We start from the raw sequence: 109,999 nt of genomic DNA on the forward strand, positions 1-109,999 counted from the left end.
GGGCAGCACTACCGCCCTGGCTGCACTTCTACAATCACCACCGACCCCACAGCGCAACCAGCGGCAAACCCCCGATCACCCGCCTGACCAACCTCTCTGGACATCACATCTAGGCCTGACCCTCGCCCGACCACCACCCCTCGCGGACACGCTTCGCGTGGCAGCTACACCAGCCAAGTTCCCAAGACGGCGAGCGCGTAGAGCGCCGCAGCCGCCTGGACCACCCGCGTCCTGCGCCGCTCGGACCAGGTGGTGAAGCGCAGCAGCCAGGCCAGCGCCGGGAGGACGAGGATCGCGTGCATGGCCACCGCGTGCACCGGTTTCAGCCCGCCCGCCGTGGTGTATGCGAGCTGTGGATCGCCGCTGCGGGAGAGCCGGACGCCGTCGGCGATCATGAGCGCGCCGACCGCGAGCGACGCGACCAGCACGACGAGGCCGAACCGCAGGGCCAGCAGCATGCTCGGGGCGAGTCCACTCGTTGTACGCAGCGCGGCGACGGTGAACCCGCCGACGGTCAGGATGATCACCGCCCCACCGAGCGCGAGCGTCATCGAGACGACCGTGTCGAAGCCGGTCTCGAAGTTGAAGTGTGACGGCACCCCGCGCCAGACCTGCAACGTCACGAGTGCGACCTCGACGACGCTCACCGCCGTGAACGCGCCCAGCAGGAACGTGCGCGTCCGGTCGGGCAGGCGCAGGAAGGACGTCGCCCAGGCGAGCGTGGCCAGCGTGAGCCCGAAGGACAGCCCGAACGTCATGGCCTTGCGGTAGGACAGCGGTCCCTCCCACGTCGCGCCCGAGGCGAGCAGCACCCCCAGGTGGACCAGACCACTGAGCAGCAGCACGGCGGCCACCGCATACGCGGTGCGTTCGACGGGGCGGGCGCGCGCCGTGGCGAGTTCCCGTTTGACAGCTGGGATCGTCATGCCGTTGATGCTGGGCGTTTTCCGGCTCGCTGACGTCACCCTACGAACGGCTCTGCCGCGTACGTTCCCCGCCGTATTACCTTCCGGTCAGACGTGAATCATTTTCCGATAAGGCAGGTCGGCCAGGGTTTTCCCGACGGAAGGAGACCTGATGAGGTTGGTCCGAGTACTGGGAACCCTGCTGGCCGCGGTGCTGGTCGCCGCCCCGCAGGCGCACGCCGCCGACACCGGCGCGCTCAAGCTGTCGCAGGCGACGACAGTCGGTGTGCACAACACGTATGACAAGGCCGCGTACAGCTACCTCGCGCAGGGGCTCGACGCCGGCGGCTCGCTGGTCGAACTGGACGTCTGGGACAACATCCTCACCAAGACCTGGCAGGTCAGCCACTCCAACCCGCTGGGCAACGACAACAACTGCGTGCCGACGTCGAACCTGTACGGCGGCAGCCAGAACCAGTCGTTCGGCACCTGCCTCGCCGACATCCGGACCTGGCTCGCGGCGCATCCCGGGGCGGGCCCGATCATCGTCAAGGTGGAGCTGAAGCTCGGCTTCGACGACCGGGACGGCATGGGACCGGACGAGTTCGACGCCTACGTGAAGGCCAACGCGGGCAACGCCTTGTTCAAGCCGGCCGACCTCATCGGCTCGTACTCCACTTTGGACGAAGCTGCCCGGGCGAACGCGTGGCCCAGCCGCAGTGCGCTGGCCGGGAAGATGATCCTCGAGGTCATCCCCGGCACGGTCGAGCAGTCCAACCCGACGGACACGCTGCACACCGACGTCGAGTACGCCACCTACCTGAAGAACCTCAAGGCCGCGGGTAACCTCGGCAACGCGACCGCGTTCGCGAGCGTCCTCGGCGCGAAGTCCGGTGACCCGCGCACCCAGTACGCCGACACGTCGATCCGGCCGTGGTTCGTGTTCTTCGACGGGGACGCGAGCACGTACGTCGACGGCGGTATCGACACGTCGTGGTACGACACCAACCACTACTTCCTGATCATGACGGACGCGCACAACGTGTCTCCGGCGATCTCGTCCACCACACCCAGCGTGCAGGAGGCGACCGACCGCGTGACCCAGCTCGCGGCCCGGCACGCCAGCCTCGTCAGCTCCGACTGGCGGACGCTGACGAGCGTGCTGCCGATGGTGCTGCCACGCGGCTGACCCGGGCGGCCGGAGCGGTCACAGGCGGACGAGCATCTTGCCCGTGTTCGCTCCGGCCAGCATGTCCAGGAACGCCTGCGGGGCGTTGCGGATGCCCTCGACCACCGTCTCCTGGTGCTTGAGCTGCCCGCTGCGCACCAGCGGCGCGACCTCCGCGAGGAAGCGTTCACGCAGGTGGAAGTGGTCGCCGACGAGGAAACCGCGGATGGTGAGCCGTTTGCCGACGACCTTCGTCAGGTTGCGGGGTGCCGCGGGCGGCTCGGTGGCGTTGTAGGTCGAGATCATCCCGCAGACGGCGAAGCGGGCGTGGAGGTTGGCCGCCTCGATCGCGGCTTCGAGGTGGTCGCCGCCGACGTTGTCGAAGTACACGTCGATGCCGTCGGCAGCGGCCTGCGCGAGCTGCTCGGTCACGGGCGCGTTCTTGTAGTTGAACGCCACGTCGAAGCCGAGGTCCTCGCGCAGGTGGCGGACCTTGTCGTCCGAGCCGGCGCTGCCGATGACGCGGCCCGCGCCCTTGAGCTTCGCCAGCTGCCCGACGACGGAGCCGACCGCCCCGGCCGCGCCGGACACGAAGACCGTGTCGCCTTCCTTCATCTGGGCGACGTCAAGCAGTCCGGCATACGCGGTCAGGCCGGTCATGCCGAGAACCCCGAGGTACGTGCTCAGCGGTGCGGCTTCCGGATCGACCCTCGCGGCGTGCGCGGCTTCGACGACGGCGTGCGTGCGCCAGCCGAGCCCGTGCAGGACGACGTCACCGCGCGCGAATCCGTCCACTGTGGACTCCAGCACCTCGCCGACCGCGCCTCCGTGCATGACCTTGCCGACCTCGTACGGCTCGGCGTAGGACTTGGCGGCGCTCATCCGCCCGCGCATGTACGGGTCGACGCTGATCTCCAGGTTGCGGACGAGCAGCTGGCCCGGCCCGGGGCGCGGGACCTCGGTGTCGACGATGGTGAAGTTGTCCAGCGTCGGCCACCCCTCGGGGCGGGACGCCAGCCGGACCTCGGTCGCGGTGGTCGGACTGCTCACCGTGGAACTCCCTCCGTCACTGCTTCGTCGGGGCTACCCACACTCGCCCCGCCCGCACCCCGGCTGCCCCGTTCGGGGGTTCGGGCGGCTGCCCGAGGGGCAGGTCACCGGGCCGCTCCAGTTTGGAGCCGCCTTCCCGGCCAGGGCCTCGGGCGGTGGGCGGGATTCCGCCAGCCGACTGGCGGCCGCCTTCGCCGCATTGTTGCGAGCACGCCCGCCCACCAGTCACCGCATCTCGGCTATCCGGCGTCGATCACACCGCAGCCACCTCGGCCGAGCCGGCGACCCGGCCTCGGGCGGAGGCTCAGGCCAGGGCGGCGAGCTTCCCCAGCACCCCGTCGTAGATCCGCTTCAGACCTGCGGGCGCGAAGGTCTTCTCGAAGAAGCCACCGATGCCGCCCGCGCCCTGCCACGTCGTCTCGATGCGCACGACGCTGCGGCCGGCACCGGCCTCCCGCACCGTCCACGTGGTGACCATGCTGGAGTTGGCGTCCGTCTCGACGAGCTTGCCCGGCTCCGGCTCGGTCACGGTCGCCGCCACGTCACGCACCCGCTTCGACGTGGCCTGCAGCTTCCACCTCGCCTTCGTGCCCGCGCCCTGACCGCCCTCGGTGACCTCGTAGTCCCGGTACTGCTCGGTCAGGATCTGGGGCCGCGTACCGGCGTAGTCGGCGACGAGCTCACGCACCTTGTCCACCGGTGCGTCGATCGTGCGTTCCGCGGTGGCCGTGACCTGCGCCATGTTCACTCCCGAAGTCCGTCGTGGTGTTCGACCGCGACTCTAGTGATCAGGCCAGCCCCTGCTTGGCGAGCCAGTCCTTCGCCACGTCCTGCACCGTGTCCCCGTCGGCGTCGACCTGCTTGTTCAGGTCACGCAGCTCGGCCGTGGTCAGCTTCGCGCTCACCGCGTTGACCGCCGCCGCGAAGTCGGCACCCCGCTCGTCGAGCACCTTCTTGTTCACCGCGGGCACGATGTTCTCCGTCGCCACGATGCTCAGGTCGTCCTGCAGCACGGTGTACGCCGGGTCCGCGGTCGGCGGGCTCACCGAGTCGACCGGGATCACCGTGACCGCGCCGGACTTCAGCTGCTCCAGCCGGGGACCGGCCTCCTGGATGCTCTGGAACGTGACGTTCAGCTTGTACGTGTCACGGAAGCCGATGAAGCAGTTCGCCCGCGTGCCGCACTCCGGCGGGCCGCCGAGCACGACCTTGTCCAGCTTCTTCAGGTCGCTGATCTTCGTCAGCCCCTGCTGCTTGGCCAGGTCGGACTTGACGATGTAGGTGTTCTTGTTCTCGGCCGGCGCGTAGTTCAGCAGCCCGACGCCGGACGGCGCGAACAACTCGGCGAGCTTCGCGTGCTCCGAGTCGGCGTCCTTCGGGGCCTGCTCGTTGAACCCGCTGCTGATCGCGGCACCCTGGTACTCGGGGATGAACTGCAGCTCGCCCGACTTCAGCGACGGGTACACCAGCTCACGCGAGCCGATGTTGAACTTCCTGGTCACCGGGTAGCCCTTGGCCTCCAGCGCCTGCGAGTACAGCTCGGCGAGTATCTGGCTGTCGGTGAAGTTGAACGACGCCACCACGATCGGGCTTCCGCCCTTGCTCGGCGCGGCGGACTGGTCGCTGCCCCCGCCACAGGCCGCCAGCCCGAGCACGGCGGCGGCCAGCACCACCCCGGCCCGCAGACCCCTTGTCCAGCGCATCCTCTGCTCCACCCTCCGGTCGATCGGTCGGTCAAGACCCGAGCGGCGCCCACCGACAGAAACCACATGATGGGAAATCGCTCCCCTTGACCACCTATGCTCGCCGAGTGGACCGAATCGTGCTGGCCGAGTCCGACCGGCCGCTGTTCGAGTGGCGGTGGGTGGACCGCAACGCCGATGCGATCCTGCAACGCCTCGGTGAGCACTTGGCGCTGACCGCGACGGCGCTCGCGGCCGGGCTGGTCGTGTCGATCGGGCTGGCGGTGCTGTCCCTGCGCTGGCGCTGGTTCTACCCCGTTGCGCTGTCCACAGCGGGCGCGCTGTACGTCGTGCCGAGCCTGGGCGCGTTCGCGCTGCTCGTGCCGTTCTTCGGGCTGTCGTTCACGACCGCGGTGATCCCGCTGGCCACCTACACGCTGCTGATCCTGCTGCGCAACATCGTGACCGGCATCCAGCAGGTGCCCAACGACGTGCGCGAGGCGGCCGTCGGGATGGGGTACACGCGGGCGAAGCTGCTGGTCCGCGTCGAGCTGCCGCTCGCGCTGCCGGTGGTGATCGCCGGGCTGCGGGTCGCGGCGGTGACGACGATCGGGCTCGTCACGGTCACCTCGATGCTGGGCATGGGCGGGCTGGGGTTCTTCATCAGGGCGGGCATCCAGACCACGACGCCCAACCCGACGGCGATCATCGTCGGCATCGGGCTGTCGATCGTGCTGGCCGTCGTGGTCGACTTCCTGCTCTGGCTGTCCGAACGGGCGCTGGCCCCGTGGGCGCGGAAGGGGCGGGCGTGAGCATCTTCTCCGAGGCCTGGGACTGGCTGGGCCAGCCGAACCGGTGGAGCTGGACCGACCCGGCCGGTATCCCGTACCGGACGGTCGAGCACCTGAGCTTTTCGGCGCTGTCACTGGTGGTCGCGGCCGCGCTGACGGTGCCACCCGCGCTGTGGCTCGCGCACTCCCGCCGCGGCGCGTTCCTGTCGAGCACCGTGGTCAACCTGGGGCGCGCGATTCCCAGCTTCGGGTTGATCATCCTGTTCTGGTTCCTCGCCAGCCGTTGGGAGCTGAACACCGACTTCTGGCCACTGCTCGTCGCGCTCGTCGCGCTCGCGCTGCCGCCGTTGTTCACCAACACCTACGCGGGCGTCGTCTCGGTCGACGCCGACGCGGTCGACGCGGCGCGCGGCACCGGGTACACCGAGGCGCAGATCATGTTCCGGATCGAGCTGCCGCTGGCGCTGCCCGTGATCCTCGCGGGTGCGCGCGTGGCGTTCCTGCAGCTCGTCGCCACGGTGGCGATCGGCGCGATCGTGAACGACGGCGGCGGGCTCGGGCGCTACATCGTCGACGGGTTCGCCCAGGGCCGCGCGGGTTACGGCGAGATCCTCGCGGGCGGGGTCGCGGTCATCGTGCTCGCGCTCCTGTGCGAGGGCCTGTTCGCGCTGGTCATCCGCTGGGCGGTGCCCAGGGGCCTGGCGCTGCGGAACGCAAGGCAGCCACAAGTGCTGTGAGCTCCGGGCCGAGCGAACGGTCCTCGGCGACGGGCGGCACCCGTTCGGCGAGCCACTCCCGCTGAGTTGTGAGCGCGGGCGCCCCGGGTTCGCCACGCAGGACATGGGCCTGGTGCGCGGTGATCAGCTCGCAGGCGGTGATGACGAGCAGGTGCTCCAGTGCGGCGCGGAGCTGCTCCCCCGCCTGCAGGGCGAACACCTGCACGTCCTCCTGTCCCGATGACGTGTCGAGGGCCCCGATCGAGGCTGGGCCGGCGAGACGGCGCAGTGCATGCAGCTCGCCCACAGCCCGTTTGTGCAGCGGCGCCAGCCCTGCGTGCGGTCCGGGATCGGGCGTGAGCTGCGGGGGTAGTCCGCTGAAGCGCTCGTCCAGGAGGCGGTGCACGCGTTGCACGCTGATCTCGCCGACGTGCACCAGCGCGGCGGTCGCAGCGTCGATCCGCAGCCCGAGCTCGGCGGCGTGGAACCCCGTCGTCGAGACGAACTCGCCGTCGACGAAGGCCGGGGAGTCCGTCGGCGTGGCGAGGCGTCGTTCGGCGGCCGCAAGGAGTTCATCGGCGGTATGCAGGCTGTATGCAATCGCTGGCGGCCCCACCCGGACGGAGACCGGGGCCTGCACGACGTCCCGCCGGGTGCCGCCTTCCGTGAGTGTGGTGATGCGACGGAGGACGGCGGCGAGAACCGGGTCGGGCCCGGCGAGTTCCGGTCGGTAGATCCCGCGTGGTGCGCCGAGCGCGTCCACGGTGAGGGCCAGCGCCAGCGTCTGGAGTTCGAGGATCCGCTCGGCGGCGGCCGCGCGGAGGATCGCGTGCGCGGTGGCGATCGGGCTGCCCTGGATGAGGGTCGCACCTTCCTTCGGGCCCGGCCGATACGGCTCGGCGCCCCGCGCCGCGAGCGCGTCGGCGGCGGATTGCCCATCGAGCATCGTGCCGAGGCCGAGGAAGGTCTGGAACGCGTGGGACAGCGGGATGATCTCGCCCGCTGCGCCGTTGCCGGTTGCGGGGACGGCGGGCACGAACCCGTCATCGAGACGCGCGACGAGGAACCGCACGGCCTCCGCGCTCGCACCGGCCTCCGGGGCGAGCAGGTCACGCAGCCGCACGGCGAACAGCGCACGCACGTCCTCGGCGGGCAGCCAGGGCGGCCCGCCGACGGCCCGACCCACGAGCAGGCGCGCTTGGTGGGCAGCCTGTTCCTCGGCCGTGAGCCTCCGGCCGGCAAGCCTGCCCATGCCTGTATTCACACCGTATACAGGTTGTACACCGGTTGTGAGCGCGTTGAGTACAGCCTCACGCTGTATGGAGACCGTATACAGGAGGTCGTCGGTGAGCTGGACGCGCTCTCCGGCGGCGATGCGGCGGATCGCCGACGCGTCGAGGTCGGCTGGAGCGCGGACGACGACGGTCACGCGACGGGCTTGGCGAGGTCCTCGATGACTTCGGCGCCGGGCAGGGACGCGAGCAGCTCGCCCGTGACGAGGAGCTTGCCGCCGCGGATGCCGCTGCCGATGACGAGTTCCGGCGAGTCGGCGACGGCCTTGTCGATCAGGATGGGCCAGCCGGCGGGCAGCCCGACCGGGGTGATGCCGCCGTAGGCCATGTCGGTCAGCTCGACCGCCTCGTCCATCGGCGCGAAGGAGGCTTTGCGGACGTCCAGCCGACGCTTGATCACGCCGTTCACGTCGGCGCGGGTGGTGGCGAGGACGAGCGCGGCGGCGTACCGGACCTCGCCGGCGCGCTTGCCCGCGACGATCACGCAGTTCGCCGAGGCGGACATCGGTGAGGAGTACGCCTCGCAGAACGCGGCGGTGTCCGCCAGGTCCGGGTCGATCTCGACGACGCCGACGTCGTGGCCGTCCAGTGTGGCCAGCGCCTTGGCGACGGGCTCGGCGAGCAGGTCGGTGCGCTGCTCGGCCGGTTCGACGGTCAGGGTGCCCGAGATGGTCCAGTTCCTCATGGCACGAGATTAGGACGCGCCGGGGAGCGGCGGCCGGTGGCTACCAGTTCTTGCCGCCGCGCTGGACCTCGATGAGCTTGGGGCGCACGTCCACGAGGTAGACGAGGACGGCGACGATCCCGGCCAGCCAGAACAGCGTGCCCGCGCCGCCGAAGGTGAACAGCCCCATGGCGACGGTGCCCGCGCCGGTGATCGCCAGCCAGATGGGCTTGGTCTTGCGGTCGGCGGCCGTGAAGGCGTCCGCACGCTGCAGGAGCGCGTGGAAGAACGCGCCGAGGCCCGCCAGGGTCCCGGCCCAGCTGATGACCAGCATGATCCATTGCGCTATGGGCGGCACGGTTTCAGCCTACGTCCCTTCACCCCTGCCTGACGTCCCTGCTGTGACCAGAATGCCACGAACGCCCCGTTCAGCACACGGGGCGCGGTGCGGGTGGCGGCGGATGCGCCGGGGGTTCGGAGCGGTGGGTGTGGGTGGTGTTGCCGGTTGCGGACCGGTGGGTGGGACCCGGTGGGGGCTCCGGGGGGTGGGCTTCCTCGCGTCTGGGGTGGGGCGGGGTGCTGGGTTCGGGCCAGACCGCGGCTCGGTACCGGGGGCGGGGCGGGCACTTCCGGTTGCGGATCGGCGCCCGGGCTCGGTGAGTGGCTCGCAGCGGTGGGTGGAACTCCGCCGTGGCGGGACGTCGGGCGCAGTGCGGGGGTTTGCGCCAGAAACGCGGCTCGGTACCGGGGCGGGAGCGGCACTTTGGATGCCGATCGGCGCCCGCGCCCCGGTGAGTGGCTCGCAGCGGTGGGTGGAACTCCGCCGTGGCGGGACGTCGGGCGCAGTGCGGGGGTTTGCGCCAGAAACGTGACTCGGTGCCTGGGCGGGGGCAGCGCGTCGGTTGCGGAACAGCGCCCGGGCCTCGATGGGCGGCTCGCGGCGGTGGGCGGAACTCCACTGACGCGGGTGGCTGGGCGGGGGTTTGAGGCGGCTCGAGTGGAGATCTGGGTCTGGCGGCAGACGACAGGCCCCTGGCGTCCCATGCCGCGCGGGTGGTGGTAGCGGGGTCGGCGACGGAGGGGCAAGCGGTCATCGCCATCGCGGCATCGGCGGAAATGCCAGGCGCCCTCCGGAGATTCAGGCCTGTACGCGAACGCGCGGCGCGCCGTCCACTGGGGACAGACGCGCCGCGCGGTTCGGGGTCACTTGTCGGCGGAGCCGCTCGCGGGCTTCTTCGTCGTCGCGGTGGTGCGGCGGGTCGTGGTGCCCGTCGACTTGCGGGCCGGCGTGGTCTTCGCCGCCGGCTTGGGCGCCACGGTCTCCTCGGCGTCCTCGATCTTCGACGCGACCTCGGAGCTCTCCACGGCGACCTTGGCGCCACCCTGACGGGTCTTCTTCGCCGCCAAGCCCAGCACCTCCTCGACCTTCTCGCGGGCCTCGGTGCTGACGCCCTCGACCTGGTCCAGCACGGCCTTCACGCGCGGCTCGGCCAGGAACTTGTCCCACGCCTGCTCGCCCGTCTCGGCCAGCTTGTTGTACAGCCGCAGCGCGGCCTCGGTGTAGTCGTCGACCAGCTTGCGCAGCTCGGCCGGGTCCAGCTTCTCGCGCAGCGTGGTCACCTCGGAGGGCAGCTCCTCCAGGTTCTTGCGCGCGACCTCGCCGCTCTCCGTGACGCGCTCCTTGGCCTTGCCGACGGCCTCGGCGACCGCCTGGCCCGCCAGGTTGCCCGCGCCCAGCGCGGCCAGCAGCGGCGTGCGGAGCTGCTCCACGGCAGTGTTCACGACCTTGCGCACGTCATCGGTCCGGGTGCTCGCCATGATGCTCACTCTCCTTGGTGGGATCGTCCGGCGTGTGGTTGTTCTCGCGGCGGAAGGACTCGTACACGTCGAGCAGGACCTGCTTCTGCCGCTCGGTGAGCGCGGCGTCGGCGCGGATCGCGTCCGGCACCGGGCCCCCGGTCGGCAGATCGAGGATGCCCGCCTGCACGTACAGCGCCTCCGCCGAGATCCGCAGCCCCTTCGCGATCTGCTGCAGGATCTCCGCGCTCGGCTTGCGGACCCCCCGCTCGATCTGGCTCAGGTACGGGTTCGACACCCCGGCGAGCTTCGACAGCTGCCGCAAAGAGATCTTCGCGTTGTTGCGTTGCTGCCGGATGTACTCACCGATGTCGGAAGCGATGTGGCCAACCTTCTCCATCGGCCCCGCCTGCGAGCCTTCGAGGTCTCCCTCGTCTGCCATTCGGCTCATCTCCTCGCGACACCTCCCACGGTACGCCCCACTGCTAGCTCTTGCAAGCACCCTGCTTGCAACCATCGGGCGAGACTCGGGTCACGATCCGAACTGTAAGCGCACGACACAGCTGTCGATCACGACCGTGGCGCGGATGATGACGGGTCGGCGCGAAGGAAGCGAGGACGCGAAATCCCCAGTCCCTGCAGCGCCCGGAGGAGCCGGAGGATCAGCGTTTGATCGGCCACCCCAAGGGTCGCACCAAGGGCTATGCGCGCCCTGGCCCTGGTCTTCCTCGGCACCGATCCCCAATAGCGACGAGGAGCTAAGCAACACCCACAGACACTGACCGAGATCGCAAACCAAAGCGCGCGACACGGGACGTCCTAGGGCTTCGCAAGCAACTGTTGAACGAATTGCAGCATGTGCTGCCGTGGGCGTTCACCGCTAGCAGACAGTTTAGAACAAACACAGGCCGACCGCTCAACCTGACATCAGAGTCCGCGTTCGCCGATCTGCTCGAGGACACGTACCGCCTCAGCAATACCATCTTCTTCCGCGATGAGCTTCTGCAAGGTTGCAGATCGGTCTGCATAAGAATTTCGATCAAGGACTTCTGATATCGCTTTCGACAGTCTGTCGACGCTCATCTTGGACTGCAACACCGGGGGCGTCGACACTCCGATTTCATACATCCTTTCGGCCGTGTGCCTGTGGACGAAGACGAACGGGCAGACCACCTGGGGGCGACCGGCTTCGAGCGCGAGTGAGGCGGTACCCATCCCGCCATGGTGCACGACAGCACTAACCCTGGGAAAAAGCCACTTGAACGGCACTTGTTCAACATAATAGATGGAAGGGTCTTTCTCCTCAGGAAAAGCGATACCACTCCCACCACGGGCCACCACGGCGCGTACACCCAACCTCTTCACCGCGTCAACGATGATCCGTGCGGTCTTGCTCGGATCTGACCCCACAATACTGCCGAACCAGATGTAAATTGGCGCTGGGTCATGGTCGAGGAACTCGACAAGCCGCTGCGGGGGATCCCAGTTTTCCGGCGGCGATGCGGACCAGAACCCCGTGTTGTGCACCCAACTCGGGTAGTCGAGGTTCGGCGGAAGCACGTGTCGACTGACCGGCTGCAGTATGCTGGTCGCACGCCCATCAGCCTGGCGCAAGGGATTGTTGTAGTGCGGTCGCCAGCTTAACCCCAGCTTCTTCTGCCGCCACTTCCTCGTACTGCCGACAAAGATCTCCCGCAGGAACGTTGACCACGGATAGGTTGCGCGATTGAGGCGCCGAGGTACTCGAACAGGGAAACCAGCATTGGGAAAACTTGAGGTGGGCGCCCAAAAGGGCCCCAGGCATACCGCAATAGAAGGGACGCCCAGTCTTTCTGCTATCTGCTGCCCTTGTTGAATCGGAGAGTGGAGAACCACATCCGCTCCATCATCCGACGCTGCCAAGTAGTCATCCAGAACCGAGGTTATCAGGTTTCTGTAGAATCCTCTGAACTCAAGCGCAAACCGCGGATTCCAAAGAGCATGATAATTTGTGTCGTACGCTCGGCGGAAGACGTCCGAGGTCACCCAGCCAGTCGATATCCCTTGGAGCGGAAAATGCTCCGCACCAGTAGAGGTAACCGTCTTCTCCAGCTCCGCAGAGCACGCCAGTCGGACTTCGTGACCGGCACCCACCAGACCTCTGGCCAACGCGACGAACGGTTCCACATCTCCTCGCGTACCGTGGGCGAGAAGCAAAGCCTTCATAAAAAATCCTCTTTCCGGAGTGCTCTTGCCATATTGCGGGAGACGTGACTACAACCAGAATCAGGGTAATAGTCCAATATAGAACCGAAAATGAGGCGTTTTCTACCTGGTTGATTCCGAGGAATACCGCTCGAACCAGCTCAGCGTGTGGTGCACGGCTTCCGGCACTGTGGCGTGGGTGGTGTCGAAGAGGGCGACGGCGGGTTCGAGGTCCGCGGCGTGCTTGCGGAGCCAGTCGTTGAACTCGAGGGTTTCGGCGATGCGGGCCTCGTCCCACTCGCGCCACGCGGGGCGCGACCGCAGGCGGCTTGCAAGCACCTCCGGGTCGGCGACGAGCGCGAGGTAGTGGATCTCCGAGAACAGCGCGCGCTCGGGCAGCGGCTCGAACTCGGGTGGCACGACAGTCCCGCACAGCACGACCGGGCGGCCGTTCTGGCCGATCATCGCGGCCATGCGCAACCAGGTCGCGCGGAACGCCGGGTGGCCGTCGACGTCGTCACGCAGGCCGGCTGTCCACAGCACGTCCTGTTCCAGCACGACGGCCCGGCCGCCAAGCCGCTCGGCGAGCGCCGGGCCGACCGTCGACTTGCCCGCCCCGCTGGGCCCGGTCAGCGCGAACAGCGGGAGGCGCCGGAACGGCCAGCGGTGACCGCACCGGTCGCACACCCGCGTCGATCCCTCGACCACCGGAACGTCTGCCCGGTCACCGCACTCGGGGCAGATGCGCGGATCGAGCACCTAGTCGAACAGGTTCTCGAGGAAGCTGCGCCTGCGATGCCCGCCGTACGGCCGCGGGGAGTCCCCGTACCCGCCCCGGTAGGGCCGGGGCGAATCCCCGTACCCGCCGCGGTACGGCCGCGGGGAATCCCCATATCCCCCGCGATACGGCCGGGGCGAGTCACCGTGGCCGCGGTGCACATCAGGGCGGTACGGCGGCGGAGCGCCGTAGTAAGCGCTTTCCGCACCGGCGATCTGCTCCAGCTCACCCCGGTCGAGGAAGATCCCCCGGCAGCCTTCGCACTGCTCGATGTGCACACCGTTCTTCTCGACGGTCCGCATCACGTTCTGGCATTTCGGACAAATCACACCCCCAGACTACGCATCACTCCATCCGCAGCGCCTCCAGCTTCGTGACCGAGCGCAGCCCCGGCACCGCCGCCGCCGACACCAGGAGGACGAGGACCAGCGCCGCGGAGGCCATCACCATGATGAAAGTCCAGTCGAGCAGCATCGCGGCTCCCGGCGTCATGATCCGCAGCAGCATCGCCGCCACCCCGATCCCCGCCCCGATCGCCACGAGAACGCCGAACACCACGGGGAGCGCGTTCTGCCACAGCAGTGAGCGGCTGAGCACTCCCCGCGGCACGCCCGCCGCTGTCATCGCCGCGAAGGGCCGGCGCCGCTCACTGATCTGCCCGATGACCAGCACGAGCATGCTGATCCCCGCCAGGAGCATGGTCAGCACCGCGCCCGCGTACAGCAGCGCCCGCGTCGCGTTGAGCATGGCCATGTCCCCGTTCTCGCTCACCGGAGCGGACACCGATGCCCGCCACTGCAGCGGGCTGACCGCCGAGCGCACGCGATCGAGTGCGTCCGGCACCGCGGGGTCGAGCAACGCCTTGATATCCCCGTAGTCGGGCCGGAGCGCGCCCGCGGCGGTGGGGGTGAGGAGGAGCTCCGCACCCTCACGCGAGCGCTGCGCTGCCCGCTCGAGGTCCGCCGGGACCGTGAACGTCTGCCCGCTCCTGGAGCCCAGCACCATGCCCGGATCCAGGTCTTCCGTGGTGAACGCGGCTCCCTCCGTGCAGCCGGACACGAAGAAATGGTGCTCCAGCAGGCGACAGGGGGCGACGACCGTCTCCACGTACTCGCCATGGGGCCCTCGCAGGGTGAGCCACCGCTCGGGCTCAGCCCAGCGCACCCCGGGGACGCCGGTCAGCAGCGCGGTGACCTGGGGTTCGACCTCGGCCTGCAGCCCGGTTTCGATCGAGACGTTCGCCAGGTCGGCGCCGTAGTAGCTGGTGCGATCGGCGTTCGCGTTGGCCTCGACCGACCAGAGCAGCGTCTGCAACGCCACGACCGCGGCCAGCACCACGACGACGCCGGCGACCACCCTGGTGGGAGTTCCGCTGTCCACCTGGAGCCGGCGCACCGCGAGCTGCCAGGCGGGGAAGCCGCCACGCAGCCGGTTCACCACGCGCTCGGTGAGCCACGGCAGCAACGTCGGCACGCCGACCAGCAGCAGCGATCCGCCCAGCAGCACGTAGGGCAACATGTCCCCAGCCGACTGGTCGCCCGGTATGGCCTTGTCCGCGAAGAGCAGGGCGACCCCGGCCACGACGAGCACCAGCCGCCACCACAGGCGCCGCCGCAACGGCTTGCCCCGCCGGAACACGGCCAGCGGCTCGACGATCAGGCTGCGGAGCCCGAGCCACGCGGAGCACACGCTGATCAACGGGATGATCGCGAAGACCAGTACGACGAGCGGCCAGTCCGGCACGAAGTCGGCCGGGTACACGGTCACGCCCGCCAGGTCCAGCCCCGCCGCGAAGGGCCGGACCACGAGGTACAGCAGCAGCCCGAGCAGCGCACCGGTGCCCGCTCCGACGAGCGACTCGGCCGCGGCGATCCGCCGGACCTGCGCGGCCCCGGCCCCCGCGAGCCGCAGGGCGGACAACCTGCGTTCGCGCTCGGGCCCGGCGATCCGGCTCGAACTCGCGACGAACACCAGCATCGGCACGAGCAGCACGAGGACACCGATCATGCCCAGGATCAGCAACTGCGGCGGCAGCGAGTCCGCGTTCGGGGGCTGGCCGAACGCGTACACCGTGTCGACGTATTCGGACTGCCGGAGCCCGCTGCCACCGGCGTACGCGATCAGCTCGTTCGGCCCCGCGAGGCCGCTGGGCTCGATGGTCCCCACGACCTGCTGGGAGAACAAGCCACGCACCCGCGGGTCTTCCCGCATCTTCTCGGCGAGCGCCGGGGACACGACGATCTGCCCCGGCGCCGGGATGGACCGCAGCCCCGGTGGCACTGGCGCGTTCGGGCCCGCGGGTTCCAGGTAGTACACCGGGAGGTCCCAGGCGGGGTGGTGCTCCAGGAGGTACACCGGCGTGCCCTGGCCCGCGGTGGTGTCCGGTGCCCTGGCGGCCACGCGGTCGGTCCGGTCACGCAAGGCGGACGCGCTGGTGACGACCAGCAGCAGGATCGCGGTGGCCAGGCCGATGCCGATCGTGGTCAGCACCAGCCGGAGCAGGGAGGCCTTCAGGGTCCGGCCGCCCCCGACGGCCAGCCGGACCCCGATGGCCAGGTCCTGCAGGCGGTGCGCGCCGCGGCTCATGCGGCCACCACCGGTTCCCGTGTCCTGCCGTCGCGCACGACCACTTCCCGGTCCGAATACGCCGCGACGCGGGCTTCGTGCGTGACCAGGACGACGGCGGCGTCGCTCTCCTTCGCGGCCCCGACGAGGAGCTGCATGATGCGCTCGCCGTTGAGCGAGTCGAGCGCGCCGGTGGGTTCGTCGGCGAAGATCACCTTCGGCCGGGTGACCAGCGCGCGGGCGATCGCGACCCGTTGCCCCTGGCCGCCGGACACCTCGCCGGGGCGTTTCGGCGCGAGCTCGGCGACGTCGACCCGCGCCATGACCTCGCGGGCCGTGGCCTCCGCCTGACGGCGGCGCAGGCCCGCGAGGCGCAGCGGGAGTGCGACGTTCTCCAGGCAGCTGAGCTCGGGCACGAGCTGGCCGAACTGGAACACGAAGCCGAACTCGTCCCGGCGCAGGGCGGTGCGCTCGGAATCGGACAGCTCGGCGATGTCCCGCCCCTGGTAACGCACCTGCCCCTCGTCGGGGCGCACGATGCCGGCGAGGCAGTGCAGGAGCGTGGACTTGCCGGAGCCCGACGGGCCCATGACCGCCACCACTTCCCCCGCGTCGATGGCGAAGCTCGCGCTGACGAGGGCCTCCGTGGGGCCGAAGGACTTGCGCAGCGCCGAGGCTGTGAGCAGGGCTGTCACCGGCGCACCTCTTCCGCCAGCTCGTTCAGCCGGGCGGCGGTCAGTTCCAGCCACCGCAGATCGGCCTCGAGGTGGAACAGGGCGTGGTCGCAGATCAGGGCGTCCGCGAGGTCACCCTTCGTCTTGCGGGTGGTCAGCTCACGCATCGTGTTCAGGTGTGCGGCCCGCTGCGCATCGAGCACCTCGTCGGCGCTGCGACCGGACAACAGCGCCAGCACGACCTTCGTGTACAGCGTGTTCTGCAGGTACAGCTCGGGTTTCTCGGGTGTGGTGAGCCACTTCTCGACGTCGGTGACCCCGGCGTCGGTGATCGCGTAGCTCTTGCGCTCCGGGCCGGAGCCCGCCTCCACCCCGGACTCGGTCACCAGGCCGTTGCGCAGCAGGCGCGCGAGCGTGGCGTACACCTGCCCGTAGTGCAGCGGGCGCTCCAGCCCGAAGCGTTCGTCATAGGCACGTTTGAGCTCGTACCCGTGCCGTGGCCCGCTTTCCAGCAGGCCGAGGAGTGTGTGTCCGATCGACATGCCACCGGACTATACACGCGGTGTATAGCATCCGTCTATACACCCAGTGCATAGCTACTGAGCTGCGACGAGGCAGAAGGGGTGCCCCACCGGGTCGGCGAAGACGTGGAAGCCCTCATGGCTGTCGTCGAGCAGTTTCGCGCCCAGCCGGAGCGCCCGCTCCTGCCCGGCGGCGAGGTCCGTGACGTCGAGGTCCAGGTGGAGCTGCTGGGGGACGTCCTGCCCCGGCCACTCCGGCGGCCGGTAGTCCTCGACCCGCTGGAACGCCAGCGTGACGCCGCCGGGACCGGACAGCTCGACCCAGTGCCCATCCTCCGCGGCGTCCAGGTCCGACCATTCGAGCAGCGCGCCGTAGAACTCCGCGAGCTCACGGGGATCCGGGCAGTCCAGTGCGACGAGACCGAAAGTGGGTACAGCACCCATGCGCTTCTCCTTCCGAGGGTAACCAGTGACCCGAGTATGGGGGTTATGCCGGAAAGGTCGCAACCGGTAATCCGCTTACACTGGTTACGTGATCGCCTCCGATGACGCCTCCCTGGTCGTCGACTTCCTCAACACGGTCGACATCGAGCGAGGGCTCGACGCGCTGGCGGACGCGGCGAAATGGCGGCAGTGGACTGAAGAGCGCGGCCTGGGCGCCGATCCCCTGCCGTTCGCGCGGGAAGTCCGCGAATCCCTCCGGGCAGCGGTCGGCGATCCGCATGCCGAGCCGGCCCGGCTCACCGTCCCGTTGGCGGTCGAGCTGACGACAGGACGGCCCGCGCTGGCGGCCACGAACGCCGTCGCCGCGGTTCTCGCGGCCGCCGTCCGGCTCACTGTCCGAGACGACTGGGAACGGGTGAAGATCTGCCTGGCCGACGACTGCCGCTGGGCCTTCTTCGACCAGTCGCGCAACCGGTCGCGGACGTGGTGCTCGATGCGCGTCTGCGGGAACCGGGAGAAGGCCAGGGCGTGGCGCGAACGCCGGAGCCCCTCGAACGAGTTACCCACAGATCAACCTGTGGATAACTCCGGATCTGTGGACAACTAGGCATCGCCGCAGGTCACCGCTATCGAGCACATTCACCCGAGCGGCGCAGCGGTCTTCCCCTGTGGATCGCTCCTTCACTCTGCTAGCGTGAAACGGCCATTTCATTCAGGGAAAACGGTGGTGACCCCTTGGCCGGACCGTCCGCCTGCGAAGTCGTTCTCGAGGCCGCTCCCGTTTCGTCGGCGGTGGCGGAACTCGGGGAATCCCCGCTCTGGATCGAGGGAGCCGGGCTGTGCTGGCTCGACGTCCCCGGACAGCGGCTCCACTCGCTGGACCTCCACGGGCGGCACCACGAGGTGGCGCTGTCCGCGCGGACCACAGCCGTCGAACTCGGCCCCGGCAGCGACCTGCTCGCCGTGACCACGACCGGCTTCGGCCGCCTCGACCCGCGCTCGGGCCAGGTCGAGCAGCTCACGGAGGTCGTCAGCCCGCCCGTCTCGATGAACGACGGCGGCATCGATGCGCGGGGCCGCGCCTGGGCGGGGTCCGCCGTGCGCGACGGCAGCCGCCGCGGGGCGCTGTACCGGCTGGACGGCGAGGTCAGCACCCACCTGGAGAACCTGTCCATGTCCAACGGGCTCGACTGGTCCCCGGCGGGCGACGAGCTCTACCACGTGGACAGCACGGCGGGCACCGTCACTGCCTGGGAATTCAGGCTCGACGCGGGCGAGCTGGGCGCGTCCCGGCTCGTGCGCCGGATCCCGCCGGAGACCGGGCTCCCGGACGGGCTCACCGTGGACGAGAACGGCGACATCTGGCTCGCCGTCTGGGGTGCCGGCCAGGTGTGGCGGCTGGACCCGGTCACCGGCGAGACCACCGCCGTCGTGCAGGTGCCCGCGTCGTGCCCGACGAGTTGCGCGTTCGGCGGCCGCGATCTGTCGACGCTCTGCGTCACGACGGCGAACCGGGGGGACACCGCCGGCGGCGGGCTCCTGTACGCCGTTGACCTTCCCGTCCGAGGTCTGCTCCCCCACCGTTTCTCCGGAGGTTTCCCATGCGTGTAGCACTGGTGACGGGCGGTTCCCGCGGTATAGGCGCCGCCTGTGCGCGGCGGCTGGCCAGGGACGGCATGGCGGTCGCGATCAACAGCTACCCCGACGGCGAACTGCTGGCGCAGGCCAAGGAGGTCGCCGAGGAGATCCGCGACAACGGCGGTGACGCGGCGGTTTTCGCGGCCGACGTGACGGACGCGGAGGCCGTTGACGAGATGTTCACCGACTGCGAGCAGCAGCTGGGACCGGTCGGCGCGCTCGTGCTCAACGCGGCCGCGACGGGACGGCTGCCGTGGGACGAGATCACCGAGGACGCGTGGGACAAGGTGTCGTCGGTGAACCTGAAAGGCGCGTTCCTGTGCTGCCGCCGGGCTTTCGGCGAAGGCCGAGGGCACGACGGCGGCTCGATCGTCACCGTCAGCAGCGTGCAGGCGAAGGTCGGCGCGCCGCAGTCACTGCACTACACGACCACGAAGGCGGGCTTGCTCGGGTTCACCCGGTCACTCGCGCGTGAACTCGGCTCCCGCGGCATCCGGGTCAACTCCGTCATGCCGGGCGCGATCCAGACCGAGGAGGAGCTGCAGGCCTTCCCGGACCAGGACCAGGTACGGGAACGCGTGCTGGCCAAGCAGATCCTGCAACGCCGGGGGCTCGCCGAGGACGTCGCCGGTGCGGTGAGCTTCCTGATGAGCCCGGACAGCGGGTTCATGACCGGGCAGACGCTGTGCGTGGACGGCGGCTGGGTGCTGCTCTAAAAGCGGCCTAGAACACCGCCTCCGCGATGCTGTAGATCAGCAGTCCGGCGAGGGCGCCGACCACCGTGCCGTTGATGCGGATGAACTGCAGGTCCCGGCCGACCTGGAGTTCGATCTTCCGCGAGGTCTCCTCCGCGTCCCAGCGTTCGACGGTGTCCGTGATGATCGTGGTGATCTCGCGTGAGTAGTGGGTGACCACGTAGGCCGCCGCGCCCTCCAGCCAGCCGTCCACTTTGGACCGGAGCCCGTCGTCCGTGCACAGGCGGTCGCCGAGTGACGCCAGACCGTCGCGGACGCGGCGGCGCAGCTCGCTCGACGGGTCCTCCGCCGCGCTGAGCAGCATGCCCTTCGCCGTCGTCCACGCCGAACCGATCAGCTTCTGCACGTCGGGGTGGTCGAGCAGCTGCTGCTTGACCTGCTCCGCCCGCGCCATCGTGTCCGGGTCCCGCTGCAGGTCCTGCGCGAACTCCCCCAGGAACTTGTCCAGCGCCAGCCGCATCGGGTGGTTCACGTCCGTCTTCACCGCCCACGCGAACGACAGCACCTCGCCGTACACCTTGTCCGCGAGCATCGAGTCCACGAACTTCGGCGACCAGCTCGGCGCGCGGTCGGACACCACGCGCAGCACCGTGTTGTGGTTGTCGCGCACCCACTCGTAGGCGCGGTCGCACACCAGGTCCACCAGCTTGTAGTGCGCCCCGTCGGCGAAGACCTGTTCGAGCAGCTTGCCCAGCGGCGGCCCCCACGGCCGCTCCACGACGCGCCGCACGACGGCCTGTTCCAGCACCGCCTGCACGTCCTCGTCCCGCAGCACCGTCACCGCGCCACGCACCACCGTCGCCAGCTCCGACGTCACGCGCTCGGCGTTCTCGCGCTGCGCCACCCACTCGCCCAGCCGCCGCGCGATGTCCGCGCGGCGCAGCTTGTCGCGCACCACCTGCTCGGACAGGAAGTTCGTGCCCACGAAGTCGCCGAGGCTCGAGCCCAGCTGGTCCTTCTTGCTGGGGATGATCGCCGTGTGCGGGATCGGCAGCCGCAGCGGCCTGCGGAACAACGCGGTGACCGCGAACCAGTCCGCCAGCGCACCCACCATGCCGGCCTCGGCCGCGGCCCGCACGTAACCGACCCAGCCGGACCAGCCCGCCGCCTGCGCCCAGCTGGTGAGCGCGAACACGAGCGTCGCGCCGAGCAGGAACGCCAGCGCGACGAGTTTCATCTTGCGCAGGCCGCGCCGTTTGGCCTCCTCACCGGCGAGGCCACCGGGCGGATCGGCGAGGGTCGTTTGCTCCACACCCCCATTGTCCGTGAGGATCGGAAATTATGCGCGTACCAGCTCTCGTCCCCCGCCTGCGGCCGTTCACGTCGACGATCTTCGCCGAGATGACCGCGCTCGCGGTCCGCACCGGCGCGATCAACCTCGGCCAGGGGTTCCCCGACACCGACGGCCCCGTCGGCATGCTCGACGCGGCGAAGAACGCCTTGTACGGCGGGGCGAACCAGTACCCGCCCGGCCCCGGCAGGCCCGAACTGCGCGCCGCGATCGCCCGCCACCGCGAGCGGTACGGGCTGAGCTACGACCCGGACACCGAGATCCTCGTCACGGCAGGCGCCACCGAGGCCATCACGGCCGCCGTGCTCGCGCTGACCGAGCCGGGCGACGAGGTGCTCGTGATCGAGCCCTACTACGACTCCTACCCGGCGGCGATCGCGATGGCGGGTGCGACGCGCAAGGTCGTGCCGCTCGCCGAGGGCGAGGACGGCCGGTTCGTGCTCGACGTGCAGGCGCTGCGGGCCGCCGTCACGCCCGCGACGCGCGCGATCCTGGTCAACTCGCCGCACAACCCGACCGGCACCGTGTTCAGCGAGGCCGAGCTGTCCGCGATCGCCGACCTGTGCGTGAAGAACGACCTCGTCGCGATCACCGACGAGGTCTACGAACACCTCGTCTTCGACGGCGCGGAACACCGCCCGCTGGCGGCCTTCCCCGGCATGCGGGAGCGGACCGTGTCGATCTCCAGCGCGGGCAAGACGTTCAACTGCACCGGCTGGAAGATCGGCTGGGTCTGCGCGGCGCCCGAGCTGGTGGGCGCGGTCAAGGCGGCCAAGCAGTTCATCACGTTCGTCTCCGGCGGGCCGCTGCAGCCCGCCGTCGCACACGCACTGGACCACGAACTGGACTGGGTCGACGCGCTGCGGAAGTCGCTGGAGGCCAAGCGGGACCGGCTGTCGGCGGGACTGGCGGAGGCCGGTTTCGCGGTGCGCCCGAGCTTCGGCACGTACTTCGTCTGCGCCGACGTGCGGCCGCTGGGCTTCACCGACGCCGCCGAACTGGCGTGGCAGCTGCCGGAGCGGATCGGCGTCGCGGCGGTGCCCGTCAGCGTCTTCACCGACCACCCCGAGCAGTGGAAGCACTTGCTGCGCTTCGCGTTCTGCAAGCGGGACGAGGTGCTCGACGAGGGCATCAAGAGGCTGCACGAACTGCGGTAAGCGGTTTCAGGGCCGCGTGTACCCCTGCGCTTCGAGCAGTCGGCGCAGCCGGTCGAGCGCGCGGCGGCGCAGGGGACCAACGCTGCCCGGCCGGATGCCGAGTTTGCCTGCTATCTCGGCGTACGTCGGCGGGCAGGGCGAGGCGAGCAGGTGGACGAGTTCGCGGTGCGGCCACGGCAGCCGCTCGACCGCGAGCCACAGCGCCCGATCCCGTTCCGCGGCGAGGAAAACGACCTCGGGCGAGGGCGCGCGGCCGGGCGGTTCCGGCAGCGGGCACGGGGATTCGCGGCGACGGGCCGCCAGCGCGCGCACGGCGTCGCGGCGTGCCGTCGTGCTCAGCCAGGACGGCAGCCGGGCCGGGTCGCGCAGACCGGGGCAGCGGACCAGCTCCAGCCAGGTGTTCTGGCAGACGTCGGCGGTGTCGGGATCGTCGAGGCCGACCGTGCGCGCGACGCGCAGCACCGGCGGCGACAGGTCCCGGACGAGCAGGCGCCACGCCGTCTCGTCGCCTCCGGCGGCGGCCGTCAGCCACGGTCCGAAATCAGGTTGGCCCATCCGTGCACCCCTCGTCTTCCCGATCGGCCACTGCACGCAGTTGCGACGCGACGGAGTGCGAGATGGCTCCTGAAACCGCAGGTCAGCACCCAGACGAGTCATCGGACGGGGAGAACGTGCAGGTTCCGACCGGCAAGATGCGATACCCAGCGTGATCGGAATCTGGTTGAATGCACGCAAGCCGGTAGCTCTTTTCGGCCGTCTGGGGTGGATCGAACGCTTTAGAGGTGAAACACTCGCCAGCGGTGCTAGAAATGTGCCGGTTCCACATGGCGGATGACCAGGTCGAACGCAGACCGACAAGATCGAATCGCCCGATTGGGCGGCGGCCCGGATGGTGGTGATGGCGGTGAGTGACGTGAAGCGCACGTCCCGCGCCGTCCCGCTGTGGGCCAGGGTGCTGGTGGCCGCGGGGCTCGCCGCGGCGGGCTGGCTCCTCGCCGGGCTGCTGGGCGGGCCCGCCGCCTCCGCCGACGAGCTGCCGCAGGGTGGCGAGCCCGGCACGAGCGAGCACGCGCAGCAGCGCGGGCTGCTCGGCGGGTTGCTGGGCGGCACGCTCGACACGTTGACGAACACGGTCGAACAGGTCACGAGCACCCTGCAGACCACGGTCACGGCGGTCACGCAGACCGTCGGCGGACTCACCACCGCGGTGACCGAGACGACGAACGCGGTGGTCCAGCCCGTCACCGAAACGCTGCGGGCCCCGGTGACGACCACGCCGAAACACCAGGACACCCAGAACACCCGCGAGACCGGCGAGAGCGCCGTCCAGACGCGGATCGAGCGGGAGCCGGAGCCCGTGCGGGCCGAGGCGCCCGCTCCCGAACGCACGGTGTCGGCGCCGGCCACGCCTGCCGTCGCGTCCGCGCCGGAAGAGCACCAGGTCCGGCACCGCGAACACCCGGTCGCCCCCGCGCCCGGGCCCCGCACCGAGCAGGCCCCCGTGGCTGACCACACCGTGCACGCGGACCGGGACGTGCCCGCGCCCGTGCCGAGCGGCCCCGCGGGTCAGGTCTGCGGTGTCGCGCCCGCCCACGACGGCGGCAGCGGCTCCAAGCACCCGCTCGCGATCCTGGGCACCGGGGTCGTGACTCCCGAGCCCTCCCCCGCGGGCATCGCGCCCCGGCCCACCTCCACCGGTGGCAGCCGCGACGCGGCACTGCCGACGACCTCCCCCGACTGACCCCACGCCCGGTTCCGCAGGCGACCCGCGTCCAAACCAAGATCAACTTCGCGGGTCCTTACCGACCGAGGGGCTTTTCCATGCACTTCACCAGGCTTCCCGAGCGGCCGACCGCGCCCGGCCGCTGCGGGCTCCGGTCCCGCCGCCACGCTGCCCCGGTGGCGGCGGGACCAACACCAGGCACGCCCCGGACCTCCCTGCTCAACGCGCCGAGCAGGGGCAACGGCCCGGTGCGCGCCTAGCCGCACCACCGCCGGCACGTCGAGGGGCTGTGCCGGCCCAGTGCGGCGCAACGACAGCCGGTGCGCCGGAGGACGGCTTCCATCCCTGGAGAAGCCACTCCGGTGCACCGGCTGTTGTCATGTCACGGGGCGTGCGCTGCCGCGGACCGCGGCGGCCGCGAGGCTGATGCGACGCACCGCCTCGTCGAGGACCTCCGGGGGTTGCGAGAACGGCAGCCGGAGCCGGCGTTCGAGACCGCCGTGCGCGGCGAAGCGCGAGCCCGGCGCCAGCTGCACGCCGTGGCTCGCCGCGGCGACCGCCAGTCCGGTGCTCATCGGCGCGGGCAGCTTGCACCACAACCAGAACCCGCCACCCGGCAGCCGGAACGTCCACTCAGGACAGTGCGTGCGCACGGCCTGCGCGAGCGCGTCCCGTTGGCGGCGGACGTCTTCCCTGCGGCGCCGCAACGGTTCCGGGTCCGCGAGGAGTTCGGCGAGCACGAGCTGCTCGAACACGGGCGACCCGAGATCCAGCCCGAACCGCGACGACGACAGCCGGCTCAGCACCTCCTCCGACGCCCGGATCCAGCCGAGGCGCAACCCGCCCCAGTGCGATTTCGACGCGCTGCCAACGAGAATCGACCACTCTCCGGCGTCGAACGGCTTCGGTGCGGGTTCGTCGCCGAAGTCCAGTTCCACGAGCGTCTCGTCGATGACGACAGGGGTGCGTGCCTTGGTGAGCAGCGCCGCGAGCCGTTCGCGCCCCTCGTCGTCCATGAGCAGCCCGGTCGGGTTGTGGAAGTCGACGATGAGGTACGCCAGCCGGGGCGCGGCCTGGCGCAGCGCCGCCTCGATGCCCGCGAAGTCCCAGCCCTCGGCGTCGAGTGCGACGGGCACCGGCAACGCGTGCGCACCGCGGATCGCCTCCAGCGCGTTGGGGTACGTCGGCTGGTCGACGAGCACGCGGTCACCCGGGTTCGCCAGCATCCGCACGGTGAGACCGAACGCGTGGTGCGCCCCGTTGGTGATCATGATCTGCGCGGGGCTCGTCGGCAGGCCGCGCTCGGTGTAGCGCTGGGCGATTCGCTCCCGGAGCACGAGCAGCCCGCGCTCGCCGTAACCGGTGTGCCCGAGCTGTTCGACGAGCGCGCCACGGGCCGCGTCGACCGCCCGCGTGATGCCGGGCACCGCGGGCGGGGCGGCGCACACCAGGTCGATGTCCTCGCCGTCACGCGGGAAGAACGTCTCCTGCCCGCGGCTCGTGCCGGGCGGGGTGATCCACGAGCCCGCGCCGCGACGGCTCGCGACCAGGCCGCTCTCACGCAGCCGGTCGAGCGCGGCGCCGATCAGCGTCCGGCTCACGCCCAGCGCCTGCGCGAGCTCCCGTTCCGCGGGCAGCTGCGTGCCCACCGGGAGGTGCCCGTCGAGTACCTGCAGTTCAACAGCGGCCGCGAGGGCCGCGGCCCCCTGCCGCGAGCCCTGCCGCCAGGAGCCCAGCAAGGTGGCCAATCGAGGCGCGGAAATCCGGCCGTAGGTGTTCACCAGACCAATACTTCCACATTGGCTCTGGAACGAAAGACCAATCACGGGTCAGGATCGCGGTGTGGCTTCATTGGAACTCAGTCCGGTCCGCCTGACCGTCAGCCCCCTCCGCCGCTTCCCGCAGCTGGTGGGCGGCCTCGTGCTCTACGGCGCGAGCATGGCGATGATGACCAGGGCGGGCCTCGGCCTCGACCCGTGGGACGTGCTGCACGACGGGCTCACGCGCATCACCGGGCTGACCTTCGGCACGGTCGTCGCGATCGCGTCGGTCGCCGTACTCCTGCTGTGGCTCCCGCTGCGGCAGCGGCCCGGCATCGGCACCGTGCTCAACGTCGTGGTGATCTCGGTGACGGTCGACCTGGTGCGGGCCGTGCTGCCGCCGCAGCACGCGCTGGGCTGGCAGATCCCGCTGCTGGTCGGCGGCATCGTGCTCAACGGGCTGGCCACCGCCGCCTACGTGGGCACGCGCCTCGGACCCGGCCCGCGGGACGGCCTCATGACGGGGCTGTCCACGCGGACCGGGTTGTCGGTGCGGGTGGCGCGCACGGCGATCGAGGTCGCCGTGCTCGTGACGGGCTGGCTGCTCGGCGGCAGCGTCGGTGTCGGCACCGTGCTGTACGCCGTCGCGATCGGCCCGCTCACGCAGGCGTTCCTCCCGCTCGTGGCCTGGCGCTACCGGGAAAGCAGGAACTGATCCGGCCGCAGCGCCCGCGAAACGATCCGCGTGTCACCGAGCCAGCCGTAGAAGCCCTGCCCGTACTGCCCGCCGCCCTGCGTGCCGCCGAGCGCGAACGGCTTGCCCACGGTGCTGATGCCCCGCGAGTCCAGCGACGGGTTGCGCGCGATCTTCGAGCCGTCCACGTAGACCGTCGTGTGGTGCCCGTCGTTGACGATGGCGACGTGCGTCCACCGGCCGGTCGGCAGCGCGTGGCTCCAGGCCGTCGGGTCGTCGTTCTGGTTGACCGGGTACACGACGAACTGCAGGAAACGCTCGCTGGTGACGTTGAGGCTGCAGGGCGCGTCGTCCGGCGAGTAACCGCCGTTCTTGCCCGCGTCCCCGGCCCGGCCCTCCCAGCTGAGGATGCCCATCCACGCGTGGTCGCCGACGAACGGTTCCGGCAGCTTGAGGAACGTCTCGATGGTGTAGCCCTGCTCGAACTTCATCGTGTTCAGCTGCGCCGAAGGACCGGTGTGCAGCACCGCGCCGCGGTTCTTCGCGCCGTCGAAGCGGATGCTGCCGTGCGCGGGCTGCGCCTCGTGGTACTCGGCGGAGTACTTGAGCACGTCGTCGCCGCTCGACCCGATGCGCTGGATCGTGAGGTCGTTGCCCCGGCCGCTGAGGTCGCGGGCACCGGTGACCGGCGTGCCGTCCCGCCCCTCGAACCGCCAGTAGGCGACGGTGCCCGGCACCAGCGCCGCCCGTGCGGGCAACGCGGGCAGCGGCTTGCCGGGGAAGCGCTCGTCGAAGTCGATCTCGACGGTGAACCGGTCCACGTCACCGCTCAGCTCGGCGGTCTCGGCCTCCAAAGTGGACGGATCGCGCTTGGCAAGCAGCCACGGGGAGAACGTCTCGACGTCGATGGCGTTCCGTGCCAGGTCGAAGGTGTAGTACCGGATCATGCCGGCGCCGCCGTAGTAGCGGTCCTGGTAGTTGGTGATGTGCGAGAAGACCGGGTTGCCCGCGTCGTTCGTCAGCGTCGTGCGGCCCGCGGGCCAGTAGTGGCCGTTGAGCGTGAGGAAGATCTGGTCGTAGCGCCGGACCAGGCCGTCCCACATGTGCTTCCCGTTGTCGGACAAGGAAGCCCCGCCCGTGCCGTCCGGCTCGACGAAGTCGTGGGTGGTGAGGATCGTCGGCACGCCCGGGTTGCGGTCGAGCACCTGCCGCGCCCACGCCAGCCCCTTGTCGGAGGTGCGCCAGTCGAGCGCGAGCAGCAGCCAGGTCCGGTCGGCAGCCTGGAAGGTGTAGTAGGTGTTGTACCCGTCCGGCGACGCGCCGCGGAAGGTCTGCGAGCGGACGAACCGGCGCGGGCCGAACGTGCGGAGGAACGGCGTGTCCCCGCGCTGGTCGTCACCCGAGACGTCGTGGTTCCCGCCGAGCACGCTCCACGGGAGTTTCCCGTCGACCGTGGCGAACACGCGGTCCGCGAGCGCCATCTCGGCTTCGGTGCCGTGTTCGGTCACGTCGCCGAGGTGCGCCATGAAGACGATGTTGTCCTCCTGGCGCTGCCGGAGGAGGTAGCGCAGGCTTTCCCGCACCGGCTCCTGGTCCGTGCCGCCCTCGTCGAAGAGGTACTGCGTGTCGGGCATGACGGCGAGCGTGAACCGCCGGCCGCCGGCGTTGCGCCCCTGCGTCGCCCCCGCGCTCGGAGCGCCGGTGACGAGGGAGCCCGCCGCGACCGCGACGGGGGCGGCGAGGGTCGCCTGCAACAGCCGACGACGGCCGAGACCACCAGATCTGGGTGCCTGATCCATGGGGGAGTTCCTCCTGAGTCCGGAAAATCGGGCTCAGTCTGGTGATCTTGGTTGGCGCACCGGGAAAGCACAGCGGAACATTCAGGAAAGCGCTTGTCGCAACCTGGGTGCGTCGACGTCGAACCGCGCGAGCACGTCGGCGGCGGGCCCGCGCTGCACCGCGAGTGCGAGCAGGATGTGTTCACTGCCAAGGGTTTTCCCGCCCATCCTGACGACCTCCTTGAGGCACAGCTCGAGGGTCTTCTTCGATTCCCCCGCGAAGGGGATATGCTTGCCCTTCCGGCTTTTCCCGTTGCCCGAAAGGGCGGCGGGGCCGTGTGCCTGTTCGATGCGCTCGACGATCCGGTCGACGTCGATGCCGAACTCGCCGAGCGCCTCGACGTCCGCCTCGCTGATGCCACCGCGCCGCCGGACGCGCCCCGCCTCCGCGGCGACGTCGTCGACGGACACGCCGAGCCGCGTCAGCAACCGAGTCCCGGCGTTCTCGGGGGTGCGGAGCATCGCGGTCAGCAGGTGCAGCGGGGTGATCTCCGCGGCGCCCGTCTCCTGGGCTTCGCGCTGCGCCTCGACGACGACCTCCCGCGCGTCGCGGGTGAACCTCTCGAACATCAGTTGCCTCCGTGCTTCTTGTGGACGGCCTGCCGGCTCACGCCCAGTTCGTGTGCGATCTCCTGCCAGGACCAGCCCTGTGTGCGGGCGCTGCGCACCTGCACCGCTTCGAGCTGCTCCAGCAGCCGGCGCAGTGCGGCGACGGCCCGCAGCCCCACGCGGGGGTCGCGGTCCCCGGCCCTGGCGGCCAGTTCGGTTGCTTCCGTCATGCTGTCAACCTACGTTGACACCACGCCTCTGTCAACCTGAGTTGACATGCGTAGGGTGGACAGACGTGCCGGGGATCAAGGTCGCCGAACAGGCGGGGGTGGGTCTCGACGGCAGGCCACGCCCCACCGAGGACCACGTCGTGGTGCTGGACCACGCGGTCGTCCTGCTCGACGGCGCCACCTCCCCCAGCCCCGACCTCCCTCCTGGTGGCTGGTACGCGGGGCTGCTCGCCGGAGAACTGGCCCGCCTGCTGCGTGAACGCCCCGCGGACGACCTGCGCCTCCTGCTCTCCGACGCCATCGCGGCCGTGGCCGGGACGCACCGGCTGCTGCCCGGCTCCTCCCCGTCGAGCACCGTGGCGATGCTGCGCTGGGACGACGAACGCGTGGACGGCCTCGTCCTCGCCGACAGCCCGATCGTGGCCTTCACGCCGGACGCGGGCCGGCTCGCCGACGACCGGCTCGCATTGCTCCGCGCCGCCGGACGGCTCGGCACCGCCGCCGAGGTCCGCGCCCTCCGCAACCGGCCCGAGGGGTTCTGGGTCGCCGAGGCGGATCCGGCCGCGGCCACGCACGCGCTGTGCCGGAGCTGGCCGCGGGAAGCGCTGCGAGCCGTGCTGCTCGCGTCGGACGGCGTGTCCGTCGGCGTCGACGACTACCGCCTGTTCGACTGGCCCGAAGCCCTGCGCCTGGCCCGGCAGCGCGGGCCGCAAGCCGTGCTCGACGCCGTGCGCGAAGCCGAAACCGGCGATCCCGCCGGTGAACGCTGGCCACGCGCGAAGCGGCACGACGACCAGGCGCTCGTCCTCGTCGACTTCGCCGGTCGAGACGAATAAGCCCTCCCGCGTATCTGGCCGCCCGCGACCCGCCTCTGCCTGAGTACGGCCGCCGGGAGACGGCCGCTCTGGGGGCGGGGGAGCGTCTGCGTGGCCCTCCCCTACGAAGAAGATTCAGGGAGGAAACCCGATGACGGAGGTCATCGCACAACCGGTACCCGTCACCGCACCCGGTTTCGGGCTCACCAAGTTCCTCGACCCGCTCCGCATCCCGTCGGTCATCGGACCGCACCTGTGGTGGCGGCAGGAGGAGGTCACCATCAAGGCGGTCCGCACGCGGGTCCGGCTGCACTCACAGCTGCCGGAGACCGAGGTGTGGGCCTACGAGGGGGAGTTCCCGGGGCCGACCATCGAGGTCCGCAGCGGCAAGCGCCTGCGGGTGGCCTGGACCAACGACGCCGACGGCACGATCCCGCTCGTCGCCGTGCAGGGACCGATCGCGCAGGCACCCGGCACCGTCCCTGGCGGCTACCGGGACGCGAACGGGCAGCTGCTGCCCGGGTTCTCGCTCATCGACGGCGTCGCCGACCTGCCCGCGTGGCAGGTCGTGCACCTGCACGGCGCCATGACCAACGGGGGCAACGACGGCTGGGCGCACAACGCCGTCCTGCGGGGGAACGCGCAGCTCGCCGAATATCCGAACGGCCAGCAGTCGACCACGATGTGGTACCACGACCACGCCATGGCCGTGACCCGGTTCAACGTGCACGCCGGCCTCGCCGGGATGTACCTGATCCGGGACGCCGAGGAGGACGCGCTCAACCTGCCGCACGGCAGGCACGAGATCCCGCTCGTCCTGTGCGACCGCAACCTCGACACCGATCCCGCGACGGGGGCGCTCACCGGGCAGCTGCTGTTCAAGATCGGCGTGGCCCCGAGCGGGGCGCCGATCCCGTTCACCGGGCCGTTCAACCTCGTCAACGGTGTCATCTGGCCGCACCTGGAGGTCGACACGCGCTGGTACCGGTTCCGGGTGCTCAACGCGTCGAACTCACGGTTCTACCGGCTGAACCTCGTGGACGAGGCCGGGGTGGCGCAGCACGACGCGGTGCGCATCATCGGCACGGACGGCGGGTTGCTGCCCACTCCGGCGCCGGTCCCCGAGGGCGGGCTCACGCTCGCCCCGGCGGAGCGGGCGGACGTGCTGATCGACTTCAGCCGGTTCGCCGGGCAGCGCCTGCGGCTGACCGACGCCTCCGCGCAGGGTGGGCCGACCGAGCCCGACCTGATGGAGTTCCGGGTGGAGGACTCGGCGCGGCACGACCCGTTCCGGCTGCCGGAGCGGCTGTCGAGCTCCTACGTCCGGCTGCAGCACGGCACGACGGTGCCCGAGGACCACGACCACGTGTTCGTCGCGCTCGTGCCGCCGGGCACCGCGGGCGAGGCGCACCCGCAGATGTGGGAACTGCGGGAGCTGACCGAAGCGCCGCCCAGCCTGCCCGCCGAAGGGGTGCTGCAGGTGAAGGACCCGGCGACGGGCGAGGTGCGGACGTTCGAGCGGGTCGCGGCCCTGTTCGACGACACCACGACGTTCTTCATCGACCACGGTCGCTGGGCGGTGTGGAACTTCCTGCACTTCGGCGGTCCGACCCACCCGCTGCACATCCACATGGCGCAGTTCCAGCTGCTGACCCGGCGGGCGTTCTCGCTGGCGCAGGGCAACGTCGCGGGCTTCGACGTGGCGACGGGCGGCACGGTGGCGCCGCTCGAAGTGCCGCCGCCGGGGCGGCCGATCGAGCGCTACGAGGAGGGCTGGAAGGACACGTTCCAGGTGGCCGCCGGTGAGTGGATCACCGTCGCCGGCAGGCACGAGGGCGCAACCGGCGAATTCATGTACCGTTGCCACATTTTGGATCATGAAGACGAGGGCATGATGCGGCCGTTCGTCGTCCACCCGCCCGAGGTCGCGCGGTTCCACGTGCACCCCGGCGGCGGGCACGGCGGGCACGAGCACTGACGTGCGGGGCGCTGTCGGCGACCGGGAGGCCGTCGGCAGCGCCTTTCACGCCGTGATCCGGAAAACGGGGTACCCGGGCGCGATCTCCCGCAGTTTCTCGTCGGAGGCACCGGCGTCCACGCCGTCGAAGAACATGCCGACCTCCCACTTCCAGCGCTTGAGGTAGGCGCGCAGCAGGGCGGGCTTGTCGTCGTCAGCCAGCTCGACGGGCTTGAACCGCTCGACCCGGCGCCCGACGCGCAGCTGTCCCTCGCCCGCGGCGCGGAGGTTGCGCACCCACTGGGTCTCGCCGCGGGGCGCGACCAGGTAGCGCTCCCCCTCGAACGTCAGCAGGTTCACGGGGTTGGAGTGCGGTTCGCCGGTCTTGCGGCCCCGCACGGTGAGCACCCGGCTGCCGAGCAGGCTCATGCCGTGCTTGGTCAGCCAGCGCACCGAGTTGTGCAGGACGTGCTCACCCTTGCGCGGCTTGATGTAGCGGGTCATCGCGGCCTCCTCCACCTTCGAGAGCGGTGCTCTCGTCTGAGATCAGTGAACACCTTCGCGACCGAAGCGTCAAGAGCACTGCTCTCGAATTTGTCTACTGATCTCATCGCTGGCAGACTCGGGGCATGGCCGCCATCAAGACCGCCCGTGACCGCGCCCGCGCCGAGCTGACCCGGGAGATCAAGAACGAGGCCCGCCGCCAGCTGGGCGAGGTCGGGCCGAACGGGCTTTCCCTGCGAGCGGTCGCCCGCGAGCTGGGCATGGTGTCCTCGGCGCTCTACCGCTACTTCCCCAGCCGGGACCACCTGCTCACGGCGCTGATCATCGACGCGTACAACGAGATCGGCGAGGCCGTGGAGCAGGCAGACGACCCGGCGAAGGAACCACGGGAGCGGTGGCACCTGCTCTGGCGGGCGGCCCGCGAGTGGGCGCGGGCGAACCCGCACGAGTACGCCCTGATCTACGGCTCCCCGATCCCGGGCTACTCGGCACCCCAGGACACCATCACCCCGGCCGGCCGCGTAGCGCTGGCGCTGGTCGAGGTCCTCCTGTCGGCGCCGCTCGCCCCGGTCCCGCCTGCACCGGAGAAGCTCGAAGAGCAGATGCGGCAGGTCGCGGAGGTGATCGGCAAGGACCTCCCGCCCGCGCACGTGAGCCGCCTGGTCGTCGCGTGGACGCAGTTGTTCGGCGCGCTCAGCTTCGAGCTGTTCGGGCAGTACGTCGGCAGCGCCGACCCGGCCGACGAGTTCTTCACCTTCACGGCCGACCGGATGGCCGATGTCGTCGGCCTGCCGTGATCAGACGAGGTGCTGGGTGAACCAGCTCGCCGCCAGTTCGGCGACCTCCTCCAGCGTGCCCGGCTCCTCGAAGCGCGCGGTGGCGCCGGTGACGAGCTTGACCTCGCTGGGTCCGCCGAGCCGCTGCGCGGACTCCTCGTTCACCCGTTGCGCGTCGGGGTCCTTGCCACCGACGATCAGCAGTGTCGGAGCGGTGACCCGGGGCAGGGCGTCCGCCGCGAGGTCGGGGCGCCCACCGCTCGCGACCACGGCGTACACCTCCTCCGGCCAGGCCGCTGCGGCCGCCAGTGCCGCGGCCGCCCCCGCGCTCGCCGCGAACAACCCGAGCGGCAGGTTCGCCGTGGCATCGCGCCGGGTCAGGTCGTCGAGCACGTGCAGCAGCCGCCGCGTGAGGAGGTCGACGTCGGCCTCCTCGTCGGGGACGAGCAGGTCGAACAACAGCGTGCCGAACCGGAAGTCCTGGAACGTGCGGGCGAGGGCCTGCACGCGCGGAACGCTGCGGGAGTTGTCCGAGTCGGCGGCGAGGACGACGAGGCCGGTCGCGTCGGCGGGCAGGGTGAGGTCGCCGTGGAGCGCGGCGGCACCGACGTCGATCGTGACGGGGACGGTCACGACAGCTCGCTCCCGAGGAGTTCGACGACCTCGTCGTCACTGGTCTGCTCGAAGTCCACGTACCACTCGCCGATCGCCCGCAGGTCGTCCGGCGCGAGCAGGCACACCACCTCGTCGACGTCGGCCTTGAGCGCGACCGCGGATTCCGGAGCGCAGACCGGTGCGGCGAACACGAGCGAGCGCGGCCGGTCCTCGTGGATCGCGTGTGCGGCGGCGCGGGCGGTCACCCCGGTGGCGAGACCGTCGTCGACGAGCACGACGTCCCGTCCCGCGCGGGGCTCGCGTTCGCGCCCGCCGAGGTAGACCCGCTCGCGGCGGCGGGCCTCGGCCCGCTCCGCCTCGCAGGTTTCCCGCAGATCGTCCACGCTCAACCCCAGTGCGCGGAGGGTGCGGGTGTCGTAGGTGGCTTCGCCGTGCGCCGTGACCGCGCCGACCCCGAACTCGGGCCTGCCCGGTGCCCCGATCTTCCGCGCGACGGCCACGTCCAGCGGCGCGCCGAGCGCGGCCGCGACACCGTGCGCGACGACGACCCCACCGCGAGCGAGCCCGAGGACCAGCGGGTCGTGCCAGGCGCGGCCGCTGAGCTGTTCGCCCAGGTGCAGCCCGGCCGTGCGCCGGTCGGGGAACGCATGCGCGCGCGTCATGCCTGGCGGGTACCCAGATCGGTGGTGAGCACACGCCAGCGCCGGTACTTCGGCCCCGCGATCAGCACGAAGTCGAGCAGGCAGCCGACGGCGACGACCGACAGCAGCACCGAACCCCACCACAGGTCGAACAGCCCGAGCACGATCGCGAGCGCGATGCAGGCGACGACGACCGCCACGTCGGTGCCGAGCCGCACCGAGACGCGGCGGGGCGGCGGTCCCGCCTGCTCCTGCAGCGCTCGCTCGTATTCACCTCGGGCCCACGGCAGTTCGCGCAGATATCTCATGAATGCTGGCTACCCAGCGGAACGAGGACCACACTTCGTCCACTGTGGACAAAAAGGAACCGGCCGCCCGGACGGCCTCCTCGACGTTGAGGAGACCGGCCGGCGCGGCCGGAGCCACCTTCGAGAAGTGGCGGTGTTGCCGGAGCAACCTGCGGCCGACTCTACATAACCGTTGCGGCCACGCGAACGGCTGTATCGAAATCGAGACCTTGCTCCGCCGTTCAGACGGTTTGCATGATCTCCGCCCGTTTGGGCCAGTGCGACCAGAAGGCCCCCGTGTACCCGAGCTGGATGAGCTTGAGCAGGAACGGGTTGTCGGCGTAGTTGTTGTCGTCCTCGGTGAGGCCGGGCAGCGTCGGCAGCATGACGCGGTGCAGTTCCGACTCGGGCACCAGGTCCCACAGCAGCCGCACCGTCTTCTCCCAGCGGCCGTTCGGCGAAGCGAGCGTCTCGGGGTCCTCGGGCAGCAGCGGCGACAGGTAGTACACGGGGCGGAACCGTCCGTGGCGGTCGAACACGAACTGCCGCTCGTACTCCACGACGCTCGCACACCGGCTGCGCGGCTTGAGGACGATCGGCTCGGTCGCGGTGTCCGACTGCAGCCCGGGCACCGTCCGCCTGCCGTCGCACTGCTGGGCGAGCTGGATGCCCAGCGGCGAGTACGGGAAGGCGCGGATGCCGAGGCTGTACCCGGCGACCGTGACGTCGAGCGCGAGCGTCTCCCGCACGGCCTCCGTCATCGTCTCGACGGTCTCCCCCGGCATCCCCAGCAGCACCTCGACCATCACCGGCAGGTCGTGGCGCTTCGTCAGCTCCACCACGCGCCGGACGTCGGCGAAGTCGTAGTAGCGGCGGCCGCGGCCGGTGACCTTCCAGTCGTCGAGCAGGTCCTCGCTCACGTGGTCCGGTGCGAGGTTGACCCCCGCACAGCCCGCCTCGACGAGCAGCTCGAGCAGTTCCTCGTCGAACGGCGTCGGCTGGGCGTAGATCCACAGCCGCAGGTGCCGCAACGGCGAGGCGGGGTCCTCACGACGGCGGATGACCTCCCGCAGCACGGCCTTGCTGTGGGCGATGGCGAGGTTGAACTCGCTATCGGTCGTGTGCAGGTCGTATACACCTTGTGCGCAGAGCAGCTCCATCTCGTCCACGACCGCCTCCACCGCGCGGCGCGTGAAGTGGGTGCCCTTCGCGTCCGGTTCGACGCAATGCGCACAGGAATAGGTGCAACCGTTCTTGGTGAGGATATTTCCCAGCCCGCCACCGCGGTAATACCGGAGATTGTCGACCTTGTACGGGTCGCCGGACCGGCGCGTGTATTTCGTCACGGCGTTCAACGGCGTGAACTCGGGTTTTCCCCGGCGGCCGGGCGCGATTTGCGGGACGCGGACCACCTCGCCGCCGCCGCGGTTGACGATCAGCCCCGGCACGGTTTCGGGCGGCGCGCCGGTCAGCAGCGCGTTCGCGAGCCGCACGAGGGTGTTCTCGCCGGGCCCCTTCACCCCGAACGGGATGCCGAACCAGTCGGTGAGCGCGAACGGCATCGAGGAGAACCCGACCCCGCCCGCCACCACAGGAGCGCTGGTCAGCGCCTTGATCTCGGAGATGATCGCGTGGTGGTCGGACAGGAACACCCGCTGCTGCTGGGCGTAGATGGTGTCGGTGTTGCGCACCGTCACCCCCACCAGCAGCGGCTCGCGCCCGGCGAAGTACTCCCGCAGCACGCTCCGCCAGTCGTCCCGCCGGAACGTCAGGTCCACCACCTCGACGTCGAACCCGTCCATTTCCAGCGAGGTCGTCAGAATGTCGAGCGCATAGGGCGTGATCGGCGGGTGGACGAGATTGGGGTTGACGAGGGTCACCAGCGATTTGCCCATTTGCTCCCACTCCCGGAAAAAAAGACGTGCCATTCCCCGCCGGAAGCGTGCGCCCGGGAGCCGGGCCTTGATCAGGGGGCGTGTTCCACTTGGCGCCACCGCAGTTCCCTGGCCAGCCGCGCCGAGGAGCGCAGCCGCTCGGGGTGGATGCCGAGCACCAGGCTGAGCCAGCCCTGCCAGTAGGGCCCCGGCACGCGCTTGCCGCGTTCCCAGCGGGACACCTCGTCGCGGCCGAGGGCGCTGTTGCCCGAGGCGGCCGCGAGCGCGTCCGCCAGGTCGTACTGGGTGAGCCCGCGCTCGCGCCGGACCGAGCGGATCAGGCGGCCGATCGGCAGCCCCTCGCCGGTTCGCGGCACCCCGCCGGTCTCCCGGGTCGGCATGGGTCTGACGTTAATTATCGTGCTCACAGCGAACCATCCGTTCCACGAACACTCTCATCCTTTCCGCGCGTGCTGCCTGCCCAGCGTCTGCCGCGGCGATTCGCCGAACCGCTCGCGGTAGACCGCGGCGAAACGGCCGTGGTGCGCGAGCCCCCACTTGCTCGCGATCTCGCCGACGGTGGTGGTGTCGGCCTGCGCCGCGCACAGTTCGTCGTGCACCCGCTGCAGCCGCACGCCCCGCAGGTACTCGCTGGGCGAGCTGTCGAGCTGCTCCCGGAACGCCTTCTGCAGCGCCCGGACGCTGACACCGGCCCGCCGGGCGAGGCTCGCAGGCGTGTGCGCCCACTCCGGGTGCCCCTCCATCAGGTCGACGGCGATGCCGAGCAGGCGCGATGGCACCGGGCGGTCGTCACCGGCGAGCATGGCGCTGTAGTTGTGCGGCTGGGCGAGCAGCAGTCCGGTGATGATGTTCTGCTCGAACTGCTCCATGCCGATCGGGTGGGCGAGCAGGCTCTCCGGCCTGCTGAGGTCCTTCACGCCGTAGTTGAGCGCGTCGAACCAGCTGCGGGCATACCCCTCCGTGACGTCCATGCCCAGCTGGAACCGGATCGGCTCACGCAGGGCGCCGTCGATCATCTCCGACAGCCGCGCCTCCAGTGCGGCCCGTTCGATCCGGATCACCAGCTGGCTGCAGTCCCCCGACAGCCGCATGTGCAACGGTTCGGTGGGGGACGCGATGGCGATCTTCTCCGGTGATGCCTGTACCTGTTCGAAACCGGACTGGAAGGTTCCCCTGCCCGCGGTCGGCATCAGAATGGCGAAGAAACTTTCGAGCTCGCCGGGATTGACCCGCACATCCCAGCCGTACGAGATATACGTCGCCGCTATATTGCGCATACGACGGCAGTGCATCCTGGCGCGCAGTTCCGGCTTCGGTCCCACGACGTCCATCCGGTGGGGGCAGAAGATCCTCCCTACCTGGTCACGGGTCTCGTCCACGTCCGTGGACTCGAACAGTTTGTATTTTTCGAGAGGTAACTCACTCATTTGTCCCGGGCAGCCTGGTCGATCAAGGTCTTGGCGATGCCGACTCCCACACCTCCAGGCTGATACTGTCGGCTCTTTTCACCGGAAGGAGTACCGGCAAACGGGTGTAGTTTTGCCAACTGCAATTTGCAGGACGTGGAACGGCGAATCAGGGGCGGAGCCGAATTACACCGGACGCAGCATTGCGGTGAACTGCCGGAGCGCCCCGCCCTGCCGCTCGATGCGGTAACCCCGCAGCTGGGCGGCCTTCGAGCGGACCTCCTCGGCCACGTCGACGACGTACTCCAGGTGGCTCGCGGTGTAGACCCGCCGCGGCAGGGCGAAGCGGACCAGCTCGCGGGGCGCCGGGATGTCCGGGCCGCCGTCGGGCGCCCGCTTGCCGAACACCAGCGTGCCCAGCTCGCACACCCGCACCCCGCCGGCGAGGTACAGCTCGTTGGCGAACGCCGTCGCGGGCAGTTCGTGCGGCGGGATGTGGTCGAGCAGCAGCCCCGCGTCGACGTAGACGGCGTGACAACCCGTAGGTTGCAGCACCGGCAGCCCCGCCAGGCTCAGCTGTTCCCCGAACCAGCGGGTGCTCTCCGCGCGGTACCGCAGGTAGTCGGGTTCGGTGACCTCGAGCAGGCCCTGCGCGAGCGCGTCCAGGTCACGGCCCGCGAGACCGCCGTACGTGGGAAAGCCCTCGGTCGCGATGACCTGTTCGGCGCAGCGATCGGCCAGTTCCCGGTCACGCAACGCGATCAGACCGCCGATGTTCGCCATCCCGTCCTTCTTCAGGCTCGCCCAGCACCCGTCCGCCAGGTCGAACATCGCGCGGGCGACCTCCCGGGGCGTCGAGTCCGCGTACCCCGCCTCCCGTTCGGTGATCAGGTAAGCGTTCTCCGCGAACCGGGACGCGTCGAGGAAGAGCGGGATGCCGTGCTGGTCGCACAGCTTCCGCGCACCGGCGATGTTCAGCAGCGACACCGGCTGCCCGCCGTTGGCGTTGTTCGTCACCGTCAGCACGACGCACCGGATGCGCCTGCCGGACCGGCCGGTGAGCAGCTCCGCCAGCGCGCCGAGGTCGAGATCGCCGCCGAAGGGGTTCGGCATGCCCTCGTACGCGGGCACCGGCAGGTCGACCGCTTCCGCCCCGGCCGCCTCGACGCTCGCCCTGGTGCTGTCGAAGTGCGTGTTGCTGACCGAGATGTCGCCGAGCCCGAGCACGTTGCCCAGCAGGATCCGCTCCCCCGCCCGTCCCTGGTGCACCGGCAGGACCTCGGAAAATCCGGTCAGCTCCCGTACGATCGCTTCGAACCGCTCGAATGACCGCGCACCGGCGTACGACTCGTCACCCGCCATCAGCGCGGCCCACTGCGCGGCGGACATCGCCGCGGTTCCCGAGTCGGTGAGCAGGTCGATCGTGATGCGCCGCGCGGGCACCCGGAAGAGGTTGTAGCCGGCGGCGGCCAGCGCGTCACGGCGTTCCTCCTCGGTGGGGAACGGGATCGGTTCGACGGCCTTGATGCGGAACGGCTCCATGAAGGACGGCATGACTTCTCCTCCGGCCCCGGGACGGCACAACCCCTCCAGCGTCGCCGCCGCCCCGCCCCGGCGGTAGAGGCCAGTTCGACCGGCCAGTGACCTGGCGCACAAAACCGAAACGTCGATTGTTCACGTGTAACCATCGAGCGACGAACAGCGGAAACAGCTCTGGGGAAGAGCGGGGACTCAGTCGTGGAAGTCGCGGTCGAGCAGGTCAGCTTCGCCTTCCAGCCGTTGTACAGCCTGCATACAGGCGGCATAGTCGGGGTGGAAGCGCTCGCCCGGCCCGCCGAGGGGCGCATCCAGGAGCTGCTCCGGCACGCGCTGCGCCGGGGCAGGCTGGTGGCCGTCGACGCGGCGCTCGCGGCGCGGGCCGTGTTGCTGGAGTCGAGCCACGAGACGCTGCTGCCCCTGCACCTCAACCTCACCGCCGCCTCCGCCGCGGCCCCGCAACTCGTGCTCGACCCGCTGCAGGAGGCGCTCGGCAGCACCGGCCGCCGGGCGCGCGAAGTCGTGCTCGAGGTCGGCTCCCCGTTCCACGGGGTGTCGGCCAAGGCCCTGCTCGCCGGGATCCGGCGGTTCGCCGAGCTGGGTTTCCGCATCGCTTTCGACAACCTGGGCCACGGGGACCTGCCGCTGAACCTGCTGGCGGAGGCCCGCCCCGACCTGATCAAGCTCGACCGCACGACACTGCACCGGCTGCCCGGCGACCAGCCCACGGTCGCGCTCGTCGAGGCGCTGTGCCACTTCGCCGCGCGCACCGGGGTCCGCCTCGTCGCGACGGGGATCGAGACCGAGGCGCAGCTCGCCACCGTGCAGCGGCTCGGCGTCCGCACCGTGCAGGGCAACCTGTTCGCCCCGGCCAGGGAAGGTGTGGTGCCGACGGCGGGGCTGGTGTCGGTGGAGCCGGAGCCGACCGGGGCGAGCGCGGCCAACCCCCGCGTCGACGACTTCCTGCGCGCACCCGTCACGCTGCCCGCCGGCGCCACCTGCGACCAGGTGCGCAAGGTGCTGCTGGACCAGGACGCGACGACGGGCGTCGTCGGGCTGGACGACGACGGGCGCCCGGTCTGGACGGTCGACCGCTCGCGGTTCCTGCTCGACCTGACCGGCCCGTTCGGGCACGCGCTGCACGCGAACCGGCCGGCCGCCCGGCTGGCCGACCCGCCCCGCACGATCCGTTCCGGTGCCGGCGCGCTCGAGCTGCTGGACCTGGTGACCGACGCGGAACTCGACCGCAGCGGGGACGACGTGATCGTGGTCGACGCGGACGGCCGGTGCGTGGGCGTGGTGCTCGTCAACGAGCTCGTCCGCGGGGTCGCGGAGCAGAAGATCGAAGAGGCCGCGGCGCTCAACCCGCTCACCCGGCTGCCCGGCAGCGACGCCGTGGCGCGCGAGGTGGACCGCCGTCTCGCCGCCGGGCACCCCACCGTCGTCGCGTGGCTCGACGTGGACTCCTTCAAGCGAGTCAACGACACCGCGGGGTTCGCGGCGGGTGACGACCTGATCCGCGCGCTGGGCCGGGCACTGTCCGATTTGGGCGCGAAACTGCGCAGTGTCACGGTCAGCCACGTCGGCGGCGACGATTTCCTCATCGCCTGCGACATCGACGAAATCTCCACTGTGGCCGACACGTTGCTGAGCGCCCCGTGGTCCGCCGAGGGGATGCCGGTGACCGTCTCGCTCGCGACGGTCGTGTGCGCGGGCGGCGTCGTGCGGTCCTATCGGGAGGTTTCCCGGATGCTCGCGCCCTTGAAGAAAACCGCGAAGCACGTTTCCGGGTCGAGCTGGGTCAACGGCTGGCCGGGATCCGAGCGGTACGAGGTTCTGCGCGGCAGTCCGCGACACTGATTACGAGATTTTTCCACGTTCCACGCTCCCCCCTTCGTGAAATCAGGGCGGTAGTCCACAGGTCGGGTCGTACGCGCATTGTCGCGCCCTACCGCAGAATGGCTCACCCCCGCTATTTCCCCTGTTCAAAGGCCTCTACCGTCCTTCCCGTGGTCGTTCCTGAGTTCAAGCCCGGCGACACCCCGGGATACGTCTACGAAATGATGGCCGAGCACCTCGCAGCGCGTATCGAGGCGGGGGAATTGCCACCCAACACCGCGTTGCCGTCCGAGCGGCGGCTCGCCCAGGAATACGGCGTCTCCCTGGGCACCGCACGGCACGCGACCCGTCTCCTCCGTTACCGGGGACTGGTCGTGACGGTCAGATCGAAAGGAACTTACATAGCGGACCGGAGGGGGCGGCAGCAGCAGTGAATACGCCCTCCTCACCCGTTCGGGTAGTTTTGTACCCGGGCGCGGTTACCGGAACGATCCGGACCGCGCCCGGGACAACCCGAGATCAATTTCAAAACGGCTGCTCCACGCGTCGTCAAACCTTTGGCGGTAGCTCTGATTCGCTTCCGCCGGATAGGCTGACCCGGATGGCCGCCACCCTGCCCACGTTGACGGGAAGCCGGATTGTGATTAAGACCTTCCGCGTGACCGGAATCGGCGACCATGCGAATGCACGTGCACATGCAACTGCGGCCGGAGGCCGGTGAGGCGGCGATGGTACCCGACCTGCCGGCGAACCCGCTGTCCATCGAACTGTCGCTGTCCCACCGCCGGTTCTGGTGGCAGATCGACGACGAGGACGAGCAGCCGGAACAGTGGCACGCCTCGGCCGACATCTCGCCGCTCGACGTCTGCCCCGACGAGCTGCGGCACGTCGGCGACATCTCCCTCGTCATCGCCGACCTCACCAAGGAACGCAACCTGCTGGACTCCGTGGTGCTCGGCGAGTGGGCACTGGAGTTCATCGCCGAGACCGTGATCGACCCCGACGAGGGGAAACTGCACCCCGAGCTGGACAAGGAGATCTCCCCGGGCCCGGCCCGGATGGTGATCCTGCGCCGCGTCGAGCTCGTCGAAGCCTGGCGCGGGCACGGCCTCGGCGCCGCCCTGATCGCCAGCGCCCTGCGCATCCTCGCCCCCGACGCCCGGCTCGGCGCCAGCCGCGTGTCACCGCTGGACTTCCCGTGCCCCGGTGACCGGGTCGCCGCCGAGCTGGCCAGCGTCCGCGCCGGGGCGATGCTCGAACGCGTCGGCTTCCGCCGGTGGAACGGGGTGCACGTCGTCGACCTGCGCGACCCGGCGCTGCTGGACGCGCGCATGGAGATCCTCGACCAGTGGTGGCCCGAATCCGACAGCGGTGAACGCTAGAACAACGTCCGTACCGTTCCACAAAGGACATACCTGTCGTCGAACACCGGCACCAGCCGCCACTTGTCGAACGTGGTGCACGGGCGCGACACGCCGAAGGCGACCCGGTCCCCCACCGCCAGCTCGCCGCCGCGGAAGTGGGCGTGCTGGTCGTTGAGCGCGATCAGCCCGCCGGGCGGAGCCGGTTCGATCTCGTGCGTGTCGCGGCGGATCCGGTGCAGTGGCACGGGAAATCCCGCGTCGACGCCGGTGTCGCGCTTGCCGAAGTCCAGGATCGCCAGCCCCGGCTCGGGGCAGGACAGCACGCGGCTCCACAGCTCCAGGCTCGGGCGCAACGGCAGCGTGCGGTACTCCGTGCCCACGATCGTCCGGTAGTCCTCGTAGACGAGGGAGTCGTGGGTGACGTAGCAGCCGCTGCGCAGCACCACGCGGATCGCCCGCCCGGCCTGCCACCTGGGACCCAGCTCGTCGACGACCACCTCCGGGAACGCGCTGCCCCCGACCGTCACGACGAACTCCCCGTTCCCCGCGAGCTCGTCGGCGGCGTCCCGCAACCGGCGCAGGTAGCCGCGGACGTTCGCGAGCAGCTCCGCGGCCGGGGTGCCGCCGATGATGCCCTCGAAGCCACCGATCCCCGCCAGCTCCAAAGCTTCCGACGCACGGACGCGTTCCGCGAGCGACCGCAGCGCCGCGAGGTCCCGCACCCCGGTCCGGCCACCGGGCACACCGAGCTCCACCAGCACCGGGAGCGGACGGGTGCGCTGCCCCAGCTCCTTTTCGAGGAGCTCGACCCCGTCGAGGGAGTCGACGTAGCAGTAGCACGTGAACCCGGGATCGCGCGCCAGCTCGGCACCGAGCCAGCGGATCGCCTGCGGGTCGGTCAGTTCGTTGGCGAGCACGATCCGGCGGGCGCCCAGTGAGCGGAACGCCCTGACCTGGCTCGGCGAGGCGAGCGTCAGCGCCCACGCCCCGCGTTCGAGCTGCGCCTCGGCGATCTCCGGCGACATCGTCGTCTTGACGTGCGGGGCGAGCGCGAGCCCGTGCTCCCGGCAGAACCGGGCCATCGTGGCGAGGTTGTGGTCGAGCGCGGAACGCCGGAGCGCCAGCACCGGGGTCAGGAAGTCGTCCAGGGTGGCGCTCAGCGCGGCCGCGGGCCTGCCGACGGCGTCGAACGGGAAGGCCTTGTCCCGCGCGGTGATCGTGATCTCGGGGAGGTCGAGCACCCGCGTCACTCCACCCTGCCGCGGCGCGCCGTCTCCCACGGCCACTCGGCGAACCGCTCGACGTACCACTTGTTGAACTGGGCGTTGTCGCGGAAGCCGCACCGCTCGGCGGCGGCGCGGACCGAGGGCTGCTCGCCACGCAGCAGGAACCGGCGCACGCAGTCCAGCCGCACCCCGCGCAGGTACTCGTGCGGCAGGCAGCCGTCCTCCTGGAACGCGCCGGTCAGCTCGGCGAGCGTGGCCCCGGCGAGCTGCGCGTAGTACGTCATCGACCGGCCGGAGAACGGGTCGGAGTCCATCAGCACCTTGACGAACGCCACCAGCTCCGCCGAATCCCAGCCGCCGCGCCGCAGCCCGCCCGAGAACTGGTGCGGCTGGTTGCGCACGACCCAGTCGACGAGCACCTCCTCGGCGTGGCGCGTCAGGCGGTCACCGGGCGGGCCGGTGAGCAGCCGGCGCACGCTCTTGGCCAGCGGGCCGGCATCACCGAGCAGGCTGCGCACGAGCGGCCGGAACGACACGATGCCCTCGGGCGGGAACGCCAGCAGCGGGGCGAGCCGCGCCCGCAGCAGGTCTGGGCGGATGCGGATCACGCGGAACAGCGAGCCGCTCGCACACCGGATCGTGCTCAGCTGCTCCGGTGACGCCGCGACCACGGCACCGCTGCCGAGTTCGAGATAGCGCTTTCCGTGCCGGCACACCAACCGTCCACGGAAGACGATGAGGAGGAAGTAGTCCGGTTGCGGGCCTTGGAGTTCTATCGTCGCGTCACACGTGTAGGCCAGGGTGCCCACGACGAGCCGCGGGCCGGCCAGCGCGGTCACGCGCACCTCCAGCCGCTGCCCGCGCTCGACCCGGACGAGGTGCGGGCCCAGCACCCGCGCCGCGTCGTGCTCCTCGTCTGTCATGGCGTCACGTTCTTTTCGTCTGGAACGGCCGTTTCATTTCTCACGATAGTCAGCGCGCCAGCGGCCAGTCAACGCCCCGGCACTCAGGAATACCGGGTCTGCTGCGGGGTTTCGCCGAACTCGCGGTAGTACCACTTGCTGAAACCGGGTTCGGTGAAACCCCAGCGCTCCGCGACGGACTCCACCGTGACGTCCCCCGGCTCGGCCCAGCGCAACGCGAGGTACGCCCGGCGCATGCGCACGTGGTAGAGGTAGCCCGGGATCGACTGGGACAGCCTGCTGCGGAACGCCTCGTCGAGCGCCCGCGTGCTGATGTCGAGGTCACGCGCCAGCGAGCCCTCGGTGTGCGCCTCCTCCGGCGTGCTTTCCAGGATGTCGATCGCGCGACGCAGCGTGTACGGCGGCGCCGGCAGCGGGCGGGTCTCGAGCACCGCGCTGTAGCTGTTCGGCTGCACGCGCAGCAGCCCGACGGCCAGGCTCTCCTGGAAGTGCCCCTCCCACAACCGCCTGCGGAACCCGTGCTCCGGATTGCTCGCGCGGCGGACGTAGGTCAGCAGGAAGTCCACCCAGCGCCGCTGCCGCGCGCCCTGGCAGTCCAGCCCGAGTTCGAACCTCAGCGGCCAGGGGACGTACCCGCCGAGCAGATCGCTGAGCACGCCCTGCAGGAAGGGCCACGAGAGCTTGGTCAGCAACAACCGCGCGTCGGCGGACAGGCGCATGCTCAGCGGTTCGGTGTTCCGGCTGATGAGCATCCGGTCCGGAGTGGACAGTAGTTTTTCGGACCCCGAGGTGATGGTCGCGCACCCGGCGATCGGGACCTGGAGCGCGATGAAGTCGTGCGTCAGCCCCGGATCGACCGCGACGGCCGCGCCGTAGTGGACGTAGTTGAGCACGACGTTGCCCAGCGCCAGCGAGTTCATCTCGGCGTCGATCCGCGCGTCGCGTTCGAGGGTCACGACGTCGTGGGGACACAGGATGCGACTCATCTCGTCACGTACGTGGTCCAGGTCACCGGAACGGAAGAGCCGATGACCTTGTAAGGGCAATGCCATTTCTCCCTGTACCTCCGTCGCGCGCGAGTTCGGGGCTCTCGGCTCGAGGACTAGGTTCGGTAGCAGCACAATCAAGAGAAGAATCACATACTACGCCGAACCGGCTAGGAAACAAGGAGTTTCGGCTACCGAAAGTAGGCCGGGCACCCGTCCGTGGCGGATTTCTCCGCTTGTTTCCCGTTCAATTCCCCGCCAGCCTGAGCAATTCCGCCAGGTGCAGCGCCTTGACCGGTGTTCCACGCAGGCCCTGCCGCAACTGGCGCAGGCAGCCGGGGTTCACCGCCACCACGTAGTCCACCCCGGCCGATTCGATCTCCGCGAGCTTCGGCGCCAGCACCTCGCGGCTGTCCGCGGGCCGCAGGAGCGAATACGTTCCCGCCGCACCACAACAACTCCCCGCGTTCGGCAGCTCGACGTAATCGGCCACCGCTTTGATCAATTCACGCGGTTCGCGCGTCACGCCCATTCCGTTGCGCAGGTGGCAGGAATCCTGCAAAGCCACCCGCGCCCGCCTGCCGTCCACCCGCACTTCCCCGTCCGGCCACGCGTTCCGTTCGACGAGCCATTCGCTGAACTCCTTCACGCGGTCCCGGCCGAGGTGCGCGGTCAGGTGCGCGGCACAGCCACCGGCGGTGGTGACGATCGTTCCGGGTAAGCGCTTTCCGAGTTCCCGCGCCAGTTCGGCGCCACGGCCGGATTCGCCGTTGTGCGCGTGCAGCGCGCCGCAACAACCCTGGTTCGCGGGGACGTTCAAATCCGGCGCGATGCGCAGCGCCGCCCGGCTCACCGCCGGGTACAGGCCGCGCTCGACACAGCCCAGCATCAACGACTCCGCCCGCCCGCGTGCGCGCGCGTGGCGGCGCACGAGGCCCTGCAACCGCAGCAGCCACCGCCGCGCCACGACCGCCATCAGCACGCGCGCGAGCCACGGCCGGTCACGGCCCCGCCACTGGTGGTCGCGCCACTGTTCGAGCAGGTTGCCGTACTGCACGCCGGCCGGGCACACCGGTTCGCAAGCCCGGCAGCCGAGGCAGAACGACGACTGTTCCACCAGCGTCGGGTCATCCGGTTCGAGCTGCCCGGTTTCCAGCGCGCGCATGAGCGTGATCCGGCCGCGTGGCGAGGACGCTTCCTCGCCCGTCAAGGCGTACGTCGGGCAGGCGGGCAGGCAGAAACCGCAGGAGATGCAGCGCTCGAGCAGCTCGTCGTCGAAGATCACGAGCCGACCTTCCCGGGGTTGAGGATGCCGGCGGGGTCGAAGGCGGACTTGATGCGGCCCAGCAGGCGCAGCTGGTCGGTGCCCAGCCGGTCGGCGAGGAACGGCAGTTTCGCCGCACCCACCCCGTGTTCGCCGGTGATCGTGCCGTCGAGCCTGATCGCCGCCGCGAAGATCTCCGCGAACGCCTTGTGCGCGCGGTCCACCGCCGCACCGTCGTCAGGGTCGAGCACGCACGTCGGGTGCAGGTTGCCGTCCCCGGCGTGCCCGAACGTCGCGAAGCGCAGGGCGTAGCGCGCGGCGATTTCGTTGATCTGGTCGACCATCGCGGCCAGTTTCGGGCGCGGCACCGTGACGTCCTCGAGGATCGTCAGCGGAGCGAGCCGGGACAGGGCGGGCAGGGAACACCGGCGCGCGGCGAGCAGCGCGTCGGAACGGGCGACGTCCTCGGCGAGCGTCACTTCCAGCGCACCGGCCTCCGTGCAGATCTTCCGCAGCCGCACCAGGTTTCCCGCGACCACCTCGATCGGCCCGTCGTCGCCGAACAGCAGCAGCGCCCCGGCGTCCTGGCGCAGGCCGAGCCGCGCGAAGTCCTCCACCGCGCTGATGCAGTTCTGGTCCAGGAACTCCAGCGTGGCCGGCACGATGCCGGCGGACAGGATCGCCGTGACGGCGCGGCAGGTGTCGGACAGCGTTTCGAAGTACGCCACGCCCGTGCCCGTCTCGGCGGGTTTCGGCAGCAGCGCCACCGTCGCCTCGGTGATCACCGCGAGCGTGCCTTCGGAACCGGTGAGCAGCCGCGTGAGGTCGTAACCCGCGACGTCCTTCCACAGCCTGCCGCCGGTCCGGATGACCTCTCCGGTCGGCAGCACCGCCTCCAGGCCCAGCACGTAGTTCCGCGTCACGCCGTACTTCAGCCCCCGCAGCCCGCCCGCGCAGGTCGCGATGTTGCCGCCGACCGTGGACGTGGTGCGGCTGCCCGGATCCGGCGCGTACAGCAGGTCCCTCGCCCCGGCGGCGTCGGCGAGCCGGGCCGTGGTGACGCCCGGCTGCACCCTGGCGAGCAGCTCCTCGTTGCTGATTTCGAGGATCCGCGTCATCCGCGTCAGTGCGAGCACGATGCCGCCCGCGAGCGGGACCGTCGCGGCGCACAGGTTGGACCCGGCGCCGCGGGGCACCACGGGAACCCGGTGCTCGGTCGCGAGCCGCAGCACGGCGGCGACCTGCTCGGTGGTCCTGGGCAGCACGACGACGTCCGGCCTGCCCTCGAACAACGGGGTCGCGTCGCGGCCGTACACCGCCAGTTCACCGGGGGCGAGTCGCACGCCGTCGAAGCCCACGATGTCGGTGAGCGCGTCTACGACTCCGTCGGGCAGCTCCATCAGGCCTGTCCGCACACGGTCCGCTGCCGCCCGAGCCCGGCGACCTCGATCTCCACGACGTCGCCCGCGCGCAGGTACGGGTAGCGGCCGGACAGCGCCACGCCCTCGGGGGTGCCGGTGTTGAGCAGGTCCCCCGGTTCGAGCACGAGGAACTGGGACAGGTGCCAGATGATCTCGGCGACGCCGAAGATCATGTCCGAGGTCTTGGAGTCCTGGCGCGGTTCGCCGTTCACCCACGACCGGATCTCGAGCACCTGCGGATCGGCCACCTCGTGCGCGGGCACGAACCACGGGCCCACGGGGTTGAACGTCTCGCAGCACTTGCCCTTGGCCCACTGCCCGCCGGGGCGGCCGAGCTGGAAGGCGCGTTCCGACACGTCGTTCGACGTGACGTACCCGGCCACGCAGGCGCGCGCCTCGTCGAGGCTTTCCAGGTACCGCGCGCGTTTCCCGATGACGACGCCGAGTTCGGCCTCCCAGTCCGTCTTCTCCGACGCCCGCGGGATCAGCACCTCGTCGTACGGTCCGACGACGGTGTTGGGCGACTTGTGGAACAGGATCGGCTCGGACGGCGGCGCGTCCCCGGATTCGGCCGCGTGGGCGGCGTAGTTCTGCCCGATGCACAGCACCGCCCCCGGGCGCGCGATCGGCGCCCCGATCCGCAGGCCGAGGATGTCGGTCTCCCGCAACTCCCCCGAATCCAGCGCGATCCGCGCCCGCCGCGGCCCGTCCTGCGCGAAGAACACGCCGTCGATGTCCGGCGTCAGCGGCGTCAGGTCGTAGTACCGGCCGTCCTCCAGCAGCACCGGCCGCTCCTCACCCGGCGGCCCGACCCTGAGCAACTTCATCTGCCTCGTCCTTCTATCTGTCGTCCGAGTAGGCGACGACGTCGATTTCGAACTTGATGCGGCTGCTCAGGCAGCCGGTCAGCGTGGTCCGCGCGGGCAGCGGGTCGCCGAAGTACTCGGGGTAGATCCGGTTGAACTCGGGCACGTCCTTGGCGTCGGTGACGTACGCACCCACCTTCACCACGTCCCGCAGCGTCAGGCCCGCGTCCGCGAGGATGCGCCGCACGTTCTCGATCGAACGGCGCATCTCCTCCTCGAACGTGCCCGGCACGATCGAGCCCGAGGCGTCCACCGAAGCCTGCCCCGAGACGAAGACGAACCCGCCCGCCTCGCGGTACGGGGAGAACCGCGTGGTGTGCCCGTCCTTCGACTGCGCGTGGGTCATGCGCTGACCCACTGGGTGAGGGCCTTCTCGAACCGGGTCAGCGCGGCGTCCAGTTCCTTCGGGCCGTGCGCCGCCGACACGTACCAGACGCCGCGCCCCGCGACCCACAGGCCGTGCTCGACGAGGACGGGCACGAAGCGCTCGTACCGGGCGAGGTCGAGCTTCTGCAGCGAGCGGTAGTCCGTCACCTCGACGTCGCCGAACGAGACGTGGAACGCCGCCGGCAGCCCGGAAACCCGCAGCGGCAGGTTGCGGGCGAGCCCGATCTCCCTCAGCCCGGCCATGAGCGCGGTGCCGTGTTCGGCGACCCGCTCGTACGGCGGTTCGTCGATCAGCGTGCCGACCGACGCGACGACGGCCGCCATCGCCATGACCGACGCGTTGAACGTGCCGGAGTGGTTGACCTCACCCGTGCCGAAGCGCGCCATCAGGTCGGCGCGGCCGGCGAGTGCCGCGACCGGGAAGCCACCCGCGATCGCCTTGCCGTAGGTCGCGAGGTCCGGCGTCACGCCGTAACGCTCGGTCGCGCCGCCGAGGCCGAGCCGGAAACCCGCGATCACCTCGTCGAAGATCAGCACGATGCCGTGCTCGTCGCACAGCCTCCGCACCTCCTCCAGGTACCCCGCGCGGGGTTCGATCACGCCGGCGTTGATCATGATCGGCTCCATGATCACGGCGGCGACCTGCTCACCGTCCCGCCCGAGGACGTCCGCGAGCCGCTCGGCGTCGTTCCACGGCAGGATGATCGAGTCTTCGAGGTGGCTCGCGAGCTGCCCCCGGCTCGCCGGCCCCCACCGCCCGTCGCGCTCGCTGATCAGCACGTTGTCGAGCCAGCCGTGGTAGTGCCCCTCGAACCGCACGATCTTGGTGCGGCCGGTGACCGCCCGGGCGAGACGCAGCGCGGCCTGCACGGCCTCGGTGCCGGTCATGCTGAACCGGACGAGGTCCGCCCAGCCCAGCGCCTCCAGCACCAGTTCACCGGCGCGGACCTCGAGCTCGTGCTGCCCGCCGAAGATGACGCCGTCCTTGCAGGCGCGGAAAACAGCGTCGATCACGTGGCCCGGCGCGTGGCCGAGGAAGTTCGGCCCCTGGCCCAGCAGGTAGTCGACGTAGTCCTGCCCGTCGACGCTGTAGAGCCAGGCCCCCTGCGCGCGCTGGATGAAGTCACGCGCCCCGGCCAGGCGGACGTTCGAATGCACGCCCCCGGGGGTGAGCCGCAACGCGCGGTTCCTCAGCTCGTCCGAACGCGGCGTACGCCCCGGCGCGTCATCAACCATCGAAGATCCCTTTCAACAGCCCGGAAATCGAAATCCCTGCCCGGCAGGCCGATCCGCGGTGAGTTTCACTAGATGAAACGCAAGATCTGTGTTCATTCAAGCTACGGCGAGTGGCCGAGAACAGTCAAGGGGGGCGAACACCGCCGACGGCCCCATACCACCGCCCGTTCCCGCCCGGCTCTGGCCCCCTGACATCGGCCTTCGCGGAGCGGTAGCATCTGAAACGCTCACGTTGACGGTCGAAATGAGGTAGCAGTGGCACGCCGCAAGGGGAAGCAGGATCCGGACGACATCCCGGCCAGCGAACAGGATGCGAACGAAGAGGAACGCGATTACTCGGTACGCGCGGTGGAACGGGTCTGCCTGATCCTGAACCTGCTGCAGGAATCGGTGGACGGCATCACCCTCAACGAGGTGGCCCAGACCACCGGCCTGCCGAAGTCGTCGGCCTTCCGGTACCTGTGGACGCTGGAGAACCACCGCTACGTCGAGCGCGACGAGGCGGGCGGGCTGTTCCGGCTCGGCCTCGGCTTCGTCGGCATGCAGTCCCGGCACCTGGAGATCCTCCGCGAGCGCGCCCGGCCGTTCCTCGAGCAACTGCGTGACGACATCGGCGAAACCGCGAACCTCGGCCTGCTCGACGGCGATCACGTGATCTACCTCGACATCGTGGAAAGCCGCCGCGGGGTCCGGCTGGCCGCCTCCCGTGGCGACCGCGACCCGATCCACTGCACCGCGCTGGGCAAGGCCATCGCCGCGCAGCTGCCCGAGGACCGGGTCCGTGAGCTGCTCGACGAAACCGGCCTGGCGAGGCGGACCGACAACACGATCACGAGCATCGACGAGTACCTCGAAGAGCTCGGGAAGGTGCGCCGGGTCGGGTACGCGATCGACGACCGCGAGAACGAGGACGACGGCCGTTGCGTCGCCGTGCCGCTCCTCGGCACCCGCCTGCCCGCCGCGATCAGCATCAGCGGACCGTCCTCACGGTTCTCCGCGCAGGAGGCCCGCAAGGCGGCGAAGGTGCTGATCGACATCGCGGCCGGGATCGCGACGAACCCGGTGGCCGTCGGCTGACGCGCGCGGGCGAGGTGGCCCCGGCCGAAGGGGGCAACCGCCCACCGCGTCAGTCCAGCCCGCCGTGCCACGCATCGATGGCGGCGGGCACTTCGTCGAGCCCGAGTGGACTGATGCGGGCGAGGTCCGGCGCGAAGCGGTTGAGGTCCTTCCACCCCGCGCCCGTGAGCACGAGCACCGGCTCGTCCTCCCCGCCGACCCGTCCCGCGTGGACGTCCGCGGTCAGCGCGGCGAGCCCCGCCGCGGCCGCCGGTTCGACGAACACCCCCTCCACCTCGGAAAGCACCCGCTGCGCCGCGAGGATTTCTTCGTCCGGCACGCTGACGCCCCAGCCGTCGCACTTGCGCACCAGCTCCGCGGCCAGCAGCCCGTCGGGCGGGTGCGGCAGCTGCAGTGCGGAGATCCCGCTCGTGCAGGTGTCGATGGCGGGTTCGGGCAGCTGCCCGGCGAGGAACCGCGCGATGGGGTCGCACCCCGTGGGCTGGCAGGCGATGGTCCGCGCCCGCATCCCCCGGTGCAGCACGCCACGGGAGACCGCGGCCAGCAGCCCGCCGCCTCCCGTCGGCACGTAGACGTGGGTCGCGTCGGGGTGCTGCTCGGCCAGTTCGTAGGACAGCGTGTCGATGCCGCGCATGCCGTCGGGGTTGAACGCGTGCGCGGTGGTGGCGAGGTAGAGGTCGTGCCGCAGCGCCGCGGCGCGGACGTGCCCGAACAGCCCGGTTTCGCTCTTGCCGGACGCCCGGTTGCCCACGCCTTCGACGGCCGCCACGCCGATCGGGTAGGGCAGCAGCGGCAGCCGTTTCTCCTTGGGCGCGGAGGCCACGAGGCAGACGAACCCGGGTAGCCCCGCGCGGGCGCCGTAGGCGGCCATGGCGGCGCCGGCGTTGCCGGAGGAGGTGGTGACCCAGCCCCGCTGGCCCCGGCGCTTCGCGAGGGAAATGGACATCGCAGCGACGCGGTCCTTGTAGGACCCGGTGGGGTTGACGGTCTCCAGCTTGGCGGTGAGCGAGGCGACCCCCAGCCGCCTCGCGAGCTTGTCGAGCGGGACGAGCGGCGTGTCCCCCTCACCGAGGGAGACGAACTCGCCCACCTCCGGAAGATCGTCCGCGAACCTGCTCAACCCGAGGGCGTTACGCACCACAACGGCTCCCACCTCCGCGGCGGGGAGCCGCGGATCCCAGGGACAGCTAAGGTGAAACGATCATTTCATCCTAGGTCAGGGTGGGCGGTTCCGTCACGAGGTCTTTCCGAGCGGCCGCGCCGGCACACCCGCGACCTTGCTGCCGGGCGGCAGGTCCTCCCGCACGACGGAACCGGCACCGATCACGACGTCGTCGCCGATCTTCAGCCGCGGCAGGATCACCGCACTGGCGCCGATGAACACGCGGTTCCCGATCGCGCAGCCGCCGCCGACGAACACGAGCGGGCTGAGGGTGGTGTGGTCACCGATCGTCACCTCGTGCCCCACCACGCAGTTGACGTTGATCAGCACCTGCCTGCCCAGCTGCGTGTCGATGTTGACGCAGGCGCCGGCGAGCACGATCGACCCCGGCCCGACGCCGACCCCGTCCTCGACGTAGGCCCGCGGGTGCACGAGCGTGTAAGGCTCGCGCCCGGCTGCTAGCGCGCGCCGGTCGATGTCCTCCCGTGCCGCGGGATCCGCGACCGCGATCACGTACCGGGCGTCGACTTCGGGCAGGAGGTCGTCCCCGCCGAGCACCGGTGGTCCCTCGGATGCGTTGTCCAGGAACCCGATCGCCCTGACGTCCCCGTCGATGCGCTGGGTCCCGTTCAGCATGGCTTCGATCCGGCGCCCGAGACTGCCGTACCCGAGGATGACCACGCGGTTCAGCACCGCACTCCTCCGTCCACGAACTCCTTGTGGAGCAGCCCGTCCAGCGGCTCCCGCAGGAGGTGGTGCACGATCCGCTCGGCCGCTTTGCCGTCGCCGTAAGGGGAGGTCGCCGTCGCGGTCACGCGCTCGTGTTCCGGCGCCAACGCTCGTCGCACCGCGGCGGTGATCTCGTCCGCGCCCGTCCCGCAGTCGATCACGGATGCGGCACGCGGTCTCCCCTCCTGGCGGCGCCCGATGTTGACGGTCGGCGTCTGCACCGCCGGAGCTTCGATCAGGGCGCTGGACGAGTTCCCCAGCACCAGGTCGCACGACATCATCAGGTCGAGGTAGCCCTGCTGCCCCAGCGACGGGAACAGCGCGCTCCGGTCCGGGTTCCGCTCGACGAACTCACGCAGGCGGCGGTTGACCTCGGCGCCCCCACTGTCCACGTTGGACGCGGTGAAGGCGATCGTCGCCTGGGGGAACCGGTCCAGCGCGGCCGTCAGCCCTGCGAGGCCGGCCGCCGAGTCGGCCGGGTCCGCCGTCACGGAGTGGTACGTGACCAGGAGGAGCGGCTTCCCGTCCGGCAGGCCCAGTTCGCCCAGCACCTCGGCCCTGCGTGGTCGTGGGCGGGACAACACCTCGTCCAGCCCCAGGGAACCCACGACGTGCACGCGGTCGGCGGGCTCGCCGAGCTGGACGATCCGGCGCCGGAACTCCTCCGTCGAGGTGAAGTGCAGGTGCGCGAGCTTCGTGATCGCGTGCCGGATCGAGTCGTCGACGGCTCCTCGGGTGACCTGCCCGCCCGCGATGTGCGCCACGGGGATCCGGCTCAACGCCGCCACCGCCGCCACGGCCAGCGCCTCGTACCGGTCGCCCAGCACGACGAGCAGGTCCGGCGCCAGGCCGAGCAGCGCGTCGGCGTACCCGGCGGCGGCCACCCCGAACGACTTGGCCATCGCGTGGGGCGAGTCGCCGGCCAGCACGTTGGTCACCACCTCGTCCACCGGATGGCCGTCCCGCCGGATCGCCTCGATCGTCAGGCCCTGCTCGGCCACCAGGTGGCCGCCCGAGACGAGCAGGCGGAGGTCGGCCTCCGGTTCCTCGCGCAGCCGCGCGAGGAGGGGGCGCAGTGGGCCGTAGTCGGCACGGGAACCGGTCGCGACACAGATCCGCCGCGTCACAACCTGGCCACCGGCTCGAGCAGCGACGCGACCTCGGCGTGCAGTGCCGGGTCGAGGGGTTCGTCGACCTTGGCGAGGTTCTCCGACAGCTGGTCCGGCCTGCTCGCGCCCACGATCGCACTCGTCATCGCCTCGTCGTGCAGGCACCAGGCGATCGCCAGCTGAGCGGCCGTGTACCCCGCGTTCTCGGCGATCTTCTTGAACTCCTGCACCGCCTCCAGCACCCCGGGCCGCAGGTACCGGTCGAGGAACCAGCCGTCCCCGGACGCCCGTCGGCTCCCCTCCGGGACCGCCCCCGGCGCGTACTTCCCGGTCAGCAGCCCCATCGCCAGCGGCGACCACGCCAGGACACCCGTCCCCGTCCGCCGGCACGCGGGCAGGACCTCGGGCTCGATCGTGCGCCAGAGCGCGGAGTACTGGACCTGGTCGGACACCGGGACGGCCCAGCCCGCCGCGCGGCAGAGCTCGATGACCTCCACGAGCTTGTCCGGCGGCCACTCCGACACGCCCCAGTACAGGACCTTGCCTGCCCGCACCAGGTCGTCCATCGTCCTGGCGACCTCCTCGACCGGCACCTCGGGGTCGTACCGGTGGCACTGGTACAGATCGACGAAGTCCACGCCGAGCCGCCGGAGCGAACCGTCGATCTGGCTCATGACGTGCTTCCGCGACAGCCCCCGGCGCAACGGCCCCTCGCCCATCGGCATGTAGACCTTGGTGCCGACGAGGTAGGTTTCGCGGTCCAAACCGGACAATGCCTTGCCGAGCGCTTCCTCGGCGCGTCCGGCCTGGTACTCGTTGGCCGTGTCGAAGAAATTGATCCCCGCGTCGTAGGCCCGGTGGACACAATGGACGGTGTCCTGCTCGTCGACGCTGCCACCGTGGGTCAGCCAGGTGCCGAAGCTCACCACCGAGAGCTTGGCGCCCCACTGCCCGAGTCTGCGATACCTCACTGCGCACTTCCTCGTACCGGGGTTGACCATGACTGCCGCAACGCGGCCGCGACCCGCCGTTGTTCGTCCACGCTCAGCTGGCTGGAACTGGGCAACGACAGGCCCCTGCGGAAGACGTCCTCCGCCACTGCGCCGCCGAGGCGCTCCGATCGTGCATACGGTTTCTGCAGGTGCACCGGCGGCCACAACCGCCGCGCCCCCACTCCGTGCGAGTTGAGCTTCGTCACGAGTTCGTCCGCCTCGATCCCCGCGTCCTCGACCAGGACCGAGTACAGCCAGTGCGACGGCCGCGCCCACTCCTCAGACGGGGGACCCGTCAGCGGAAGTCCGGCCAGCAGTTCGCGGTAGCGCGCGGCGAGGGCGCGGCGGGCCGCGACGGCGTCCGCCAGCTGCTCCAGCTGCGCGCAACCCAGCGCGGCGGCGAGGTTGGGCAGCCGGTAGTTGTACCCGACGGTCTCGTGCACGTACTGGTCGCCCTGCTTGGCCTGGTTGATCAGGTAGCGCGCCTCCCGCGCCAGGTGCTCCTCCCCGGTGACGATCATCCCGCCCGCTCCGCTGGTGATGATCTTGTTGCCGTTGAAGGAAAAACAGCCGAACCTGCCCACGCTGCCGACCGAGCGCCCGGCGAGCGGTCCACCGCTCCACGACGCGCCCAACGCCTCCGCCGCGTCTTCGACGATCGGGATCTCGAACCGGTCCTTCAGCGCCAGCAGGGGTTCCATGTCGGCCGGATGGCCGAGCACGTGGACGACCTCGACGACGTCCGGCAGCCGGTCACCGGTGCGTGCCCGGCGGACGACCTCGTCGTGCAGGCGGGCGGTGTCCATGTTCCACGTGCGGGGTTCGCTGTCCACCAGCAGGAGATCGGCCGCGCAGTAGGTGGCGGCGTTCGCCGAGGCGATGAACGTGAACGTCGGCACGGCCACCAGCCGGCCGGGCCCGGCGCCCGCCAGGCGGAGCGCCACGTGGAGCGCGGCGGTTCCGCTCGCACAGGCCACGGCGTGCGCGGTGCCCGTCACCTCGGCGAACTCGCGCTCGAACCGCTCGACGAACCGGCCCGCCGCGGAGACGTTCCCCTCCTCGACGCACTCCGCGAGGTACCGCGCCTCGTTGCCCGCCAGCCACGGCACGGACAGGGGGATCATCGCTGGTAGCTCCCGGCCCGTGCGATCTCCGGCCCGGCCTTGAGCTGGTCGATGGTCCGCATCAGCCCTTCCCGCAGGGACACGGTGGGCTCCCAGCCGAGTTCACGCCGCGCGCGTTCGGGGTTCGACAGCAGGATCTCCACCTCGCTGCGTTCCGGGCGGATCCGCTGTTCCTCCACCTCGATCCGCGAGTCGGAGCCGGTGAGTTCGCGGCACAGCTCCACCAGGTCACCGATGGACACCGTGGACCCGACCCCCAGCTGCACGAGCGAGCCCGGTTCGAGGTCGGTTTCGGCCATCCGGACGAACCCGTCGACGGTGTCGGTGACGAAGGTGAAGTCGCGCTGCGGGCGCAGGCTGCCGAGCCGGATCGTCGGCAGGCCCGCGAGCAGCTGCGTGAGGACCGTCGGGATCACCGCGCGTGCCGACTGCCGGGGGCCGTAGGTGTTGAACGGGCGCAACGTCACCACGTTCACCCCGAAGGACCTGGCGTAGGACTGGCAGAACTGGTCGGCCGCGACCTTCGACGCCGCGTACGGGGACTGCGCGCGCAGCGGGTGCGCCTCGGAGATCGGTACCGTTTCCGGGGTTCCGTACACCTCGCTGGTCGAGGTGTGCACCATCTTGACGCCCTCGTGCTCCCGCACCGCCTCCAGGACGTTGACGGTTCCCGACACGTTCGTATGGAGAAAGGAAACCGGCGCGACGTAGCTGTAGGGCACGGAAATCAACGCGGCCAGGTGGAAGACGACATCGACACCGGCGACCGCGTCACGCGCGGAACGGAAATCGCGGATGTCGCCGAAAATCACCTCGACGCGGGCGAGTTCCTCCGCGGACAGCTGTTCGAGGCAGCCCATGCGGTTGTCGGAGTTGTAGAGGCAGAGCGCACGGACCTCGACTCCGTCGGCGAGCAGCCGTTGCACGAGGTGGCTGCCGATGAACCCGTCAGCCCCGGTCACGAGCGCGCGTTTTCCCGCGAGTCTATTCATCACACCTTGTCCTGGTCGCCGTCCGCACTAATTCATGCGATACCAGGAACTTGTCTACTAGCCGGGGGCGCCGGACGCATGAGAGGTCCGTTTCGCCGGGCTCCGGCCGTTAGAAGGTCGCGTCCGGCTCGAAGGGAAAAAGGGGCCGGCGTCGATGCTGGTAGTCGAACCGGTCCAGGCCGAGCGCGGCTATCCCGTCGGTGTCGACGAGAACCAGTTCACGCGCAATGGGCGCATACGCGGCGCGAGGCGCGTTGACGCCTTTCGCCACGACGATGTGGTGGTCCTCTGGGTTGAGGCCGAGGCTCAGGAACTGCTGCCTGCTGGTGTTCGCCGTCTGTCGCGACATCAGCACCAGCGTGTGACCGTCGGTGGTCTCGACAACCGCTGTGGGGCCCATGTCGTAGAACCGGAAACCGCCGTGGACGGGACGCGTTTCCTCGAACCGCCCATCGCCGAGGTGGCGCACGCGCCCGGTGACGGTGACGGGGCGGCCGGCGGAATGCGGATGCCGCGCACCCACGGTCAGGGTGATTTCCGCGCCGACGCCGGCGACGCGGCATTGCTCTGCCGCATCCGGATCCCAGAGCGTCTGCAGGAGGGAACGGGTACCCCGCCGCTGCGCTTCGGCCAGGATGACGGTCGAGTCGCCCGGGGCGCCACCGCCGATGTTGTCGCCCACGTCGAGCAGCACGATGGGACCGGCCGGTGCGCGCTCGGCGACTTCCAGCGCGGCGGGGACGGTGAGGCCGTGCCCGCGCAGCTCTTCGCGGCGAGCCCAGGCGAGTTCGGCCAGCTCGGTCGCGACCTGCTGGGCCATGGCTTCGTTGCCGTCGGATATGGCCAGGAAGGACATGCCCATCGCGGGAACGTCCGCGTAGGGAAAACCCTCCACGATGCTGGCGGACAGCATTTCCGGCAGCTGCCGGGCGCGCGCGGCCGCGGCGACCAGGTCCCGCATGGGCGCTTCGCCGGTGTCCTGCCGGGCGATGTCGACGACCAGCGGCGGGGTGACCAGCGCCTGTTTCGGCCGGATGGCGCCCTTGGCGGTCGCGTGCACCAGCCGCGTGCAGTCGATGGCGCGGTCACGCGCGTCGACGTGCGGGTTGGTCTGGTAGACGAGGGTCACGGTGACCGCGTCGACCAGCCGCTGGGACAGGTTGGCGTGCATGTCCAGCACGACGCCGACGGGCACGTCCGGCCCCAGCACCTCCCGCACGCGTGCGGCGAGTTCGGCGTCGGCGTCGGGGAATTCCTCGGACACGGCCGCGCCGTGCAGCGCGAGCAGCACGCCGTCCCACGGCCCCTGGCGTTCGAGCTCGTCGAGCATCTCCGCGCTGAAGTCCTCGAAGACGTCGCCGGTGATGGGCCCGACGGGGTTGACGCGGGCGAAGAAGAGCGGCACGAGGCCGATCCCGAGCCGGTCCGCCTCGTCGAGGTAGCCGCCCAGGATCGTCGCGGATCCCTTGTACTCGTCGAGGATCTGCCCGCCGCGGAAGACCCCGCCGCTCTCGAAGAGGGCGCGGTCGGCCTTGATGGCGGAGAACGTGTTGGCCTCGTGGTAGAGGCCCAGCGCCGCGAACCGCATCCTCCGGCAGACCCCTTCCCCGTCGTCCGATCGGTCCAGCTACCCTGTTCCACTGATTGAACTCTTCGATCCAGCTGACGAACCAGGCTACCCACGGGTATGTGGCGTGTCAACGACACGATCATCGCCGGTGACACATCAAACCAACAGGGACGAACTACTCGTCGCGAACGCCTCGAAGATCAGGTGTGGACCCTTGACAGCATGACAGCCAGGAGGCACCGTATTTTCATCCAACAGAACGAGGAGTTCATTTTGACGAAACCTCACCATCGACAACCATTCTCGACCGACTCGTCCACAGGCGAGCGAACAGTCCTCCACGGCGGCGGCAATCCGCCTTGACCACCTGGACACACCTCCCCCGACCAGAAACACTCGCTCGCGATCTGAAGCATCACGGTCGCGAACCGAAGAGCTGACCCCATCGACTTGCCGGTCCGCACTCGGCGGTGGAGATCACGAACTCGCGCCAACGGAGTCGCAATCCGATAACATCGCCGCGAAGATCCTTTGGTAGTCCACTTTCCCCGGCCCTCCACGGCCGGATTCTGATTTGCGCGAAAATTGTTTGTTCACAGCTATTTGTAAGTCCCGTTCAGAGCCGACGGAGGCGATATCGTGTCCAATGGACCAGTTATTCAGTGGTACGCCACCCCGGCCGCGCGTAGCGTATAGCAGGATCCCATGACGAGGTTCGTTATCGGACGTGTCGCCGGCGGCCTGCTCACCCTCCTGGTGAGTAGCATGGTGGTTTTCGCGATGGTGCGGTTCATTCCGGGTGACCCCATTACAGCCCGCCTCGCGGAAGGAGGCCTCAGCCCTGAAGCCCAAGCCGCGTTGCGCAAGATGTATGGCTTCGACCAGCCCTTGGTCGAGCAGTATTGGAGCTGGTTGAGCGCCATCGTCCAGGGAAATTTTGGTTCATCCCTCACCACGCACACCCCGGTGATCGAAGACCTACTCACACGAATACCGCGCACGATCTACCTTGCGCTCGCGGGTATATTCTCAGCACTGGTGCTGGCGGTGCCGACCGCGATCATCACCGCTCGCTACCCAGGTGGCCGCTTGGATTCCCTCGTCACCACCGTGAGCGGGATCTTCGTTGCGGTACCCAATTTCGTCATCGGAATCATCCTGATCATCGTCTTCGCCGTACAGCTCAAGTTCTTCCCGGTAGCGGGATACATCGAACCCAGCGCAGACCCACTGGGTTTCGCGGTCAGCATCGTGTTACCCGCCCTGACTGTCGGGCTACCCGCTTCCGCGGTCATCGTCCGCGTTCTACGTTCGAGCCTGCTTGATGAACTGCGCCGGGACTACGTCCGCACGGCCGAAGCGCGGGGCGCATCTCGGCTCCGAGCGATAACCAGGCACACTCTCCGCAACGCTTCCCTTCCCACTGTGACCATCGTCGGCCTCCAGATCGGTCAGCTGCTGGGTGGAGCAATAGTGGTCGAGACCCTGTTCAGTTACCCCGGCGTTGGATTGCTGCTGCTCAATTCGATCACACAACGGGACTACCCCGTTGTTCAGGCGTGTCTGCTCTTTCTCGCGTTCGCGTTCGTGGTCGTCAACCTGGCGACCGACGTTCTGTACGCGGCGCTGAACCCGAAACTGAAGGTCGGCCGATGAGCGTACATTCGATCGCGGTACGACTGCCTGCGAAGATCCGCGGCAGGAGCATCAACTACCGAGTGGCAATATGTGGGTCTCTCCTGGCCCTGATAGCGCTGGCAGCATTTTTGTCACCATTGGTTCAACCTTATGACCCGCAAGACCTGACTGCAGGACTACCACTTTCCCCGCCATCGCCGCAGCATTGGTTCGGCGTGGATGATTTCGGCCGGGACCAGTTCAGCAGGATCCTCGACGGCGCCCGGATAAGTTTGAGCGTCTCCGGTACGGTCGCGGCGGTCTCGATGCTGATCGGGATACCTTTCGGTCTGTTCCTCGGTTACCGGCGCGGGCGGCTGGACTTCGTGTTCGGCAGGTTGCTCGATGTGGTGTTCGCGTTCCCCGGCCTGCTCCTCGCGCTCGTGCTCGCGACAGCGCTCGGCCCCGGACTCACGACCGCGACTATCGCGATGTGCATCATCTTCACCCCCGTCGCGATCCGGTTCGTCCGTGGCGTCGTCGCTTCTGAGAGTGTCAACGACTACGTCGTCGCCGCACGTATCGTGGGCGCTTCGCCAGTTCGGATCGCGTTCCGCCACCTGCTTCCGAACATCAAGGCGCAGCTGCTGGTCATCGCCACGCTCATCATGAGTTTCGCCGTGCTCACCGAGGCGGCACTGTCGTTCCTCGGGGTCGGCGCGCAGCCTCCCAGCGCGAGCTGGGGCCGCATGCTCACCGACAGCCGCTCGTACCTCACCACCCAACCCTTCCTCGCCCTGATCCCCGCCCTCGCGATCGCCGTGCTCGTGCTCCTCCTCAACACCCTCGGCGACGGCCTTCGTGACCGGCTCGATTCCGACAGCAAGAACATCAATCAGGGGGTGACCGCCGTATGAGCGAACCACAACTGGTCGAACTCGAAGCGCCCGCAGCCGCGCCGGCGGAAGTCCTGTTGTCCGTGCGGGACCTGAAGGTCGGGTTCAAGCGCGGGGGCGGCGTGCTGGAAGCGGTCCACTCGATCTCGTTCGACCTCGGGCAGGGCGAGGCCCTGGGCATCGTGGGTGAATCGGGCAGTGGGAAGTCCGTGACAGCGCTCGCGTTGCTGCGGCTGCTCGACCCGAAGAAGAGCGAGATCACCGGCGAAGTCGCGCTCGCCGGGCGGAACCTGGTGCACCTCAACGCCAGGGAACTCCGGAAAACCCGCGGCAGGGACGTGGGTTTCGTCTTCCAGGACCCGCTCGGCTCGCTCAACCCCGCCAAACGCATCGAGCAGCAGCTCACCGAACCGTTGCGGCTGCACGGGTTGACGAGCGGCAAGGCGGATTCGCGGGAACAGGCGCTGGAGATGCTCCGGCTCGTCGGCATCAGCGACCCACGACGCCGGCTGCGCCAGTACCCGCACGAGCTCAGCGGCGGCATGCGGCAGCGGGTGATGATCGCCGGCGCGATCATCACCCGCCCCCGCCTCGTGATCCTCGACGAGCCCACCACCGCACTCGATGTCACGATCCAGGCGCAGATCCTCGACCTGCTCAGCCGGCTGCGCGTCGAGCTGGGCACGAGCATGCTGCTCATCAGCCACGACCTCGGCGTGGTCGCGCAGGTCGCGGACCGGGTTTCCGTGATGTACGCGGGGCGGATCGTGGAAAGCGGTTCGACGCAGGAAGTGCTCGACCACCCGCGGCACCCCTACACCCGCGGACTGATCGCGTCGCGTCCGCGTCTCGACAGTCCGCTCACCGAGCCGCTCGTCCCGATTCCCGGGCAGCCGCCGGCGCTGGAGGACCACGCCTTCGACGCGTGTTCCTTCCAGCCCCGATGTCCGCACGCGGTGGCCACCTGCAAGGAGGAACTGCCCCTACTCGCCGGACAACCGCACCCCGCGGCGTGCTGGGTCGCCAACTCTTCCTCGGGAGCACGACGATGACCGCTTCGTGGGCACAGACCGAAACACGGGAACCGAAGCAGGCGCCGACGCCGCTGCTGGACATCTCGGACCTCCACGTGCACTTCCCGGTGCCGTCCGGCGCCTTCGGGCACCAGACGCTCCGGGCGGTCGACGGGGTCAGCCTCACCGTCGCGCCGGGTGAAACCCTCGGCCTCGTCGGCGAGTCGGGATCCGGGAAGTCGACCGTGGCACGGGCGGTCGCCAGGATCGAACCCGTCACGTCCGGTGAGATCCGGGTGGCCGGCAGCACGGTGAGCGGCCGGAAGTTCGACGAGAAGGAGCTGCGCCGCACGGCGCAGATGATCTTCCAGGACCCGCGGGGCAGCCTCAACCCGCGGCACACCATCTACCAGGCCGTGCGGGAGCCACTGGACATCCACCGGGTGCGGGCTCCGGGCGAACGCTCGGCGCGGGTGGACGAACTCCTGCGCCTCGTCGGGTTGAACCCGGCGATGCGCGACCGGTACCCGGGCTCGCTCAGCGGCGGGCAGCTGCAGCGCGTCGCGATCGCCAGGGCGCTCGCCGTCGAGCCGAAACTCCTGCTGTGTGACGAGCCGGTCAGCTCGCTCGACGTCAGCGTCCAGGCACAGGTGGTCAACCTCCTCGCCGGACTGCAGTCCGAGTTCGGGGTGGCGTACCTGTTCATCGCGCACGACCTGGCCGTCGTGCGCCACCTGTCCCACCGGATCGCCGTGATGTACCTCGGATCGGTGGTGGAAACCGCTCCCACGAGCGAGCTCTTCTCCCACCCACGCCACCCGTACACGCGCGCCCTGATCGATGCCGTCCCCGACACCACGCCCGCGGGCGCGCGCGACCAGATCGTGCTCAAGGGCGACATCCCCAGCCCGCTCAACGTGCCCAGCGGGTGCCGCTTCCGCACCCGTTGCCCGTGGGCGCGGGAGCGGTGCGCAACCGAAGCCCCGCAGCTCCGCGAAACCGACGGCGCCGGGCTCGTCGCCTGCCACTTCGCGGAGGAGATCGCGGAGGGAACCCTTGCCCAGCGGACAGCCTGACCAGCAGCACCAATCACCAGCAGGAGGAAACCCGTCATGTCGGTACTGATCACCGGGGCCAGTGGACGAGTAGGGGCCAACGTCGTCCGCCGACTGGTCGAGGCGGGTCGGCAGGTGGTGGCGATGGTGCCACCGAACGATCCGCTGCGGAGCAAGCTCGACTCCGTCGCCGACATCGAGATCGTCGAGGCGGACCTGACCGATCAGGAGGCCATCAACAGCGCCGTGAAGGGCCGGACCGCGATCGTGCACCTCGCGGCCCAGCTCAACCGCAACGAGACGCCCGTCGACAAGTTCTTCGACATCAACGCTTTCGGCACGCTCCGGCTGCTCGAAGCCGTCGTCCGGCACGCGCCGGACCTCGAACGCTTCGTGCTCGCCAGCACCGACGGCACCTACCGGCCCGGCGCGCCGACCGCCCGGCCACTGGCCGAAACCTCGCCGCTGGCACCAGCGGACTACTACGGGTCGAGCAAGCTGCTCGGCGAGGTCATCCTGCAGCGCTGGGCCGACCAGTACGACATCCCCCACACCGTCGTCCGCTTCGGCACGATCCTCAGCCCCGAGGAAGCGGTTTCGCGGTTCCGCTACGAGTACGTCCGCGGCGTGCTCAGCCGGGCGGCGTTGGGGCGCGAATCGAACATCTGGCACCTCTTCCACGGCCACCCCGACATGCTGGAGATCGTCGAAGCCGCTGTGCCGGACAAGGAGATCAACCCGGCGGTCGCACTGCGAGGGCCCGATGGCACACCGTGGACGCTTCACCTCGCCGATGTGCGGGACATCGTCCAGGGCGTGCTGCTCGCCCTCGACCACCCCGCCGCGCTCGGCGAGACGTTCAACATCGCGGGACCGCACCCCACCGGCTTCGACGAGGGTGCGGCGATCGTGGCCAAGGCGTTCGACGTCCCGTCCTACACCGTCGACGTGCCCGTCGACTGGCACCTGGACATGGACGTCTCCAAGGCGCAGCGCCTGCTCGGCTTCGCGCCGGAGTTCGACTTCGCTCGCATGGTGGCCGACGGGTTGAAGGGCACTTCGGTGATTCCCGCCCGTGTCTGACGGAACACCGGGGCCGGGTGCGAGAACTCGCACCCGGCCCCTTCCACGTCAGGTCAGCACCGGCTCCGCCGCGGGTGCGGGCTCCGAGATCGGCCCCAGCATCGCCAGGGCTTCTCCGGCCTCCACGCGGCACCAGCGGCGCAACCGCATCACGCACGAATCGCGTTCGGCTCTGATCGTGCTGATGACCCTTCCTTCGTCATCGCGCAGTTCGCCCAGTACCGCGCCCGCACGCACGTCGTCGCCGACGGAGACGCGGGTGACCCAGCGGCCCGCGACCTCCGCGGGGTACGCGGCGTCGATGTCGCCGTAGCCGCCCCGCACGATCCGCCTGCCGGCGGGCGGCGGGGTGAGCCACCCGGGGGCCTCCAGCATCCCGAGGTGGGCCATGACCCGGAAAAGCCCGCTGAGGTAACCGTCCAGGTGCTCGCCTTCGACCTGCTTGCCGCCACCGCTTTCCACGTAGATCGCGGGAATGCCGAGGCTCCGCGCCGCCGAAAGGGAACGGCCCGCGGCCGCCGAATCGTGTGCCCACGTGATCGGCGCGGCGAAAGCGTGCGCGATTCCGGCCGCCTTCCGGGCGCATTCGTCGTGCAGCTCGTGGTAACCGCAGAAGAACGGCATGATTCCCACGCACCCGGCGCTGTGCAGGTCCACCAGTGCGTCGGAACCCGTGATCACTTCCCGAAAAATCGTGTGCGCCACTTGTTCCGTCGGTTTTCCCACCGGGTCGCCGGGAAACACCCTCGCGAGGTTTTCCCCGTCGTCCGGACTGGTCCGAGTGTCGGCCGCCACGGCCATCGGGTTCGACCGCGGCAGCACCAGCACCCGCCCGCTGAGCCGGTCCAGCTCGCGCAGTTCCGCCACGAACGCGTCACACGCGAGAATCCCTTCCGGCTCGTCCCCGTGCACCCCGCCCAGCACCGCGAGCGTGGGACCCGCGTCGCCGGTGATTTCGTGGAGTTCGAGAGCGACGGAACCACTCACCTGAAGGCTGTTTCGCCGATAGCCGACCACTGGCACTCCCTGCCGGTTTTCACAACACGTCAACCATTTCGCGTAGTGAAATCAGCATGCCATGGCGAACACTGCCGGGCAACCAGCCTCAGACCACCTCACCACGAGCCAGCGCGAGTTCGGCCGGCCGTCCGATGTCGAGCCATTCCCCGACCCGCCACAGCCCGATCGGCCAGTTCCGCTTGAGGCACTCGTCGAACAGCCTGGTGATCGGGAACATCTCGTTCCGCGGGATCAGTTCGAGCAGTTTCGGCTCCAGCGCGTAGATCCCGGCATTCACCGGCCACGCCGCGGTCGGCTTTTCGACCACCCCGGTCAGCTTGCCGTCACGCGATTCGAGCACGCCGAACGGGACCTCGTGCCGGTATTCGGTGACCGCGATCGTGCCCAGCACGTCACGGGCCCCGTGCGCCGCGAGCAGTTGGGAGACCGAGAAATCCGTGATCAGGTCGCCGTTCATCACGAGGATCGGTTTGTCCGGCTGGTAGCCGAGGTCGCCGAGCAGCGAGAGCGCACCGCCGGTCCCGAGTGGCCGGTCGGTCTCCTCACGCAGGTACTCGATCACGCACCCGAACTGGGAACCGTCCCCGAAGTGCTTTTCGATCTGTTCGGCGAGGTAGTTGACCGAGATGAAGATCTGCCGGATCCCGGCGCCCACCAGGTGCAGCACGAGCCGTTCGAGAATGGGACGCCCCGCCACCGGCAGCATCGGTTTCGGCGTGTCCTTCGTCAGCGACCCCAGGCGCGTTCCCTTGCCACCGGCCATGATCACGGCCCAGTTCGGCAGTGCGGGCGTCCCGAGCACCTCGTGCTCGAAATGTATTCCGGTGACGACCCCTTCGGAATCGACTATCGGTGCCTCACGCACTTTCAGCGCGTGCATCAGGTCCAGCGCCTCGGCGCGGCCCACCTCTTCCCCGATCGCCGCAGGGGATTTCGCGACCAAGGGCGTCAGGGGGTTGTCGAGTGCGATTCCCTGCAACAGCGCCCTGCGGATGTCGCAGTCGGCCACCGTACCCAGAAACCGCCTTTTTTCGCCGACGACGAAAACATTCGAGACGGAAAATCGGTCGATGACCTGCAGCGCTTCGCGAATCGTCGCATCCGGTTCCAGCAGCAGGTCAGAGAATTGCCTGATCGGGTTGGTCACGATTGTGCTCCTCTAGCCTGTCGGTTCAGTTCCGAGGCTCACCGCCGCGGCAGGTGAGCAGCCAGGGGTCGTGTTTCATCCGGTCCGGCACCGCCCGGGGGCGTGCGCGAATGCGCCAAAGCTGTGCGCAAAGCGGACAGCCCGCGCCCCACCCCCGGAGTTAGCGTCGGAGGTCTCACCAGGGCGAACCCAGCCGAACAGGAGTACGAGCGATCATGGAAGTCGACTTCAACCAGCCCATTTCGCACGTCATCCGGGCCGCCCGGCGCCAGCGCCAGCTCAGCCAGTACTCGCTCGCGAGGGAACTCGCGACGATTTCGGGCCGGCCGACCATCACCCGCGACCTCGTCGCCAGGTGGGAGCGCGGCCACCAGATCCCGCGCCTGGGCACCCGGCAGTGGCTGTCCGTCGTGCTGCAGGTGCCCCAGGAACGCCTCGACATCGCGGCCGCCGCTGCCCGGCGGCGCAGCAGGCTCGGGCACGCGGTGGTCACCGAGAACGCGCCCGCCAGCCCCGGCCCCGCCCGCCGGGCGCAGGGCACCCCGGCGCTGCTGCCGGTGTTCCGTTCCCGTGTGCAGGCCGGGATCCTCGCCGCGACGCTGCTCAACCCCGACCGCTCGTTCAGCCTCACGGAACTGGCCGAGCACGCGGGCAGTTCGCTGGCCAGCGTCGACAAGGAGAACAAGCTCCTGGAGAAGGCCGGCATCCTCACCAGCCGCCGCGAGGGCACCATCCGCCTGATGCGTGCCGCGGGTGACGGCGGTCCGCTGGTCGGCCCGCTGACGGAACTGATGCGCCTGACCTACGGCGTGCCGCAGGTGATCGGCGAGGAGTTCGGTGCCGTGCCGGGCGTCGTGCGGATCGTGCTGGGCGGTGTGTGGGCCGACCGCTTCGCCGGAATCCCCGGCCCCGCACCGGAAAGCGTCGAACTGCTGCTCGCGGCACCGCCCGGGCGCAAGCCCGACGAGCGCGCGCTGCGCACCGCGGCGAAGCGCACCGAGGAACGGCTCAAGCGGCCCGTGCACTTCGCCGTCGCGACGCTCGAACCGGACCTGGACACGCTGCAGATCCCCCGCCAGCGCCCCGGTCACCCGGTGGTCGAGGTCGCGCCGATCCGGCCGCGCGTCGCACCGCAGATCGCCGGCGTCGCGCTGACCGGCAACGAGGTCGTCACGCAGCTGCTGCGCACCGGTCAGCTGGAGATGGCGGGCGGGCCCGCCGCGAACAGCCAGCCGTTCCTGCAGCTCGCGAGCAAGCACATCGCCTCGGCCGAGCACCTCACGGACGCTTCGCCGGACTCGGCGTTCGTCCTGCTCGCGCAGGCCGCGCAGCTGATCGGGTCGGCGTTGCTCGCCCAGCAGGGCCTGCGGGCCTCCGCCGCGGCGCCGGACCACGTCGTCGGCACGGCCGTGACGGCCCAGTTCGGGCACCAGTTCTCGCAGGTCGAGGCGTTGCGCCAGCGGGCGAGGGAGCTGCAGACCCCGACGAGCCGCGACAGCCACGTCATCCCGGCCGAGGCCAAGACCTACCTCGGGACGGTGCGGTCGCTGCTGGCCGCCGCGGCCGAGGTGATGCCGAAGCTCGGGCTGTTCGGCTGAGCCGAGGTGAGCTGGGCATGTTGCGGAACATGGCGGTGGAGCTCGCCAGCGTGGTGAACCACCTGGTGCGCTACCCCACCGGGATCGGCACCCGCTGGACGCTGACGCCGCGGGCGCGGCGGCCGCTGGTGGTGCTGCCCGGTCTCGCCGACAACACCGCCGTCTTCACCGAACTGCGGGCCGCGCTGGAGGCGTGCGGGGCCGGGCCGGTCGTGTCGTTCAGCTACAGCCCGCTGGTGGGCACCGTGCAGACGGCGGCCACCCGGCTCGCCGGGCAGCTCGAGCAGCTGTGCGAGATCAGCGGCGAGCAGCAGGTCGACCTCGTGGGGCACAGCCTCGGCGGCCTCATCGCGCGGTACTACGTGCAGCGGCTCGGCGGGCACGCCCGCGTCGGCACCGCCGTCACGATCGGCACGCCGCACCGCGGCACGATCGCGGCCCGGCTGCCGTCGCCGTTGCCGCTGGTGCGGCAGCTGCGGCCGGACAGCGCCCTGATCCGCGAACTGGCCGAGCCGGCGCCGGGCTGCACGACGCGGTTCGTCGCCTTCGCCGGCGAGAGCGACCAGGTCGTGCTGCCCAGCCGCAACGCCCTGCTCGTGCACCCCGACCTGGCGGTCCGCAACGTCGTGGTGCCCGGTGCCGGTCACCTGACGCTCGCGGTGCACCGGCAGGTCATCACCGAGATCTGTACGCTGTTCCGCCCTCCGGATAACTTCGGATGTGTGCCCGAACAGCGGACAGCCTGATATGCTTTTTCACTGAACGAACATGGCGTACCGACAAACGAAACACAGTCGAAGCGTCAGTGACCCGACCGGCGCTCGTTCTGGCCACTGAGAGCAAGCGGAGGGTGGTCGCGATGAGTCCCGTTTCCCCGGACCTGCCGGCACGAGCCCTGGCGGTGCTGCGAGCAGTGGCCGCCGGGCGCGCCGAGATGACGTGCAGCTGCGAGCCGGACCTGTTCATCGACGGGCTCGCCTGCTGCGACCAGGCGATCGCCCGGCTCCTCGCCCACGCGGAGCTGATCTGCCCGGCGCGGCCGGGTGCGCTCGGGCAGCGCGTCCCGGTCCGGCTCACCGCCGCGGGCCACACCGTGCTGCGGCCGGAGCCGCTCGAAGCGGCCTGAGCCCCGAAGCCACCCACCCGTGTGAGTCTCGTTCGGGTTTCCGCCTTCCGGGGCAGGGAAACCGGCTGCCATGTCCGCGTCCAGGTACTTCGAAGATCCGGTGGCGGACGCGGATTCGAAGGCCTCGCGGCTGTCCGGGCCCGCTGAACCGCTCGGCCCGCTGGGGGCGCGCTTCGACCGGCGGTCGCCGTTCTTCGTGGGCCTCTCGCTGGCCGCGGGGATGGCCGTGACGGCGGGCGCGGTGTGGTTGTTGTACGTCACCAGCGGAACGCTCGTGCTGATCGGCGTGGCGTTGTTCCTCGCGATCGGGCTGGAACCCGTCACCGGCTGGCTGGCCGGAAAGCGCCTTCCCCGTCCCGTCGCCGTGCTCGTCGTGGTGCTCGCCGCACTCGCGGGAGCCGCCGGGCTGCTCGCCGCGCTGGTCCCGCCGCTCGTGGCGCAGGCGACGAAGTTCGTCGACAAAGCACCCCAGCTGCTGGGTGATCGTGGCTCACCGCTGGGCCGCCTCGCCGAGCGGTTCCAGCTCCAGCAACGGGCGGAGTCGGCACTGCACAACCCCGAACTGCTGACCGGCCTCTTCGGCGGGGGCAAGGCCCTGCTCGGCACGCTCACCGACATACTGGTCGTGGCGGTGCTCACGATCTACTTCCTCGCGAACTTCCCGAAACTGCGGGCCGCGGCCTACCGGTTCGTGCCGCACAGCCGACGTCCGCGCGCGATCCTCATCGGCGACGAGATCCTGGCCAAGGTCGGCTGGTACGTGCTCGGCAACCTCGCCGTCTCGCTCATCGCATCCGTCACGGCGTTCGTGTGGCTGCTGGTCTTCGGCGTGCCGTACCCGGTGCTGCTGGCGCTGCTGTTCGGTGTCCTCGACCTCATCCCGGTCGTGGGCTCGACGGTCGGCAGCGCGGTCCTGGCGCTGATGGCGCTGACCGTCTCGGTGCCGGCGTGCCTGGCAACCGTCGGTTTCGCGCTCGTCTACCGCTTCGCCGAGGACTACCTGCTCGTCCCGAAGATCATCGGCCGCGTGGTGCGCGTGCCCGCACTCGTCACCGTCGTCGCGGTGCTGCTCGGCGGGGTCCTGCTCGGCGTCGTGGGCGCGCTGGTGGCGATCCCGCTCGCGGCCGCCGTGCTGCTGCTCCTGCGCGAAGTCACCTTCCCCCGTCTCGACCGCGCATGAGCCCCGTGTACGCTCTTCCACGGAGGATTGGCCGAGCGGCCTAAGGCGCACGATTGGAAATCGTGTTGGGTGTAACAGCCCTCACGGGTTCGAATCCCGTATCCTCCGCTCTCTTCCGACAGGCCCCGGGCGGATAAGCGCCCGGGGCCTGTTCACACGATCGGCCTAGTGCACTCCCCTCCCGGGCATACCGATAGTTTTATGAGGGTCGTCACCAACGACGACCACGTGGCACGACACATCCGAGGAGAACCCACACCGATGGCCGGAGTGGAAGAGATCCGGGCCGGTATCGCGATGGCGAACGAGAAGTGCAACGCCAGCGTCGCCGCCCTGCAACAGGCCGCCCAGGCACTCGAGGAGGCCCAGCAGATCCTCGGCCAGGTGACGGCGGGCAGCACCCAGCCGGAGGTGACCCAGGCGCACGGCCTGCTCGCCGAAGCGGTCCAGGGCATCACGGGCCAGCAGAACACGATCCAGGCCGCCGTTTCGTCCGCCGAGTCCTACTCCGCTCGGCTGTAGATGTTCTCGCTCGCCGAGCTGCACGCCCAACTGGGCGCCTTCCGTGCCAAACTGGCGGAGGCAACCGAACACACCAACCGTGCGGTGGAGCTGCTGGATGAAGCACGCGAAACGATCGTCACGGCCTTCGAGCAGGCGGAACCCTGGGTGCCGCCCCAGCTCGCACTCGCCGAGGAACGGCTTCGCCAGGACGCCGGCCGGCTCGCCGCCGCGGACGACCTGGTGAGCGGCTACCAGGCCAGCCTGTAATGAAGTTCGCCAAGTCCAGTGCGCAGCGCGGGCGGGTGCTCGCCGCGCTCGGCGCCATGCGTGAGCAGCTCGGCCTCGTCCTCGGCGCGGCGCAGGCCGCCCGCGAGTCGGCCGAGGCCGAGCTCGAACGCCTGCGCCTGGAGCAGCGCATCGTCCGGGCCGGCATCGCGGGCGCCGACCCCGAGGACCTGCGGCACCCGGCGCTGGCGAGCGTGCGGGAGCGGCTGAACGCCGTGCACGCCGCCTTCCACGCCGAGGCGGCGACGGTGCCGGGGCAGCTGCGGCAGCTGGTCGCCGAGACGGCGCCGGGTGCGGCGAGCAGACCGCCGAGCGACTGGCTGGGCCGCGTCGGCACCGGCAAGCTGACCCCGCCGCCGCTGTGGCGGATCGGCTCGTCCACAGTGGACTCCACGGGACCGTTCCCGGTGGCCGTGCCGTTGCTGGACGAGTCGCACCTGGCGATCACGACCGCCCCGAAGACCCGCGCCGCCGCGGAAGCGCTCGTCGAAGGGCTGCTGCTGCGGGTGCTGAGCAGCATGGAGCCCGGCGCGGTCCGGGTGCACCTGTGGGACATCGGGCAGCTCACCGCCGTCCTGCCCAACCTCTACCCGCTCAGCCGCACCAGCGCCGTCACCGTCTACGACCCGGCGCGCCTGGACGACCTGCTCGACGAGCTCGCCGGGTACGTCCGCCGCATCTCCGCGCAGACCATGCAGGCGGGGCACCACTCGCTGCGCGACATGCGGGAGGCGCTCGGGCAGCGCACCGAACCGTGGCGCATCGCGGTGTTCTTCGGCAACGGCGAGGACTGGTCCCGCGAGCAGCAACGCGAACTGCGGCGCATCGCGGGCGGCGCGCTCGCGGCGGGGATCTCGCTGATCGTCGTCGACCTGCCGACCATGCTCGGCGGTGGTGTCGAGAACATCCGCCTGCTCGACGAACAGCACGCCGTGACCAGCATGACCGGCCCCGACCTCGTCGTCGACCTCGATCCGCCGATCCCGGCCGTCGAGGTCAGCAGCGCGGCGAGCAGGCTGGCCGAGGCCCTGATCGCCAAGCAGGGCGGCCCGCGTTCCTTCGCCGACCTGCTGCCCACCGAACTGGGCCAGGAGAACTCGGCGCGTGAACTGCGTGCGCCCGTCGGGTTCTACGAGGGCGACCCGGTCGAGGTGGTGATCGGCGACGCCACCCCGCACGCCCTGATCGGCGGCCCGAGCGGTTCGGGCAAGACGAACTTCCTGTACGCGCTCATCGGCAGCCTCGCCGCCCGCTACCCACCCGGCGAGCTGGCGCTGTACCTGCTGGACTTCAAGGAGGGCGTGTCCTTCGCGGGCCTCGCGCCCGGCCGCCGTGACGCGAGCTGGCTGCCGCACGCCCGCCTCATCGGGGTCAACGTCAACACCGACCGCGAGTTCGGGCTGGCGTTGCTGCGGTTCCTCGCCGACGAGCTGCGGCGCCGTTCGGCCGCCGCGAAGGAGCACGAGGTCACCGACCTCGCCGAGCTGCGCCGCCAGGACCCGACCGGGCACTGGCCGCGGATCGTCGCCGTGATCGACGAGTTCCAGTACCTGTTCGCCGGCCGCGACGCCGTGACGAACCAGGCCACGGCGCTGCTGGAGGACATCGCCCGCCGCGGCCGGGCGCAGGGCATCCACCTGATACTGGCGAGCCAGGACATCGCGGGCATCGACGCGTTCTGGGGCAAGCCCGCGGTGTTCGAGCAGTGCACACTGCGCATCGCGATGCCCAAGGCCCGGCGCGTGCTGGCGGAGACGAACAACGCGGCCGTCGCGGCGCCGAAGTGGCACGCGGTGGTCAACCACGATTCCGGTGTCGCGCACGGCAACCAGCTCGCCCACGTGCCCGACGCCAGCAGCCGGGACATCTTCTCGTCCCTGCAACGAAAACTGTGGGAGCTCTACGCCGACGAGCACCAGCGGCCGCGCCTGTTCGACGGCGCGCACTCCCCGATGCTGGAGCACGTGCCGGCGTTCGCCGCGCTGTCCCCCGGCGGTCGCCCGCAGGCCTTGCTGGGCCAGGCCATCGAGGTCGAGGACACGGCGTGCGCGGTGGACCTGTTCAACGCGCCCGGCCGCAACCTCGCGGTGCTCGGCACCGCTGCGGCGGAGGCGCTGTCCATTTTGGACGCCGCAGCCAAGTCGCTGGCGCGCCAGTACCGGCCGCACGAGGCCGAGTTCCTGGTGTCGTGCCTGGTGGAGCGGTGTTCCCCGGCCGTCGACCACCTCGTGCAGGTCCTCAAGGCGGAGGGGCACCTGGTGTCGGAACTGCACGAGGACGAACTCGGCGCCCGCATGGCCCAGCTCCTCGACGAGCCGCCCGACCGCGCGCGGCTGTTGCTGCTGTACGGCGTGGACGCTGCGCTGCCCACGTTGGAGGCGAAGAAACCGGGCGAGCTGAAGAGCGGCCTCGACCACTTCCGCACGGTGCTCAAGCAGGGACCGACGCGGAACGTGCACACGCTGGGCTGGTGGCGCAGCACCGCCCGGCTCAAGGACACGCTCGGCTTCGGCAGCACGGACGACATCGGCGCGTGGGCCGCGCTGGACGTGCAGGGCAGCGAGCTGAGCCAGTTCGCGGCTGGGCAGGTGGTGCACTGGTCGCCGAGGCCCGGCCGTGCGTTGTTCTTCGACCGCAGCACGCACGTGTCCCCGGAAGTCATGATCCCCTTCGACCGCCCGGAGTTCTGATGACGTCCGCCGCCATGCGCTACAAGGAGATCGTCGGGCTCGCCGGCAAGGCGGCCGAGGAGTTGCGGGCGTGGGAGCTGCGGCGCGCGCAGGAGCTGGACAACGAGATCCTCGCCGCCGAGCAGGCCGTCGCCGAGGCCAAGCAGCGTGAGCAGCGCACCGTGCAGGTAGCGCACCACTGGTGGCGCATGGCGGAGGACAACGTGTCCCGGCTGCCGTGGCTCGAACTCGCCGACGGCCCGACGCCCGCCGCCAACGCGCGGGGCGCGTGGCTGGAGCGGTACCTCAACGAGCTGAAGCCGATGTACCAGGAACTGGTGGATTCCGTGCTGTCACTGGGCTGGCGCGCACGCCGCTAGTGCGCCGGGCGCAGCCAGCGGTCCGGTTCGAGCGTTTCGTCCTCGGGTTCGACCGGCAGCGTCACGTACGCCCGCACCCAGCCCGTCTCTTCGCCGACGGCGGCGGGAACCGCGGGGGCGATCCGGCGGCGGGACAGGTGCTCGGTGTGTGCCCGGGTCCAGCTCATGATCGTTCCGACGGGTGGGAAAGCGGCCGGGTTCCCGGAACCGCCGCCGGTCCTCCACCGTCGTAGGCGGCGGAAGGGGGACGCGATGGAGCGTGAGCCGAAGCCGCTCGCCCGCCGCCGGCAACGCGAGCAGCGCATCACCGTGGCGCAGGACGACTGGGGCCTGGTCGAGGTCGGGGTGACCAGGACCGGGGAGGTCGTGGAGGTCGCGATCAACACCGCACTGCTCGGCAAGGTCGATCCCGCCGACCTCGCGGAGGCGGTGCTGCAGGCGGCCCGGGCTGCCCAGCACCGGGCCACCTACCTGCACCCTGTTTAGCCGCGGGGCCGGAAACGCACGATCTGCGGGTCGTGGTCGGAGGCCTGCGTGGCGAACTCGGCGTTGATGTGCACGACGTCGTAGTCCATGCCGTGCGGGGTCTGCGCGGTCAGGATGTGGTCGAGCACCTGGGAATTGCCCTCGTAGACGTAGCTGTACCGCTCGCACGGGGACAGGGTGTCGATCAGGTCGGTGAGCCGGCCGCCCGCGGTGAGCGTCCGCAGCGCCGGGGAGAACTGGTAGTCGTTCAGGTCCCCGGCGACGATCACGTTGGCGTGCCGGTCCGCCGCCAGCAGCTGGTCGACGAACCCGCGCAGCACCTGGGCCTGCTCGCCGCGCTGCACCTCGGAACTGCGCGTGGGCGGCTGGTAGCGGCCGTGCGTCGGCTGGTCGCCGCCCTTGGAGTTGAAGTGGTTGGCGAGCACGAACACCGTCCGGCCGCGGAAGACGAACTCACCCGCGAGCGGTTTCCGGCTGTCCTCCCACGCCTCGTTTGTGGGGTCCACCCGGCCCGGCGAGACGGACAGGTGCACCTTGGCCCGCTGCTTGACCACGGTGACCGCCGTGGTCGCGTCCCCACCCGGTCGATCCACAAAGGACACACGCTGGGGGTTGAACAGGAAGCCCACCCGGATGTTGCCGCCGGGTTCGCCACCGTCCTGGTCGTCCTGCGGGTCGATCTCGCGCCACTCGTAGCGCGGGCCGCCCGCCGCGACGATCGCGTCGGTGAACCGCTTCAGCGTCTGGTCGGCGGCGACGACGGTGTCCGCGGTTGTTGCGGCACCGTTGTTGTCCTGGATCTCCTCCAGTGTAACGATGTCCGGCGCGGCGAGGTTGTCGACGATGCCGTGCGCCAGCTGGTCGAACTTCTCCTGACCGTCCACAGCGGACAGGTTCTCGACGTTGTAGGTCGCGACCGCCAGCTCGTCGGGACGCTGCTTGCGCGTGACCTCCTTGGTGATCCCGCCGCTGCGTTCCTGCCCGAGGGTGGTCGCCTCCAGCGTGTAGCCGCCGTAGGAGTCGTACTCGACGGGCCCGGACGTGACGCCGGTGAGCGTGTCGCCGACGTTGACGACGGGGAAGGGCCGCTGCGCGAAGGGCAGCAGCGACTCGACCTTGAGCACACCGGTGTTCGGGTCGTCGTATCCGGTGTAGACGGTCCCGCCGCGCGGCGTGGGGTTTTCGCGGGGTTTCGTCGTGACGTACAGCTCGTTGTACTCGTTGCTGGGCCCGACGACGCGTGCGTCGCTGACGCTCACGACCTCGCCCTCGTGCGCCTCCCAGAAGTCCAGCGCGTACTTCGCCGGTTGCAGCGGCAGGCTCTCGATGTTGCCGCCGACCTGCGGCGCGAGTTCGCCGGGCACGGTGTTCGGCGTGAGCACGGTCGGTGCGGGAAGGGCGTTCCCGCTCGACTGGACGGTCCACTGTGGACCAGTGAGTTCCGTGGTGGACTGGTAGATCGAGTCGGTCGGGCTGTCGGGGTAGTACTCGCTGACCGTGCCGGTCACGCTGACGGCATCGCCGACCGCGACGGCGGGCGTGGTGGAACCGGTGAACACGAACAGGCCCTCGCTGGTGCGGGGGTCGTTGTCGGGCTGGGGATCGGTGAGCCAGAAGCCGCGTGAGGAACCGAAGGAGCGGACGGCGGTGACGATGCCGGTCACGCCCGTGACCTTCTGCCCCTTCAGCGGGGAGATGCGGGTGACGCCCTGGATGTCGTGGATCTTCGCGGGCGTCGCCGGGGTGCTGCCGCCGGCGGTCTCGCCCTTGGTGTTGGTCGGCGAGGGCGTGCCGGCGGTGAAGTCGGCGGCGTTGTCGTCGGTGTCGGCGCCGGTGCGCGAGACGGAGGTGGTGTTGCTCGCGGCGGGCGCGGGGTTGGCCTCCCGGACGGTGGCGTTGCCGTAGCCGACGAGGTCGTGGATCGCCGGGTCGGCGGTGCAGTCGGCGGCGGTGAGGCAGGTCAGGGCGGTGGTGCCGTGCACGAGCGCGACGGTCCCGGCGCCGGCCGCGAGCGCGATGCTGCCCGAGGCGTCGGCCGTCGGCAGGGCGACGGTGCCACCCGATCCAGTGGATTCGGCGACGAGGTACCGAGCGCCCGCGGCCACGCTGCCCTTGAGCGGGGTGACCTGCCACTTGCTGGAGGCGCTCGGGCTCGCGGGGAGGTACTGCACGCTCCACCCGTCGAGGCTCACGGCCGTGCCGGCGACGTTGGTCAACTCGATGAAGTCGCTGGTCAGGGTGGCGCCGGAGTTGCCACCGCCGCCGTACACCTCGCCGATCAGCACGTCGGTGGCAGGCGCCCCCAACGCGGGCGACGCGCCGACAACCAGCCCGGCGGCGGCCATGAAGGCCACGAAACCCGTTCTACGAGAGATCACCCTCAGTTCCCCTCAGTCTCGATCGGTCGAGGCATCCTCCCTCGAAACGGTGAGACAGGGGAAGACCACGGTGTAACAAGTGGTAACGGTTCGCTGACGGTGCCCGGTCGGGGTGGCGAGGTCCGTGCGGGCCGCGCTTCTACGACAACGCCGCTGCACCAGGCGGCTCGATGTTCACAACGAGCACCCTTTCCGACTGGTACGAGTCGAGATCGGGCACGTGCCAGCTCTCCCCGGCACGGATCTGGTGGAATCGGAAGGTCCCGTTGGTCTCGTTCGCGGCGACGATGCACCGAACGGGCACGCGGGGGGTCAGTGCGTACACCGGCTCCCGCAGAGCGAATGCGAGTGCGAGCCCCTGGCCGAGCAGAAGTCGCTGCCCCTGCACGGAAATGTGCGGCACGCCTTCGGCGGTCGTCTTGCCCATCGACACGAAACGCTCCAGGTGAAGCGAGGTCTCGTCGCACTCCCAGCCCGTCCTGTCGATGGGAGGCGTCGATCTGACCGCGGTGAATGGCGATCCGGCCCACGTCAGGACCGCACCCCGGCGCTCGATTCCCCGGACCGCCATCTCACGCAAGCCCGGAGCGAGCGAGGGAAGCGGTTGCTCACCGAGCGAGGCGAAGGCCGCGTCATTCATCTGAACCGAGAGCACAACGTCCAGGATGGCAGGACAAGCACCCCCGAAACGCCAGAACGCCCGGCTCCCGAGGTGGGAGCCGGGCGTCCGGCACGAGCGGTAGCGGTGGGATTTGAACCCACGGACGGGGTTAACCGTCACACGATTTCGAGTCGTGCTCCTTCGGCCGCTCGGACACGCTACCGCCGACTAGGGTACTGCACGGCCTTCCCGCACTTCACCGAGGGCGGCTTCCGAACCGCCGCCGGGCGTCGCGGGCGGCGGTCGTCGCCCAGTCGCGCACCTCGTTCGTCGTCTCGCGGACGGTGCCGACCAGCCGGTCCCGGCTTCCAGAGGCGGTGAGCCGCTGGTTGCCCGTCCGGCGGCCGAGCTGCTGCTTCGCCGCGCCGACCAGCTGGCGGGACCTGCTCCTCGCACGCTCCAGAACGCTCATCTCTCCTCCTTCCGGTCTACGGTCGGTTACCCGTGCCCGGCAGGCGTCACACGTCCCGGTGACCCGCGAAGAACGCGTCGAGCAACGCGGCGCACTCGGCCTCCAGCACGCCGCCCACCACCTCCGGCCGGTGGTTTAACCTGCGGTCGCGCACCACGTCCCACAGCGAACCGACCGCGCCCGTCCGCGGCTCCCACGCCCCGAACACCACCCGCGCGACCCGCGCGAGCACCAGCGCCCCCGCGCACATCGTGCAGGGCTCCACCGTCACCGCCAGCGTGCAGCCCTCAAGCCGCCAGCCGTCGCCGTGCACGCGGGCCGCCGCACGCAGCGCGAGGACCTCCGCGTGCGCCGTGGGGTCGCCCAGCTCCTCGCGCGCGTTGTGCGCGGAAGCGAGCAACGCGCCGTCGGGCCCGAAGACCGCCGCGCCGATCGGGACGTCCGGCCCCGCCTCCCGCGCGGCCGCCAGCGCGGCACGCACCAGAGCGGCGTCGTCCATCAGATCTCGTCGAGCAGCGCGCCGAACTCGTCACCGAAGCCGCAGCGCTGCGCGATCATCTGGAGCTGTTCGTCCGGGTACAGGTCGATCTCGCCGACGATGACCTCGAGCTCGGGCGCGGGCAGGCCGACGTCGGCCAGGATCTCCAGGTCGCCCTCTGGCCAGATCGAGTCGTCCTCCTCGTCCGGCGGCTCGACGCGCAGCACGTCCAGCACGTCCGCGGCGATGTCGTAGTCCAGCGCCGCCGCCGCGTCCGACAGCAGCAACGACGGGCCACGCGGACTGGGCCGCACGATGACGAAGAACTCGTCGTCCACGGCCAGCAACGCGAACACGGCCCCGGTCGAGCGCAACTTCCCCAGTGCCGTGATTGCCGCGTCCAGATTCGTCAGCGCGTCGGCGTCCAACGCGCTGCACCGCCACTTGCCGTCCTCGCGGACGACAGCCACGGCGAACCCCGCGACCGGCTCCTTCACCGACATGCGCACACCGTATACCTGCGGCGGAGGGACATGGGTCAGTATCGACACATGAGCGGACCCACCGAGTTGCCTTCGTTGCCCGACGCGCGGTTCGCCGGGCTGCTGGCCGAGGCACAAGCGTTGCAGGCGACCACCGTCGAGCTGCGGCGCGAAATCCACCGGCACCCCGAACGCGGCCTCGACCTGCCCCGCACGCAGGCCACCATCCAGCGGGCGCTGGCCGACCTGCCGCTGGAGATCGCGCTCGGCAAGTCCACGACGTCCCTCACCGCGGTCCTGCGCGGCGCCCAGCCCGGGCCCGCCGTCCTGCTCCGCGGCGACATGGACGCGCTCCCCCTGCGTGAGGACACGGGGCTGGAGTTCGCCTCGGTGGAGGACGGCGTCATGCACGCCTGCGGGCACGACACACACGTCGCGATGCTCGCGTCGGCGGCCCGGCTGCTCGCCGCGCACGCCGACGAGCTGGCCGGCTCCGTCGTGTTCATGTTCCAGCCGGGTGAAGAGGGCTTCCACGGCGCGCGGCACATGATCCACGAAGGGGTGCTCGACGCCGCCGGGGAACGCGTCCAGCGGGCGTTCGGACTGCACGTGTCGGCGAACATCGTGGCCGGGCAGGTGCATACCCGCCCCGGCCCGATGATGGCCTCGACGGACAACTTCCTGGTCCGCGTGATCGGCAAGGGCGGCCACGGTTCCGCGCCCCACCAGGCGATCGACCCGGTACCGGCCGCGGCGGCGATGGTCGGCGCGCTGCAGACCATGATCACCAGGCGGGTCAGCGTGTTCGACCCCGCGGTGCTGTCGGTGACGCGGATCGAAGGCGGCACGACGAGCAACATCATCCCCGAGGTCGCCGAGCTCGAAGGCACTTTCCGCACCCTGTCGGAGCGCAGCCGCGCGCTGGTGCGCGACGAGCTGCCCAAGGTGTGCGAAGCGGTCGGACAGGCGCACGGCTGCCGGGTGCAGGTCGACCTCGAACCGGGTTATCCCGTGACGGCCAACGACCCGGTCGAAGCGGAGCGCGTGCTCACCCTCGGGCGTGAAGTCCTGGGTGAGGACAACGTCGCGCCGATGACGGCACCGATGATGGGCGGTGAGGACTTCTCCTATGTGCTGCAACGGGTTCCGGGGGCCTTCGCGTTCCTCGGCACCTGTCCACCTGGCACGGACCCGGAGGAGGCCGCCTCGAACCACTCGAACCGGGTACTCCACGAGGAAAGCGCTTTCCCGAACGGCGTCGCGATGTACGCGGCATACGCGCTGGACGCGTTGCGTGCACCACGGCGATCACTGGCAGGATGACGCCTCGTGCGAGACGTATGCGTGATCGGGCTCGGGTTGATCGGCGGCTCGCTGCTGCGCGCCGCGTCCGCTGTCGGGCGTGCGGCCTGGGGCGCCACCGACTCCGAGGCTGATGCCGCAGCGGCCTCGGCGGATGGTTTCGACGCCTCGACCGACGTCGCCGCCGCGCTCCGCCGCGCCGGGGAGCAGGACGCGCTCGTGGTGCTCGCGGTACCGTTGCCGGTCGTCGGCGAGGTGCTGCGCGAGGTGGGTAAGCACGCTCCGGGGTGCCTGCTGACGGACGTCACGAGCGTCAAGGCGCCCGTGCTGGCGTCGGTGCGGTCGTTCGCGCCGGACGCGCGGTTCGTGGGCGGGCACCCGATGGCGGGTACGGCGGAGTCGGGCTGGCGCGCGGGCAATCCGGCGTTGTTCGGCGGGGCGGCGTGGGTGGCGTGCGTCGAGGACGACACGGATCTGGCCGCCTGGGCTGAGGTCGCGCGGCTCGCGCTGGACGTCGGCTCGCACGTCGTGCCGCTGACCGCCGCGGCGCACGACGAGGCGGTCGCGCGGATCTCGCACCTGCCGCACCTGCTCGCGGCGGTGCTGGCGACGGTCGGTGCGGAGGGCGGGCCGGTCGCGCTCGCGCTGGCGGCGAGTTCGTACGCGGACGGGACGCGGGTCGCGGGCACGCGGCCGGAGCTGGTGCGCGCGATGACGGAGGGCAACCGCGAAGCGCTGCTGCCGGTGCTCGACGAGGCGCTCGGCAGGCTGGGTGCGATGCGCGGTTCACTCGCCTCGACGGGCGGCCTCGCGGCGACGATCAACGCAGGGCACGAGGGGGCGCAAGCGCTTGCGGAGTGGCGTGCGCAGACCCCGGCGGGCGTGCGGGTGAGCCTCACGGCCCCCGACGCCCGCGACGGCCTGCGCGCGCTGGGCGCCAGGGGCGGCCGCATCACGGCGATCACGGAGGACGTCGCCATCGGCGAAGTGGCCTGAGGCTTCGGCAAGGTCGGCGCGGCTCGGCGAAGGTGGCGGGCGGTGGTGAGGTCGGCGATGGTGGGCCGGTGGCCGAGCGCGGCGGCGGTCGGCGGCGGCTGGGGCCGACTTGGCGGCGAGGTTCGGCGGCAGTGGGCGGCCAGGCGTTGAGCTGGACGCGGCGGCGGTGGCCGAGGCCGGGGCGCGGCGGCGGTCGGCGGTGGGGTCGGCGGCCGGGGCCGACTCGGCGGCGAGGTTCGGCGGCCGTCGACGGCGGGGTGACGGCAGCTCAGGCTCGACGGGCGAGCGGCGAGGTTCGGCGGCGAAGGCTGCGCGGCGCGCGGAGGGGCCACGTGCGGCACCGATCCGCCGCGAAGCGTGGAGAGCCCCCGCTCGGCCAGGCGGTGGGGGCGCCGCGCCAGTCGCGCAGGGCACAGCGGGACTCAGCCACGCGGGAGGACCCGCGGGGCCGCGCGGTGACCGGCGAGTAGCCGGGCGAAATCAGCCAGTCGGGCCGGGGCGATCCGGTCCCGGACCCGGGCGGTTCGAGGGCCCGCCCGCCGGACCAGGACCGTCGCCCGGCGAGTCCGGACCGCCCGCACCTCCAGCCGGGCGCGGACCTCCAGCCGATCCCGGGCCACCGGCCCGACCCGGCCCACCGGCCCGACCCGGCCCACCAGCCGAGCCAGGCCCACCAGCCGAGCCAGGCCCACCGGCCGGACCCGGGCCACCAGCCGGTCCCGGCCCACCAGCCGAGCCCGGGCCAGGCCAACCCGCCGAACCCGGGCCACCCGAGGGCCCACCAGCCGAGCCCGGACCACCCGAGCCCGGCCCGCCACCCTCCCCCTGGGTGCGGTGCAGCAGGTCCTTCGCCTTGCCGGCCACGTTGTCGATCTTGTCGGCGTGCTGGCCGAGCCTGGACTTGGCGAACCCGCTCGCCTTGTCGATGCCCTGCTCGATCCTCCCGGCGTTCTGGCCCAGCGCCTCCTGGGCCCGCTTCTTGAGGTCGTCGAAGTTCATGCCCATCTCCCCATCGAACACCGAACCGCGCATTGGCGCAGGACGCGTCCCCTGTCGGATGATGACCGGCATGCCGCCACGCACCTTCTCCTTCGAGGTCACCCGCACCAGCACCGCCTCGCCCGACCGGCTGTTCCGACTGGAAACCGACGGCGCCCGCTGGTCCGAGTGGGCGAAACCGCTCATCGTGCAGTCCGGCTGGGAGCGGTGGGCCGACCAGCCCGGCGGCGTGGGCGCGATCCGCCGCGTCGGGCTGTTCCCCGTCCTCATGTACGAGGAGACGCTCGAGTACGAACCCGGCAAGCGCCACGTCTACACGTTCGCCCGCTCCGCCCCCGTCGACGACTACCGCGGCGAGGTGACCTTCACCCCCACCCCGAACGGCACGGAACTGCGCTGGCGCGGCACGTTCAAGGAGAAGGTCCCCGGCACCGGGCCGCTCGTGCTCGCCCTGTTGCGGACCGCGATCGTCTTCCTGTCCGCCCGGCTCGTCCGCGCCGCCGAACGCGACTGAGATCACTACGAGCAACTGCAACACCGACGTCCCCTTCCGCGACTTCTCTGTAGGCCGTGAGGAAGGGGGACTCGATGCCAAGGCGTGCCGTCGCCGCCGCGTTCGCGCTGGTCGCGCTGCTCAGCGCCTGCACCTCCCGGATCGAAGCCGCCGTGCTGACGCCGGAACCCCTCCCCGCTCCGGCCTCCACCGCTGCCCCCGCGCCCACCACGCCCTACCCCTTCGGGCAGGTCCAGCGGCAGGCGCCTCCCGTCACCGACGGCAAGGTGCCCCAGCTGAACCGCATCGACATCGCCGAGCCGTACGTGTTCCTCACCATCGACGACGGCGCCATCCCGCACCCCGACGCACCGAGCCTGATCCGCGAATCCGGCGCGCACCCGGTGCTGTTCCTCAACGCCCGCTACGTCCGCGGGCACGAGGACTACTTCCGCGAGGTGCTCGCCGCCGGCGCGACGCTCGGCGACCACACCATCGACCACCCCGACCTGCGCGGCAAACCCCTCGCCTACCAGGAGCAGCAGATCTGCGGCGACGCCGACGAACTGCAGCGCATGCTGGGCGTCCGGCCGGTCTACTTCCGGCCGCCGTTCGGCTCCTTCGACCAGAACACGCTCAAGGCGGCCGCGAACTGCGGGATGCGCGCGAGCGTGCTGTGGACGGAATCGGTCAACGACGGGCGCGTCGACTTCCAGACCGGCAAGCACCTGCGCGCCGGGGACGTCGTGCTGATGCACTTCCGCAAGACGTTCCCCGAGGACTTCGCCGCGTTCCTGCGTCAGTCCAAAGAGGACGGTCTGACGCCCGTGCCGCTCCCCGATTTCTTGGGCTAGGCAAGCCACGCGGAGCGTGTCCGTTGAGGGTGGTGGCGGGGAAGCGGCTGGCCCTAGCCCGCGCCGAGGCACAGGAACGGCCGCCGCAGGGGGTCGACCGCCGTGGCTTCCGCCAGTGCCAGCGCCGGTGACGTGCCGCGCGCCAGCCTGCGGTGCAGGTCCGCCATCGCGTCCGCCGCCGCGCGGTCGCCGACCCTCGCGATCGCCCCGACGATCGTCCGCGAACCGCCCGCCAGCAACGCGCCCGCGAACCCCAGCGCCTCCTCACCCGGGCGGATGTGGCTCATCGCCAGCTCGCACGCCGCCAGCACGACCTGCTCCGGCGGGCGCTTCAACCGCGTCGTCTCGTGGGCGAACAGCGGACCGTCGACCAGTTCGAGCCGGGAGAACAACGCGTTCGCCGGCTCGTGCGCCCCGTGTGCCACCAGGTGCGCCAGCCCCGAACCGTCCAGCGCCGCCAGCACCTCCGCGCTCGTCGCGCTCGGCCCGTCGACCAGCCGCGCCCCCGGGTACACCGACCGCAGCTCCCGCACCTCACCGATCGCGCCCGGCACCCCCGGCCCGCCGACGAGCACCACGGGCTCCGGTTCACCGCGTTCGGCCGCGTTCCGCCACGCCGTCGCCGAAGGGGCGATCGACAGCGGGCGCCCGCGCAACGACGGCAAGGCCGCCCACGGCAGCGCGTACAGCGGGCCGATCGGCACGATGACCAGCTCGCGGTCACCGATCGCGTCGGCGAGCGGGTCCACCACCAGGCGGTCGAGCAGGCCCGCGCGCTTCTCCGCGGACCGCGTCACGGCCGCCACCAGCGCCTCGGGCAGGTGGTCCGGGGCGAGCACGTTGAGGTCCGCGTGCAGCTGTTTGGTGATCTCGACGGTCTCCGCGAACGGCCCCAGCCCGACCAGCCGGAACCGGCCGTCCCGCACCACCACCGCCGACAAGCGGTCCCCGTGCGCGATGACGCTCACCAGCGCGCGCTCGCCCAGCGCCGCCGCGACCTCGTCCGGAGTGGACACCGGCCGGGGTTTGCCCCAAGGGCTCGTGTACCAGCCCAGCCTGCTCGCCTCCCGCTGCAGCCGCACGTACCGCTGCTCCAGCGCCCCGGCCGGCTTGCCCTCCAGCCGGTTCTGCTGCGCACTGCGCTGCACGTGCCGCATCTCGGTGATCAACCGGGCCAGCACGGGATCGGCGATCTCGGGCAGCGGCTCGTAGCGGTACACCTGGGCGCGCGTGCGTTCCTGCCACGCGAACACCCGCCGCGCCCCGGCGTTCCCGCGCGCGCCGTCGAGCACCAGGCCCACCGCGAGCCGCCCGAGTTCCTGCCCGTGCACGGCCGTGCCGCACACGAGGTCCAGCCCGCCCATCCGGTCCCGCACCCGGCTCAGCTCCGCGAACCCGGCACGGGCCTGCGCCAGTGCCGAACGGGAACTGCCGCGTGCCACGGCGAGTTCCGCTCGGCACAACCGCAGCAGCATCACGTGGTCGATGGGGGTGGTGCGGCGGGGTTTCGGTACCCGCGCGAGGAGTTCCTCCGCCGCGTCGACCGCACCACGCCGCAGGTGCAGACGTACCGCGAGCAACCGCGCGACGGCCGCCTCGTCCCGCAAACCCAGCTCCGCCAAGCGGTTCGCGTGTTCGACCAGCTCCACTGCCGCGAGGCGGGCCGGGCGAGCGGCGCCCTCCAGGGCTTCGGTCGCGTTCGCCCGCAGTTTCGCCAGCGCCGCCACCTCCGCCCACCTTTCGTTGCCGCGGCGGAGAAAGCGCTTTCGGGCGGCGGTGGAAAGCTTGCGCGCCAACGGGTAGTCCCGTTCGAGTATCGCCGCCGCGGCGCGCGCGACCTCCGCCTCGGCGACGTCCTGGATGGCACGGCTGCGCCGCAGCTCCGGCAGCGCCTCGTCCAGGTGCCGCGCCGCTTCCTCGGCGAGACCGGCGGTGAGCAGCGCACGCGCCTGGTCCAGCCGCAGCCGCGGCAGCCAGCCGGGGCCCGCCTGCTCGTAGATGCGCGCGGCCTGCTCGTAGTGCCGCAGCGCCTCCGGGATGTCGCCGACGAGCTGCGACTGGTCGCCCAGGTTGTGCCGCGCCTTGCCCTCGATGCGCACCAGGCCGTGGCGGGTGGCCAGATCTATGCAGCGGCGCAGGTCGGAAAGCGCCGCCGCGGGCTGGTTGAGGTTCATGTGGACCAGCGCCCGGTTCATCAGGTTCCGGGACAGCGGCAAGGCGTTGGCCTCGGCGTCGCGCCCCAGTACCGGGATGATCGCGTCGAACAGTTCGAGCGCCTCGGTGAAGCGGCCCACCCGGCACAGCACGAGCGCGCGCTGCGCGTCGATCACCGCGCTGAGCAGGTGCGGGGAAGCGCTTTCCGGCAGGAGTTCCGGCAGGGCGGCGGCGTCGTCGAGGTGCGCGAGACCCGCGGCCGTGGACCCGGTCTCGGCCTCGGCGAGCGCGATGCTGACGAGCACGCGGACGCGCAGCTCCACCCAGTCGGGCTCGGTGACCGGTCCCGCCGAGTCCAGCAGTTCCAGCGCCTGGTCGAGCAGGCGCAGCGCGACGGCGTTGTGCAGGTCGCCGGAGGCGTCGGCCGCTCGGGAATGCAGCTCCCGCACGCGTGCGAGGACGCTTCGCGGTTCCTCAGGTACGGCCACACCAGCTATCTGAGCACATCGTGTTCGGCCGGGGTACAGCCGGTGAGGTCAGAGCACCACCGCGGGCGTGACGACCGTTCGCCTGGCACCCGTACCGCCCACCGAGATGACGATCTGCGTGGTGCCGCGCGGTACCTCGTCGAGCACGAACCGGCCGCCCTCGTCGGACTCCGTCGAGGACGACCCGTGCTCGGCCACCCGCACCTCGACCCCGTGCCTGCCCGCGGGCACGAGCCAGCCGTCGATGCGGTGGCAGCGGCCCACCTTCGTCAGGTTGATCATCACGGTCAGGTCGCTGACGGTGAACGTGATGGTGCCCTGGTCGACGCTGCTGCGGACGCCCACGAGCTGGTCTGCGCGCTCCCACCTGGCCACCTCGACGTCGAGGTTCTCCAGCTCCAGCGCGAACTGGACCCGCTCGACCAGGCCGGGCGGCGGGGGGTCGACCGCCTCCAGCACGCGCCCCAGTTCGGCGAGCAGGGCCTCGTCGCCGGGATGCGCTCCCTCCGGCACCTTGATCTCGTTCATGCACTGCCCCCTTCGGAGTCCAGCAGTTCGCGCATCGTCTTCAGGCAGCGCCCCCGGTTGGGCCCGATGCTGCCCCGCGGCATCCGCAGCGCCTCGGCGACGACCCGGTACTCGGCGCGCCCGGCCAGCACCGTGAGCCGCAGCAGTTCCTGGCACCGTTGCGGCAGCCTGCCGAAGGCCGCCCAGATCCGCCGGTCCCGTTCGGTGCGCAGCACCTCGGCCTCGGGCGCCGGCAGCGTGCTGGGCACGGCCTCGGCCATCTCGTCGGTCAGCGGCACGGGCGGTTGCCTGCGGCCGTTGACCCGTTGCGCTTCGTGGCGGGCGGTGGTCACGAGCCAGCCGGCGAGCGCCTTCGGCTCGCGCAGCTGGTGGAGGTGGCTCAGCAGCGCCAGCCAGACCGTCTGCACCACGTCCTCGGCGGCGTGCTTGTCGAGACCCGCACCGCGGGCCACGTTCCACACCAGCGGGGTCAGCTCGGCGACGAGCCGGTCCAGCCCCCGCTTGTCCCCGCCGCGGGCGGCCTCCAGGCACGCCGCGAACAGCTCAGGGCCACGGAGGCCGTCCCATGGTGGGCCAGCCTCGGCGGTGTGGACTTCCGTCACGCCAATCGCCCCCGCTCTCAGTGGTCACTCCTCCGCCGGTGCTCGCAGTATCCCGCTCTCGCCGTATGAGAGAAGGCTTGCGGCCATCAGATACAAATGTCACCCGATCGGAGTAATACCTCGTTACGCGTGAGCGCCGGCCGGCGTCGCGCCGCGGACACCGGCCGGCTCCCCCCTCACACCCGATGGCCTTCCCCCTCGGCCATCGCACCTCGTGGCCGTCCTCGCGGCGGCCACGTTCGGATCGCGTCCGGAGCCTCCCCCGAACCTCCTTCGGCGATCCGGCGAACGGTGGCGCCCGGCGGCCCCCTCGGCTGCCGGCCACCACCAGCCCTTCGTCAGACCAGGATCTGGTCGATCTGGCCCAGGGCGTTCTCCCGGAACGAGACCGGCAGCCCGTTGGCCTTCGCCAGCACGGCCAGCCCCGTCAGCGGGCTACGCCCCGACTCCACCGCCGCGAGCCGCTTCCAGCCGAGCCCCGCCACGAAGGCCCACACGCCGGGGCGTGCACTGGAGGACAGCAGGTGCGTGATCACCCGGTCGCGGATCCACAGGCCCGCCCCCTGCTGGGGCGCGTGGCCGTTGACCGGCTGCGGTATCGGCACCGGCGGGGTGTTGGGGTCCCACGCTCCGGTCGGCGGAGGCGTGTTCGGGTCCCAGGCGCCCGTGGGCGGCGGGGTATTCGGGTCCCACGCGCCCGTGGGCGGCGGGGTGTTGGGGTCCCACGCGCCAGTCGGCGGCGGGGTGTTCGGATCCCACGCGCCAGTCGGCGGCGGGGTATTCGGGTCCCACGCTCCGGTCGGCGGAGGCGTGTTCGGGTCCCACGCACCCGTGGGCGGGGTGTTCGGATCCCACGCTCCGTCCGGCTTGGTCACCGGCTTCGGCCGCGGCTCCTCCTCGGGGCCGGTGGCCGGCTTCTCGGTCTCACTCGTCGTCATGGCTCTCGCTCCCCTGCTCGCAGGTCAGTATGTGGTCTGAACCATTTGCAACTCGTCGTGCACGACGAACGGGCTGACGGGATGACCGCCCGCCCGCGCGTCCGCGAGCAGCGCGAGCTGGTGCGCGCCACTCGTCCCCTCCGCCAGCCGCAGCCACCCCAGGTCCTCCAGCAACGCCCACGCGCGACCGTCCTTTCCGGACGCCAACAGGCGCAGCGCCCGCTGCGGCGGCAACCACGTGCGCAGTGCCACGCCCGTGCAGCCGAGCGTGGTGGGCCGGGGCTCGGGGTAGTCCTCGATGAACGCCTCCCCGTAGGCGATCCGGAAGAATCCCCCCTCGCCCCAGCCCGTGCCCCACGAGTTCTTCGCGATCCAGCAGCCCTGGTCGTCGTCCCAGCCGATCAGGGCCACGCAGTGTCCCCCGCGGGTCTCCTCGGTGGTGTGCCGGTAGACCCCGCCCGCGTAGTGGAAGAAGTCCTCGTAGACCACCATGCAGGCGGTCACGGGGCCGTACCCGAAGATGTGGTGCTTGATCCCCGCCGGGTCGCGGGTCAGGTCCACCGTCTTCTCGGCGTGCACGACCCGCTGCGGCCAGTCCGGCCGCAGCGCGCCCGCACCCGTGTCGACGTAGGGCCAGCACTCCTCCAGTGCCACCCCGGTCGACACGCAGTCCCCCAGCAGGTCGTCCGGCCAGGCCCCGTCCTGGCCGTCGATCTGCCTCGGTGTGGCCTGCCCGAAGAACAGGTGCGCCTCGGACAGGTCCAGGTTCAGCTCCGCCGCCCGCCGGGTGTACGCCGCGGTCCCCTCCAGCACCGCGACCACCCCGAACGCGGTGCACGTACCGCGCTCCCCCTGGTCCTTGACGGGCGTCGTGTAGTCACCGCCGCACGTCCGCCGCAGGTCGAAGACCCGCGGCAGCTCCCCCGACGGTGCGTGCGGCGACGTGCAGCGCTGCCCGACCGCCCCGAGCGCGGCCTCGGTCATCAGCCCGGGCAGTTCCGCCCTGGCCTCGACCTCCGCCGCACTCGGGGCGGGCACCCCCAGCCGCACGGCACGCGAACCGGCCCCCAGCCTGCTCAGGCGGGTCTCCTCCGCCTGCCACGGATCCCCAAGCGCGGCAAGGGATTCACGGATCGCCGCGATCTCCTCTTCGCAGGAGTGGTGGGTGCTCATGCATCCTCCAACAGGGGGTCAAATCAACCGACGCTCCTATGACGCGCGGGGGGCCGCGACAGATACACACCGGCAGGAATTTTTTCGAAGCCCCTGGTCGGCCCTCCCCACTTTCACCCGTTCAGCCCAACGGCCGCCTACTCGCCGTGGTGTGGAGGTCCGATTCGTTCAAGACCCGCCGTGTCCTGCCGGGCAGACTTGGCGCCCATGACGACACTGCCTTCGCGGACACTGAGCATCCGCATCGAACGCCCCTGCGACGAGGTCTACAACTTCCTGACGGAGCCGGGAAGTTCTGCGAAATGGGCCTCCGGAATGGACAGCAGCGCGCCCGTCACCTCGGCGGAGGTCAACGAGTTCGGCGTGCTCGACCACACCGTGCACCTGCCGGGACAGGACGTGTACGTGCCGATGCGCGTGGTGCGCAACGGAACCGGCAGCGAGGTCCTGTTCACCCTCTTCCGCCTGCCCGACATGGACGACGCCCAGTACGCCGCCGACGCCGAAGCGGTGATGAAGGACCTGCGGAAGCTGAAGGAGCTCCTGGAGAACTAGGACCCCTTCGCGACCGAGACCGCGTCGCCGCGGTGGGAACCGTCCTCGGCGAGGCGCAGCAGGTAGTCCGCCAGGTCGGCACGGGAGATCGTGAAGCTCCCCCGCACGTTCCTGCCGACACTGCTCGCGATGACGCCGGTGTGCGGACCGTCCGTCAGCCGCGGCGGGCGCACGACGGTCCAGTCGAGCCCGCTCGCGGCGACCCGCTCCTCCATGACGCGCATGTCCTCGTACTCCTCGCGCAGCATCCGGATCAGGATCGGCTTGACAGCCAGCCGGGTGAACCAGCCGTCACCCTCCCGGTGCATCCCGCTGTTGCTGACCACCAGCAGCCGCCGCACCTCCGCCTGCCGCATCGCCGTGATGATCGCGGCCGCGCCGTCCCGGCAGATCCGGCTCGGCCCGCGGCCACGCGGACCGAGCGCCGACACCACGGCGTCGCTGCCGCCGACCGCCGCGACGAGCGCGGCGGGGTCGAACACGTCGGCCACGACGACGTCCTGGACGGGCTCGTCGAGCCGGGCCGGGTCCCGCACGACCGCGGTCACGTGGTGCCCGCGGGCCAGTGCCTGCCGCACCACCTCGCGCCCGGTTCCCCCGCTGGCGCCGAAAACCGTGAGCTTCATGCCTGCCTCCTCAGGTTAGTGTTCACTCACCCGCTATGGTTGGTGAGTACTCACTTACCGTCAAGGGGACGCTGAGAAGGAGCTGAGAGTTGGGCACCCGGGAGGCGATACTCGCCGCGGCGAGCCGGATCATGCGCGAGCAGGGGTACGCCCGCGCCACGACGAAGGAGATCGCGCGCGCGGCGGGGTACTCGGAAGCCGCGCTGTACAAGCACTTCGCCGACAAGACGGAGATCTTCCTCGGCGTGCTGACCGAACAGCTGCCCGCACTCGGCGCGGTGCTCACCGACGTCGCGGCCAACGCGGGCCGGGACACGGTCCGGGCCAACCTGACCAAGGTGGCCAAGGCGGCGCTGGACTTCTACGCGGAGAGCTTCCCCATCGCCGCGTCCGTCTTCTCGACGCGCGAACTGCTGGCCGCGCACCGCGACGCCGTGCACGAGCGCAGCGCGGGGCCGCACCACCCGCACGACAAGCTTGTCGAATACCTCCGCACCGAGCAGCGGCTCGGCAGGCTGCCCCGCTCCGCCGACCTGGACGCCATCGCCGCGCTGCTGCTCGGCGCGTGCTTCCAGCAGGCGTTCCTCAGCCACTTCGAGGACGGGCCGCGGGACTTCGACGCGCTCGCGAAAACCCTCGTCAAGCCCCTGCTCCGCTAGCCCGGCCGGCACGCCAGCGCTCGACGAGCTTCGGCATCTCCTCGGCCATGAACGCGAAGAAGTCGTGCGTCTCCTGCAGCCGCGCGCCCGCCCGGGTTCCGGCGCCGACCGCGTCGATGCCCTCGGCGAGGGTCTTGAGCAGCGTCCGGTAGAGCTTGTCCTGGTGGGAGTACACCTCGAACCAGTAGTCGCTGTGCACGACGAACTGGTCCCGCCGCTCGCCCGCCGGCCGCTCGCGGCGCAGCAGCCCGATCTGCACGAGGTACCGCACGGCGCCGGAGACCGCGGCCGGGCTGATCTTCAGCGCCGCACCCAGTTCCGCGGCGGTGAGGTGCCCCTCGGGGCTCGCGAGCGTCATGGCGAACACGCGTGACGGCATCCGCGGCATCCCCGCGTCCGTGAGCATCTGCCCGAACTTCTCGGCGAACCGCACCGCGCCCTCGGCGAGGGGCGCGGGGTCGTCGGTCGGCATGGAACCATCCTCTCTCATCCCCCACAGCCTCTCTTCGATCTTGACATTTTCCTAACTTCACAAATTTGTGAAAACAGCGTAGCTTCGCCGCCATGGACAACGCCATCACCGTCTCCGGCCTGCGCAAGTCGTTCGGGTCGACCCGCGCCCTCGACGGGCTCGACCTGGAGGTCGCCGCGGGTGAGGTGCACGGCTTCCTCGGCCCCAACGGCTCGGGCAAGTCGACCACCGTGCGGATCCTGCTCGGCCTGCTCCGCGCCGACGCCGGGCACGTGCGGCTGCTCGGCGGCGACCCGTGGCGGGACGCCGCGAGCCTCCACCGCCGCCTCGCCTACGTACCGGGAGACGTCAACCTGTGGCCCACCCTCTCCGGCGGCGAGGTCATCGACCTGCTCGGCCGGCTGCGGGGCGGGCTGGACCAGCGCCGCAGGAAGGACCTCGTCGAGCGCTTCGACCTGGACCCGAGGAAGAAGGGCCGCACCTACTCCAAGGGCAACCGGCAGAAGGTCGCCATCGTCGCCGCGCTCGCCTCCCACGTGGACCTGCTCATACTCGACGAACCCACCGCGGGCCTCGACCCGCTGATGGAAGCCGTCTTCCAGGAGGCCATCCAGGAGGAACGCACCCAGGGCCGGACCGTGCTGCTGTCGAGCCACATCCTCGCCGAGGTCGAGGCCCTGTGCGACCGGGTCAGCATCATCCGCGACGGGCGCACGGTCGAATCGGGCACGCTCGCCGACCTGCGGCACCTCACCCGCACCTCCATCACCGCGGAACTCGCCGGCCCGCCGAACGGGCTGTCCTCGCTCGCCGACGTGCACGACCTCAAGGTCGAGGGCAACCGCGTCCGGTTCGACGTCGAGACGCACTCGCTGGACAAGGTGCTGCGGCAGCTGACCGACGTCGGCGTCCGCAGCCTGACCAGCCAGCCGCCGACGCTGGAAGAGCTGTTCCTGCGCCACTACCAGGTCGAGGTGGGGGCGAAGTGAACTCCCTCACCGGAACCCGCCAGCTGGTCCGCCTCGCGCTGCGCCGCGACCGGGTCGTGGTGCCGATCTGGGTGGTGCTGCTCGGCATCCTGCCGCCCGTCATGGCCTCGACGTACGAGCAGTTCTACCCCGACGCCGCCGACCGGGCCACGCTCACCGCGGGCACGGCGGCCAACCCGTCCATCGCGCTGCTCTACGGGCCCGCGTTCGACCTGTCCACCGCGGGCGGGTTCACCGCGTGGCGGCTCGGGGTCTTCCTCGCCCTGTTCGTCGCGCTGGGCTGCGTGTTCACGGTCGTCCGGCACACGCGGCAGGAGGAGGACACCGGCAGGCAGGAGCTGCTGTCGTCCGGGGTGACCGGGCGGTACGCCGCGCTCACCGCGGCCCTGCTCGTGTCCGGTGCGGCGGCGCTGGTCACCGGCCTCATCGCGATGGCCACCCTGCTCGCCGCCGGGCAGCCCGCGGCCGGGTCGATCGCGTTCGGGCTCGGCGTCACGCTCGCCGGCTGGGTGTTCAGCGGCGTGGCCGCGGTGTGCGCCCAGCTCGTCGAGTACTCGCGCACCGCGAACGGCCTCGCCTCGGCGGTGCTCGGGGTGGCGTTCCTGCTGCGTGGTGTCGGCGACTCCGCGAGCGGGATGCGGTGGCTGTCGTGGCTTTCGCCGCTGGGCTGGACGTCGCAGCTGCGGCCGTTCGCCGGGGAACGCTGGGCCGTCGCGTTGTTGCCGCTGGCCGCGGCCGTCCTGCTCACCGGGCTGGCCTACTGGCTGCTGCCCCGTCGCGACGTGGGGCTGAGCATCTTCCCGTCACGGCTCGGGCCCGCGACCGCCGCGCCGGGTCTGCGCTCACCGTTCGCGCTGGCGTGGCGGCTGCAGCGGGGGATGCTGACGGGCTGGGTCGTCGGGTTCGCGGTCGCCGGGGTGCTGTTCGGCTCGCTCGCGAACGGGATCGGCGGCCTGGTCGGCGACAGCGCGCAGGTGCGGCAGATCTTCGAGCGGATGGGTGGCGCCTCCGCGCTCGTCGACGCCTACCTCGCGTCCATCGCGGGCATCTTCGGGATGGTCGCGGCGCTCTACGCCGTGCAGGCGAACCTGCGGATGCGGACCGAGGAGACCGCGGTCCGGCTCGAACCCCTGCTGGCGACCCGCGTGCGGCGACTGCGGTGGGCGGCCAGCCACCTCGTGTTCTCCTTGCTGGGCAGCGCTTTGCTGCTCGCCGTCGGGGGTACCGCGGCGGGCGTGGCACACGGGTTGCGGGCCGGGGACGTCGGCACGCACATCCCGCCGGTGCTGGGCGCGACGTTCGCGCAGCTGCCCGCCGTGTGGGTGGTGGCGGGGATTTCGGTGCTGCTGTTCGGTTTCGCGCCGAAGCTCGCGACCGCGAGCTGGTCGGTCGCGTCCCTGTCCCTCGCGATCGCGTTGTACGGACCGGTGCTGCGGCTGCCGCAGGCGGTGCTCGACGTCTCGCCGTTCACGCACGTGCCGAAGCTGCCGAACGCCGCACTGACCGCCACGCCTTTGCTGTGGCTGACCGGAATCGCACTCGTCGCCCTCATCGTGGGGTTGCGGGGTTTCAGACAGCGAGACATCGGGTAGCCCCAGCGGGTTGGCGGGTGGAGAGCCCAGGCTGGTCGGGGGCCTGGGCTCTCGTTTTGCGGTAGACCTGGACGCATGCCTGGGGGATTGCTACGACAGCGGGATTTCCGCCGCCTGTGGACAGCGGACCTGCTCAGCCAGTTCGGCGACCGCCTCAACGTCCTCGCGCTGCCGCTGCTGGCCGCGGGCAGCCTCGGCGCCTCGGCCTTCGGCGTCTCGCTGCTGCGCACCCTGCAGACGCTCGCGTACCTCGCGATCGGCCTGCAGGTCGGCGCGTGGTGCGACCGGATGCGGTTGCGGCCCTTGCTGATCGGCACCGATCTCGGCCGCTTCGCGCTCTACGCCACGGTTCCCGTCGCCGCCGCGTTCGGGGTGCTGACCATGGGCCAGTTGTACCTCGTCGTCGCCGTCGCCGGGGTGCTCGCGGTGTTCTTCGAAGTCGGGCACCAGACGTACCTGCCGCGGCTCGTGCCGCGCGACCGGCTGCTGGAGGGCAACGCGCGGTTGCAGACCAACCTCTCCGTCGCCGCGGTGACGGCGCCGAGCGCGGGCGGCTTCCTGGTGCAGTACTTCGGCGGGCAGGCCGCGGTGGGCGGGAACGCGTTGTCGTTCCTGTGGTCCGCGCTCTGGCTCGGCCGCATCCGCAAGCCCGAGCCGGTGCCCCCGCGCACCGAACGGGTGCCGCTGCGCCGCCAGATCAGGGAGGGCCTGGACTTCGTCCGGAAGCACCCGCTGCTGCGCCCGATCGCGGCGGCGCTGACGCTGGCGAGCCTGTTCCAGTCCGTGCAGATCGCGATCGGGGTGGTGTTCCTGCTGCGCGAGGTGCGGCTTTCGCCCGGGATCATCGGCCTGCTCAGCACCACCGGTCTCCTCGGTGCGCTCGTGGGCGCGGTGACGGGCCGGCGCATCGGGCAGCGCTTCGGCGAGGCCAGGCTGCTGTGGGTGATGGGGGTGCTGATCGCGCTCGGCTACACCGCGATGGCGCTGGCGAGCCCCGGCTGGCTGGTCGCCTGCTACCCGGTGGGGAACTTCGTCACCGCGTTCGCCATCACGGTGTCGAACATCGTGCAGGTGAGCTTCCAGCAGGGAGCCACCCCGGAACGGCTGCGCGGCCGGGTCACCGCGACCATGCGGTTCGTGACGTTCGGCGTGGCGCCGGTGGGCAGCCTGCTGGGTGGCCTCGTCGCGGACGTCGCCGGGCTGCGGGCGTCGATGTGGCTCGCGACGGCGGGGATGGCGCTGTCGGCGGCCCGGCTGATCGGCTCGCCGCTGCGGCGCCTGCGTGTCCTGCCGGAGGCATACGCGGAGGAGGGCACGGGTAGTCCGCCTGCATGAGCGAGCTGATCGAGCGCGTACCCAAGCAGATCTTCCTGGCCGGGCAGTGGCGGGACGCCGCCGACGGCAGCCGGTTCGCCGTGCAGGACCCGGGGAACGAGCAGCAGCTGTGCGAGGTCGCCGACGCCCAGGACGCCGACGCGCGCGAAGCCGTCGAAGCGGCCGTCGCCGCGCAGGAGGAGTGGGGCGCGACCCCGCCGCGCGAGCGGGGCGAAATCCTGCGCCGCGCGTGGCAGCTCATGACGGACCGCGCGGACGACATCGCTCGCCTGATGACGCTGGAGATGGGCAAGAGCGTCGAGGAGTCGAAGGCGGAGGTCACGTACGCCGCCGAGTTCTTCCGCTGGTTCTCCGAGGAGGCCGTGCGCATCGACGGGCGCTACGGCCGCAACCCGGCGGGCACGGGCCGCATGCTCGTCACGAAACGCCCCGTCGGCCCGTGCATCCTGATCACGCCGTGGAACTTCCCGCTCGCGATGGGCACCCGCAAGCTCGGCCCCGCGATCGCCGCCGGCTGCACGATGATCGTCAAGCCGGCGCAGCTCACGCCGCTGTCGATGCTGAACCTCGCGGCCCTGCTGCAGGAGGCCGGGCTGCCCGACGGGGTGCTCAGCGTGCTGCCCTCGACGTCCGCGAGCCGGGTGGTGAGCCCCGCGCTGGAGGACCCGCGCATCCGCAAGATGTCGTTCACCGGCTCCACCGAGGTGGGGCGCAAGCTCGTCGAGCAGTGCGCGCCGAACCTCCAGCGCATGTCGATGGAGCTGGGCGGCAACGCGCCGTTCCTGGTGTTCGAGGACGCCCCGCTCGACGACGCGGTGGCCGGGGCGATCACCGCGAAGATGCGCAACAACGGGGAATCGTGCGTCGCCGCCAACCGGTTCCACGTGCACTCCTCGATCGCGGAGGAGTTCGTGCGGCGGCTCACCGAGCAGATGTCGGCGCTCAAGGTCGGGCACGGCACCGAGGACGGGGTGAAGGTCGGCCCGCTGATCAGCGCCGACCAGCGGGACAAGGTGAGCGAGCTGGTCGAGGACGCGCTATCCCGCGGCGCCCGCGCCACCACCGGCGGCAAGGCCTTGGACGGCAAGGGTTTCTTCTACGCGCCGACCGTGCTCACCGACGTCCCGCCGGACGCCAGGATCCTGCGCGAGGAGGTGTTCGGCCCGGTCGCGCCGGTGACCACGTTCGACACCGAGGACGAGGCGCTGCGCCTGGCGGACGACACCGAGTTCGGGCTCGTCGCCTACCTGTTCACGCGCGACCTCGACCGCGCCCTCCGCGTCGGCGAGCGCGTGTCCACCGGCATGGTCGGCATCAACACGGGCCTGGTGTCCAACGCGGCCGCGCCGTTCGGCGGGGTGAAGCAGTCCGGGTTCGGGCGCGAGGGCGGCGACGAGGGCATCGAGGAGTACCTCGACGTGAAGTACCTGGCGCTGGCGCTGAAGGAATAAAACAAAGCGGACATTCCGCATTTCCGCTTGTTCCCGGAACCCGTTTGGACTTAGCTCCGTCAGAGTGAGCATGAATTCGCCCGGAAACGCGGGAACAGCGGACATCACGCGCAAAGCGGAAGTCGCCAAGGCGCAGCTGCGGCAATTGTCGGCCACGCTGTCCAGTGCGGACGGTGCGGCGACCGTGACCGTCAACGCCAGTGGTGCGCTGCAGAAACTGGCATTCGGGCCGAAAGCGCGCGAACTGCCGCTCGACCGGCTGGCGGCCGCGGTCGTCGCCACGGCGCAGCGCGCGCAGGCGCAGGCGGCGCGGCAGATAACGGCGATCATGGCGCCGGTGATCGGCACCGACAGCGACGCGATGCGTTTTCTGGAGGAACAGTTCCCCGCGCCCGAATTGCCGGAAGAACAACCGGCGGCCCCGCAGGAACGCCGTTTCGTGGTGAACGAGGAACAGGCCGCCCCGCCGCCTCCTCCCCGGCCGCCCGCACCACCACGGCCGCCCCGCCCGCCTGTCGACGGCGGTGACGAGGAATTCGGTTCGTTCATGCGGAGGGACTGGTGATGGCAGGCGGTTTCGAGGCGGACCTGAACGCGCTCGCGGCCCACGAGCCGGAGGTGCGCGAGGTCGCGGACAAGGTCCACGAAGCGATCGACGCCACCGGCGCGGCACAGGGGCTCGGCGACCTGAACGCGTTCGGCCTCGTCGGGCAGGTCGTCGCGCTGGGGGTCGAGTACTGGATCGCCAGCGCCACCAGCTTCGTCAAGGGGCTCGGCGACGCCGGGCACGACCTCGCCGACAAGGTCAAGACGGCGCACGAGGCGATCTCGTCGCACGAGGAGAAGTCGAAGGCGGCACTCACCGCGATCGGTAAGGACCTGTAGCCATGACCTCGACCGAGAACCCGCTCGTCGCCACGGCCGAGCCGCCCTCCGGGCCGTTCACCAACACCGGCAAGGACGGCGCGGGCGTCATCGACAACCTGCCGGCGCAGACCTCCGGCTCCGGCCTGTTCAACGACGTCGCGACCACGGTCAAGGACTTCTCGGACGGCGACTGGGCCAACGCCGGGCTGGATGTCGCGACCGACGGGCTGGACCTGCTCGACGCGGCGATGGATCCGCTCGGCGCACTGGCCAGCGCCGGGGTCGGCTTCCTGATCGAGCACATCAGCTTCCTCAAGGAGGGGCTGGACAAGCTCGCGGGCAACCCCGAGGCCGTCACGGCGAAGGCCCAGACCTGGCAGAACGTCTCGAAGCAGCTCAACGAGGCAGCCGAGACCTACGAGCGGTCGGCGGCCAAGACGGCGCAGTCGTACAAGGGCGAAGGCGGCCCGGCGGCGTACCAGGAGACCGCGAAGGGGTACGCGGACGCGCTGCGCGGCGCGGCGGGGCACGCGCAGAGCGCCTCGACGGCCATGCAGGTCGCCGCCGCGATCGTGGGCACCGAGCGCGGCCTGATCCGCGACATGATCTCCGAGTTCGTGGGCGAACTGATCGTCAAGGGGCTCGCCGCGCTGGCCACGTCGTGGTGCTCGTTCGGCGGCACCGTGGCGGCGTTCATCGCCGACACCGTGGTCGAGGGCGGCATCCTCGCCGAGAAGATCAGCACGCGGATCGCGAAGATCGTCGAGCGGCTCGAGGCGCTGGCGAAGAACGCGAACAAGTCCAAGGCCGCCATCGAGGGTGCCGCCAAGGCGCTGGCCAAGGTCGGCAAGGCCGCGGACAAGATCGCCGACAAGAGCCTCGACGCTGCGACGAAGATCGAGTCCACGGCGAACCGGCTCAAGCAGGCCGGTAAGGAAGCGCACGAAGCCGCCGAAGCGAAGGAACTGCGCGAAGCCACCGAGGGCGAGCACGAGAACCCGCTCGAGAAGAGCTTCCTCAACCTGAACAAGTGGGTCGAAGAAGGTGGAGTGCCCAGACCGAATGTGAGCGACGGGGTGCACGCCGCCGCCGAAGGTCGCCGCCAGGAGAACGAGCAGGCCGACCGTTCGCACGAAGCCGCCGAGGCCTACGAGGAGGAGCACCGCGAGGAGGAATCCGGCGGCGAGCAACCTGCCGGAGCCGGGGAGCGACCCGCCGGAGGCGAGTGAGCCGCCCGCGGCCTACTTGATCTGGAACGGGCCGGCGGCGCGCGTGGTCGCCCCGGCCCAGAGCCGGGGCGCGAACCGCTGGACGGCACGGGCGAGCTCGTCGACCGAGCCGCGCTGGCTGCCCAGGTGCACCGTGGTGGTGCGCTCGTGCGTGCGGACGAGCACCTGGTCGAGCCGACGACGCGAGGCAAAGCTCCCCACCGCGCGCCTGCTCCAGAAGGTCTCCACCGCGACCGAGGTGATCTCGCCCCAGGGCAGGGTGAACGGCTCGCCGCTGGGGTCGTCGAGGCTGAGGCTGTCGGCGTCGAGCACGAAACACCGGCCGCGCGCCACCATCGGCGACCACAGCAGGAGCCCGAGCGCCAGCAGCGCGAACGGCGCGCCGAGCAGGACGGACAGGACCCGCACCACGACGCCGGCCCCGGAGTCCGTGAAGGCCGCGGTCAGCAGGCCCGCGCCGACGCACGCCGCCAGCACCCCGCCGACGAGCGCCTGCACGACGGTCCGCCTGCCGAGGTCGACCACGACCGGCGGCTGCGCTTCGGGCGCCGGAACCAGCTGCGGCGCGACCCCGGGCGCCGTCACCAGCGCGCTCCACGGGGTCGAGGGCACGCGCTGCCAGTCCCGCGGAGCCCCCTGCGCGACCGCCTCGGCCACGCCCGCGCGGCGCGGCAGCCGCACCTTCACCGCGGAATTCCGGGGCAACCGCACCAGCACCGGGCTGTACAGGTGCTCGGCGAAATCACCCGATTTCGGAAAGAACACCAGAACCAGCCCGAATCGCTCGTCCACCCCCTCCTCGGAATCGACGCCGACCGCCGAAAGATCCGCCCAGGAAATGCGGAAGGCGTCCCCACCCTTGGTCTCGTAGCCGATTCCGCTGTCGTCGACGACGAGTTCGCGCGGCCAGCGCAACGAGCGCCACCCCAGCAGCCGCAAGGCCACGACCAGCAGGAACACCACCCCGATGACGATCATCGGAACGGTCAGCCAGCCGCTGGTACCGGCCATCGCACCCGAAAGCACCAAACCGGCGCCGAGGACGAGGAAAATGAACGCGACGGAAATCTGGTCGAGCCTCGTTCGCCAGCCGAGCCGGATGCGGGTCATGGAAAAGGAGTCTAGGGGTGGGCACCGGCCTGGACGGAAATCTGCTCGAAGAAACCGCTCAGCCCCTGCCACACACCGGGCACCAGCAGCACACCCAGCACCACGAACGCCGGGAACACGAGGAGGTTCTCCACCCGCTTGCCCGTGCGGAAGCGCAGGAACGACGGCGGCCGCAGCTCGTACCACGTCTCGCCCGCGATCGGGACCGGGAACAGGAACGGGCAGCCCGCCTCGGTGAGCGAGTCGCCGAGGCAGTGGGTGAGGCAGCCGACCGCGACCGCCACGCCGAGCCAGCCCGTCAGCTCCTGGAGCTCCCCGGCGGCGCTCGCCGTGCGCGCCCACCACACCACGGCCCCGGCGCCGACGAGCAGCAGCCAGTCCCCCAGTGCGTCCGCGGCGAGCAGCAGCCCGAACAACACCACGCCGGCGACGGCGTACCAGCCGCCCGCGCGCGTGCCCCACATCGTGAGCGCGCCGAGCCCGGCGGCGAACAGTACGGTGTGCGACAGGTGGCGGTGCATGCCGCGGTGCCGCTCGTCGCGCGGCCCCTTCGTGACGGCGTACAGCATCGACGACAGACGCCGGAGCAGCCAGGACAGTGCGCCCGTGACCGGCCCGAGCAGGCGTGACGCGCCCGCGCCGGGGTGGTCGAGGTCGGGCAGCAGCGCGAAACCGGCCGTGGTGGCGGCGAAGGCGACGGCCTGGTGCACCGAACTCGCGCCCACGGTCGGGGCGACGGCGAGTCCGGCACACCAGCCGGTGAGTGCGTGCGTGCGGCCCATCATGGGGATGATCTTGGCAAGTGGGTACGACAGGAAAGGACACCGGATGAGCCCGGAGTTGCACGAGTTCTGGCGTGAGCGGCACCTGTGCACGCTGACGACGCTGCGGAAGGACGGGTCGCCGCACGTCGTGCCCGTCGGGGTCACGGTGGACGAGGAGTTCCGCACCGCACGCGTGATCTGCTCGCGGGACAGCGTGAAGGCCCGCAACGTCCGCGCCGGGAACGGCGAAGCACGCGTCGCCGTGACGCAGGTCGACGGGCGCCGGTGGTCGACGCTGGAGGGCGTCGCCGTCGTGCGCGAGGACCCGGAGTCCGTGCGGGAGGCGGAAGAGCGCTACGCCGCGCGCTACCGCCGGCCCCGCCCGAACCCCGAGCGCGTGGTGCTGGAGATCCGGATCACCCGCCTGCTCGGGCTGCGCTGAGCGCCTAGAGGGCCTGCCACCACGGGTCGACGGCGGGCAGGTTGTCCAGGTCCAGCCGCTCGCCGGGGCGCGGGACGGCGAGCGTGATGTCGTGTGCCTTCGCCTCGCGCCAGACGCGGTCCGCCGGCTCGTTCCAGCCGTGCAGGGCGAGCCGGAAAGTGGCCCAGTGCACGGGGATCAGCACGCCACCCCGTGCGTCGAGGTGCGCGGCGACGCCTTCCTCCGGTGTCATGTGGATGTCCGGCCACGACGGGTGGTACGCGCCGATCTGCACGAGCGCGGCGTCGAACGGCCCGTACTTCTCCCCGATCCGGCGGTACCCGTCGAAGTAGCCCGAGTCGCCGCTGTAGAACAGGCGGCGGTTCGGGCCCGCGATGATCCACGACGCCCACAGCGTGTTGTTGCGGGTGAAGGCACGGCCGGAGAAGTGCTGCGCGTCGGCGGCCGTGATGCGGACGCCGGAGATCTCGGTGCTCTCGTGCCAGTCGAGTTCGATGATCCGTTCCGCGGGAACCCGCCAGCGCCGCAGGTGCGAGCCGACGCCGAGCGGCACGATGAACGGGGCGTCCTGGATGCGGGCCAGCGTGCGGACGGCGGCCGCGTCGAGGTGGTCGTAGTGGTCGTGCGACACGATGATCGCGTCCAGCGGCGGCAGGTCTTCGAGGCGGCACGGCGGCTCGTGCATCCGCTTCGGACCGATCAGCCGCGACGGCGAAACCCGCTTCGCCCACACCGGATCGATGAGGATCCGCCTGCCCTCGATCTCGACCAGCGTCGAGGAGTGCCCGTACCAGGTGACGTGCAGTCCGTCGGCCGGGTGGTCCGCCGGCGGCGGGACGAGCGGGATCGGTCCGGCCGGCTTGCGGCGCTGCCCGCCGAACAGCATCTCCCTGAGTAGGTCGCGGCCGGTGCTCGCGGTCTGCGGCACGGGCGGGGCCAGGTTCTGGAACCGCCCGTCGCGGAACTGGGGTGACCGCTTCATCACCTCGAGGTCCGGGCGGCCGCCGAACGCGAGGGGGATCTCCCAGACGGCCCACGCCAGCGCACCGAGCGCTGCCACCGGGACCGTCCACCGAAGTCGCTTCGCCATGCTTCGAAACTACCTACTGCGAGCTGATGTTTCCTGAGACCGCGTTAACCCAGGTGAGCGAGTGGGCCGCTGGGGTTCGGCGGGGCGAGACAGCTGAGCGGGAAGTCCACGAGCGAGCAGGTCGCCGGCGCCTGCCCGAGCCGGTACCCCTCCGGCACGCCCCCGTTCGCGATCACGTCCCGGTACGCGGGCACCGCGGCCGTCGGACGGCGGGTCAGCGAGGGGTCGGTCAGTGCGTCCACTGTGTACAGTCCGAAGCGGGGGCGGTAGCTGCCCCATTCGTAGTTGTCGGTGATGCTCCAGTAGTTGTAGCCGATGACGTTGATCCCGTCGGCCTTCGCGCGCTGCACCCAGAAGATCGAGTCGCGCAACGCCGTCTCGCGTGTGTAGCCGTCCTCGCGCGGCTGGGCGTTGTCGGTCGGCATGCCGTTCTCCACGATGTACAACGGCAGGTTCGGGTACCGGTTCGCGTAGTACCGCAGCGCGTCGTAGATCCCCTCGGGCTGGAGCTTGATCTTCCACAGGTCCCCCGAGATCGCGTTGAGCGCAGTGAGGTTGTCCAGGCTCACGCCGTAGTAGTAGTCCAGGCCCACGAAGTCCAGCTTGTCCCGGATCTGGTCCATGACCACGAGGTCCGTCAGCGGGTTGAAGCCCGCGTAGAACGCCTGGTTGCTGGTGACCTTGGCGCCCGGGTCCAGGCGGTGGATGAGGTCGTACGCGCGACGGTGCGCCAGCACGACGTCCGCCTGCCACAACGGGATCTGCAACGGGTTGAGCGCGCCGATCTTCAGCTCCTGGCTCAGGAACGCGACGGGTTCGTTGAACGTCACCCACAGCACGTTCCGGTACCGCTGCACGACCTTCTCGGTGAACGCGAGGAAATCGCCGACCGTGCGCGGGTCGGCGAAGCCACCGCGGTCGGCGACCCAGCCCGGGTACACCCAGTGGTTCAGGGTGATCATCGGCGTCATCCCGGCGTCGCGGATGTGCCGCACGACGTCGTCGTAGTACGCCAGCTCCTGCTCGTCCCACACGCCGGGCCGCGGCTGTACGCGCGCCCACTCGACGCTGAACCGGAACGTGTTGACGCCCATGCCCGCGGCGAGCTGGATGTCCTCGGCGTAGCGGTGCCGGAAGTCGACGGCGTTGCCGTACGGGTCGACCTCACCGCTGCGCGCGACGTAGCGGGACCAGTTGCTGTCGGGCGCACTGCCTTCGGACTGGTACCCGGCGGTCGCCACGCCCCAGTAGAACGCGCGTGACCAGGCGGCGGCCTGCGCCGGCTGCCAGGCCAGCACCGTGAGAACGACGACGAGGACGACGGCGAGGCTCCGGCGCAACATGCGAAAGAAATTTACGTTCGCCGTACGGCCCCGTCAATCGTCACCGTGTTTCCGCGATCACCCAGCGCAAGTACTCGGTGCTCCCGCCTTCGATGGGCGTCGCGATGACCTCCGGGGTGTCGTAGCTGTGCACGTCCTCCAGCAGGGACACGAGCGGCGCCACCCGGTCCGCCGCCGTCTTGATCTCCACCCGCCACTCGGGTTCGGTCTGGACTTCGCCCTCCCAGCGGTACACGCTGGTGATGGGCACGATCTGCGCGCAGGCGCCCAGTTTCGCCTCGACCGCACGCGCGGCCAGCTCCCGCGCGGAGTCCTCGCTGTCGGTGGTGGTCGTGACGACGACGTGCTCGGCCATGCGCCCCAGCGTAGGACCACGCCCACCCGCCGCCCGGCCCGTTCGCCCCGCCCTCGTGCGGCAGCGCCGCGGCTCCTGGCGGATATCCGTGTGAACGGGCACCTGAACGGGTACCCAGGATCTCATGCGATTAGGCGTGCTCGACATCGGTTCCAACTGCGCTCAGCTACAGGTGGTGGACGCGAGCCCCGGCGCGCCTCCGCTGCCCGCGCTGGCGGTCAAGGAACCGACGCGCCTGGCGGAGCTGATCGAGGCGGACGGCTCGCTGTCGGAGGAGGGCGTGCACCGCGCCGTCGAGGCGGTCGACGCGACGCTGGCCGCGGCGCGAAGACACTGCGTGGAGCAGCTGTTCCTGTTCGCCACCTCGGCCATCCGGGACGCCACGAACCGCGACGAGATCCTCGACCGCATCGAGCACCGCACGGGCGTGCGCCCGCAGTACCTCACCGGTGAGGACGAAGCCCGCCTCACCTACGTCGCCGCGCACCGCTGGTACGGCTGGTCCGCCGGCCGCATCCTGCTGTTCGACATCGGCGGCGGCTCGCTGGAGATCGCGCTCGGCCGTGACGCCGAACCCGACCTGACGCTGTCCCTCCCGCTCGGCGCCGGCCGCCTGACCCGCCAGTTCCTGCTCGACGACCCGCCGTCGCGGCGGCAGGTCAAGGACATGCAGCGGCACGTGCGCGACATGCTGCGCGAGGTCGCCGACCGGCTGCGCTGGGAGGGCGCGCCTTCCCGCGCCGTCGGCACGTCGAAGACGTTCAAGCAGCTGGCCCGCCTCGCCGGGGCCGCCCCACAGCGCAAGGGTCCATTCGTGCGCCGCACGCTCCGGCAGGACTCGCTGGACCACTGGATCCCGCGCCTCGCCGACCTCCGCGCGGCGGAACGCGCCCGCCTGCGCGGGGTTTCCGCGTCGCGGGCACGGCAGATCCTCGCGGGCGCGATCGTGGCGAAGGCGACGATGAGCGCGCTCGACATCCGCGAGGTCGACATCTGCCCGTGGGCGCTGCGCGAGGGGATCATGCTGCACCACCTCGCGAGCCTGCAGGTGCACGAGGAGACCCTGCCGCTGGAGACGATCAAAGCGGTGAACCCGTCACGGGACGCCGCGGTGCTGCGGCCGGTGCCGGACCGCCTGAACGCCTGACGAGGTGTCACCGCCTCACCCCGGGGGTAGCCGAACTCGGAACCCAGGGACAGCGTGAGGAGGCACCATGGCCGAGACGGTTGGCGACTACCTGCTGCGGCGGTTGCGTGAGTGGGGTGTGGAGCAGGTTTTCGCCTACCCGGGTGATGGGATCAACGGCATCGTGGCCTCGTTCGGTAAGGCGGACAACCAGCCGCGGTTCGTGCAGGCCCGGCATGAGGAGATGGCGGCGTTCGAAGCGGTCGGGTACGCGAAGTTCTCCGGCCAGGTCGGGGTGTGCATGGCCACCTCGGGGCCGGGGGCGATCCACCTGCTCAACGGCCTGTATGACGCCAAGTTGGACCACGTGCCGGTGGTCGCGATCGTGGGGCAGACCGCGCGGTCGGCGATGGGGGGTTCCTATCAGCAGGAGGTGGACCTCCAAGCGCTGTACAAGGACGTCGCCAGTGAGTATCTGGTCGAGGTGAACGTCGCCGAGCAGTTGCCCAACGCGCTGGACCGGGCGATCCGCACCGCGCTGGCCAAACGCGCCCCGACGGCGGTGATCATCCCGAACGACCTGCAGGAGTCGCCGTACTCGCCGCCGGAGCACGCGTTCAAACAGGTGCCTTCCAGTGCGCCGGGGTGGCCGCATCCGGTGACGATCCCGCCGGAGGACGAGCTGGCCCGCGCGGCCGAGATCCTCAACGCCGGCCAGAAGGTCGCCATCTTGGTGGGGCAGGGCGCGCGCAACGCCGCGGCGGAGGTGCGCAAACTCGCCGAGGTCACCGGGGCGGGGGTGGCGAAGGCGTTGCTGGGTAAGGATGTGCTGCCCGACGACCTGCCCTATGTCACCGGGTCGATCGGGTTGTTGGGCACTCGCCCGTCGTATGAGCTGATGCGGGACTGCGACACCCTGCTGATCGTGGGCTCGAACTTCCCGTATTCGCAGTTCCTGCCCGAGTACGGGAAAGCGCGGGGGGTGCAGATCGATCTGGACGGGTCGATGATCGGGATGCGGTATCCGACGGAGGTGAACCTGGTCGGTGAGGCGCAGGGCACGCTGCGGGCGTTGCTGCCGATGCTCACCCGCAAGCAAGACCGCTCCTGGCGGCAGACGGTCGAGAAGAATGTGGCCGATTGGTGGGCGACGGTGGAGCAGCAGGCGATGCTGGAGGCGAAGCCGGTCAACCCGATGCGGATCGTGCACGAGCTGTCCCAGCGGTTGCCGGAGGACGCGATCATCACCGCCGACTCCGGGTCCTCCACCAACTGGTACGCCCGCAACCTGAAGATCCGGGGCCGGGTGCGGGGGTCGCTGTCGGGGACGCTGGCGACGATGGGGCCGGGGGTGCCGTATGCGATCGGGGCGAAGTTCGCCTGCCCGGACCGGCCGGTGATCGCCCTGGTCGGGGACGGGGCGATGCAGATGAACGGGCTGGCCGAGCTGATCACGATCGCCCGCTACCGCGAGTTGTGGGCCGACCCGCGGCTGGTGGTGTGCGTGTTCCACAACAACGACCTCAACCAGGTCACCTGGGAACTGCGCGCGATGGGCGGAGCACCCAAGTTCGAGGAATCCCAGTCCCTGCCCGACGTGAACTACGCCGAGATCGCCCGCTCACTGGGCTTCGAGGGCGTCTCGGTCGACTCTCCGGACCAACTCGGCCCCGCGTGGGACCGGGTGCTGGCGGCCGACCGGCCCGCGGTGCTCGACGTGCGGTGCGACCCCGAAGTCCCGCCGATCCCACCCCACGCGACGTTCGAGCAGATGAAATCCGCCGCCGAAGCCGTCCTCAAAGGCGACCCCAACGCCTGGCACCTCATGGCACAAGGACTCAAAACCAAAGCACAGGAACTCCTGCCGTCCCGCTGATCGCACCGCACTGAGGGCCCTCTTCCCGCCGGGAAGGGGGCCCTCGCCATTGACTCGCCCGGCTGGATGTTCCTAGGCTGTCTTCATATCGAGTCACTGTCTACATATGAAGACGAGCTGATGAGCAGACCGCACGAAACCGCAGAACTGCTCCGGAGCCGCATGGCCGCCGGAGTGCTCTCGTTCCCCCTGACCCCGTTCACCGAAGGCGGCGAGCTGGCCCCGGACGCGTTCCGCACCTACCTCCGCACGCAGCTCGCGGCGGATCCCGCCGCCGTGTTCGTCGCGTGCGGCACCGGTGAGTTCTTCTCGTTGACGCTGGACGAGTACGCCGAGGTCGTGCGCATCGCCGTCGAGGAGACCGCGCACCGTGTCCCGGTCATCGCCGGCGTCGGCTACGGCTGGGCGATCGCCGCGCAGTACGCCGCCCGCGCCGAGGAGGCGGGCGCGGACGGTGCCCTCCTGCTGCCGCACTACCTCGTGAAGGCACCCGTCGACGGCCTGGTCGAGCAGGTGCGCAAGGTCGCCGAGGCCACCTCGCTGCCACTCATCGCATACCAGCGCGACTACGTCACTTTCACCGCGGCGTCCGTCGCACAGCTGGCGAAGATCCCCGGGGTCATCGGCCTCAAGGACGGGCACGGCGACCTCGACCAGCTGCAGCGCCTCAAGCTCGCCGCCCCGGAGGACTTCCTGTTCTTCAACGGTGTCGCGACCGCCGAGATGCAGGCTCGCGCGTACTCCGCGATCGGCATCCCCGCGTATTCGTCCGCTGTGCACGCGTTCGCACCGGAGATCTCGAAGGCGTTCTTCACCGCGTTGCACGCCGGTGACCAGTCGCGTGTGGACGAGCTGCTGCGGCACTTCTACCAGCCGTTCGTCGAGCTGCGTGACCACCGCCCCGGCTACGCGGTGTCGCTGGTCAAGGCCGCGGCCCGGCTGCGCGACCTGCCTGTCGGCCCGGTGCGCGCGCCGCTGACCGATCCCACCCCGGAAGAGCTGACCACCCTGAAAGCCCTGCTGGCCACCGGCCTCGACCTGGTCTGAGGAGGACACAGTTGTCCCGCATCGCGGAAGTACGCGTCACGCCCATCCTGATCGCCGACCCGCCCCTGCTGAACCTGCAGGGCGTACACCAGCCGTATACACCTCGCACGATCGTCGAGGTGATCACCGAAAGCGGCGCGGTCGGCCTCGGTGAGACCTACGGCGACACCGACTACCTCAAGCTCGCCGAAGCCTTCGCGCCGCAGCTCAGGGGCGCCGAACTCGTTGTGAACAACCTGCATACAGCCGTTACACAATGTTTGGAACGCGTCGGAGCCGAGCGGGTGGACAACACCGTGCAGGCCGAAGGGCTGCGCGGCAGCCGGACGATGGGGAAGATCGCCTCCAGCGTCGCGTCGGCGTTCGAAGTCGCGATCTGGGACGCGCTCGGGCACGAGCTGGACCTGCCCGTGCACGCGCTGCTGGGCGGCAAGGTGCGCGACGCGGTCGAGTACAGCGCGTACCTGTTCTACCGCTGGGCCGAGCACCCGGAGCCGGACGAGCCCAAG

114 protein-coding genes, 2 tRNA genes and 1 pseudogene (1 of these 117 cut by a window edge) are annotated in these 109,999 nt (G+C 70.5%); 50 read left to right on the forward strand and 67 right to left on the reverse strand.

The genetic code is table 11. The annotated features are described in order from the left end of the window. Positions 1 to 113 (forward strand): annotated as a pseudogene (locus BMZ92_RS36875) (IS481 family transposase); the annotation flags it as partial. A 51-nt stretch (positions 114 to 164) separates the two neighbouring features. On the opposite strand, the gene BMZ92_RS17910 reads toward BMZ92_RS36875, so the two are convergent. Next, complete coding sequence (locus tag BMZ92_RS17910) at positions 165 to 926, reverse strand: hypothetical protein (RefSeq protein WP_091508925.1); 762 nt, start codon at positions 924 to 926, stop codon at positions 165 to 167. 151 nt (positions 927 to 1,077) lie between these two features. Here BMZ92_RS17910 and BMZ92_RS17915 point away from each other — a divergent pair, with 151 nt between their 5' ends. After that, complete coding sequence (locus BMZ92_RS17915) at positions 1,078 to 2,094, forward strand: phosphatidylinositol-specific phospholipase C domain-containing protein (RefSeq protein WP_091508927.1); 1,017 nt, start codon at positions 1,078 to 1,080, stop codon at positions 2,092 to 2,094. 18 nt (positions 2,095 to 2,112) lie between these two features. Here the strand turns inward: BMZ92_RS17915 and BMZ92_RS17920 are convergent, their stop codons facing one another. The 3 genes from BMZ92_RS17920 to BMZ92_RS17930 all read right to left on the reverse strand — a co-directional run bounded on the left by BMZ92_RS17920 (position 2,113) and on the right by BMZ92_RS17930 (position 4,826). Continuing rightward, entirely contained in the window at positions 2,113 to 3,123 is a 1,011-nt protein-coding gene (locus tag BMZ92_RS17920; protein ID WP_091508929.1) for an NADP-dependent oxidoreductase, read from the reverse strand. A 304-nt stretch (positions 3,124 to 3,427) separates the two neighbouring features. After that, a complete protein-coding gene (locus BMZ92_RS17925; protein ID WP_091508931.1) occupies positions 3,428 to 3,865 on the reverse strand; it encodes an SRPBCC family protein in 438 nt (145 codons plus the stop codon). 46 nt (positions 3,866 to 3,911) lie between these two features. After that, positions 3,912 to 4,826 carry an ABC transporter substrate-binding protein gene (locus tag BMZ92_RS17930; protein ID WP_091508934.1) on the reverse strand — a complete coding sequence of 305 codons (915 nt, stop codon included), beginning with the start codon at positions 4,824 to 4,826 and terminating at the stop codon, positions 3,912 to 3,914. 107 nt (positions 4,827 to 4,933) lie between these two features. On the opposite strand from BMZ92_RS17930, the gene BMZ92_RS17935 reads away from it, so the two are divergent. Both BMZ92_RS17935 and BMZ92_RS17940 read left to right on the forward strand, forming a co-directional pair. Beyond that, entirely contained in the window at positions 4,934 to 5,617 is a 684-nt protein-coding gene (locus tag BMZ92_RS17935) for an ABC transporter permease (RefSeq protein ID WP_091508936.1), read from the forward strand. Further along, positions 5,593 to 6,333 carry an ABC transporter permease gene (locus BMZ92_RS17940; RefSeq protein WP_091508938.1) on the forward strand — a complete coding sequence of 247 codons (741 nt, stop codon included), beginning with the start codon at positions 5,593 to 5,595 and terminating at the stop codon, positions 6,331 to 6,333. The genes BMZ92_RS17935 and BMZ92_RS17940 overlap by 25 nt, the downstream gene beginning before the upstream one ends. Here the strand turns inward: BMZ92_RS17940 and BMZ92_RS17945 are convergent. The 12 genes from BMZ92_RS17945 to BMZ92_RS18000 form a co-directional block, all read right to left on the reverse strand. Next, the gene (locus tag BMZ92_RS17945; protein ID WP_281245181.1) at positions 6,269 to 7,741 is read right to left on the reverse strand and encodes an aromatic amino acid lyase; all 1,473 of its coding nucleotides are present in this window, start codon (positions 7,739 to 7,741) and stop codon (positions 6,269 to 6,271) included. The two genes, BMZ92_RS17940 and BMZ92_RS17945, sit on opposite strands and share 65 nt — an antisense overlap. After that, the gene (locus BMZ92_RS17950) at positions 7,738 to 8,289 is read right to left on the reverse strand and encodes a YbaK/EbsC family protein (RefSeq protein WP_091508940.1); all 552 of its coding nucleotides are present in this window, start codon (positions 8,287 to 8,289) and stop codon (positions 7,738 to 7,740) included. The genes BMZ92_RS17945 and BMZ92_RS17950 overlap by 4 nt, the downstream gene beginning before the upstream one ends. A gap of 40 nt (positions 8,290 to 8,329) precedes the next feature. Beyond that, positions 8,330 to 8,626, reverse strand: a complete 297-nt coding sequence (locus BMZ92_RS17955) for a DUF2516 family protein (protein WP_091508943.1) — start codon at positions 8,624 to 8,626, stop codon at positions 8,330 to 8,332. Positions 8,627 to 9,471: 845 nt separating this feature from the next. Continuing rightward, the gene (locus BMZ92_RS17960) at positions 9,472 to 10,086 is read right to left on the reverse strand and encodes a hypothetical protein (protein ID WP_091508945.1); all 615 of its coding nucleotides are present in this window, start codon (positions 10,084 to 10,086) and stop codon (positions 9,472 to 9,474) included. Further along, the gene (locus BMZ92_RS17965) at positions 10,064 to 10,465 is read right to left on the reverse strand and encodes a helix-turn-helix domain-containing protein (protein WP_091509364.1); all 402 of its coding nucleotides are present in this window, start codon (positions 10,463 to 10,465) and stop codon (positions 10,064 to 10,066) included. Before BMZ92_RS17965 ends, BMZ92_RS17960 begins: the two co-directional genes overlap by 23 nt. Before the next feature lie 527 nt (positions 10,466 to 10,992). Then, positions 10,993 to 12,270 (reverse strand): glycosyltransferase, encoded by a 1,278-nt coding sequence (locus BMZ92_RS17970; RefSeq protein WP_091508947.1) that lies wholly within the window; start codon positions 12,268 to 12,270, stop codon positions 10,993 to 10,995. A 102-nt stretch (positions 12,271 to 12,372) separates the two neighbouring features. Next, the gene (locus tag BMZ92_RS17975) at positions 12,373 to 13,008 is read right to left on the reverse strand and encodes a P-loop nucleotide/nucleoside kinase family protein (RefSeq protein WP_091508949.1); all 636 of its coding nucleotides are present in this window, start codon (positions 13,006 to 13,008) and stop codon (positions 12,373 to 12,375) included. Next, on the reverse strand, positions 13,009 to 13,329 hold the full coding sequence (locus tag BMZ92_RS17980; protein WP_245783134.1) for a TFIIB-type zinc ribbon-containing protein: 321 nt from the start codon (positions 13,327 to 13,329) through the stop codon (positions 13,009 to 13,011). 43 nt (positions 13,330 to 13,372) lie between these two features. Beyond that, positions 13,373 to 15,613 carry an FtsX-like permease family protein gene (locus tag BMZ92_RS17985; RefSeq protein ID WP_091508951.1) on the reverse strand — a complete coding sequence of 747 codons (2,241 nt, stop codon included), beginning with the start codon at positions 15,611 to 15,613 and terminating at the stop codon, positions 13,373 to 13,375. Beyond that, positions 15,610 to 16,287: an ABC transporter ATP-binding protein gene (locus BMZ92_RS17990; RefSeq protein ID WP_091508952.1), complete on the reverse strand. Its 678-nt coding sequence runs from the start codon at positions 16,285 to 16,287 to the stop codon at positions 15,610 to 15,612. Before BMZ92_RS17990 ends, BMZ92_RS17985 begins: the two co-directional genes overlap by 4 nt. Further along, complete coding sequence (locus BMZ92_RS17995; RefSeq protein ID WP_091508954.1) at positions 16,284 to 16,808, reverse strand: PadR family transcriptional regulator; 525 nt, start codon at positions 16,806 to 16,808, stop codon at positions 16,284 to 16,286. Before BMZ92_RS17995 ends, BMZ92_RS17990 begins: the two co-directional genes overlap by 4 nt. 54 nt (positions 16,809 to 16,862) lie before the next feature. After that, the gene (locus tag BMZ92_RS18000; RefSeq protein ID WP_091508955.1) at positions 16,863 to 17,231 is read right to left on the reverse strand and encodes a VOC family protein; all 369 of its coding nucleotides are present in this window, start codon (positions 17,229 to 17,231) and stop codon (positions 16,863 to 16,865) included. Between the two features lie 91 nt (positions 17,232 to 17,322). On the opposite strand from BMZ92_RS18000, the gene BMZ92_RS18005 reads away from it, so the two are divergent. From BMZ92_RS18005 to BMZ92_RS18015, 3 genes are all read left to right on the forward strand, one after another. Further along, the gene (locus BMZ92_RS18005; RefSeq protein ID WP_091509365.1) at positions 17,323 to 17,838 is read left to right on the forward strand and encodes a CGNR zinc finger domain-containing protein; all 516 of its coding nucleotides are present in this window, start codon (positions 17,323 to 17,325) and stop codon (positions 17,836 to 17,838) included. 128 nt (positions 17,839 to 17,966) lie between these two features. Further along, positions 17,967 to 18,842, forward strand: a complete 876-nt coding sequence (locus BMZ92_RS18010; protein ID WP_177228754.1) for an SMP-30/gluconolactonase/LRE family protein — start codon at positions 17,967 to 17,969, stop codon at positions 18,840 to 18,842. Beyond that, entirely contained in the window at positions 18,833 to 19,585 is a 753-nt protein-coding gene (locus BMZ92_RS18015) for an SDR family NAD(P)-dependent oxidoreductase (RefSeq protein ID WP_091508958.1), read from the forward strand. Before BMZ92_RS18010 ends, BMZ92_RS18015 begins: the two co-directional genes overlap by 10 nt. A gap of 7 nt (positions 19,586 to 19,592) precedes the next feature. Here the strand turns inward: BMZ92_RS18015 and BMZ92_RS18020 are convergent, their stop codons facing one another. Then, positions 19,593 to 20,876, reverse strand: coding sequence for a DUF445 domain-containing protein (locus tag BMZ92_RS18020; protein ID WP_245783117.1), 1,284 nt, complete (start codon positions 20,874 to 20,876; stop codon positions 19,593 to 19,595). A 29-nt stretch (positions 20,877 to 20,905) separates the two neighbouring features. On the opposite strand from BMZ92_RS18020, the gene BMZ92_RS18025 reads away from it, so the two are divergent. Further along, positions 20,906 to 22,072, forward strand: a complete 1,167-nt coding sequence (locus tag BMZ92_RS18025) for a pyridoxal phosphate-dependent aminotransferase (RefSeq protein WP_091508960.1) — start codon at positions 20,906 to 20,908, stop codon at positions 22,070 to 22,072. A 6-nt stretch (positions 22,073 to 22,078) separates the two neighbouring features. Here the strand turns inward: BMZ92_RS18025 and BMZ92_RS18030 are convergent, their stop codons facing one another. After that, on the reverse strand, positions 22,079 to 22,627 hold the full coding sequence (locus BMZ92_RS18030) for an RNA polymerase sigma factor (RefSeq protein ID WP_091508962.1): 549 nt from the start codon (positions 22,625 to 22,627) through the stop codon (positions 22,079 to 22,081). Between the two features lie 349 nt (positions 22,628 to 22,976). Here BMZ92_RS18030 and BMZ92_RS18035 point away from each other — a divergent pair, with 349 nt between their 5' ends. Next, complete coding sequence (locus tag BMZ92_RS18035) at positions 22,977 to 23,813, forward strand: hypothetical protein (RefSeq protein ID WP_143249879.1); 837 nt, start codon at positions 22,977 to 22,979, stop codon at positions 23,811 to 23,813. Positions 23,814 to 24,172: 359 nt separating this feature from the next. On the opposite strand, the gene yczR is transcribed toward BMZ92_RS18035, so the two are convergent. Then, positions 24,173 to 25,579: a MocR-like transcription factor YczR gene (gene yczR / locus BMZ92_RS18040; RefSeq protein ID WP_483860453.1), complete on the reverse strand. Its 1,407-nt coding sequence runs from the start codon at positions 25,577 to 25,579 to the stop codon at positions 24,173 to 24,175. Between the two features lie 58 nt (positions 25,580 to 25,637). On the opposite strand from yczR, the gene yczE reads away from it, so the two are divergent. Further along, positions 25,638 to 26,270, forward strand: a complete 633-nt coding sequence (gene yczE, locus BMZ92_RS18045) for a membrane protein YczE (protein WP_091508967.1) — start codon at positions 25,638 to 25,640, stop codon at positions 26,268 to 26,270. Here yczE and BMZ92_RS18050 read toward each other — a convergent pair. The 3 genes from BMZ92_RS18050 to BMZ92_RS18060 all read right to left on the reverse strand — a co-directional run bounded on the left by BMZ92_RS18050 (position 26,249) and on the right by BMZ92_RS18060 (position 28,866). After that, positions 26,249 to 28,048: a LamG-like jellyroll fold domain-containing protein gene (locus BMZ92_RS18050; protein ID WP_091508969.1), complete on the reverse strand. Its 1,800-nt coding sequence runs from the start codon at positions 28,046 to 28,048 to the stop codon at positions 26,249 to 26,251. The genes yczE and BMZ92_RS18050 overlap by 22 nt on opposite strands. A gap of 81 nt (positions 28,049 to 28,129) precedes the next feature. Beyond that, entirely contained in the window at positions 28,130 to 28,657 is a 528-nt protein-coding gene (locus BMZ92_RS18055; protein ID WP_091508970.1) for a Clp protease N-terminal domain-containing protein, read from the reverse strand. After that, complete coding sequence (locus BMZ92_RS18060) at positions 28,657 to 28,866, reverse strand: HTH domain-containing protein (protein WP_091508972.1); 210 nt, start codon at positions 28,864 to 28,866, stop codon at positions 28,657 to 28,659. The genes BMZ92_RS18055 and BMZ92_RS18060 overlap by 1 nt, the downstream gene beginning before the upstream one ends. A gap of 65 nt (positions 28,867 to 28,931) precedes the next feature. Between BMZ92_RS18060 and BMZ92_RS18065 the strand changes: the two genes are divergently transcribed. Both BMZ92_RS18065 and BMZ92_RS18070 read left to right on the forward strand, forming a co-directional pair. Next, positions 28,932 to 29,702 carry a hypothetical protein gene (locus tag BMZ92_RS18065; protein ID WP_091508974.1) on the forward strand — a complete coding sequence of 257 codons (771 nt, stop codon included), beginning with the start codon at positions 28,932 to 28,934 and terminating at the stop codon, positions 29,700 to 29,702. 130 nt (positions 29,703 to 29,832) lie between these two features. Then, a complete protein-coding gene (locus BMZ92_RS18070) occupies positions 29,833 to 31,659 on the forward strand; it encodes a multicopper oxidase family protein (RefSeq protein WP_091508975.1) in 1,827 nt (608 codons plus the stop codon). A gap of 45 nt (positions 31,660 to 31,704) precedes the next feature. On the opposite strand, the gene BMZ92_RS18075 is transcribed toward BMZ92_RS18070, so the two are convergent. After that, on the reverse strand, positions 31,705 to 32,142 hold the full coding sequence (locus BMZ92_RS18075) for a nitroreductase family deazaflavin-dependent oxidoreductase (protein ID WP_091509370.1): 438 nt from the start codon (positions 32,140 to 32,142) through the stop codon (positions 31,705 to 31,707). A 125-nt stretch (positions 32,143 to 32,267) separates the two neighbouring features. On the opposite strand from BMZ92_RS18075, the gene BMZ92_RS18080 reads away from it, so the two are divergent. Then, the gene (locus BMZ92_RS18080; protein WP_091508977.1) at positions 32,268 to 32,939 is read left to right on the forward strand and encodes a TetR/AcrR family transcriptional regulator; all 672 of its coding nucleotides are present in this window, start codon (positions 32,268 to 32,270) and stop codon (positions 32,937 to 32,939) included. On the opposite strand, the gene BMZ92_RS18085 is transcribed toward BMZ92_RS18080, so the two are convergent. The 7 genes from BMZ92_RS18085 to BMZ92_RS18115 all read right to left on the reverse strand — a co-directional run bounded on the left by BMZ92_RS18085 (position 32,940) and on the right by BMZ92_RS18115 (position 39,316). Next, positions 32,940 to 33,551 (reverse strand): dienelactone hydrolase family protein, encoded by a 612-nt coding sequence (locus BMZ92_RS18085; RefSeq protein ID WP_091508979.1) that lies wholly within the window; start codon positions 33,549 to 33,551, stop codon positions 32,940 to 32,942. After that, positions 33,548 to 34,195 (reverse strand): phosphoribosyltransferase, encoded by a 648-nt coding sequence (locus tag BMZ92_RS18090; RefSeq protein WP_091508981.1) that lies wholly within the window; start codon positions 34,193 to 34,195, stop codon positions 33,548 to 33,550. The genes BMZ92_RS18085 and BMZ92_RS18090 overlap by 4 nt, the downstream gene beginning before the upstream one ends. Then, positions 34,192 to 34,482, reverse strand: a complete 291-nt coding sequence (locus BMZ92_RS18095; RefSeq protein ID WP_143249880.1) for a hypothetical protein — start codon at positions 34,480 to 34,482, stop codon at positions 34,192 to 34,194. Before BMZ92_RS18095 ends, BMZ92_RS18090 begins: the two co-directional genes overlap by 4 nt. A 221-nt stretch (positions 34,483 to 34,703) precedes the next feature. After that, positions 34,704 to 36,356: a tryptophan 2-C-methyltransferase gene (tsrT, locus tag BMZ92_RS18100; RefSeq protein WP_091508985.1), complete on the reverse strand. Its 1,653-nt coding sequence runs from the start codon at positions 36,354 to 36,356 to the stop codon at positions 34,704 to 34,706. 71 nt (positions 36,357 to 36,427) lie between these two features. Continuing rightward, positions 36,428 to 36,736: a helix-turn-helix domain-containing protein gene (locus BMZ92_RS18105; protein WP_143249881.1), complete on the reverse strand. Its 309-nt coding sequence runs from the start codon at positions 36,734 to 36,736 to the stop codon at positions 36,428 to 36,430. A gap of 54 nt (positions 36,737 to 36,790) precedes the next feature. After that, positions 36,791 to 37,735 (reverse strand): AraC family transcriptional regulator, encoded by a 945-nt coding sequence (locus tag BMZ92_RS18110; RefSeq protein ID WP_245783118.1) that lies wholly within the window; start codon positions 37,733 to 37,735, stop codon positions 36,791 to 36,793. A gap of 213 nt (positions 37,736 to 37,948) precedes the next feature. Then, positions 37,949 to 39,316, reverse strand: a complete 1,368-nt coding sequence (locus BMZ92_RS18115) for a tryptophanase (protein ID WP_091508990.1) — start codon at positions 39,314 to 39,316, stop codon at positions 37,949 to 37,951. Positions 39,317 to 39,499: 183 nt separating this feature from the next. Here BMZ92_RS18115 and BMZ92_RS18120 point away from each other — a divergent pair, with 183 nt between their 5' ends. The 3 genes from BMZ92_RS18120 (at position 39,500) to BMZ92_RS18130 (ending at position 42,519) form a co-directional block, all read left to right on the forward strand. Then, the gene (locus tag BMZ92_RS18120; RefSeq protein ID WP_091508991.1) at positions 39,500 to 41,158 is read left to right on the forward strand and encodes a GGDEF domain-containing protein; all 1,659 of its coding nucleotides are present in this window, start codon (positions 39,500 to 39,502) and stop codon (positions 41,156 to 41,158) included. Positions 41,159 to 41,307: 149 nt separating this feature from the next. Further along, positions 41,308 to 41,571: a GntR family transcriptional regulator gene (locus tag BMZ92_RS18125; RefSeq protein ID WP_245783119.1), complete on the forward strand. Its 264-nt coding sequence runs from the start codon at positions 41,308 to 41,310 to the stop codon at positions 41,569 to 41,571. A 243-nt stretch (positions 41,572 to 41,814) separates the two neighbouring features. Then, entirely contained in the window at positions 41,815 to 42,519 is a 705-nt protein-coding gene (locus BMZ92_RS18130) for a GNAT family N-acetyltransferase (protein WP_143249882.1), read from the forward strand. Here BMZ92_RS18130 and BMZ92_RS18135 read toward each other — a convergent pair. From BMZ92_RS18135 to BMZ92_RS18170, 8 genes are all read right to left on the reverse strand, one after another. Continuing rightward, positions 42,516 to 43,751, reverse strand: a complete 1,236-nt coding sequence (locus tag BMZ92_RS18135) for an alanine racemase (RefSeq protein WP_143249883.1) — start codon at positions 43,749 to 43,751, stop codon at positions 42,516 to 42,518. The two genes, BMZ92_RS18130 and BMZ92_RS18135, sit on opposite strands and share 4 nt — an antisense overlap. Beyond that, positions 43,748 to 44,650, reverse strand: a complete 903-nt coding sequence (locus BMZ92_RS18140; RefSeq protein WP_091508999.1) for an AraC family transcriptional regulator — start codon at positions 44,648 to 44,650, stop codon at positions 43,748 to 43,750. The genes BMZ92_RS18135 and BMZ92_RS18140 overlap by 4 nt, the downstream gene beginning before the upstream one ends. Before the next feature lie 83 nt (positions 44,651 to 44,733). Beyond that, a complete protein-coding gene (locus BMZ92_RS18145; RefSeq protein ID WP_177228755.1) occupies positions 44,734 to 45,636 on the reverse strand; it encodes an AraC family transcriptional regulator in 903 nt (300 codons plus the stop codon). A gap of 247 nt (positions 45,637 to 45,883) precedes the next feature. Continuing rightward, on the reverse strand, positions 45,884 to 46,921 hold the full coding sequence (locus BMZ92_RS18150) for a (Fe-S)-binding protein (protein ID WP_091509005.1): 1,038 nt from the start codon (positions 46,919 to 46,921) through the stop codon (positions 45,884 to 45,886). Continuing rightward, positions 46,918 to 48,300 carry an FAD-binding oxidoreductase gene (locus tag BMZ92_RS18155; protein ID WP_091509007.1) on the reverse strand — a complete coding sequence of 461 codons (1,383 nt, stop codon included), beginning with the start codon at positions 48,298 to 48,300 and terminating at the stop codon, positions 46,918 to 46,920. The genes BMZ92_RS18150 and BMZ92_RS18155 overlap by 4 nt, the downstream gene beginning before the upstream one ends. Beyond that, the gene (locus BMZ92_RS18160; RefSeq protein ID WP_091509009.1) at positions 48,300 to 49,148 is read right to left on the reverse strand and encodes a fumarylacetoacetate hydrolase family protein; all 849 of its coding nucleotides are present in this window, start codon (positions 49,146 to 49,148) and stop codon (positions 48,300 to 48,302) included. The genes BMZ92_RS18155 and BMZ92_RS18160 overlap by 1 nt, the downstream gene beginning before the upstream one ends. 13 nt (positions 49,149 to 49,161) lie before the next feature. Beyond that, a complete protein-coding gene (locus BMZ92_RS18165; protein ID WP_091509012.1) occupies positions 49,162 to 49,533 on the reverse strand; it encodes a RidA family protein in 372 nt (123 codons plus the stop codon). Continuing rightward, positions 49,530 to 50,810, reverse strand: coding sequence for an aspartate aminotransferase family protein (locus BMZ92_RS18170; RefSeq protein WP_091509015.1), 1,281 nt, complete (start codon positions 50,808 to 50,810; stop codon positions 49,530 to 49,532). The genes BMZ92_RS18165 and BMZ92_RS18170 overlap by 4 nt, the downstream gene beginning before the upstream one ends. 255 nt (positions 50,811 to 51,065) lie before the next feature. Between BMZ92_RS18170 and BMZ92_RS18175 the strand changes: the two genes are divergently transcribed. Continuing rightward, a complete protein-coding gene (locus BMZ92_RS18175) occupies positions 51,066 to 51,887 on the forward strand; it encodes an IclR family transcriptional regulator (RefSeq protein ID WP_091509018.1) in 822 nt (273 codons plus the stop codon). A gap of 49 nt (positions 51,888 to 51,936) precedes the next feature. On the opposite strand, the gene BMZ92_RS18180 is transcribed toward BMZ92_RS18175, so the two are convergent. From BMZ92_RS18180 to BMZ92_RS18210, 7 genes are all read right to left on the reverse strand, one after another. Next, complete coding sequence (locus tag BMZ92_RS18180; RefSeq protein WP_177228756.1) at positions 51,937 to 53,028, reverse strand: pyridoxal-phosphate dependent enzyme; 1,092 nt, start codon at positions 53,026 to 53,028, stop codon at positions 51,937 to 51,939. 93 nt (positions 53,029 to 53,121) lie between these two features. Continuing rightward, positions 53,122 to 53,742, reverse strand: a complete 621-nt coding sequence (locus tag BMZ92_RS18185; RefSeq protein WP_091509023.1) for a NeuD/PglB/VioB family sugar acetyltransferase — start codon at positions 53,740 to 53,742, stop codon at positions 53,122 to 53,124. After that, the gene (gene neuC, locus BMZ92_RS18190; RefSeq protein ID WP_091509025.1) at positions 53,736 to 54,905 is read right to left on the reverse strand and encodes a UDP-N-acetylglucosamine 2-epimerase; all 1,170 of its coding nucleotides are present in this window, start codon (positions 54,903 to 54,905) and stop codon (positions 53,736 to 53,738) included. The genes BMZ92_RS18185 and neuC overlap by 7 nt, the downstream gene beginning before the upstream one ends. Continuing rightward, positions 54,902 to 55,858, reverse strand: a complete 957-nt coding sequence (locus tag BMZ92_RS18195; protein WP_091509028.1) for an aldo/keto reductase family protein — start codon at positions 55,856 to 55,858, stop codon at positions 54,902 to 54,904. Before BMZ92_RS18195 ends, neuC begins: the two co-directional genes overlap by 4 nt. Further along, positions 55,855 to 57,003 (reverse strand): DegT/DnrJ/EryC1/StrS family aminotransferase, encoded by a 1,149-nt coding sequence (locus tag BMZ92_RS18200; RefSeq protein WP_091509030.1) that lies wholly within the window; start codon positions 57,001 to 57,003, stop codon positions 55,855 to 55,857. Before BMZ92_RS18200 ends, BMZ92_RS18195 begins: the two co-directional genes overlap by 4 nt. Then, positions 57,000 to 57,995: an SDR family NAD(P)-dependent oxidoreductase gene (locus BMZ92_RS18205; protein ID WP_091509032.1), complete on the reverse strand. Its 996-nt coding sequence runs from the start codon at positions 57,993 to 57,995 to the stop codon at positions 57,000 to 57,002. The genes BMZ92_RS18200 and BMZ92_RS18205 overlap by 4 nt, the downstream gene beginning before the upstream one ends. Positions 57,996 to 58,104: 109 nt before the next feature. Then, the gene (locus BMZ92_RS18210; RefSeq protein WP_091509035.1) at positions 58,105 to 59,583 is read right to left on the reverse strand and encodes a M81 family metallopeptidase; all 1,479 of its coding nucleotides are present in this window, start codon (positions 59,581 to 59,583) and stop codon (positions 58,105 to 58,107) included. Between the two features lie 687 nt (positions 59,584 to 60,270). Here BMZ92_RS18210 and BMZ92_RS18215 point away from each other — a divergent pair. From BMZ92_RS18215 to BMZ92_RS18235, 5 genes are read left to right on the forward strand one after another with little or no spacing between them, the layout of a single operon-like run. Continuing rightward, positions 60,271 to 61,221, forward strand: a complete 951-nt coding sequence (locus BMZ92_RS18215) for an ABC transporter permease (protein WP_091509037.1) — start codon at positions 60,271 to 60,273, stop codon at positions 61,219 to 61,221. Further along, entirely contained in the window at positions 61,218 to 62,099 is an 882-nt protein-coding gene (locus tag BMZ92_RS18220) for an ABC transporter permease (protein WP_091509040.1), read from the forward strand. Before BMZ92_RS18215 ends, BMZ92_RS18220 begins: the two co-directional genes overlap by 4 nt. Beyond that, positions 62,096 to 63,130 carry an ABC transporter ATP-binding protein gene (locus BMZ92_RS18225; RefSeq protein WP_245783120.1) on the forward strand — a complete coding sequence of 345 codons (1,035 nt, stop codon included), beginning with the start codon at positions 62,096 to 62,098 and terminating at the stop codon, positions 63,128 to 63,130. The genes BMZ92_RS18220 and BMZ92_RS18225 overlap by 4 nt, the downstream gene beginning before the upstream one ends. After that, positions 63,127 to 64,167, forward strand: coding sequence for an ABC transporter ATP-binding protein (locus tag BMZ92_RS18230; protein WP_091509042.1), 1,041 nt, complete (start codon positions 63,127 to 63,129; stop codon positions 64,165 to 64,167). Before BMZ92_RS18225 ends, BMZ92_RS18230 begins: the two co-directional genes overlap by 4 nt. Before the next feature lie 36 nt (positions 64,168 to 64,203). Then, positions 64,204 to 65,229: an NAD-dependent epimerase/dehydratase family protein gene (locus BMZ92_RS18235; RefSeq protein ID WP_091509045.1), complete on the forward strand. Its 1,026-nt coding sequence runs from the start codon at positions 64,204 to 64,206 to the stop codon at positions 65,227 to 65,229. A gap of 48 nt (positions 65,230 to 65,277) precedes the next feature. On the opposite strand, the gene BMZ92_RS18240 is transcribed toward BMZ92_RS18235, so the two are convergent. Further along, the gene (locus tag BMZ92_RS18240; RefSeq protein ID WP_177228757.1) at positions 65,278 to 66,216 is read right to left on the reverse strand and encodes a succinylglutamate desuccinylase/aspartoacylase family protein; all 939 of its coding nucleotides are present in this window, start codon (positions 66,214 to 66,216) and stop codon (positions 65,278 to 65,280) included. Positions 66,217 to 66,334: 118 nt separating this feature from the next. Further along, on the reverse strand, positions 66,335 to 67,396 hold the full coding sequence (locus tag BMZ92_RS18245; RefSeq protein ID WP_091509049.1) for a nucleotidyltransferase family protein: 1,062 nt from the start codon (positions 67,394 to 67,396) through the stop codon (positions 66,335 to 66,337). 215 nt (positions 67,397 to 67,611) lie between these two features. On the opposite strand from BMZ92_RS18245, the gene BMZ92_RS18250 reads away from it, so the two are divergent. The 9 genes from BMZ92_RS18250 (at position 67,612) to BMZ92_RS18290 (ending at position 75,138) form a co-directional block, all read left to right on the forward strand. After that, complete coding sequence (locus tag BMZ92_RS18250) at positions 67,612 to 68,994, forward strand: helix-turn-helix domain-containing protein (RefSeq protein WP_091509051.1); 1,383 nt, start codon at positions 67,612 to 67,614, stop codon at positions 68,992 to 68,994. A gap of 17 nt (positions 68,995 to 69,011) precedes the next feature. Beyond that, positions 69,012 to 69,740 (forward strand): esterase/lipase family protein, encoded by a 729-nt coding sequence (locus tag BMZ92_RS18255; RefSeq protein WP_245783121.1) that lies wholly within the window; start codon positions 69,012 to 69,014, stop codon positions 69,738 to 69,740. Positions 69,741 to 69,853: 113 nt separating this feature from the next. Further along, positions 69,854 to 70,120 (forward strand): hypothetical protein, encoded by a 267-nt coding sequence (locus tag BMZ92_RS18260; protein WP_177228758.1) that lies wholly within the window; start codon positions 69,854 to 69,856, stop codon positions 70,118 to 70,120. A gap of 70 nt (positions 70,121 to 70,190) precedes the next feature. Continuing rightward, the gene (locus tag BMZ92_RS18265) at positions 70,191 to 71,300 is read left to right on the forward strand and encodes an AI-2E family transporter (RefSeq protein ID WP_091509054.1); all 1,110 of its coding nucleotides are present in this window, start codon (positions 70,191 to 70,193) and stop codon (positions 71,298 to 71,300) included. A 21-nt stretch (positions 71,301 to 71,321) separates the two neighbouring features. Further along, positions 71,322 to 71,408, forward strand: a tRNA-Ser gene (locus tag BMZ92_RS18270). 153 nt (positions 71,409 to 71,561) lie between these two features. Then, positions 71,562 to 71,822, forward strand: coding sequence for a hypothetical protein (locus BMZ92_RS18275; RefSeq protein WP_091509056.1), 261 nt, complete (start codon positions 71,562 to 71,564; stop codon positions 71,820 to 71,822). Continuing rightward, a complete protein-coding gene (locus BMZ92_RS18280; protein ID WP_091509059.1) occupies positions 71,823 to 72,071 on the forward strand; it encodes a hypothetical protein in 249 nt (82 codons plus the stop codon). It begins immediately after the preceding gene. Further along, positions 72,071 to 74,779 carry an FtsK/SpoIIIE domain-containing protein gene (locus BMZ92_RS18285; RefSeq protein WP_091509061.1) on the forward strand — a complete coding sequence of 903 codons (2,709 nt, stop codon included), beginning with the start codon at positions 72,071 to 72,073 and terminating at the stop codon, positions 74,777 to 74,779. Before BMZ92_RS18280 ends, BMZ92_RS18285 begins: the two co-directional genes overlap by 1 nt. Next, complete coding sequence (locus BMZ92_RS18290; RefSeq protein WP_091509063.1) at positions 74,779 to 75,138, forward strand: hypothetical protein; 360 nt, start codon at positions 74,779 to 74,781, stop codon at positions 75,136 to 75,138. Before BMZ92_RS18285 ends, BMZ92_RS18290 begins: the two co-directional genes overlap by 1 nt. On the opposite strand, the gene BMZ92_RS37425 is transcribed toward BMZ92_RS18290, so the two are convergent. Continuing rightward, entirely contained in the window at positions 75,135 to 75,305 is a 171-nt protein-coding gene (locus BMZ92_RS37425) for a hypothetical protein (RefSeq protein ID WP_177228759.1), read from the reverse strand. The two genes, BMZ92_RS18290 and BMZ92_RS37425, sit on opposite strands and share 4 nt — an antisense overlap. 85 nt (positions 75,306 to 75,390) lie before the next feature. On the opposite strand from BMZ92_RS37425, the gene BMZ92_RS18295 reads away from it, so the two are divergent. Beyond that, the gene (locus BMZ92_RS18295) at positions 75,391 to 75,624 is read left to right on the forward strand and encodes a YbaB/EbfC family nucleoid-associated protein (protein WP_091509065.1); all 234 of its coding nucleotides are present in this window, start codon (positions 75,391 to 75,393) and stop codon (positions 75,622 to 75,624) included. Here the strand turns inward: BMZ92_RS18295 and BMZ92_RS18300 are convergent. The 6 genes from BMZ92_RS18300 to BMZ92_RS18325 form a co-directional block, all read right to left on the reverse strand. Beyond that, a complete protein-coding gene (locus BMZ92_RS18300) occupies positions 75,621 to 77,969 on the reverse strand; it encodes an endonuclease/exonuclease/phosphatase family protein (protein WP_091509381.1) in 2,349 nt (782 codons plus the stop codon). The genes BMZ92_RS18295 and BMZ92_RS18300 overlap by 4 nt on opposite strands. A gap of 172 nt (positions 77,970 to 78,141) precedes the next feature. Beyond that, complete coding sequence (locus BMZ92_RS18305; protein ID WP_091509066.1) at positions 78,142 to 78,657, reverse strand: hypothetical protein; 516 nt, start codon at positions 78,655 to 78,657, stop codon at positions 78,142 to 78,144. 82 nt (positions 78,658 to 78,739) lie between these two features. After that, positions 78,740 to 78,826, reverse strand: a tRNA-Ser gene (locus BMZ92_RS18310). A gap of 33 nt (positions 78,827 to 78,859) precedes the next feature. Further along, entirely contained in the window at positions 78,860 to 79,075 is a 216-nt protein-coding gene (locus tag BMZ92_RS18315) for a CsbD family protein (protein ID WP_091509069.1), read from the reverse strand. Between the two features lie 46 nt (positions 79,076 to 79,121). Then, on the reverse strand, positions 79,122 to 79,574 hold the full coding sequence (locus BMZ92_RS18320; protein ID WP_091509070.1) for a nucleoside deaminase: 453 nt from the start codon (positions 79,572 to 79,574) through the stop codon (positions 79,122 to 79,124). Next, a complete protein-coding gene (locus BMZ92_RS18325; protein ID WP_091509073.1) occupies positions 79,574 to 80,056 on the reverse strand; it encodes a tRNA adenosine deaminase-associated protein in 483 nt (160 codons plus the stop codon). Before BMZ92_RS18325 ends, BMZ92_RS18320 begins: the two co-directional genes overlap by 1 nt. 48 nt (positions 80,057 to 80,104) lie before the next feature. Between BMZ92_RS18325 and BMZ92_RS18330 the strand changes: the two genes are divergently transcribed. Next, on the forward strand, positions 80,105 to 81,358 hold the full coding sequence (locus BMZ92_RS18330) for a M20 metallopeptidase family protein (RefSeq protein WP_091509076.1): 1,254 nt from the start codon (positions 80,105 to 80,107) through the stop codon (positions 81,356 to 81,358). Positions 81,359 to 81,379: 21 nt separating this feature from the next. Then, positions 81,380 to 82,333: a prephenate dehydrogenase gene (locus BMZ92_RS18335; protein ID WP_091509078.1), complete on the forward strand. Its 954-nt coding sequence runs from the start codon at positions 81,380 to 81,382 to the stop codon at positions 82,331 to 82,333. A gap of 480 nt (positions 82,334 to 82,813) precedes the next feature. Here BMZ92_RS18335 and BMZ92_RS38185 read toward each other — a convergent pair whose 3' ends face one another. Beyond that, the gene (locus BMZ92_RS38185) at positions 82,814 to 83,518 is read right to left on the reverse strand and encodes an antitoxin (RefSeq protein WP_342743505.1); all 705 of its coding nucleotides are present in this window, start codon (positions 83,516 to 83,518) and stop codon (positions 82,814 to 82,816) included. Here BMZ92_RS38185 and BMZ92_RS18345 point away from each other — a divergent pair. Both BMZ92_RS18345 and BMZ92_RS18350 read left to right on the forward strand, forming a co-directional pair. After that, positions 83,403 to 83,846, forward strand: a complete 444-nt coding sequence (locus tag BMZ92_RS18345; RefSeq protein WP_091509384.1) for an SRPBCC family protein — start codon at positions 83,403 to 83,405, stop codon at positions 83,844 to 83,846. The genes BMZ92_RS38185 and BMZ92_RS18345 overlap by 116 nt on opposite strands. Before the next feature lie 74 nt (positions 83,847 to 83,920). Then, positions 83,921 to 84,679, forward strand: coding sequence for a polysaccharide deacetylase family protein (locus BMZ92_RS18350; RefSeq protein ID WP_091509081.1), 759 nt, complete (start codon positions 83,921 to 83,923; stop codon positions 84,677 to 84,679). Positions 84,680 to 84,732: 53 nt separating this feature from the next. Here BMZ92_RS18350 and BMZ92_RS18355 read toward each other — a convergent pair whose 3' ends face one another. The 5 genes from BMZ92_RS18355 to BMZ92_RS18375 all read right to left on the reverse strand — a co-directional run bounded on the left by BMZ92_RS18355 (position 84,733) and on the right by BMZ92_RS18375 (position 90,562). Next, the gene (locus BMZ92_RS18355; RefSeq protein ID WP_245783123.1) at positions 84,733 to 87,321 is read right to left on the reverse strand and encodes a CHAT domain-containing protein; all 2,589 of its coding nucleotides are present in this window, start codon (positions 87,319 to 87,321) and stop codon (positions 84,733 to 84,735) included. 48 nt (positions 87,322 to 87,369) lie between these two features. Beyond that, positions 87,370 to 87,849: a hypothetical protein gene (locus BMZ92_RS18360; protein WP_091509085.1), complete on the reverse strand. Its 480-nt coding sequence runs from the start codon at positions 87,847 to 87,849 to the stop codon at positions 87,370 to 87,372. Beyond that, complete coding sequence (locus BMZ92_RS18365) at positions 87,846 to 88,451, reverse strand: RNA polymerase sigma factor (protein WP_091509088.1); 606 nt, start codon at positions 88,449 to 88,451, stop codon at positions 87,846 to 87,848. The genes BMZ92_RS18360 and BMZ92_RS18365 overlap by 4 nt, the downstream gene beginning before the upstream one ends. Positions 88,452 to 88,789: 338 nt before the next feature. After that, the gene (locus tag BMZ92_RS18370) at positions 88,790 to 89,389 is read right to left on the reverse strand and encodes a hypothetical protein (RefSeq protein ID WP_091509090.1); all 600 of its coding nucleotides are present in this window, start codon (positions 89,387 to 89,389) and stop codon (positions 88,790 to 88,792) included. Positions 89,390 to 89,413: 24 nt separating this feature from the next. Further along, on the reverse strand, positions 89,414 to 90,562 hold the full coding sequence (locus BMZ92_RS18375) for a C1 family peptidase (RefSeq protein WP_091509092.1): 1,149 nt from the start codon (positions 90,560 to 90,562) through the stop codon (positions 89,414 to 89,416). Between the two features lie 207 nt (positions 90,563 to 90,769). On the opposite strand from BMZ92_RS18375, the gene BMZ92_RS18380 reads away from it, so the two are divergent. Further along, positions 90,770 to 91,117: an SRPBCC family protein gene (locus BMZ92_RS18380; RefSeq protein WP_091509093.1), complete on the forward strand. Its 348-nt coding sequence runs from the start codon at positions 90,770 to 90,772 to the stop codon at positions 91,115 to 91,117. Here the strand turns inward: BMZ92_RS18380 and BMZ92_RS18385 are convergent. Beyond that, a complete protein-coding gene (locus BMZ92_RS18385) occupies positions 91,114 to 91,743 on the reverse strand; it encodes an NAD(P)-dependent oxidoreductase (RefSeq protein WP_091509096.1) in 630 nt (209 codons plus the stop codon). The genes BMZ92_RS18380 and BMZ92_RS18385 overlap by 4 nt on opposite strands. Positions 91,744 to 91,832: 89 nt before the next feature. Between BMZ92_RS18385 and BMZ92_RS18390 the strand changes: the two genes are divergently transcribed. Continuing rightward, entirely contained in the window at positions 91,833 to 92,402 is a 570-nt protein-coding gene (locus BMZ92_RS18390) for a TetR/AcrR family transcriptional regulator (protein ID WP_091509097.1), read from the forward strand. On the opposite strand, the gene BMZ92_RS18395 is transcribed toward BMZ92_RS18390, so the two are convergent. Further along, complete coding sequence (locus tag BMZ92_RS18395) at positions 92,383 to 92,874, reverse strand: GbsR/MarR family transcriptional regulator (protein ID WP_091509099.1); 492 nt, start codon at positions 92,872 to 92,874, stop codon at positions 92,383 to 92,385. The genes BMZ92_RS18390 and BMZ92_RS18395 overlap by 20 nt on opposite strands. A 92-nt stretch (positions 92,875 to 92,966) precedes the next feature. On the opposite strand from BMZ92_RS18395, the gene BMZ92_RS18400 reads away from it, so the two are divergent. From BMZ92_RS18400 to BMZ92_RS18430, 7 genes are all read left to right on the forward strand, one after another. Further along, a complete protein-coding gene (locus BMZ92_RS18400; protein WP_091509101.1) occupies positions 92,967 to 93,863 on the forward strand; it encodes an ABC transporter ATP-binding protein in 897 nt (298 codons plus the stop codon). Continuing rightward, the gene (locus tag BMZ92_RS18405; protein WP_091509104.1) at positions 93,860 to 95,455 is read left to right on the forward strand and encodes an ABC transporter permease; all 1,596 of its coding nucleotides are present in this window, start codon (positions 93,860 to 93,862) and stop codon (positions 95,453 to 95,455) included. Before BMZ92_RS18400 ends, BMZ92_RS18405 begins: the two co-directional genes overlap by 4 nt. A 75-nt stretch (positions 95,456 to 95,530) precedes the next feature. After that, the gene (locus tag BMZ92_RS18410; protein WP_091509107.1) at positions 95,531 to 96,790 is read left to right on the forward strand and encodes an MFS transporter; all 1,260 of its coding nucleotides are present in this window, start codon (positions 95,531 to 95,533) and stop codon (positions 96,788 to 96,790) included. Beyond that, positions 96,787 to 98,241 carry an NAD-dependent succinate-semialdehyde dehydrogenase gene (locus BMZ92_RS18415; protein WP_091509109.1) on the forward strand — a complete coding sequence of 485 codons (1,455 nt, stop codon included), beginning with the start codon at positions 96,787 to 96,789 and terminating at the stop codon, positions 98,239 to 98,241. The genes BMZ92_RS18410 and BMZ92_RS18415 overlap by 4 nt, the downstream gene beginning before the upstream one ends. A gap of 70 nt (positions 98,242 to 98,311) precedes the next feature. Beyond that, positions 98,312 to 98,806, forward strand: a complete 495-nt coding sequence (locus BMZ92_RS18420) for a YbaB/EbfC family nucleoid-associated protein (protein ID WP_091509111.1) — start codon at positions 98,312 to 98,314, stop codon at positions 98,804 to 98,806. Continuing rightward, positions 98,806 to 99,126 carry a hypothetical protein gene (locus BMZ92_RS18425; protein ID WP_091509114.1) on the forward strand — a complete coding sequence of 107 codons (321 nt, stop codon included), beginning with the start codon at positions 98,806 to 98,808 and terminating at the stop codon, positions 99,124 to 99,126. The genes BMZ92_RS18420 and BMZ92_RS18425 overlap by 1 nt, the downstream gene beginning before the upstream one ends. Before the next feature lie 2 nt (positions 99,127 to 99,128). Beyond that, the gene (locus tag BMZ92_RS18430) at positions 99,129 to 100,337 is read left to right on the forward strand and encodes a hypothetical protein (protein WP_091509117.1); all 1,209 of its coding nucleotides are present in this window, start codon (positions 99,129 to 99,131) and stop codon (positions 100,335 to 100,337) included. Positions 100,338 to 100,349: 12 nt separating this feature from the next. Here BMZ92_RS18430 and BMZ92_RS18435 read toward each other — a convergent pair whose 3' ends face one another. Together BMZ92_RS18435 and BMZ92_RS18440 are read right to left on the reverse strand one after the other, a co-directional pair. Beyond that, entirely contained in the window at positions 100,350 to 101,447 is a 1,098-nt protein-coding gene (locus tag BMZ92_RS18435; RefSeq protein ID WP_091509119.1) for a hypothetical protein, read from the reverse strand. Between the two features lie 11 nt (positions 101,448 to 101,458). Beyond that, a complete protein-coding gene (locus BMZ92_RS18440) occupies positions 101,459 to 102,229 on the reverse strand; it encodes a metal-dependent hydrolase (protein ID WP_091509386.1) in 771 nt (256 codons plus the stop codon). Positions 102,230 to 102,275: 46 nt separating this feature from the next. Here BMZ92_RS18440 and BMZ92_RS18445 point away from each other — a divergent pair, with 46 nt between their 5' ends. Next, positions 102,276 to 102,653: a TIGR03618 family F420-dependent PPOX class oxidoreductase gene (locus BMZ92_RS18445; protein ID WP_091509121.1), complete on the forward strand. Its 378-nt coding sequence runs from the start codon at positions 102,276 to 102,278 to the stop codon at positions 102,651 to 102,653. Positions 102,654 to 102,657: 4 nt separating this feature from the next. Here the strand turns inward: BMZ92_RS18445 and BMZ92_RS18450 are convergent, their stop codons facing one another. The 3 genes from BMZ92_RS18450 to cutA are packed head-to-tail and all read right to left on the reverse strand — an operon-like array spanning position 102,658 to position 105,441. Beyond that, the gene (locus BMZ92_RS18450; RefSeq protein ID WP_091509123.1) at positions 102,658 to 103,743 is read right to left on the reverse strand and encodes an MBL fold metallo-hydrolase; all 1,086 of its coding nucleotides are present in this window, start codon (positions 103,741 to 103,743) and stop codon (positions 102,658 to 102,660) included. Between the two features lie 44 nt (positions 103,744 to 103,787). After that, entirely contained in the window at positions 103,788 to 105,086 is a 1,299-nt protein-coding gene (locus BMZ92_RS18455) for a glycoside hydrolase family 1 protein (RefSeq protein ID WP_091509125.1), read from the reverse strand. A 40-nt stretch (positions 105,087 to 105,126) separates the two neighbouring features. Beyond that, positions 105,127 to 105,441, reverse strand: a complete 315-nt coding sequence (gene cutA / locus BMZ92_RS18460; RefSeq protein ID WP_091509128.1) for a divalent-cation tolerance protein CutA — start codon at positions 105,439 to 105,441, stop codon at positions 105,127 to 105,129. A 124-nt stretch (positions 105,442 to 105,565) separates the two neighbouring features. On the opposite strand from cutA, the gene BMZ92_RS18465 reads away from it, so the two are divergent. The 4 genes from BMZ92_RS18465 to BMZ92_RS18480 all read left to right on the forward strand — a co-directional run. After that, on the forward strand, positions 105,566 to 106,588 hold the full coding sequence (locus tag BMZ92_RS18465) for a Ppx/GppA phosphatase family protein (protein ID WP_091509130.1): 1,023 nt from the start codon (positions 105,566 to 105,568) through the stop codon (positions 106,586 to 106,588). 67 nt (positions 106,589 to 106,655) lie between these two features. Next, on the forward strand, positions 106,656 to 108,443 hold the full coding sequence (locus BMZ92_RS18470) for a thiamine pyrophosphate-requiring protein (RefSeq protein WP_091509132.1): 1,788 nt from the start codon (positions 106,656 to 106,658) through the stop codon (positions 108,441 to 108,443). 120 nt (positions 108,444 to 108,563) lie between these two features. Continuing rightward, the gene (locus BMZ92_RS18475; RefSeq protein ID WP_091509135.1) at positions 108,564 to 109,490 is read left to right on the forward strand and encodes a 5-dehydro-4-deoxyglucarate dehydratase; all 927 of its coding nucleotides are present in this window, start codon (positions 108,564 to 108,566) and stop codon (positions 109,488 to 109,490) included. Between the two features lie 11 nt (positions 109,491 to 109,501). After that, positions 109,502 to 109,999: the 5' portion of a glucarate dehydratase family protein gene (locus tag BMZ92_RS18480; protein WP_091509137.1), read on the forward strand. 783 nt of this gene lie beyond the right edge of the window; the window shows 498 of its 1,281 coding nt (coding positions 1-498); its start codon is at positions 109,502 to 109,504; its stop codon lies beyond the right edge, outside the window.

Source organism: Amycolatopsis sacchari (genome assembly GCF_900114035.1).
Lineage (GTDB): Bacteria > Actinomycetota > Actinomycetes > Mycobacteriales > Pseudonocardiaceae > Amycolatopsis_E > Amycolatopsis_E sacchari.

Bases quoted from the DNA above. Each gene is read 5' to 3' on its own strand.
- BMZ92_RS17960 (WP_091508945.1), bottom strand. From the start codon at position 10,086: ATGGCGAGCACCCGGACCGATGACGTGCGCAAGGTCGTGAACACTGCC.
- BMZ92_RS18115 (WP_091508990.1), bottom strand. From the start codon at position 39,316: ATGCCGTCCTTCATGGAGCCGTTCCGCATCAAGGCCGTCGAACCGATC.
- BMZ92_RS18375 (WP_091509092.1), bottom strand. From the start codon at position 90,562: ATGAGCACCCACCACTCCTGCGAAGAGGAGATCGCGGCGATCCGTGAA.
- BMZ92_RS18300 (WP_091509381.1), bottom strand. From the start codon at position 77,969: ATGGCCGCCGCCGGGCTGGTTGTCGGCGCGTCGCCCGCGTTGGGGGCG.
- BMZ92_RS18380 (WP_091509093.1), top strand. From the start codon at position 90,770: ATGACGACACTGCCTTCGCGGACACTGAGCATCCGCATCGAACGCCCC.
- BMZ92_RS38185 (WP_342743505.1), bottom strand. From the start codon at position 83,518: ATGAGCGGTTTCGCCCACTCGGACCAGCGGGCGCCGTCGGTTTCCAGT.
- BMZ92_RS18350 (WP_091509081.1), top strand. From the start codon at position 83,921: ATGCCAAGGCGTGCCGTCGCCGCCGCGTTCGCGCTGGTCGCGCTGCTC.
- BMZ92_RS17915 (WP_091508927.1), top strand. From the start codon at position 1,078: ATGAGGTTGGTCCGAGTACTGGGAACCCTGCTGGCCGCGGTGCTGGTC.
- BMZ92_RS18160 (WP_091509009.1), bottom strand. From the start codon at position 49,148: ATGAAGTTGCTCAGGGTCGGGCCGCCGGGTGAGGAGCGGCCGGTGCTG.
- BMZ92_RS18285 (WP_091509061.1), top strand. From the start codon at position 72,071: ATGAAGTTCGCCAAGTCCAGTGCGCAGCGCGGGCGGGTGCTCGCCGCG.
- BMZ92_RS18280 (WP_091509059.1), top strand. From the start codon at position 71,823: ATGTTCTCGCTCGCCGAGCTGCACGCCCAACTGGGCGCCTTCCGTGCC.
- BMZ92_RS18370 (WP_091509090.1), bottom strand. From the start codon at position 89,389: ATGACGACGAGTGAGACCGAGAAGCCGGCCACCGGCCCCGAGGAGGAG.
- tsrT (WP_091508985.1), bottom strand. From the start codon at position 36,356: ATGGGCAAATCGCTGGTGACCCTCGTCAACCCCAATCTCGTCCACCCG.
- BMZ92_RS17910 (WP_091508925.1), bottom strand. From the start codon at position 926: ATGACGATCCCAGCTGTCAAACGGGAACTCGCCACGGCGCGCGCCCGC.
- BMZ92_RS18470 (WP_091509132.1), top strand. From the start codon at position 106,656: ATGGCCGAGACGGTTGGCGACTACCTGCTGCGGCGGTTGCGTGAGTGG.
- BMZ92_RS18220 (WP_091509040.1), top strand. From the start codon at position 61,218: ATGAGCGTACATTCGATCGCGGTACGACTGCCTGCGAAGATCCGCGGC.
- BMZ92_RS37425 (WP_177228759.1), bottom strand. From the start codon at position 75,305: ATGAGCTGGACCCGGGCACACACCGAGCACCTGTCCCGCCGCCGGATC.
- BMZ92_RS18015 (WP_091508958.1), top strand. From the start codon at position 18,833: ATGCGTGTAGCACTGGTGACGGGCGGTTCCCGCGGTATAGGCGCCGCC.
- BMZ92_RS18415 (WP_091509109.1), top strand. From the start codon at position 96,787: ATGAGCGAGCTGATCGAGCGCGTACCCAAGCAGATCTTCCTGGCCGGG.
- BMZ92_RS18290 (WP_091509063.1), top strand. From the start codon at position 74,779: ATGACGTCCGCCGCCATGCGCTACAAGGAGATCGTCGGGCTCGCCGGC.
- BMZ92_RS18250 (WP_091509051.1), top strand. From the start codon at position 67,612: ATGGAAGTCGACTTCAACCAGCCCATTTCGCACGTCATCCGGGCCGCC.
- BMZ92_RS18450 (WP_091509123.1), bottom strand. From the start codon at position 103,743: ATGGCGAAGCGACTTCGGTGGACGGTCCCGGTGGCAGCGCTCGGTGCG.
- BMZ92_RS18410 (WP_091509107.1), top strand. From the start codon at position 95,531: ATGCCTGGGGGATTGCTACGACAGCGGGATTTCCGCCGCCTGTGGACA.
- BMZ92_RS18095 (WP_143249880.1), bottom strand. From the start codon at position 34,482: ATGAGATATCTGCGCGAACTGCCGTGGGCCCGAGGTGAATACGAGCGA.
- BMZ92_RS17985 (WP_091508951.1), bottom strand. From the start codon at position 15,613: ATGAGCCGCGGCGCGCACCGCCTGCAGGACCTGGCCATCGGGGTCCGG.
- BMZ92_RS18400 (WP_091509101.1), top strand. From the start codon at position 92,967: ATGGACAACGCCATCACCGTCTCCGGCCTGCGCAAGTCGTTCGGGTCG.
- BMZ92_RS18060 (WP_091508972.1), bottom strand. From the start codon at position 28,866: ATGACGGAAGCAACCGAACTGGCCGCCAGGGCCGGGGACCGCGACCCC.
- BMZ92_RS18315 (WP_091509069.1), bottom strand. From the start codon at position 79,075: ATGAGCGTTCTGGAGCGTGCGAGGAGCAGGTCCCGCCAGCTGGTCGGC.
- BMZ92_RS18000 (WP_091508955.1), bottom strand. From the start codon at position 17,231: ATGGGTGCTGTACCCACTTTCGGTCTCGTCGCACTGGACTGCCCGGAT.
- BMZ92_RS18325 (WP_091509073.1), bottom strand. From the start codon at position 80,056: ATGTCGGTGAAGGAGCCGGTCGCGGGGTTCGCCGTGGCTGTCGTCCGC.
- BMZ92_RS18130 (WP_143249882.1), top strand. From the start codon at position 41,815: ATGCGAATGCACGTGCACATGCAACTGCGGCCGGAGGCCGGTGAGGCG.
- BMZ92_RS18430 (WP_091509117.1), top strand. From the start codon at position 99,129: ATGACCTCGACCGAGAACCCGCTCGTCGCCACGGCCGAGCCGCCCTCC.
- BMZ92_RS18465 (WP_091509130.1), top strand. From the start codon at position 105,566: ATGCGATTAGGCGTGCTCGACATCGGTTCCAACTGCGCTCAGCTACAG.
- BMZ92_RS18320 (WP_091509070.1), bottom strand. From the start codon at position 79,574: ATGGACGACGCCGCTCTGGTGCGTGCCGCGCTGGCGGCCGCGCGGGAG.
- BMZ92_RS18205 (WP_091509032.1), bottom strand. From the start codon at position 57,995: ATGAATAGACTCGCGGGAAAACGCGCGCTCGTGACCGGGGCTGACGGG.
- BMZ92_RS17980 (WP_245783134.1), bottom strand. From the start codon at position 13,329: ATGCGGACCGTCGAGAAGAACGGTGTGCACATCGAGCAGTGCGAAGGC.
- BMZ92_RS18075 (WP_091509370.1), bottom strand. From the start codon at position 32,142: ATGACCCGCTACATCAAGCCGCGCAAGGGTGAGCACGTCCTGCACAAC.
- BMZ92_RS17925 (WP_091508931.1), bottom strand. From the start codon at position 3,865: ATGGCGCAGGTCACGGCCACCGCGGAACGCACGATCGACGCACCGGTG.
- BMZ92_RS17970 (WP_091508947.1), bottom strand. From the start codon at position 12,270: ATGAAGGCTTTGCTTCTCGCCCACGGTACGCGAGGAGATGTGGAACCG.
- BMZ92_RS18080 (WP_091508977.1), top strand. From the start codon at position 32,268: ATGGCCGCCATCAAGACCGCCCGTGACCGCGCCCGCGCCGAGCTGACC.
- BMZ92_RS18140 (WP_091508999.1), bottom strand. From the start codon at position 44,650: ATGACAGACGAGGAGCACGACGCGGCGCGGGTGCTGGGCCCGCACCTC.
- BMZ92_RS18165 (WP_091509012.1), bottom strand. From the start codon at position 49,533: ATGACCCACGCGCAGTCGAAGGACGGGCACACCACGCGGTTCTCCCCG.
- BMZ92_RS18070 (WP_091508975.1), top strand. From the start codon at position 29,833: ATGACGGAGGTCATCGCACAACCGGTACCCGTCACCGCACCCGGTTTC.
- BMZ92_RS18210 (WP_091509035.1), bottom strand. From the start codon at position 59,583: ATGCGGTTCGCGGCGCTGGGCCTCTACCACGAGGCCAACACGTTCTCC.
- BMZ92_RS18105 (WP_143249881.1), bottom strand. From the start codon at position 36,736: ATGCCGACCCGGGAGACCGGCGGGGTGCCGCGAACCGGCGAGGGGCTG.
- BMZ92_RS18235 (WP_091509045.1), top strand. From the start codon at position 64,204: ATGTCGGTACTGATCACCGGGGCCAGTGGACGAGTAGGGGCCAACGTC.
- BMZ92_RS18215 (WP_091509037.1), top strand. From the start codon at position 60,271: ATGACGAGGTTCGTTATCGGACGTGTCGCCGGCGGCCTGCTCACCCTC.
- BMZ92_RS18440 (WP_091509386.1), bottom strand. From the start codon at position 102,229: ATGGGCCGCACGCACGCACTCACCGGCTGGTGTGCCGGACTCGCCGTC.
- BMZ92_RS18255 (WP_245783121.1), top strand. From the start codon at position 69,012: ATGTTGCGGAACATGGCGGTGGAGCTCGCCAGCGTGGTGAACCACCTG.
- BMZ92_RS18425 (WP_091509114.1), top strand. From the start codon at position 98,806: ATGGCAGGCGGTTTCGAGGCGGACCTGAACGCGCTCGCGGCCCACGAG.
- BMZ92_RS18475 (WP_091509135.1), top strand. From the start codon at position 108,564: ATGAGCAGACCGCACGAAACCGCAGAACTGCTCCGGAGCCGCATGGCC.
- BMZ92_RS17930 (WP_091508934.1), bottom strand. From the start codon at position 4,826: ATGCGCTGGACAAGGGGTCTGCGGGCCGGGGTGGTGCTGGCCGCCGCC.
- BMZ92_RS18330 (WP_091509076.1), top strand. From the start codon at position 80,105: ATGAGCGGACCCACCGAGTTGCCTTCGTTGCCCGACGCGCGGTTCGCC.
- BMZ92_RS18420 (WP_091509111.1), top strand. From the start codon at position 98,312: ATGAATTCGCCCGGAAACGCGGGAACAGCGGACATCACGCGCAAAGCG.
- BMZ92_RS18145 (WP_177228755.1), bottom strand. From the start codon at position 45,636: ATGAGTCGCATCCTGTGTCCCCACGACGTCGTGACCCTCGAACGCGAC.
- BMZ92_RS17950 (WP_091508940.1), bottom strand. From the start codon at position 8,289: ATGAGGAACTGGACCATCTCGGGCACCCTGACCGTCGAACCGGCCGAG.
- BMZ92_RS18345 (WP_091509384.1), top strand. From the start codon at position 83,403: ATGCCGCCACGCACCTTCTCCTTCGAGGTCACCCGCACCAGCACCGCC.
- BMZ92_RS18200 (WP_091509030.1), bottom strand. From the start codon at position 57,003: ATGATCCCCCTGTCCGTGCCGTGGCTGGCGGGCAACGAGGCGCGGTAC.
- BMZ92_RS17995 (WP_091508954.1), bottom strand. From the start codon at position 16,808: ATGTCGATCGGACACACACTCCTCGGCCTGCTGGAAAGCGGGCCACGG.
- BMZ92_RS17965 (WP_091509364.1), bottom strand. From the start codon at position 10,465: ATGGAGAAGGTTGGCCACATCGCTTCCGACATCGGTGAGTACATCCGG.
- BMZ92_RS18090 (WP_091508981.1), bottom strand. From the start codon at position 34,195: ATGACGCGCGCGCATGCGTTCCCCGACCGGCGCACGGCCGGGCTGCAC.
- BMZ92_RS18155 (WP_091509007.1), bottom strand. From the start codon at position 48,300: ATGGAGCTGCCCGACGGAGTCGTAGACGCGCTCACCGACATCGTGGGC.
- BMZ92_RS18055 (WP_091508970.1), bottom strand. From the start codon at position 28,657: ATGTTCGAGAGGTTCACCCGCGACGCGCGGGAGGTCGTCGTCGAGGCG.
- BMZ92_RS18385 (WP_091509096.1), bottom strand. From the start codon at position 91,743: ATGAAGCTCACGGTTTTCGGCGCCAGCGGGGGAACCGGGCGCGAGGTG.
- BMZ92_RS18230 (WP_091509042.1), top strand. From the start codon at position 63,127: ATGACCGCTTCGTGGGCACAGACCGAAACACGGGAACCGAAGCAGGCG.
- BMZ92_RS18030 (WP_091508962.1), bottom strand. From the start codon at position 22,627: ATGGGCCAACCTGATTTCGGACCGTGGCTGACGGCCGCCGCCGGAGGC.
- BMZ92_RS18225 (WP_245783120.1), top strand. From the start codon at position 62,096: ATGAGCGAACCACAACTGGTCGAACTCGAAGCGCCCGCAGCCGCGCCG.
- BMZ92_RS18260 (WP_177228758.1), top strand. From the start codon at position 69,854: ATGAGTCCCGTTTCCCCGGACCTGCCGGCACGAGCCCTGGCGGTGCTG.
- BMZ92_RS18265 (WP_091509054.1), top strand. From the start codon at position 70,191: ATGTCCGCGTCCAGGTACTTCGAAGATCCGGTGGCGGACGCGGATTCG.
- BMZ92_RS18275 (WP_091509056.1), top strand. From the start codon at position 71,562: ATGGCCGGAGTGGAAGAGATCCGGGCCGGTATCGCGATGGCGAACGAG.
- BMZ92_RS18295 (WP_091509065.1), top strand. From the start codon at position 75,391: ATGGAGCGTGAGCCGAAGCCGCTCGCCCGCCGCCGGCAACGCGAGCAG.
- BMZ92_RS18395 (WP_091509099.1), bottom strand. From the start codon at position 92,874: ATGCCGACCGACGACCCCGCGCCCCTCGCCGAGGGCGCGGTGCGGTTC.
- BMZ92_RS18170 (WP_091509015.1), bottom strand. From the start codon at position 50,810: ATGGTTGATGACGCGCCGGGGCGTACGCCGCGTTCGGACGAGCTGAGG.
- BMZ92_RS18445 (WP_091509121.1), top strand. From the start codon at position 102,276: ATGAGCCCGGAGTTGCACGAGTTCTGGCGTGAGCGGCACCTGTGCACG.
- cutA (WP_091509128.1), bottom strand. From the start codon at position 105,441: ATGGCCGAGCACGTCGTCGTCACGACCACCACCGACAGCGAGGACTCC.
- BMZ92_RS18455 (WP_091509125.1), bottom strand. From the start codon at position 105,086: ATGTTGCGCCGGAGCCTCGCCGTCGTCCTCGTCGTCGTTCTCACGGTG.
- BMZ92_RS18025 (WP_091508960.1), top strand. From the start codon at position 20,906: ATGCGCGTACCAGCTCTCGTCCCCCGCCTGCGGCCGTTCACGTCGACG.
- BMZ92_RS18360 (WP_091509085.1), bottom strand. From the start codon at position 87,849: ATGAACGAGATCAAGGTGCCGGAGGGAGCGCATCCCGGCGACGAGGCC.
- BMZ92_RS18435 (WP_091509119.1), bottom strand. From the start codon at position 101,447: ATGACCCGCATCCGGCTCGGCTGGCGAACGAGGCTCGACCAGATTTCC.
- BMZ92_RS18050 (WP_091508969.1), bottom strand. From the start codon at position 28,048: ATGGATCAGGCACCCAGATCTGGTGGTCTCGGCCGTCGTCGGCTGTTG.